Source organism: Collinsella sp. CLA-AA-H302 (assembly GCF_040093305.1).
GTDB lineage: Bacteria > Actinomycetota > Coriobacteriia > Coriobacteriales > Coriobacteriaceae > Collinsella.
The window spans coordinates 1-115,343 of the sequence record NZ_JBBNJW010000001.1; the positions used below are offsets into that span (position 1 = coordinate 1).

The 115,343-nt window shown below is 59.5% G+C and carries 95 protein-coding genes, 5 tRNA genes and 1 pseudogene (1 of these 101 running past the window's edge); 20 read left to right on the forward strand and 81 right to left on the reverse strand.

The window, feature by feature from the left end:
- Window positions 1-187: 187 nt before the first annotated feature.
- The 14 genes from AAAV21_RS00005 to loaP form a co-directional block, all read right to left on the reverse strand.
- The gene (locus AAAV21_RS00005) at window positions 188-898 is read right to left on the reverse strand and encodes an IspD/TarI family cytidylyltransferase (RefSeq protein WP_349106466.1); all 711 of its coding nucleotides are present in this window, start codon (window positions 896-898) and stop codon (window positions 188-190) included.
- Window positions 899-900: 2 nt separating this feature from the next.
- On the reverse strand, window positions 901-2,469 hold the full coding sequence (locus tag AAAV21_RS00010) for a phosphotransferase (protein WP_349106469.1): 1,569 nt from the start codon (window positions 2,467-2,469) through the stop codon (window positions 901-903).
- Window positions 2,462-3,682: a CDP-glycerol glycerophosphotransferase family protein gene (locus tag AAAV21_RS00015; RefSeq protein ID WP_349106899.1), complete on the reverse strand. Its 1,221-nt coding sequence runs from the start codon at window positions 3,680-3,682 to the stop codon at window positions 2,462-2,464. The genes AAAV21_RS00010 and AAAV21_RS00015 overlap by 8 nt, the downstream gene beginning before the upstream one ends.
- 5 nt (window positions 3,683-3,687) lie before the next feature.
- A complete protein-coding gene (locus AAAV21_RS00020; RefSeq protein ID WP_349106471.1) occupies window positions 3,688-5,103 on the reverse strand; it encodes a polysaccharide biosynthesis C-terminal domain-containing protein in 1,416 nt (471 codons plus the stop codon).
- Window positions 5,090-6,319, reverse strand: a complete 1,230-nt coding sequence (locus AAAV21_RS00025; RefSeq protein WP_349106474.1) for an O-antigen ligase family protein — start codon at window positions 6,317-6,319, stop codon at window positions 5,090-5,092. Before AAAV21_RS00025 ends, AAAV21_RS00020 begins: the two co-directional genes overlap by 14 nt.
- Window positions 6,320-6,353: 34 nt before the next feature.
- The gene (locus AAAV21_RS00030; protein WP_349106476.1) at window positions 6,354-7,049 is read right to left on the reverse strand and encodes an acyltransferase; all 696 of its coding nucleotides are present in this window, start codon (window positions 7,047-7,049) and stop codon (window positions 6,354-6,356) included.
- Window positions 7,050-7,064: 15 nt separating this feature from the next.
- Complete coding sequence (locus tag AAAV21_RS00035; RefSeq protein ID WP_349106478.1) at window positions 7,065-8,102, reverse strand: glycosyltransferase family 2 protein; 1,038 nt, start codon at window positions 8,100-8,102, stop codon at window positions 7,065-7,067.
- Window positions 8,103-8,117: 15 nt separating this feature from the next.
- Entirely contained in the window at window positions 8,118-8,675 is a 558-nt protein-coding gene (locus AAAV21_RS00040; protein ID WP_349106481.1) for an acyltransferase, read from the reverse strand.
- Window positions 8,668-9,534: a LicD family protein gene (locus AAAV21_RS00045; RefSeq protein ID WP_349106482.1), complete on the reverse strand. Its 867-nt coding sequence runs from the start codon at window positions 9,532-9,534 to the stop codon at window positions 8,668-8,670. Before AAAV21_RS00045 ends, AAAV21_RS00040 begins: the two co-directional genes overlap by 8 nt.
- Window position 9,535: 1 nt before the next feature.
- Complete coding sequence (locus AAAV21_RS00050; protein ID WP_349106484.1) at window positions 9,536-10,594, reverse strand: glycosyltransferase; 1,059 nt, start codon at window positions 10,592-10,594, stop codon at window positions 9,536-9,538.
- Window positions 10,595-10,641: 47 nt separating this feature from the next.
- Window positions 10,642-11,751, reverse strand: a complete 1,110-nt coding sequence (gene wecB, locus AAAV21_RS00055; protein ID WP_349106486.1) for a UDP-N-acetylglucosamine 2-epimerase (non-hydrolyzing) — start codon at window positions 11,749-11,751, stop codon at window positions 10,642-10,644.
- On the reverse strand, window positions 11,744-12,550 hold the full coding sequence (locus tag AAAV21_RS00060; protein WP_349106488.1) for a WecB/TagA/CpsF family glycosyltransferase: 807 nt from the start codon (window positions 12,548-12,550) through the stop codon (window positions 11,744-11,746). Before AAAV21_RS00060 ends, wecB begins: the two co-directional genes overlap by 8 nt.
- Window positions 12,537-13,286 carry a sugar transferase gene (locus AAAV21_RS00065; RefSeq protein ID WP_349106490.1) on the reverse strand — a complete coding sequence of 250 codons (750 nt, stop codon included), beginning with the start codon at window positions 13,284-13,286 and terminating at the stop codon, window positions 12,537-12,539. The genes AAAV21_RS00060 and AAAV21_RS00065 overlap by 14 nt, the downstream gene beginning before the upstream one ends.
- A 67-nt stretch (window positions 13,287-13,353) precedes the next feature.
- Window positions 13,354-13,899, reverse strand: a complete 546-nt coding sequence (gene loaP / locus AAAV21_RS00070) for an antiterminator LoaP (protein ID WP_349106492.1) — start codon at window positions 13,897-13,899, stop codon at window positions 13,354-13,356.
- Between the two features lie 935 nt (window positions 13,900-14,834).
- On the opposite strand from loaP, the gene tnpA reads away from it, so the two are divergent.
- On the forward strand, window positions 14,835-15,305 hold the full coding sequence (gene tnpA, locus AAAV21_RS00075; protein WP_349106494.1) for an IS200/IS605 family transposase: 471 nt from the start codon (window positions 14,835-14,837) through the stop codon (window positions 15,303-15,305).
- 144 nt (window positions 15,306-15,449) lie between these two features.
- On the opposite strand, the gene AAAV21_RS00080 is transcribed toward tnpA, so the two are convergent.
- The 3 genes from AAAV21_RS00080 to AAAV21_RS00090 all read right to left on the reverse strand — a co-directional run bounded on the left by AAAV21_RS00080 (window position 15,450) and on the right by AAAV21_RS00090 (window position 16,936).
- Window positions 15,450-15,525: transfer RNA gene (locus AAAV21_RS00080), tRNA-Ala, on the reverse strand.
- Between the two features lie 70 nt (window positions 15,526-15,595).
- Entirely contained in the window at window positions 15,596-16,237 is a 642-nt protein-coding gene (locus AAAV21_RS00085) for a thiamine diphosphokinase (protein WP_349106496.1), read from the reverse strand.
- A gap of 9 nt (window positions 16,238-16,246) precedes the next feature.
- Complete coding sequence (locus AAAV21_RS00090) at window positions 16,247-16,936, reverse strand: HAD family phosphatase (RefSeq protein WP_349106499.1); 690 nt, start codon at window positions 16,934-16,936, stop codon at window positions 16,247-16,249.
- 331 nt (window positions 16,937-17,267) lie between these two features.
- Here AAAV21_RS00090 and glgB point away from each other — a divergent pair, with 331 nt between their 5' ends.
- The 7 genes from glgB to AAAV21_RS00125 all read left to right on the forward strand — a co-directional run bounded on the left by glgB (window position 17,268) and on the right by AAAV21_RS00125 (window position 30,873).
- Window positions 17,268-19,529, forward strand: a complete 2,262-nt coding sequence (glgB, locus tag AAAV21_RS00095) for a 1,4-alpha-glucan branching protein GlgB (protein ID WP_349106900.1) — start codon at window positions 17,268-17,270, stop codon at window positions 19,527-19,529.
- A gap of 94 nt (window positions 19,530-19,623) precedes the next feature.
- Window positions 19,624-22,050, forward strand: coding sequence for a glycogen/starch/alpha-glucan phosphorylase (locus AAAV21_RS00100; RefSeq protein WP_349106501.1), 2,427 nt, complete (start codon window positions 19,624-19,626; stop codon window positions 22,048-22,050).
- Window positions 22,051-22,156: 106 nt separating this feature from the next.
- On the forward strand, window positions 22,157-23,305 hold the full coding sequence (locus tag AAAV21_RS00105) for a glucose-1-phosphate adenylyltransferase (RefSeq protein ID WP_349106504.1): 1,149 nt from the start codon (window positions 22,157-22,159) through the stop codon (window positions 23,303-23,305).
- 4 nt (window positions 23,306-23,309) lie between these two features.
- The gene (gene glgD, locus AAAV21_RS00110; RefSeq protein ID WP_349106505.1) at window positions 23,310-24,437 is read left to right on the forward strand and encodes a glucose-1-phosphate adenylyltransferase subunit GlgD; all 1,128 of its coding nucleotides are present in this window, start codon (window positions 23,310-23,312) and stop codon (window positions 24,435-24,437) included.
- A gap of 90 nt (window positions 24,438-24,527) precedes the next feature.
- Window positions 24,528-26,822, forward strand: coding sequence for a glycogen synthase GlgA (gene glgA / locus AAAV21_RS00115; RefSeq protein WP_349106508.1), 2,295 nt, complete (start codon window positions 24,528-24,530; stop codon window positions 26,820-26,822).
- A gap of 429 nt (window positions 26,823-27,251) precedes the next feature.
- The gene (locus AAAV21_RS00120; protein WP_349106511.1) at window positions 27,252-30,548 is read left to right on the forward strand and encodes a 4-alpha-glucanotransferase; all 3,297 of its coding nucleotides are present in this window, start codon (window positions 27,252-27,254) and stop codon (window positions 30,546-30,548) included.
- An 88-nt stretch (window positions 30,549-30,636) separates the two neighbouring features.
- A complete protein-coding gene (locus tag AAAV21_RS00125; RefSeq protein WP_089571835.1) occupies window positions 30,637-30,873 on the forward strand; it encodes an FmdB family zinc ribbon protein in 237 nt (78 codons plus the stop codon).
- A gap of 87 nt (window positions 30,874-30,960) precedes the next feature.
- On the opposite strand, the gene AAAV21_RS00130 is transcribed toward AAAV21_RS00125, so the two are convergent.
- The 6 genes from AAAV21_RS00130 to gltX form a co-directional block, all read right to left on the reverse strand.
- Complete coding sequence (locus AAAV21_RS00130) at window positions 30,961-31,902, reverse strand: hypothetical protein (protein ID WP_349106513.1); 942 nt, start codon at window positions 31,900-31,902, stop codon at window positions 30,961-30,963.
- 184 nt (window positions 31,903-32,086) lie between these two features.
- Window positions 32,087-33,487, reverse strand: a complete 1,401-nt coding sequence (locus AAAV21_RS00135; protein WP_349106516.1) for a transcription antitermination factor NusB — start codon at window positions 33,485-33,487, stop codon at window positions 32,087-32,089.
- Window positions 33,484-34,404 carry a methionyl-tRNA formyltransferase gene (fmt, locus tag AAAV21_RS00140; protein ID WP_349106518.1) on the reverse strand — a complete coding sequence of 307 codons (921 nt, stop codon included), beginning with the start codon at window positions 34,402-34,404 and terminating at the stop codon, window positions 33,484-33,486. Before fmt ends, AAAV21_RS00135 begins: the two co-directional genes overlap by 4 nt.
- A gap of 330 nt (window positions 34,405-34,734) precedes the next feature.
- A complete protein-coding gene (gene def / locus AAAV21_RS00145) occupies window positions 34,735-35,271 on the reverse strand; it encodes a peptide deformylase (protein ID WP_117635192.1) in 537 nt (178 codons plus the stop codon).
- A gap of 18 nt (window positions 35,272-35,289) precedes the next feature.
- Complete coding sequence (gene priA / locus AAAV21_RS00150; protein WP_349106520.1) at window positions 35,290-37,743, reverse strand: primosomal protein N'; 2,454 nt, start codon at window positions 37,741-37,743, stop codon at window positions 35,290-35,292.
- A gap of 211 nt (window positions 37,744-37,954) precedes the next feature.
- Entirely contained in the window at window positions 37,955-39,430 is a 1,476-nt protein-coding gene (gltX, locus tag AAAV21_RS00155) for a glutamate--tRNA ligase (RefSeq protein ID WP_349106521.1), read from the reverse strand.
- A gap of 402 nt (window positions 39,431-39,832) precedes the next feature.
- On the opposite strand from gltX, the gene metK reads away from it, so the two are divergent.
- The 7 genes from metK to AAAV21_RS00190 all read left to right on the forward strand — a co-directional run bounded on the left by metK (window position 39,833) and on the right by AAAV21_RS00190 (window position 50,086).
- Entirely contained in the window at window positions 39,833-41,113 is a 1,281-nt protein-coding gene (gene metK, locus AAAV21_RS00160) for a methionine adenosyltransferase (RefSeq protein WP_089571822.1), read from the forward strand.
- A gap of 312 nt (window positions 41,114-41,425) precedes the next feature.
- Window positions 41,426-43,033, forward strand: a complete 1,608-nt coding sequence (sdaAA, locus tag AAAV21_RS00165; RefSeq protein ID WP_349106524.1) for an L-serine ammonia-lyase, iron-sulfur-dependent, subunit alpha — start codon at window positions 41,426-41,428, stop codon at window positions 43,031-43,033.
- A gap of 149 nt (window positions 43,034-43,182) precedes the next feature.
- Entirely contained in the window at window positions 43,183-44,907 is a 1,725-nt protein-coding gene (locus AAAV21_RS00170; RefSeq protein ID WP_349106527.1) for a L,D-transpeptidase, read from the forward strand.
- Between the two features lie 132 nt (window positions 44,908-45,039).
- Window positions 45,040-46,452 (forward strand): efflux RND transporter periplasmic adaptor subunit, encoded by a 1,413-nt coding sequence (locus AAAV21_RS00175; RefSeq protein ID WP_349106529.1) that lies wholly within the window; start codon window positions 45,040-45,042, stop codon window positions 46,450-46,452.
- Window positions 46,452-47,225: an ABC transporter ATP-binding protein gene (locus tag AAAV21_RS00180; protein WP_349106531.1), complete on the forward strand. Its 774-nt coding sequence runs from the start codon at window positions 46,452-46,454 to the stop codon at window positions 47,223-47,225. The genes AAAV21_RS00175 and AAAV21_RS00180 overlap by 1 nt, the downstream gene beginning before the upstream one ends.
- Complete coding sequence (locus AAAV21_RS00185; RefSeq protein ID WP_349106534.1) at window positions 47,222-48,436, forward strand: ABC transporter permease; 1,215 nt, start codon at window positions 47,222-47,224, stop codon at window positions 48,434-48,436. Before AAAV21_RS00180 ends, AAAV21_RS00185 begins: the two co-directional genes overlap by 4 nt.
- 216 nt (window positions 48,437-48,652) lie before the next feature.
- The gene (locus tag AAAV21_RS00190; RefSeq protein WP_349106536.1) at window positions 48,653-50,086 is read left to right on the forward strand and encodes a radical SAM protein; all 1,434 of its coding nucleotides are present in this window, start codon (window positions 48,653-48,655) and stop codon (window positions 50,084-50,086) included.
- 56 nt (window positions 50,087-50,142) lie between these two features.
- On the opposite strand, the gene AAAV21_RS00195 is transcribed toward AAAV21_RS00190, so the two are convergent.
- From AAAV21_RS00195 to AAAV21_RS00240, 10 genes are all read right to left on the reverse strand, one after another.
- Window positions 50,143-50,754: a TetR/AcrR family transcriptional regulator gene (locus AAAV21_RS00195; protein WP_349106539.1), complete on the reverse strand. Its 612-nt coding sequence runs from the start codon at window positions 50,752-50,754 to the stop codon at window positions 50,143-50,145.
- Window positions 50,755-50,870: 116 nt separating this feature from the next.
- The gene (locus AAAV21_RS00200) at window positions 50,871-52,178 is read right to left on the reverse strand and encodes a lysylphosphatidylglycerol synthase transmembrane domain-containing protein (RefSeq protein WP_349106540.1); all 1,308 of its coding nucleotides are present in this window, start codon (window positions 52,176-52,178) and stop codon (window positions 50,871-50,873) included.
- A 150-nt stretch (window positions 52,179-52,328) separates the two neighbouring features.
- A tRNA-Glu gene (locus AAAV21_RS00205) sits at window positions 52,329-52,405 on the reverse strand.
- Window positions 52,406-52,428: 23 nt separating this feature from the next.
- A tRNA-Glu gene (locus AAAV21_RS00210) sits at window positions 52,429-52,505 on the reverse strand.
- 143 nt (window positions 52,506-52,648) lie between these two features.
- Window positions 52,649-54,052 carry an HD domain-containing protein gene (locus tag AAAV21_RS00215; protein ID WP_349106542.1) on the reverse strand — a complete coding sequence of 468 codons (1,404 nt, stop codon included), beginning with the start codon at window positions 54,050-54,052 and terminating at the stop codon, window positions 52,649-52,651.
- Window positions 54,053-54,216: 164 nt separating this feature from the next.
- Window positions 54,217-55,149, reverse strand: coding sequence for a hexose kinase (locus AAAV21_RS00220; RefSeq protein WP_349106544.1), 933 nt, complete (start codon window positions 55,147-55,149; stop codon window positions 54,217-54,219).
- 189 nt (window positions 55,150-55,338) lie between these two features.
- On the reverse strand, window positions 55,339-56,271 hold the full coding sequence (locus tag AAAV21_RS00225) for a 1-phosphofructokinase family hexose kinase (RefSeq protein ID WP_099431686.1): 933 nt from the start codon (window positions 56,269-56,271) through the stop codon (window positions 55,339-55,341).
- 74 nt (window positions 56,272-56,345) lie between these two features.
- Window positions 56,346-58,049 (reverse strand): phosphoenolpyruvate--protein phosphotransferase, encoded by a 1,704-nt coding sequence (gene ptsP / locus AAAV21_RS00230; protein WP_349106547.1) that lies wholly within the window; start codon window positions 58,047-58,049, stop codon window positions 56,346-56,348.
- Window positions 58,050-58,182: 133 nt separating this feature from the next.
- Entirely contained in the window at window positions 58,183-58,446 is a 264-nt protein-coding gene (locus AAAV21_RS00235) for an HPr family phosphocarrier protein (RefSeq protein WP_022094575.1), read from the reverse strand.
- 507 nt (window positions 58,447-58,953) lie between these two features.
- Complete coding sequence (locus AAAV21_RS00240) at window positions 58,954-60,957, reverse strand: fructose-specific PTS transporter subunit EIIC (protein WP_349106550.1); 2,004 nt, start codon at window positions 60,955-60,957, stop codon at window positions 58,954-58,956.
- 272 nt (window positions 60,958-61,229) lie between these two features.
- On the opposite strand from AAAV21_RS00240, the gene AAAV21_RS00245 reads away from it, so the two are divergent.
- Window positions 61,230-62,087 carry a MurR/RpiR family transcriptional regulator gene (locus AAAV21_RS00245; protein WP_349106552.1) on the forward strand — a complete coding sequence of 286 codons (858 nt, stop codon included), beginning with the start codon at window positions 61,230-61,232 and terminating at the stop codon, window positions 62,085-62,087.
- Between the two features lie 221 nt (window positions 62,088-62,308).
- Here AAAV21_RS00245 and AAAV21_RS00250 read toward each other — a convergent pair whose 3' ends face one another.
- The 25 genes from AAAV21_RS00250 to ileS all read right to left on the reverse strand — a co-directional run bounded on the left by AAAV21_RS00250 (window position 62,309) and on the right by ileS (window position 88,096).
- Window positions 62,309-63,937, reverse strand: coding sequence for a DNA repair protein RecN (locus AAAV21_RS00250; protein WP_349106555.1), 1,629 nt, complete (start codon window positions 63,935-63,937; stop codon window positions 62,309-62,311).
- Complete coding sequence (locus AAAV21_RS00255; RefSeq protein WP_055250448.1) at window positions 63,927-64,787, reverse strand: NAD(+)/NADH kinase; 861 nt, start codon at window positions 64,785-64,787, stop codon at window positions 63,927-63,929. Before AAAV21_RS00255 ends, AAAV21_RS00250 begins: the two co-directional genes overlap by 11 nt.
- Window positions 64,784-65,587 carry a TlyA family RNA methyltransferase gene (locus AAAV21_RS00260; RefSeq protein WP_349106902.1) on the reverse strand — a complete coding sequence of 268 codons (804 nt, stop codon included), beginning with the start codon at window positions 65,585-65,587 and terminating at the stop codon, window positions 64,784-64,786. Before AAAV21_RS00260 ends, AAAV21_RS00255 begins: the two co-directional genes overlap by 4 nt.
- 35 nt (window positions 65,588-65,622) lie before the next feature.
- The gene (locus tag AAAV21_RS00265; RefSeq protein WP_006233978.1) at window positions 65,623-65,862 is read right to left on the reverse strand and encodes an exodeoxyribonuclease VII small subunit; all 240 of its coding nucleotides are present in this window, start codon (window positions 65,860-65,862) and stop codon (window positions 65,623-65,625) included.
- A gap of 2 nt (window positions 65,863-65,864) precedes the next feature.
- Window positions 65,865-66,449 carry a transcription antitermination factor NusB gene (gene nusB, locus AAAV21_RS00270; protein ID WP_349106558.1) on the reverse strand — a complete coding sequence of 195 codons (585 nt, stop codon included), beginning with the start codon at window positions 66,447-66,449 and terminating at the stop codon, window positions 65,865-65,867.
- 3 nt (window positions 66,450-66,452) lie between these two features.
- Window positions 66,453-66,815 carry an Asp23/Gls24 family envelope stress response protein gene (locus AAAV21_RS00275; protein WP_006233982.1) on the reverse strand — a complete coding sequence of 121 codons (363 nt, stop codon included), beginning with the start codon at window positions 66,813-66,815 and terminating at the stop codon, window positions 66,453-66,455.
- Window positions 66,816-66,839: 24 nt separating this feature from the next.
- Entirely contained in the window at window positions 66,840-67,403 is a 564-nt protein-coding gene (gene efp / locus AAAV21_RS00280) for an elongation factor P (protein ID WP_006233983.1), read from the reverse strand.
- Window positions 67,404-67,561: 158 nt separating this feature from the next.
- The gene (locus tag AAAV21_RS00285) at window positions 67,562-68,692 is read right to left on the reverse strand and encodes a Xaa-Pro peptidase family protein (RefSeq protein ID WP_349106560.1); all 1,131 of its coding nucleotides are present in this window, start codon (window positions 68,690-68,692) and stop codon (window positions 67,562-67,564) included.
- 132 nt (window positions 68,693-68,824) lie between these two features.
- Window positions 68,825-69,934 (reverse strand): hypothetical protein, encoded by a 1,110-nt coding sequence (locus AAAV21_RS00290; RefSeq protein ID WP_349106562.1) that lies wholly within the window; start codon window positions 69,932-69,934, stop codon window positions 68,825-68,827.
- Entirely contained in the window at window positions 69,931-70,464 is a 534-nt protein-coding gene (locus AAAV21_RS00295; protein ID WP_099431675.1) for a shikimate kinase, read from the reverse strand. The genes AAAV21_RS00290 and AAAV21_RS00295 overlap by 4 nt, the downstream gene beginning before the upstream one ends.
- Before the next feature lie 8 nt (window positions 70,465-70,472).
- Complete coding sequence (locus tag AAAV21_RS00300; RefSeq protein WP_161194197.1) at window positions 70,473-70,970, reverse strand: YqeG family HAD IIIA-type phosphatase; 498 nt, start codon at window positions 70,968-70,970, stop codon at window positions 70,473-70,475.
- Between the two features lies 1 nt (window position 70,971).
- On the reverse strand, window positions 70,972-72,405 hold the full coding sequence (gene mltG, locus AAAV21_RS00305; protein WP_349106565.1) for an endolytic transglycosylase MltG: 1,434 nt from the start codon (window positions 72,403-72,405) through the stop codon (window positions 70,972-70,974).
- Window positions 72,398-72,826 carry a Holliday junction resolvase RuvX gene (gene ruvX, locus AAAV21_RS00310; protein WP_349106567.1) on the reverse strand — a complete coding sequence of 143 codons (429 nt, stop codon included), beginning with the start codon at window positions 72,824-72,826 and terminating at the stop codon, window positions 72,398-72,400. Before ruvX ends, mltG begins: the two co-directional genes overlap by 8 nt.
- 17 nt (window positions 72,827-72,843) lie before the next feature.
- On the reverse strand, window positions 72,844-75,501 hold the full coding sequence (gene alaS / locus AAAV21_RS00315; RefSeq protein ID WP_349106570.1) for an alanine--tRNA ligase: 2,658 nt from the start codon (window positions 75,499-75,501) through the stop codon (window positions 72,844-72,846).
- Between the two features lie 152 nt (window positions 75,502-75,653).
- Window positions 75,654-77,063 carry an AI-2E family transporter gene (locus AAAV21_RS00320; RefSeq protein WP_349106573.1) on the reverse strand — a complete coding sequence of 470 codons (1,410 nt, stop codon included), beginning with the start codon at window positions 77,061-77,063 and terminating at the stop codon, window positions 75,654-75,656.
- Complete coding sequence (locus AAAV21_RS00325) at window positions 77,060-77,851, reverse strand: RNA polymerase sigma factor SigF (protein ID WP_055251080.1); 792 nt, start codon at window positions 77,849-77,851, stop codon at window positions 77,060-77,062. Before AAAV21_RS00325 ends, AAAV21_RS00320 begins: the two co-directional genes overlap by 4 nt.
- 1 nt (window position 77,852) lies before the next feature.
- On the reverse strand, window positions 77,853-78,230 hold the full coding sequence (locus tag AAAV21_RS00330; RefSeq protein WP_055251082.1) for a hypothetical protein: 378 nt from the start codon (window positions 78,228-78,230) through the stop codon (window positions 77,853-77,855).
- A complete protein-coding gene (locus AAAV21_RS00335) occupies window positions 78,223-78,813 on the reverse strand; it encodes a hypothetical protein (RefSeq protein WP_055251085.1) in 591 nt (196 codons plus the stop codon). The genes AAAV21_RS00330 and AAAV21_RS00335 overlap by 8 nt, the downstream gene beginning before the upstream one ends.
- A gap of 100 nt (window positions 78,814-78,913) precedes the next feature.
- Window positions 78,914-80,263 (reverse strand): replication-associated recombination protein A, encoded by a 1,350-nt coding sequence (locus AAAV21_RS00340; RefSeq protein ID WP_082435510.1) that lies wholly within the window; start codon window positions 80,261-80,263, stop codon window positions 78,914-78,916.
- Between the two features lie 60 nt (window positions 80,264-80,323).
- Window positions 80,324-81,571: an HD domain-containing protein gene (locus AAAV21_RS00345; protein WP_349106578.1), complete on the reverse strand. Its 1,248-nt coding sequence runs from the start codon at window positions 81,569-81,571 to the stop codon at window positions 80,324-80,326.
- A gap of 31 nt (window positions 81,572-81,602) precedes the next feature.
- Entirely contained in the window at window positions 81,603-82,025 is a 423-nt protein-coding gene (locus tag AAAV21_RS00350) for a prepilin peptidase (protein WP_349106581.1), read from the reverse strand.
- 80 nt (window positions 82,026-82,105) lie between these two features.
- A complete protein-coding gene (locus AAAV21_RS00355; RefSeq protein WP_117736295.1) occupies window positions 82,106-83,401 on the reverse strand; it encodes a glycosyltransferase family 2 protein in 1,296 nt (431 codons plus the stop codon).
- Window positions 83,402-83,483: 82 nt separating this feature from the next.
- Window positions 83,484-84,497: an RluA family pseudouridine synthase gene (locus tag AAAV21_RS00360; protein WP_117757598.1), complete on the reverse strand. Its 1,014-nt coding sequence runs from the start codon at window positions 84,495-84,497 to the stop codon at window positions 83,484-83,486.
- Window positions 84,497-85,096, reverse strand: a complete 600-nt coding sequence (gene lspA / locus AAAV21_RS00365) for a signal peptidase II (RefSeq protein WP_349106583.1) — start codon at window positions 85,094-85,096, stop codon at window positions 84,497-84,499. Before lspA ends, AAAV21_RS00360 begins: the two co-directional genes overlap by 1 nt.
- Window positions 85,097-85,318: 222 nt before the next feature.
- Complete coding sequence (ileS, locus tag AAAV21_RS00370; RefSeq protein WP_349106904.1) at window positions 85,319-88,096, reverse strand: isoleucine--tRNA ligase; 2,778 nt, start codon at window positions 88,094-88,096, stop codon at window positions 85,319-85,321.
- Window positions 88,097-88,606: 510 nt separating this feature from the next.
- Here ileS and AAAV21_RS00375 point away from each other — a divergent pair.
- On the forward strand, window positions 88,607-89,689 hold the full coding sequence (locus AAAV21_RS00375; RefSeq protein ID WP_349106586.1) for an iron-containing alcohol dehydrogenase family protein: 1,083 nt from the start codon (window positions 88,607-88,609) through the stop codon (window positions 89,687-89,689).
- A 342-nt stretch (window positions 89,690-90,031) separates the two neighbouring features.
- On the forward strand, window positions 90,032-90,634 hold the full coding sequence (locus AAAV21_RS00380; RefSeq protein ID WP_349106589.1) for a Type 1 glutamine amidotransferase-like domain-containing protein: 603 nt from the start codon (window positions 90,032-90,034) through the stop codon (window positions 90,632-90,634).
- 226 nt (window positions 90,635-90,860) lie between these two features.
- Here the strand turns inward: AAAV21_RS00380 and AAAV21_RS00385 are convergent, their stop codons facing one another.
- Entirely contained in the window at window positions 90,861-91,352 is a 492-nt protein-coding gene (locus tag AAAV21_RS00385; RefSeq protein ID WP_349106591.1) for a DUF523 domain-containing protein, read from the reverse strand.
- A 76-nt stretch (window positions 91,353-91,428) separates the two neighbouring features.
- Window positions 91,429-93,321 (reverse strand): ATP-dependent zinc metalloprotease FtsH, encoded by a 1,893-nt coding sequence (gene ftsH, locus AAAV21_RS00390; protein ID WP_349106594.1) that lies wholly within the window; start codon window positions 93,319-93,321, stop codon window positions 91,429-91,431.
- Between the two features lie 92 nt (window positions 93,322-93,413).
- On the opposite strand from ftsH, the pseudogene AAAV21_RS00395 reads away from it, so the two are divergent.
- Window positions 93,414-93,899 (forward strand): annotated as a pseudogene (locus tag AAAV21_RS00395) (cob(I)yrinic acid a,c-diamide adenosyltransferase).
- A gap of 85 nt (window positions 93,900-93,984) precedes the next feature.
- Here the strand turns inward: AAAV21_RS00395 and AAAV21_RS00400 are convergent.
- The 4 genes from AAAV21_RS00400 to thyA all read right to left on the reverse strand — a co-directional run bounded on the left by AAAV21_RS00400 (window position 93,985) and on the right by thyA (window position 97,860).
- Window positions 93,985-95,334 carry an MATE family efflux transporter gene (locus AAAV21_RS00400; RefSeq protein WP_349106596.1) on the reverse strand — a complete coding sequence of 450 codons (1,350 nt, stop codon included), beginning with the start codon at window positions 95,332-95,334 and terminating at the stop codon, window positions 93,985-93,987.
- A gap of 125 nt (window positions 95,335-95,459) precedes the next feature.
- Window positions 95,460-96,374: an RNA methyltransferase gene (locus AAAV21_RS00405; RefSeq protein ID WP_349106598.1), complete on the reverse strand. Its 915-nt coding sequence runs from the start codon at window positions 96,372-96,374 to the stop codon at window positions 95,460-95,462.
- A gap of 109 nt (window positions 96,375-96,483) precedes the next feature.
- Complete coding sequence (locus AAAV21_RS00410) at window positions 96,484-97,002, reverse strand: dihydrofolate reductase (protein ID WP_349106600.1); 519 nt, start codon at window positions 97,000-97,002, stop codon at window positions 96,484-96,486.
- A 9-nt stretch (window positions 97,003-97,011) separates the two neighbouring features.
- The gene (gene thyA / locus AAAV21_RS00415) at window positions 97,012-97,860 is read right to left on the reverse strand and encodes a thymidylate synthase (protein ID WP_349106602.1); all 849 of its coding nucleotides are present in this window, start codon (window positions 97,858-97,860) and stop codon (window positions 97,012-97,014) included.
- 166 nt (window positions 97,861-98,026) lie between these two features.
- Here thyA and AAAV21_RS00420 point away from each other — a divergent pair, with 166 nt between their 5' ends.
- Window positions 98,027-98,791 (forward strand): DUF134 domain-containing protein, encoded by a 765-nt coding sequence (locus AAAV21_RS00420; protein WP_349106604.1) that lies wholly within the window; start codon window positions 98,027-98,029, stop codon window positions 98,789-98,791.
- A gap of 119 nt (window positions 98,792-98,910) precedes the next feature.
- Here the strand turns inward: AAAV21_RS00420 and ffh are convergent, their stop codons facing one another.
- The 17 genes from ffh to rpoD form a co-directional block, all read right to left on the reverse strand.
- The gene (gene ffh / locus AAAV21_RS00425; protein ID WP_117637757.1) at window positions 98,911-100,386 is read right to left on the reverse strand and encodes a signal recognition particle protein; all 1,476 of its coding nucleotides are present in this window, start codon (window positions 100,384-100,386) and stop codon (window positions 98,911-98,913) included.
- A 10-nt stretch (window positions 100,387-100,396) separates the two neighbouring features.
- Window positions 100,397-101,314 carry a signal recognition particle-docking protein FtsY gene (gene ftsY / locus AAAV21_RS00430; RefSeq protein WP_349106606.1) on the reverse strand — a complete coding sequence of 306 codons (918 nt, stop codon included), beginning with the start codon at window positions 101,312-101,314 and terminating at the stop codon, window positions 100,397-100,399.
- Window positions 101,314-104,850 carry a chromosome segregation protein SMC gene (gene smc / locus AAAV21_RS00435; protein ID WP_349106609.1) on the reverse strand — a complete coding sequence of 1,179 codons (3,537 nt, stop codon included), beginning with the start codon at window positions 104,848-104,850 and terminating at the stop codon, window positions 101,314-101,316. The genes ftsY and smc overlap by 1 nt, the downstream gene beginning before the upstream one ends.
- A 10-nt stretch (window positions 104,851-104,860) precedes the next feature.
- The gene (rnc, locus tag AAAV21_RS00440; RefSeq protein WP_195535315.1) at window positions 104,861-105,586 is read right to left on the reverse strand and encodes a ribonuclease III; all 726 of its coding nucleotides are present in this window, start codon (window positions 105,584-105,586) and stop codon (window positions 104,861-104,863) included.
- Window positions 105,587-105,589: 3 nt separating this feature from the next.
- Window positions 105,590-105,832 (reverse strand): acyl carrier protein, encoded by a 243-nt coding sequence (locus AAAV21_RS00445; protein WP_349106612.1) that lies wholly within the window; start codon window positions 105,830-105,832, stop codon window positions 105,590-105,592.
- A 124-nt stretch (window positions 105,833-105,956) separates the two neighbouring features.
- The gene (gene plsX / locus AAAV21_RS00450; protein ID WP_349106614.1) at window positions 105,957-106,976 is read right to left on the reverse strand and encodes a phosphate acyltransferase PlsX; all 1,020 of its coding nucleotides are present in this window, start codon (window positions 106,974-106,976) and stop codon (window positions 105,957-105,959) included.
- Window positions 106,977-107,063: 87 nt separating this feature from the next.
- Window positions 107,064-107,243: a 50S ribosomal protein L32 gene (gene rpmF, locus AAAV21_RS00455; protein ID WP_022094017.1), complete on the reverse strand. Its 180-nt coding sequence runs from the start codon at window positions 107,241-107,243 to the stop codon at window positions 107,064-107,066.
- Window positions 107,244-107,307: 64 nt separating this feature from the next.
- Window positions 107,308-107,862: a DUF177 domain-containing protein gene (locus AAAV21_RS00460; RefSeq protein ID WP_118267737.1), complete on the reverse strand. Its 555-nt coding sequence runs from the start codon at window positions 107,860-107,862 to the stop codon at window positions 107,308-107,310.
- The gene (locus AAAV21_RS00465) at window positions 107,862-108,359 is read right to left on the reverse strand and encodes an ATPase (RefSeq protein WP_040358176.1); all 498 of its coding nucleotides are present in this window, start codon (window positions 108,357-108,359) and stop codon (window positions 107,862-107,864) included. Before AAAV21_RS00465 ends, AAAV21_RS00460 begins: the two co-directional genes overlap by 1 nt.
- Before the next feature lie 68 nt (window positions 108,360-108,427).
- Window positions 108,428-108,925 (reverse strand): pantetheine-phosphate adenylyltransferase, encoded by a 498-nt coding sequence (coaD, locus tag AAAV21_RS00470; RefSeq protein ID WP_349106616.1) that lies wholly within the window; start codon window positions 108,923-108,925, stop codon window positions 108,428-108,430.
- Window positions 108,918-109,547 (reverse strand): 16S rRNA (guanine(966)-N(2))-methyltransferase RsmD, encoded by a 630-nt coding sequence (rsmD, locus tag AAAV21_RS00475; protein ID WP_117800799.1) that lies wholly within the window; start codon window positions 109,545-109,547, stop codon window positions 108,918-108,920. The genes coaD and rsmD overlap by 8 nt, the downstream gene beginning before the upstream one ends.
- Complete coding sequence (recG, locus tag AAAV21_RS00480; protein ID WP_349106618.1) at window positions 109,544-111,721, reverse strand: ATP-dependent DNA helicase RecG; 2,178 nt, start codon at window positions 111,719-111,721, stop codon at window positions 109,544-109,546. The genes rsmD and recG overlap by 4 nt, the downstream gene beginning before the upstream one ends.
- 10 nt (window positions 111,722-111,731) lie before the next feature.
- Window positions 111,732-113,393 carry a DAK2 domain-containing protein gene (locus tag AAAV21_RS00485; RefSeq protein WP_349106621.1) on the reverse strand — a complete coding sequence of 554 codons (1,662 nt, stop codon included), beginning with the start codon at window positions 113,391-113,393 and terminating at the stop codon, window positions 111,732-111,734.
- Window positions 113,394-113,420: 27 nt separating this feature from the next.
- Complete coding sequence (locus AAAV21_RS00490) at window positions 113,421-113,810, reverse strand: Asp23/Gls24 family envelope stress response protein (protein ID WP_187361832.1); 390 nt, start codon at window positions 113,808-113,810, stop codon at window positions 113,421-113,423.
- 161 nt (window positions 113,811-113,971) lie between these two features.
- Window positions 113,972-114,046, reverse strand: a tRNA-Asn gene (locus AAAV21_RS00495).
- A 34-nt stretch (window positions 114,047-114,080) separates the two neighbouring features.
- A tRNA-Asn gene (locus tag AAAV21_RS00500) sits at window positions 114,081-114,155 on the reverse strand.
- Window positions 114,156-114,524: 369 nt separating this feature from the next.
- Window positions 114,525-115,343 carry the 3' portion of an RNA polymerase sigma factor RpoD gene (rpoD, locus tag AAAV21_RS00505; RefSeq protein WP_349106623.1) on the reverse strand. Its footprint extends 528 nt past the window's final position, so only the last 819 of its 1,347 coding nucleotides appear in the window; its start codon lies off the right edge, out of view; it ends in the stop codon at window positions 114,525-114,527.

The window sequence follows — 115,343 nt, forward strand, 5'->3', positions numbered from 1 at the left end:
AACAGCGCCACCGAAACGATCGAGGACACGATGTCGTACGAAAGCAGCATCTGGGGCAGCGAGTACATGTCGTCGACTAACAGAGCCTTGTTTTAAGGTCATGAATTTTAAAGCTTCAAGAAAACCCATTGAAATCGTACGCTCAATAAAATCTGCACATACTGGCCAAGACGGGCAAGGAAGGGAATCACTCCAGATCATCCGCAGCCAGAATCCATCCTTTGAACAGCCTCAGATCCTCGGCCGTCGTGATCTTGATGTTCGCGGTCGAGCCCTTGGAGAACCATATGCGCTCCCCCATCGCGAACATCAGGCTCGTGGTGTGCGGCTCCACCTTGTCCAGAAGACCGCGGCGGGCGCCCTCCTCGTAGACCCACTTGGCGTATCCGTAGCGCAGCGCCTGCGGGGAGTTCAGGCACATGACCTCGTCGCGGTCCACGAACTCGCTCGTTCCCTCGCCGTCGCCCGGGGTCGCGGCCAGGTACACCTGGCTGTGCGCGGGGCTGGCGTTGCCGTGCATCCCGCAGACGCGTATCGCGTCGGAGATGACCTCGTCGGACACGAACGGGCTGGCGCCGTAGTGGACGAGCACCTGGTCGTCGTCGGAGATCTCGCCCTCGAGGTTCCTGAGGCCGCTGATGACGGAGTCCTGGAACTCCCTGCCGCCCTCGGCCACCCAGCGGACCTTGTCGAAGCCGCCGGCGTCGCAGATGGCGCGCAGCTCGTCCTCGTAGCCCTTACGGCAGACCACCTCTATCGCGTCCACCTCAGGGTGGTTCTGGAACCTCTCGATGGTGTAGGACAGCACGGGGCGCCCCAGGACCTCTATGAACTGCTTGGGCACGTCGGCGCCCACCCGGGTGCCTCGGCCGCCTGCTAGTATTATCGCTACGTTCATCTCTAATTATCTCCATACATCTCGAGCGCAAGCGGGAGGTAGAGGTTGAGTGCGCGCCAGCTCCGCAGCATGAAGAAGCCGTCCTCGCCCAGCGTGTCCTTGAACAGGCACCAGCACACCCAGTACCAGGAGCACAGCGCGAACACGCCATAGGCGTGGCGTCTCTCCCCGGGGCTCGGCTCGCGCCCGAAGTACAGCGCCAGGATCTCGTCGCCCTTCTCGCGCGAGAGCCCGTCGCGCACCACCATGGTCGCCAGGTCGTTCATCGGGTCGTTCATGCCCGCGTACTCCCAGTCGATCATGCAAAGGCCCTCGTCGCCGACGATCCAGTTGACCGCGTACGTGTCGTTGTGACAGAGCACCCTCGGCCACTCGTCGAGCTCCACGTGGTGCCATACCCGGCCCAGGCTGCGCCTCAGTCCGGCGAGGCGCCCCACGGCCTCGCCCTTCCTCGGGGAGGCGAGCTCGAGCAGGCGGTCGCCCTCGGAGAGGAGGTCGACCGCGAGCGCGCAGGAGGCCCCGCTCTCGTGGAACGCGCGGATTTGCCCCACGCCCGCAGCGAGGTCCGCGGGGTTCTCGTAGTCAAAGGAGCGCGAAGAGGGCACGAAGCGCGAGAGCTTCCAGCCCTCGGGGCTGATGTCGATGACGGAGGGGTCGATGCCCAGTTCCATCGCCGTGCGCTCGGCAACCACCTCGGCGTCGCGGTCGACCAGGGCGGAAGAGCTCACGCCCGGGTGCCTGTAGACGTACTTCTCGTGCCTGAGGTGGAACGAGAACGAGACGTTCGTCAGGCCCGCGTTCAGCGGCTTGATGTGGGTTATCTCCTCGGGCGCGCACGAGAGAAGGCGGCAGATGTTGGCGATTGCGGCGGGGCTCACGTTCGCGAGCACGCCGTCCTCGCCGAGCTCCTCCATGCTGTCGAACTCGTGCACGCCCTCGGGGGCGGCGACGGCGAAGAGCGGCAGCTCGTCGGCATGCCGGCCCCAGAACTGCTCCCACAGGAGGCCCTTGACGCCGATGTACCCGCGTTCGCGGTCGTAGAGCCCGAAGAACCGCTCCGCCCACTCGGGCGCGATATAGGCAGCGCCCACCATGCAAGTGCCCGAGGGGGCTCCGCAGCGGAGGTTCGCCAGCCGCCCGTCGGTGCGGACGTCCGCGACGAGCTCGCGCGTGGCGTCCCCCTGCTCGCGCACCATGCGCACGGAGCGGTCCCCGCCGCCGAAGCCGACGAACGGGTTCTCCGCGTACCAGTGGTCGGCGCAGCACAGGAAGGAGCCACCCAGGCGGTCGCGAACGAGGTCCAGGCTCGAGAGGTTCGACTCGTCTGCCCAGCGGGTGCTCACCACCAGGTCGACGCCAAACCTGTCCTCGAGGTAGAAGAAGTGCTCCTTCTCGTAGCCCACAACCACGGCGATGTCCTCGACGCCCGCCTCGCGAAGCTGACGGATTTGCCGCTCGATGAGCACCTCGCCCCTGTATTCGAAAAGCCCCTTGGGCTTGTCGTACAGCGGCGGGAAGAACTGAGAAGACTTGCCGGCGGCAAGGATAATGGACTTGTTGACCTTAACCACGACCAATCACCTCTTCGACGGTCACACCCGGGGTAGCCAAGGAATTAATGATTTTGGCAATTGCCTCGTCGCCGCGCCCGTCGTCCTCTAGACCGATCATCTCCGAAAATCGCTCAACATCACGCTTGTGATCGTCTTCGCTATACCCCAAGATTTCCGAAAGAAGCTCCTCCTCATTTTGAGCAACGGGGAAAGGGCGATCCTGCAGCGAGTAATAGAAGCCTCTGTCATCGCTATAAGAAGCAACATCAGGGGCATAAATGAATCCAGGCCTGCCCGTAAGCATAAAATCCTCCATGATAGATGAGTAGTCGGTTAGAAGCACATCTGTAGCTGAAAGAAGCTCCTGGGCGTCTTTATAGAAGCTGGCATCTGCATTCTTTTGCAAGAAATCGGGCCTGTGCAATTTTGCAATATTCGGATGCAAGCGATAAGCGAATGTAAACTTACGTCCGAACCTTTCGCCTAGCGCATGAATTAAAGCATCATAGTCAAAGCGGTAGGCATCCATCTCTTCGTTACGCCTGAAAGTGGGAGCATAGACGCAAAGTAATTCATCCTCAGGAATTCCCAGAATATCACGGACTTTTCTTCGAGCTACGTCATCGCCTAGAACCAAAGGCCTGTTCCTAGGATTACCGCACCTAACAATAGGCCCGCTGTACCAAAACGCCCTTCGATAGACATCCTCATAGAGGCGATTGTCTGCGAACATCAGGTCCGTATCATTTCCATCTCGCTTGGCATCGCGAACATATTCATAGGGAAGGTGCTCGGCAACGTCTCCCTCAACGCGTTTAGGCGAAAGATAAGCATGCCAGGTCTGAATGTAGATTTGATCTTTCCGCTTTGGAACGTTCTTCGATCGACGGCAATTGTCTATCCAGAATCTTGCAGTCGACAACTCGTAACGAGCTTGATGGCTCCCGTAGGCAACTTGGCGAACGTAAGAAGGGATATCGTCTTGAGGTTCGTTCAACAGAAGAACGAGGTCGAATTTACCAGGATAAAGTCTATTCAACGCCTCGGAAATATATTTCGGATTGCATAAGTAGCCACGGCCCATGTTGCATATAAGAACTACTTTTCGATAATCGATCTCAGCCTTGCGAGAAAGTAGAACTCCATCGAGCCGTTTCGGTGCCTCGGGAATATCTTTAATACTAAACCAAATTGGCTTAGCCGTATTTTTTATGACTTCAGTTAAAGGCATTACGATCACCTAACTCCTTTTATCGAAAACAACTTCTTCGTCACACCGACAAGGTCCTTCGCGTAGAGAACAACGACGACGATAAAAAGTGCGGACAAGAGCGCATACATACCTATCTCATCAGTAACTAAAAGAAGGGTGAGGGACTGAGCTATCAAAAGAGCGTAAGTGGCGACATCACGCACAAGATTGATGCGGATCCTCACGTAGCGCTTGGCACGAACGAGTCTGAGAATCCAAACTTCCACATAGCAAATCGTTGTGGAAATAGCGGCTGCCATAGGACCAAAGAAAGGAACGAAAATGAGGTTCAGCACAAGATTGGTGATCGCTCCGGCAGCAGAAGATGTTGCAAAGCTCTTGGTGTCTTTCACGGCGGTGAAAAAACCGCCGAGATAGTTTGAGAGAGCGCCGAAGATAATCGCAATCGTCAGCCAGGGGACGTACTGCCAAGCAATGAAAAAATCGTTCGCATAAAGAAAGCGGGCAAATACCTTATCTAAAACGATGATCGCAGAACAGACAATGGTGAGCATGCAGTTGTAAATTGAATAGGTCTGGGCAAAGAACCCATTGCTGTCATCAGGGTCGTAGTCTTTTACGACCGAGAGGGTCCAGGCTTGACTGAAGATATTTTGTAAGATGCTCAGAATCGAAGGGATCTTGGAGGCGACTGAGTAGATACCATTTGCCGCCAAGCCACAGAAGAATATGACAACGTAGCGGTCAGAGACGCTCGTCACCCACCAGGCAATGCTGTTGGCGGCAAGTGGGAGCGAATAGACAATAAGCTCTTTAGTCTCTAATTTATATGCAGAAAAGAGCCGTATATGTTTTAGGATTCCCGTCTTGATAACTAGGAAAATTAATTGACTAAGTGGGCCAAGGATATTGGCGAGAAAATAGCCATCAAGCCCCATGTTAAGGGGAACGAGCAAGACGACGTTAAGCACAATCGTAATGAACGATCCGAGGACACCAGAGATGGATAAATCGGCTATTTTATCAACTCCACGCGCATAAAAGAGCAATAGTCCCGAAAAGGCCTGCGACGCGAACATCAATAGAAAGTAAAAAAAATACAAAGGGGTGAGCTCAAATAGATCAGTCCGGCTCACGATTAAGAGCCCCACCATTACAAGAGAGGTTCCTAAGAGGGTGCACCTGAATCCAACCGTAGCAACGCCATCCCTGTCATAGTCCCTTTCCAAAGAGAATCTAAGCACGCCCTCTTGAATATTTAAAGTAACAATTGGCAGTAGAACCCCGACAGTCGTATAGAAGACGTCATAGGTACCGTACTCGCCAGTCGTGAGGACGCTTGTATATAACGGAACCAGGAAGAAACTCAGCAATTTGGTTGCAAAATTGCTGATTGTAAGAAGCCCAACGTTTTTTAACAGATATTTATACCGTCCCATTTTCGCCCCCCTCTTCTAAAGAGGAGTGTGATTTCACCCAAATAACCATGGGGATTGCGGCGAACAAGAGCTGCGATCCGTAATAAATATCGACGTTGTCCGTAAAAAATAGGACGAACATGAATAGGGTGATCAGAACATACGCGTTGAAGGTTTCCTCGTCGCACACCTTGTGAATCCAAGCCGGGAGATAGACAAGAAAATATCCGAGCCAGCAAAGAAATCCGAAAAAACCAATTTCATAGTAATACTTAAGGATGTCGCAATGGACTCCTCCGACATGCAGGTAAGAATAAGTTGTCGTAAATAAATGCGTAAGCGAGTTGACACCCGCACCGATATAGAGAGGGCTAAACACACTATTGTCAACGGTAACCTGCCAATAGTAGTTTCTACCCATTACATTTAGAGAGTGGCCCGACATCCAGCTAGAGATGAAGCCGTTATACAACAGCACGACAAAGACGAAGCAGCAGACTGCCAGTAAAAACAAACCAGCCGAGTAAATCTGCGCCCCGGCTTTCTTCCCTAAATGACTATGAATAACGTGGACCACAACAACCACGACGATCGCAAGAAGGACAATTCGCTTAAAACCCATGAAGCACATTGTAAGAGACGCAATTGATTTGATTCCCCTCCCCCGTTCGCAATCGATCAAGAGGTAATAAACCGACAAGAAGGCAGCAGTGAAGGTAAACTGATGCGTTTCGAATGGGTTGAACGCCAAAGAATTAAACATAGCTTCAATGGGTGCGATTAGACAACCAATACCCGCAATCATGCACGTATACGGAACAACAAAAAGAAACGAGACGAGGCATGAATAAAAGACAAGATCGATGGTCTTTTTGCCATATAGATAAACAGACGCGATTGGGAGTGCAACAGCAATGAACTGATTGAAACCCCCTGGGTGCCCCGAGGATGATAGGCCCGTAACAAATAGAAAGTAGGAATACAGCAGAATCAGCATTTTTGGCAGTGCGAACCTTATTCCAAGTGGCTTAAGCCCTCGGTTGAGAGGGCCGCTAGTAGAAACGGTCCTTGATAAAGCAACGACGATCCAAAAAACGGATATCCCGTATACGACAACATTCGGGATATCGTAACCCGCTACCTGAGTGTTAAGCGCGATGCCCATGCTGACGATGAATGCGAATTCATCGACGGTCAGACGGACACTCATTTTCCGCACCGATTTATCTATTGACATTTCATCCTTTCTGAAAGCGCGGGATGATCGTGCTTTATTTACAGTCATCGATGAAGTCGTTGTAATCCTCGTATTGTTTAGCGCTCTTCATCCACTTTAGGCTCTCATCCCACGTCCCCATCAAGCTCGCCTGCGACCTATGCACACCGCAGAGATGCTCGGGGTCTGCGAATAGCGGGAAGTACTCACGAATCTCCTCGGGCTTGGGATTGCGGCCCCACCCTGAACGGAATCTCCGCACGTATTCCTTGGCTTCTTCGACCTGCGCTGCGGCTCTCTTCTCCCGATAGTGCTCCAATGAGCAGATTCGCCGAGCGGGCACCCCCCCCCAAACAGAATTGCCCTCGACATGACCGCTCACCACAGCATGGGCGCCGATAATCACGTTGTCCTCGATAGTCGTGCCGCAAAGGATGGTGGCGCCCCACCCGACGAAGACGTTGTTGCCGATGGTGACCGGTTTCTCGTTGCCCAGAATTTCGCCCGTCTTGCCCTTGACTACTGACCAGCCGTAGTCATGGGTAAGGATAGTAATGGGCCCCGTGAGGTTAACGTGGTCGCCGATTGTCAGAAGGTGTGGGTCGGTGATGTCGACACGTGTGTCACCGGGGCAATGGAACGTGACGTCCTCGCCAATAGTGACACCGCATGAACGCAGGTACTTCAAGTACCCCTCGTTGTTCACGAGAAGCTTGTTGTAAACCTTCCTCACCACGTCTCTCAAAGCCATGTTCGCGTCTCCAATCTAGATGACCCCCTTAACCGCAGCCATGTAGAGAACGTTTGCGGCCTGGTGCCTCAGCAACTGCACGAAGGCCTTCTGCTTAAAGCCGAGTCTCTCGCATGGGTAGTCATTAATCACTTTCAGCAGGCGTTCGTCGCCCGCCATATTTCGTATGGCACGGCAGGCTTCGCGTCGGCTCTTGCCGCTTACGCGAGGCACTTCCTGCGAGATGCACATCTTCATATTGATAAATAAGGTCTTTTTTAATCTCAAAACGCATTCCGCCTCCGAAGGCGAGCCTGCCACAAGTCGAAGGGCGTAGTCGTAGAAGAACAGACAAGCGTCGAAGCGATCCGGTCTATAAGAAGTGGTGAGTGACGAGAGATTCGTGCGGTACGAATATCCCACGCAACTCGTCGTCACCACCTTGTTGCAAGTCAGGAGGTACCTGTATTTAAAGACGAAGTCTTCGCTGATTACCTCGCGTTCTGAGGGAAAGCGCAGAGCATGTTCGTCTATGTTCGACTTTGCGAATATAGACGAACATGCCGACATTGGAATCGAGTCGGACGCCTCGGGCGCGCTGCCGCACACGCGGGGGACGAGCCTCTTCGCCAGTCTTTCACCTTCCCACACGGCATCCTCGAGCTTAAACTCGAACTGAGGGTTTCCCTCTCCGTCGCGCTTGGTGAACCCACCCAGAACACAATCCGCTCCTGTGTCCTCGATGGCGCGGGCGAAAGTCTCGACCATGTTGGACTCGAGCCAGTCGTCGGAATCAACGAACATAACATGTGTGGTCTCTGGAAGCAGATTATCGAGTCCCGTGTTACGCGCGAAACCAAGCCCTGCGTTCTCCTTATGCACTGTCCGCACGCGATCGTTCTCAAAGGAGAGTCGATCACACAGCTCGCCCGACCCGTCGGTCGACCCGTCGTCGATGAGCAGTACCTCGAACACCGAGTACGACTGTTCCAGAATGGAGCAGACACACCGTTCAAGATAGCGTCTAACGTTGTACACGGGCACGATTAAGGTTAATTTCAGATTTTGATCCACGTTTAAATAGGCCTTCTAGTCGTATCTCTTAATCAACCGAGCGGGCACCCCGGCGTACAGAGCGCCCGCTTCGTTAAGGTCGCGCGTGACAACAGAGTTCGCTGAAACAAGAGAGCAGCACGCAATCGAGCAGCCGCGCGTAACGACCGTATTAGCGCAAAGCCAACAACGATGACCGATCGAAACCGGCGCGTGGAGTAACTTCGAGCTAACCCCCCCCCTGCGATCGAATTCGTGGTCGTGGTCGTAAATCTGGACATTAGGACCAAAGAGCGTGTCTGCGCCGATGCGGGCGGATTCGACTACCGTCACTCGGCAGCCCTCGTTCATGTAGACGCCGTCTTCCAGTACTAAAGTTGCGCCTTTATTGACCTGTACGATGCACTCGGGGCTCAAATAAACGCCCGCACCGATGCTGAGGGAGGCGCCCTCGCCCAAAATCAACCGTGTGCCCTTGCCCAGGTACAATGGTTTGCCTGAGGCGATCTTGAGCCGATTTCCGGCCACAATGCGCACCCTTAGCACCCGTAGGGCGGAGGCGCCCCATTTAAGAGCCTTAGCAATCCTATTCATCGGTGCTTCCGCTGCTCGTGGACCCGAAGTCGCTGGAAGCGTTGACGCGCCATGCCTTCAGCTCATGCGCAATTCGTTTGTCGACAGGCGGAAGTGACATATAGTCCCCGTACATTATCGAGAGATAGCGATCCGCATCCTTAAAGCCAAAGAACCGTTCGTTTTCGAATTCGTATTCAACCAAGTTGCTAAACAGGCTTGCGGGGAAAACCTCCAGCGACTGGCTGACCGCCCAAGCCAGATTGGCGGCAGTGCCGATAGTCGAAAAGCAACCGTTATCCGTCATCGTTCTTAGCTTACCGAGAGCCCACTGTTGCAGAGGGGTGTGCCTGGCAAACGCGCCGAAGACGGTTTTGAAGCAGCCAGCAACTCCTGGCTGTCCCGAGCTCCATCTTGATGCTTGGAACAGGTACTTATATCGAACTGCTGCATCCCAGGCCTTGCTGGCTTCGGCTTCACATTCGAAAGAAACAATCGGAAAGATATCGATCCACACATATTCGCGGATTCCCTCAGCAATGAATGCAGACTTTACCTCAATGCTGGTATCCACCAGTTTTTCAAAAGGAATTGCAGCTGAACCTTTAAGGTTCAGCTGACTGGCAAGCCCAACATGGGATTGCTCCGCTCCAGCACGGGAGGCGAAGCCAGCCAGAAACTTCCTGTAGTCCTCAACGGGCATGACGACATCGATATCATCATCCCAGGGAATGAACCCCTTGTGCCTAACCGCACCGAGAAGAGTGCCGGAACCCATTGAATATCGCAGATTGTTCTCTCGACAATAGCAGTCGAAAATGCGAAGGAGGCGCAGCTCGGCAGCTTTCACCTCTTGCATGGATAAATACTCAGTCGGCATATTACGCCCCTTTAGTCATATTTCTATAGCGATCAGAGAGCTGCTTGTAGAGCGACCGCGTGGTGTAACCCGCTTTATCGAGAAACGGAGCATAGTCCGCCTCGGCAGTGAGTTCCCTTTTGCCGGCGCAGGCTTTCAGCAGATCGGCCCACTCCTTGTCGGAAAGCGAAAGTGCTGCGCGCTTGAGAAGGCCCGTCAGATCGGCCTCTTGGGTAACCGCGTCAGAGCTGAGGATGGGCAGTCCATTTGCCTGGGCCTCAATGAAGGCAATCGGTAGCCCCTCGTGGAAAGAGGGGGCAAGCAGCGCATCCATGGCGCTGTAGTACCTCCAGATATCGTCAACGGTACCGATGAAAACCGCCGATTCGCTCAGCCCCAATTTGGCCGCCTTCTCCTTCGCAAGGGGAAGTTCCTCGGCTTGGCCGAAGAGCAGAAGGCGGTAATCGGCCTCACTGGAGCGCAGCTGATTGAAGATATCGAGGGCGCGCAGGGTGTTTTTCGCAGGAATGCCTGCCCCGACAAACCCTATGACGGTGGCATTGCCCGGGATCCCAAGCCGATGTCTAACGGCAGCTCGGTCAGAGGACGAGAATCGGAATTTATCGGAATCGACCCCGTTGTGCACCAAGGCATAGCCAGCGCCCTGAAAGAGATATTCACCTGCGACCTCGCTGCATGCCCAGCGCTCACTCGCCGACGGGAGAAACCTCTCAATCATGGCCACGTTGACCATATTCTTCAAACGCGAGGTGCTGCCAAGCGCGCTGTTATGGCAGTGCACGATGCGCGAGGGAACTCCGGCTTTTTTGGCCTCAGAGGCGAAGACGAAGCCGAGCGCATTGTTCGTGTGAATCTGAACGATGTCGAAACTGTGCTTCGATAGAAAAGCGCCAAGGCGCTTCGCCCCCAGAGTGCCAACCAGTAGCGGGCTGTAGCTATCGATTAGAGGACCGAAGAATCGCTCTCCGAACCTGTCCCCTTCGACTCTTCCCACCGACAGCACGCTCTGCTCGATATCGGGAGCCGGGCAATCGAGCATCGTGGAGACGAAGGTCCTCACCCCGCCCCTTCCGGGCCCTAGCTGTTGAATGATGTGCAGGACCCGAATCATCGCGACCTACCTTCCAACACATCGCCGATCCGCTCGCTCGCATGACCATCTCCGTAGGGGTTCGAAGCATGGCTCATCGCCTCATACTCGGCCTGATCGCTGAGCAGACGACTGAACTCGCGGTAGATCACGTCCTCCTCGGTGCCCACGAGCTTCAGCGTGCCGGCTGCTACGCCCTCGGGGCGCTCGGTGGTGTCGCGCATGACGAGCACAGGCTTGCCCAGGCTCGGCGCCTCCTCCTGGATGCCGCCGGAGTCGGTGAGGATGAGGTGGCTTGCCGCCATGAAGTTGTGGAAGTCGAGCACCTCGAGCGGGTCGATGATGTGCAGGCGGTCGAAGCCGTCGAGCTCCTCGTGCGCCGCCTTGCGGACGAGCGGGTTCATGTGGATGGGGTAGATCGCCTTGGTGTCGGGGTGCTCCTCCATCACGCGGCGGATGGCGCGGAACATGCGGTGCATGGGCTCGCCGAGGTTCTCGCGGCGGTGCGCCGTGATTAGGATGAGGCGGGAGCCCTCCGCCCACTCGAGCTCGGGGTGGGCGTAACCCTCGCGCACGGTGGTGCGCAGGGCGTCGATGCCGGTGTTCCCGGTGACCCAGATCTTGGATTCGGGCTTGCCCTCGTCGAGCAGGTTCTGCTTGCTCGCCTCCGTGGGGGCGAAGTAGTACTCGCTCACGATGTCGACGGCCTGGCGGTTGAACTCCTCCGGCCAGGGGCTGTAGATGTCGTGCGTGCGCAGGCCCGCCTCGACGTGACCCACGGGGATCTGCAGGTAGAAGCACGCGAGCGCCGCGGCGAAGCTGGTCGTGGTGTCTCCGTGGACCAGGACGACGTCGGGCCTCTCGTCCTCGAGGACGGCCCTGAGCTTGAGCAGCACGTCGCACGTCACGTCGAACAGCGTCTGGCCCGGCTTCATGATCGCAAGGTCGTAGTCGGGAGCCACACCGAAGACGCGCAGCACCTGGTCGAGCATCTCGCGGTGCTGGCCCGTCACGGTCACGACGGTCTCGAACTCATCCGTGCGCGCCTTCAGCTCGTTGACGAGCGGGCACATCTTGATCGCCTCCGGTCGGGTTCCGAAGACGAGCATTACTTTCTTCTTAGACATTGGCCTTGCTCCTCTTTGACTCCTTGCGGAGAAGCATGTAGAAACGGGTGTTACCGACTAGATAGCGCTTCACCAGGCGCTTGGGCTCCTGCATCATGCGGAAGAGCCACTCCAGGTTCGCGCGCTGCATCCACATCGGCGCTCGCGGGATGTTGCCGGAGACGACGTCGAACGAGCCGCCCACGCCCACGAAGGCGCCCTTGGCGCCCAACTCGCGGAAACGCTCGATAAGGCGCTCCTTCTTGGGCGAGGTGATGCCCACGAAAACGATGTCGGGTTTAGTCTGCTCAACCTCGGATATCACGGCGTCGAACTCGTCGTTGCCGAAGTAGCCGTCACGGTAGCCCGCGAGGACCATATTGGGATACCTCTCGGACAGTACCTCGGCAGTCTCGGCGACCACCTCGGCCTTGGCGCCCAGCAGGTAGACCCTGTGCCCCTCGCGCTCGGCCAGCCCGCACAGCTCCCACATGAGGTCGATGCCGGCCACTCGTCCGGGCAGGTCCACGCCCAGCTTCTTGGCGGCCATGACCATGGACGCACCATCGGCATTCACGATTTCGCATCGGCGCACGCATGCGTCCATCTCTGGATCGTCGCGCATCTGCAGCAGCTTGTCGGCGTTCACGCCGATAAGGTGGGCGAAGCGCCCCTCCTTGATGAGCGCGTCGGTCGCCTCGACGGTCTGCTCCATCGTCCAGGGGTCAACGGGGGCGCCCAGGACTTCGACTCGCCCAGGAAGATCAACCCTTGAACTGGCGTCTTCGTATTTCCATCTAGTCTCTTTAGCAAGCGCCATTTCCGCTGACAACCTCAATCACAGTGAGTAGGATTATTTTCAAATCGAAGAAAACGCCCCGATTGGCGATATATTCCAGGTCGCGACGGACCATGCCGTCGAATCCCGTCGAGTTGCGCTCAGTGACCTGCCACCAGCCGGTGATCCCCGGCTTCACAGCCAAACGCTGCAGGTCGTACTCCGTATACTCTGCGACCTCATTCGGCAGCGGCGGGCGCGGGCCCACCACGGACATCTGCCCCATGAACACGTTGAGGAACTGCGGGGACTCATCGATGGAGTGCTTGCGGATGAACCTGCCGATCTTGGTGACGCGGGGGTCCTCCCTCATCTTGAACATGGCGCCGGCGATCTCGTTCTGCTCCCTGAGCTCGGCGAGGCGCTCGTCGGCGTCCCTGTACATGGATCGGAACTTCCACATGCGGAAGGTTGACAGGCTGCCGTCACGGTGGGTCTGGCCCACGCGGATCTGGCTGTAGAACGGGTTGCCCTCGCTCTCAAGGCGGATGGCCGCGGCGAGCACAAGGCTGGGTACGGCGATGACAGCCAGCACGCAGCCGCTGAACACGATGTCGAACGCGCGCTTAGCGGTGCGGTAGGCAAGGCGCGAGCGATCCCAGTCCATAATGGATTGCATGGCCCTGTAGCGGCCGGCGCCCTCACGCCGGTCCATGGCCTGAGCAATCAGTGCCGCCCCCGCGGGCGCATCCGTTGTATATTGAGTTTTATCCGACACGTTCTCTTCCAACACTACGTCCCCGCCTCCGAGGATCCTCCCTGTTCCGTTAAACAGTCGCCTGCAGCTAGGCAATCGCCTTTTTAAGGTTTCGCATGACGCGCTGCTCGGCCGAAAGCACGGCAAGGCCAACGCGGGTGGTTACGCGTCGGCCGCACAGGTCGAGCTCCAAATAAGCAGTGCTCTTGCGTCTGTTAATGGTTTTGATAAGGCCTTCGTGGCCCAGCAACGGACCTGCCGTCACTACGACCTTGTCACCGTCTTTTAGGGCCTCGCTCATGGGCACCACGCGGTCTCCCCTATGCGTAAAGCCGCCAATAAGTTGGACCTCTTCTATTGCCAGCGGCACAAACTGACCGTCCTGTGATAACACCCGGGCAAAGTCGTCCATGCGTAGCAGATACTGTTGCACGGAGCGGGGATCTGCCGTATCGCAGATAAGATAACCGGGAAAGAGCGGCTTGGTCGTACTGACCCATTCGCCGTGTACTTTGATCTCGGTTTGAAATTGGGGATAAAAGAGCTCCTGCATGGTACCAGCCGGCACGATACGCTCAATGCGCTCGCGCATTACGTCTTCGCGACCGTTAATGACCTGGATTACATACCACACGAGCACCACCCCCTTGCTGTCTTACGTGTGGCTCACGGGGTTTGGGTATGGCTTCGCCAGGGCGCTTGTGCGCGAAGGCGCTCCATATTCAAACCCTGAGCCCAGTTAGACAAGCACGTGGCTCTGCCTCACCGTGAACGGTATGTATAAGTGCAGTTGCTAGAGACGCGGATGTGTATCGCAAAATGACCGCGTCCCCAGCTGGCTGCGTGCGAGCCAGTCAAGCGGGTGCAAAACTGGACCGCACGCAGCCAGCTATAGGACTGCTGTGGTATGCCATAACAACTTAATGCACTACCTAAAGCAAACTAATAAATAGCCACAAAAGCAAGTACAAAACGTGCATGGCAATCGATATTGGAGCTCGTGGTGTTTCTGGCACCGCCGTTACGGCCGGATGCTGATCGACCCTGCGCTTTGTGGCTTGCTGAGGCCGTGAGCACAGTTGAACTCATGTAACGTTAGGTATCCTAGCACAAGCTGTTAGTGAAACTGATTTGGGCTGCGTTGGACAACATATCGTTCATTTGACGTGCTTAAGGGGGTTGTTTTGGGATGTTGTTCACGTTGGCGCAGGTTATTGGGGTGCTGGCAATTATTGGAAGCGTTCCTGAAGCCCAACTGGAGCAGCGAGCTACACTGGTAATTGCGTTTGGATAACAAACTATGTACAGATATGGGAATAAATTGTGCAACTTTTTGTTTGTGTGGATGTGGGGTAATAGCGCGAGGAATTTTGGCATGAAAAAAGGCCTTCGGAATTCCGAAGGCCTTTGCATTAAAGGCTTTAGCCTGTGCGGGGCGCGTAGCGCGCCGCATCAGAAACCACCCGCTATGCGGGTGGGGCCAAACGGCTTCACAAAGCCGCCCCCTCGCCGGACACTTGCGATTGTTCAGGCCGCAAGGAATCCGAGTCGAGAGGGCGGTGGTGGCGTATGGCCCAGAAGGCCTACAGCCTGTCGCACACGAAGTGGATGTGCAAGTACCACGTCGTGTTCACGCCGAAGTATAGGCGCAAAGTCATCTACAACCAAATAAGGTCCGACCTTGGGGAGATCTTCAGGAAGCTCTGCCAGTACAAGGGGATAGAGATCATCGAGGGGCACCTGATGCCCGACCACGTCCACATGCTGCTGGCGATACCGCCGAAGTACAGCGTGTCGAGCGTGATGGGCTACCTGAAGGGGAAGAGCTCGCTGATGATATTCGACAAGCACGCGAACATGAAGTACAAGTTCGGCAACAGGAAGTTCTGGGCCGAGGGCTACTACGTGTCCACCGTCGGTCTGAACGAGGCCACGATCGCGAAGTACATCCGGGAGCAGGAGAAGGCCGACATCGCGCTCGACCGGCTGAGCGTCAAGGAGTACGAGGACCCCTTCGATAGGGGGCCGGGGCGCAAATAGCGCCGGTTTGACCGGCCCGCCACGGGTCAATCTGCAGCGCGGCCCGAACCCCGTGAGGGCCGGCGCCTTTAGACGCGTGCCGGAAATCCAAGGGTTATACCCTAAGAGCAAACCACCCCTTTTAGGGGTGGTTTTGATTCACGATGGTGGAGACGAGGGGGATCGAACCCCTGACCTCTTGACTGCCAGTCAAGCGCTCTCCCAGCTGAGCTACGCCCCCGTGACGAGGACATACTATAGGGGAAGTTGACGCGGCGTGCAAGGACTTTTTTGAGTCAGACTTTAAATGCCTATTGATATAGGAAAGCGATGGCGGTGCCGGTGTGGACTTGGATCGTGGCTGTTGACCTGACGACGTTGCTGATGCCTGTGTCCGCCAACAGGTCCAGGGGGCTGTGGTCTAGCTCCCACTCTAGGCCGTGTTCGCTTACCTCGGTGTTGGGGGCAATGGCGATGATGGAGAACGTCTTGCCCTCGGCGCCCTCAATGGTCCAGGATTCGCCTTCGTGCAGAATGCGAGCTGTGGTCGCGTCCTCGGCAATCCAGACGGGGGCCTCTTTGTAGCTGGATAGTAGACCTAGGACGCTTAGGGCCATGTCGGGACGGCCGCCCGTGGCGCAGGTCGCAACCACTTCGGCACCCGGCCAGCGGCGTCGGACGGAATCGAGCGCCAGTGCCAGGTCGGTATAGTCCTTGTACGGGTCGTGGCGCTCAACTTCAAAGTCGGTGGCGGCATCGACCAGCGCGCGGCCTGCGTCGCTCACCGTGTCGGCATCCCCCACATATACGTCGCAGCTCAAACCGGCACCCAGCAGAGCATCCAGGCCGCGGTCCACAGCGATGACGTGGTCGCACTCCCCTGCTAGCCTACGCAACAGATCCGCGCTCGCCACCACGGGCGAGCCGCAGACCACTAATGCCTTACAAACCACAGCCCTCGCCTATCCCTCAAAAGTAAGCACACGGGCAAGGTCAAGCTCCTCGTAGCTGTCGATAAAGATATCGCAGTTGCCACGCACTTCGTCGCGCTTCATGCGGCCGTGCGGGTCATAGATGCCCACGCGCTTAAAGCCAGCGACCCCAGAGCTCTTTAGGCCAAAAACGGCGTCCTCAAACACCCAGGCGCGCTCAAACCTGTGCCCATGACGCTCCTCCAGGCGGCGCAGCGCCAACTCGTACACATCGGGGAACTGCTTGGAGCGCCCTGCCTCGCCCGTCGTGGTAACAAACTCCATGTATGCGTCGAGCCCTGCGCCCGCGAGGGTGGACTGCACCAGCTCGGCTGGCGTAGACGTGGCAACGCACATGGAAATGCCCGCCGCCTTCGCCTGCTCCAAAAATGCCAGGAGCCCCTCGCGCGGCGGCACCTTGGAATAGCCATCGATGAGGATGTCGCTCAGCTCGCGATACAGCTCTTCGCCATTTGCGCCAATGCCCCAGGTGTCGTGGTAGGCCTGGCACTCGTCCTCGAGCGACAAATGCTCAAACTGGGCAAAATCGTCGACCGTCACGTCAACTCCGTGGCGGTGCAATAACTCGGGCTGGGCATAGGCCCAAACGGGGGTGCTATTAACCAGTGTGCCGTCGCAATCGAAAATAAAAGCAACGTTGGGGGCGGCGGTCTGGGACATAAACGAACCTTTCGATGTCAAATGGTAAACATCCTGCTAAAAACGTTTTACCAAACGTCAAGCTAACAATCTAAAAACCCTATTTGGTAAAACTGTCAAGAGTTTTACCACGGTAATTCTGTCAGTGGTCTAAACATGGCGCTTACCGATTAAACGCCGCCCTAAAACCACTTTCCTTCATAAAAGTAACGTACAGGTGTTATCGTAGTTTCTGCCGAAAGTTCCACCGAGCACGCGAGGTGGAACGAATCATAGAACTATCGCCGTCCCTTCGATTCGTGCAGCCTTGGACCTTTCGCATCTAGTCACCAAGGCAACACGCTGCCGCGTCATGATGGGATCAAACGTGAGCGATACAAAGCTAAAGCCAACGGCTAAAAAGCCCGCAACCCGTAAAGCCGCCCCGCACGCACCGGAGCTCACCAAGGACGATGTCTATCTATTTGGCATCGGCACGTGGGAGCGCAGCTGGGAAAAGATGGGCGCGCACCCCGACACGCAGAACCGTACGCGCGGCTGGCGCTTTTGCGTTTGGGCGCCCGATGTAAAGAGCGTCCACGTCATTGGCGAATTTAACGACTGGGATGAAGAAGCCAACCCGCTGGTGCCCGTGCATACGAGCGCTATTTGGGAAGGCTTTATTCCTGGCGCCGAGCAGGGCCAGCTCTATAAGTACCTTATCGAGACCAACGAGGGTGAAAAGCTCTACAAGGCCGATCCTTACGCCTTTAAGGCCGAGTGCCCTCCGGGAACGGCGAGCGTGCTGTGGACCATCGACGGCTACCAGTGGAACGACGCCGCGTGGCTCAAGCGCCGCGCCGGCCATAACCACATGTCGCAGCCCCTCAACATCTACGAGGTGCACATTGGCTCGTGGAAGCGCCACGGCGATGCGCCGCAGGGCGAGCCGGACGAGTACGGCAACTATCCCGGTCCCATGGACCCCTTCCCCGCGCAGCGCGGCAAGTTCTACACCTACGACGACCTGTCGGTGGAGCTCGTGGACTACGTGCGCGACATGGGCTACACGCATATCGAGGTCATGCCGCTTATGGAGCATCCCTTCGATGGCTCCTGGGGATACCAGACGACCGGCTACTATGCCGCCACGTCGCGCTATGGCGACCCGCAGCAGCTCATGCACTTTATCGATGCGTGCCACGAGGCAGGCATCGGCGTGATCATGGACTGGGTGCCCGGCGGTTTTTGCGCCGACTCCCACGGCCTTGCCACCTTTAACGGCCATATGCTTTTTGAGCACGAGATTCACCCCAACTGGGGCACGCATAAGTTCGACTTCGCCCGTGGCGAGGTGCGCTCCTTCCTGGTCTCCAACGTGCTGTACTGGCTCGAGAACTTCCATGTTGACGGCATTCGCATGGACGGCGTGTCCAGCATGCTGTACCTCAACTTTGGCATCGACGATCCGGGTCAAAAGAAGTTCAACAAGTACGGTACCGAGGAGGACCTGGACGCCAGCGCGTTTATCCGTCAGGTCAACTGCGCCGTGGAGGCACACTACCCCGACGTGATGATGATGGCCGAGGAATCCACTGCGTGGCCGCTCGTGACCTACCCGCCGCAAGACGGCGGCCTGGGATTCCACTACAAGTGGGACATGGGCTGGATGAACGACACCCTGCACTACATGCAGACCGATTTTCCGTGGCGCCCCGGCAACCACGGGCTGCTCACGTTCTCCATCATGTACGCCTTTACCGAGAACTTTATCTGCCCGCTTAGCCACGACGAGGTCGTGCATGGCAAGTGCTCGCTGATCGGCCGCATGCCGGGCGACTGGTGGCGCCAGTTTGCCGGCCTGCGCACGCTGGCTTTCTACCAGATGACGCACCCCGGTGCCAAGCTCAACTTTATGGGCAACGAGATCGGCCAGTTTATTGAGTGGCGCTACTACGAGTCCATCCAGTGGTTCCTGACCGAGGAGTACGAGACCCACCGTCATCATCAGGCGTTTATCAAGGCGCTCAACCACCTGTACACCGCCGAGCCCGCCCTGTACGAGCGCGGCTACACCGACGACGGCTTTACCTGGATCGATGCGGACAACTCCAAGCAGTCCATCGTGAGCTTTGTGCGTCAGGGCGAGGACGTCGACGACGATCTGGTGATCCTGATCAACTTTGACCCGGCGAGCTACGAGAGTTTCCGCGTGGGCGTGCCGCGCGAGGGCGACTGGGAGGTCATCTTCGATTCCGACCGTCCTGAGTTTGGCGGCAGCGGTTATGCCGGCGAAGAGCCCTACACCTGCTCGAGCGAGCCCTATCCCTGGAACGGGCAGATGGACTCCATTGAGATTAAGGTGCCCGGTCTGGCAGGCGTGGTGCTTAAGCGCCGCGGTCCCAGCAGCTATAAGCCGCCCGTGGTCGAGGAGCCCAAGAAGGCGACGCACAAGCGTGCGTCCTCGGTGAAGCCCAAGGCCGCTGCTGCTAAGAAGGCTCCGGCTAATGCGAAGGCTACCAAGCCCACTGCCAAGGCTTCGGCCAAGTCCACCACGGCCAAAAAGGCAGCCACCAAAAAGGCCGCTCCCAAGGCTAAGGCAGCTGCCGTTAAGGCTCCTGCTAAGAAAGCGTAACAAAGGCGTTACCACTGTAATTACCCGCCCCGCCGGGGCGTAGGATATAAGTCATAACCGTTCCGGGAGAAACATCCCCGGGGGAAAGGAACGTATGAATAAGATCTTCGACAACAAGCAGGAGTTTACCGAGCTCTATCGCGATGCCGTCATGAGCATCAGCGGCAAGAGCGTCGAGGCCGCCAGCGACCTCGACCGCTTTAACGCCCTGGCCAAGCTCGTGGCCGAGAAGGCGCGCACCGTTGCCACCAAGAGTGACGCCCGTGTGACCGCCGAGGGCAAGAAGCGCGTGTACTACTTCTCGATCGAGTTTTTGATCGGCCGACTGCTCGACAACTACCTGCTCAACTTTGGCGTGCGCGACATGGTCGCCGAGGCGCTCGACGACATGGGCTTCGACCTGTCCGTCATCGAGAACCAGGAGCCCGATCCGGCGCTGGGCAACGGTGGCCTGGGCCGTCTGGCCGCATGCTTCCTTGATTCTATGGCAGCCGAGGGCATTGCCGGCTACGGCAACGGCATGCGCTACCGTTACGGCCTGTTTAAGCAGGAGATCGTCAACGGCAGCCAGGTCGAGGCCACCGATGAGTGGCTCACCCACGGCTATCCCTGGGAGGTCCGTCGTCAGGACAAGGCCGTGACCATCAAGTTTGGTGGCCATGTTGAGGGCTTTGAGGAGAACGGCCGCACGTTCTACCGCACCGTGGACACGCAGGACATCCTCGCCGTCCCTTATGACATCCCCGTTGTGGGCTATGCCGGCGAGACCGTCAACAAGCTGCGCGTCTGGGCCGCCGAGCCGGTCGAGGAGCACTTCGATCTGGAGGCCTTCAACCGCGGAGACTACGCCCTGGCCGATGCCGAGCGCGCCGAGGCCGAGGCTATCAGCGCCATCCTCTACCCCAACGACGCCGGCGAGCACGGCCGTCTGCTGCGCCTGAAGCAGGAGTACCTGTTTGTCTCGGCCGGCATCTACAGCCTGCTCGACACCTTTGAGAAGGAGCACGGCGAGAACTGGGAGCTGCTGCCGCAGTTTGTGGCCATCCACACCAACGACACGCACCCCGCCATGTGCGGCCCCGAGCTCATGCGCATCCTCATCGACGAGAAGAAACTCGAGTGGGACGACGCCTGGAACATCGTGACGCAGGTCGTGAGCTACACCAACCATACCATCCTGCCCGAGGCTCTGGAGAAGTGGCCCATCGGTACGTTCTCCAAGCTCCTCCCCCGCGTGTACCAGATCATCGACGAGATCAGCCGTCGTTGGCACGAGTCATTCGACACCACGCAGGAGGGCTGGCAGGAGCGTCTGCGCCAGACCGCCATCTTGTGGGACGGCGAGATTCGCATGGCCAACCTGTCCGTGATCTGCAGCCACAGCGTCAACGGCGTGGCCAAGATCCACTCCGACATCATCAAGAACATCGTGCTCAAGGACTTCTATGCCTTAACGCCCGAGAAGTTCAACAACAAGACCAACGGCATCTCGCACCGTCGCTTCTTTGCCGAGGCCAACCCCACCTATGCCAAGCTCGTGACCGAGGCCATTGGCGATGGCTGGCTTAAGGACGCCTTTGAGCTGGAGAAGCTCAAGGAGTTTAAGGACGACACCGAGTTCCTGAAGGCAGTGGGTGCCTCCAAGCGCGCCAACAAGGAGCGCTTGGCCGCCTACGTTAAGGCCGAGACCGGTCTGGTCATTGACCCCAACACAGTCTTTGATGTTCAGGTGAAGCGCTTCCACGCCTATAAGCGCCAGCTCATGAACATCATGAAGGTGATGGACATCTACAACCGTCGCATCGCCGACCCCAACTTCCACGTGACGCCGACGACCTTCATCTTTAGCGGCAAGGCTGCCTCGAGCTACACCTTTGCCAAGGAGACCATCCGCCTCATTAACTCCGTGGCCGACGTCATCAACAACGACGCCCGCGTGAACGAGGTCATGAAGGTCTGCTTTATCCCCAACTTCCGTGTGAGCAACGCCCAGCTCATCTACCCCGCTGCCGAGATCTCGGAGCAGATCTCCACGGCCGGCAAGGAGGCCTCGGGCACGTCCAACATGAAGCTCATGATGAACGGCGCCATTACGCTGGGCACCCTCGACGGCGCCAACATCGAGATCGCCGACCTGGCCGGTCACGAGAACGAGGCCATCTTTGGTCTGACCGCTCCCGAGGTCGAGCAGCTCTGGGCATCCAACAGCTACTTTGCGTGGGATACCCTCAACGGCGACCGCGAGCGTCTGGGCCGCGTGATGGACGAGCTCAAGGACAACACGTTTGCGGGTCTTTCGGGCAACTTCGAGAGCATCTACAACGAGCTTATGAACAACAACGACCCCGACCTGGTCATGGCCGACTTCCGCAGCTACGTAGATGCGTGGGAAAAGCTCACCGGCAGCTACGGCGACCAGGAGACCTGGAACCGCAAGGCCCTGCTCAACACCGCCTCCTCCGGCTGGTTCTCGAGCGACCGTACCATTCGCGAGTACCGCGACGAGATCTGGCACGCGTAAAGGCGCGCGAGCTCCCTTTGCCGCACGGCATTATTCGACGGGCGTGACCGAGCGCCGCGCCCGTCGCTAATGGGTTTAGGAACATCGATGACAGAAGGAGAAATCGATGAGTAAGAAAGAATGCATCGCGATGCTCCTCGCAGGAGGACAGGGCAGCCGATTGGGGGCACTCACCCAAAAGATCGCAAAGCCGGCGGTTAGCTTTGGTGGCAAGTTCCGCATTATCGACTTTTCGCTCTCCAACTGCTCCAACTCGGGCATCGACACGGTGGGCGTTCTGACGCAGTACCGTCCCTACCTGCTGCATGCCTACGTGGGCTCCGGCGAGGCGTGGGATCTGGACAGCCGCGACGGCGGCGTGTCGATCCTGCCGCCGTACGAGACGCAGACCGGCGGCGCCTGGTATGCGGGCACGGCAGACGCCATTACGCAGAACCTCGACTACATCAAGGCGAACGACCCCAAGTACGTTCTGATTCTTTCGGGCGATCACCTGTATCGCATGGACTACCGCAAGATGCTCAAGACGCACATTGAGAACAACGCCGACCTCACGGTGAGCGTTATGCCCGTGCCGTGGGAGGAGGCCAGCCGCTTTGGCATCCTGACCACCGACCCCGAAGACGGCCGCATCACCAAGTTCACCGAGAAGCCCGAGAAGCCCGATTCGAACCTCGCGTCCATGGGCATCTACATCTTCTCGGCCGACGTGCTGATCGAGGCGCTCGAGGAGGACGCTCTGGACCAGCGCTCGAGCCACGACTTTGGCAAGGACATCATCCCCAAGCTGCTCGGCGAGAACAAGCGCCTGTACAGCCACGAGTTCCACGGCTTTTGGAAGGACGTCGGCACCATCGCCAGCTTCCACGAGACCTCGATGGACCTGCTGGGCAACAACCCCGAGTTCGATCTGTTCGACAAGAACTTCCCCATCATGTCCAACATCACCACGCGTCCGCCGCACTACATTGGCCCGGACGGCCGCCTGGACGACTGCCTGGTCTCCAACGGCTGCAAGATCTACGGCACCGCTCGCCACTCGATTCTTTCGACCGATGTCATCATCGAGGAGCGCGCCGTGGTCGAGGACTCCGTACTGCTGCCGGGTGCGCACGTTAAGAGCGGCGCGCACATCTGCCGCGCTATTTTGGGCGAGAACTCCACGGTCGAAGAGGGCGTGAAGCTCGGCTCTGTCGATACCACCAAGGATACGGCCGTCGTTGGAAATGACGTCGTTATCGGGAAGGGGGAATGATCCGATGATCAATCGCAAGGCCATCGGTTATATCACCGCTAACTACTCTTCGACCTACGGCAGCGTGCTGCTCAAGGACCGCCCCATCGCGTCCGTTCCGTTTTTGGGCCGCTACCGTCTGATCGACTTCCCACTGTCCAACATGATGAATGCCGGCATTAAGACCGTCGGCGTTGTCATGCCGGGGAACTACCGCTCGCTGATCGACCACGTGGGCTCGGGCAAGGACTGGGGCCTGGATCGCAAGAAGGGCGGCCTGTTCATGGTGCCCGGCAACGCGTATGGCACCACCAAGGGCGGCATGCGCTTCCTGCTGCGCGACATCATCTCCAACAAGACGCTGTTCCAGCGCTCGGAGAAGCCCTATGTCGTGATGATGGGCACCAACATCATCTTTAACATGGACCTCAACACCATCATCGAGGCGCATGAGAACTCCGGTGCCCAAATGACCGTGGTGTACTGCAAGGCCACGCGCAACGTCGATGACGAGACCAAGCTCGAGATTAACGAGAACGGCCGCCTGACGGGCGTGAGCGCCGGCGTCGCGTATGGCGACAACGCCTCCATGGACTGCTGCATCGTCAACCGCGAGACGCTGCTCGAGATTATCGACCACTACCAGGCCGCCGACTATCTGGACCTGCTCGAGGCACTCCAGGGCGACTTTGGCAACATCGACGTGTGCAGCTACGAGTACAAGGGCGAGGTCGTGGGCGTGTTTAGCGAGAAGTCGCTGTATCGCCGCAGCATGGACCTGCTCGACCAGACCGTGGCCGACCAGCTCTTCGATCCCGAGCGCCCGATCCTGACCAAGGCTCACGACGTGCCGCCTTCGCGCTATGCGACCGGCAGCCACGCGTGCAACTCGATCATTTCGGCCGGCTGCATCATCAAGGGCACCGTGCGCAATTCGATCCTGTCGCGCGGCGTCGTGGTCGAGGAGGGCGCATCGGTGACCAACTCGATCATCAACCAGAGCTGCATCATCAAGAGCGGCGCACGCGTCGAGAATGCCATTCTGGACAAGAACAACGTGGTCCCCACCAACACCGAGCTTCGCGGCACGCCCGAGAACATCTTGGTGCTGGGCAAGGCTCCGTTAACTTCCGACACCACCATCGTACGTTAACGTTGGCACCGCAACATCGCTCGTAACATGTAGAATAGCCGCCCGGTTTGCGCCAGGCGGCTATTCTCGAATTGCAACATGGGAGACAATATGGCAGATTCCAGCAAAAAGATGCAGATCGTGTTTGCCTCGGCCGAGTGCGCACCGTTTGTGAAGACCGGTGGCCTGGGCGACGTGGCGGGCTCGCTGCCTGCGGCGCTTGTGCGCGCCGGCGCCGAAGTCATCGTGATGGTGCCCAAGTACGCCACCATCAAGGACGAATACAAGGCGCAGATGGAGCACTTCTCCGACTTTTACGTGAGCCTGGGCTGGCGCAACGAGTACTGCGGTCTCGAGAAGCTCGAGCACGACGGCGTCACCTATATGTTCATCGACAACGAGCGCTACTTTGCGCGCGACTATCCGTACGGCTTCTTTGATGACGGCGAGCGCTTTGCGTTTTTCTCCAAGGCCATCACCGAGAGTCTGCAGCACCTGCCGGCCGGCTTTGAGTGCGACATCCTGCACTGCAACGACTGGCAAACGGCACTGGCGCCCGTGTTCTTGCGCGAGTTCTACCAGGGCCTGCCGCTGTACGACCGCGTCAAGACCGTGTTCTCGATCCACAATGTGGCGTTCCAGGGCCAGTTTAGCGACACCGTGATGGAGGACATCCTGGGTGTGGCGCACATTCCGGCGGCCGCCTCGCAGCTGCGTTGCGACGCCTGCAGCATCAACTACATGCTGGGCGCCCTGCGCTATGCCGACGCCATCACTACGGTGAGCCCCACCTATGCCAACGAGATCCAGACGCCCGAGTTTGGCGAGGGCCTGGACGGCGTGCTGCGCGAGCGCTCCTATGCGCTGCAGGGCATCCTGAACGGCATTGATGTGGCAGGCTTTGACCCGGCGACCGACAAGCGCATTGCCGCCAACTACACCGTGGAGGACCGTTCCGGCAAGGCCGTGTGCAAGGCCAAGCTGCAGGAAGAGCTGGGGCTCGAGGTTCGCGACGACCGCCCGCTCATGGTGATGGTCACGCGCCTGACGCGCCAGAAGGGCATGGACCTAGTCATGTACGCGCTCGACCGCATTTTGGCCGGCGGCGTGCAGGTGGCGGTGCTGGGCACCGGCGACCGCGACTACGAGGACGGCCTGCGCTACTTCCAGGACAAGTACCCCGGCACCATGGCCGCGCGCATCGAGTTCGATCCGGCTCTGTCACAGCGCATGTATGCTGCCGCCGACATGTTCCTGATGCCTTCGAAGTTTGAGCCCTGCGGCCTGTCGCAGATCATCGCCATGCGCTACGGCACCCTGCCCATTGTGCGCGAGACCGGCGGCCTGAAGGACACAGTGCAGCCGTACAACGAGTTTACCGGCGAGGGCACGGGCTTCTCGTTTACCAACTTTAACGGCGACGAGATGGGCGACGCCGTGTTCCGCGCGGCACGCCTGTTCTGGGACAACCGCGATGCCTGGAACCAGCTGGTCACGCAGGCTATGAGTCAGGACTTTAGCTGGACGCGCTCGGCCGACAAGTATCTGGACCTGTACTTCTTTATGCATCCGGAGATTGAGAGGCCGGCGGCTGTTGTCGACGAGCCTGAGGCTGTTGCTGAACCGGTGGCCGCTGAGGCCGAGCCTGCGGCGCCCCTTAATGAGCCCGCTGCCGCTGATGAGCCCAAGGCCGAGGAGAAGCCGGTTGAGCCTGAGCCCGCAAAGGCCGAGCCTGAGGTGAAGGCTGAGGTTGCTCCTGAGCCCGAGTCCGTGGAGAAGCCTGCTGCGAAGCCTGCGGCAAAGAAGACCGCGACTCGTAAGACGACGGCTAAGAAGACAAAGACCACGAAGGCCGCTGCGAGCAAGACTGCGACTGCGAGCAAGGCCACCGCTGCCAAGACAACGACCGCGCGCAAGCGCACCACCGCCGCTGCCAAGAAAGCCGCCGAGGCCGAGGCTGCTCCCGAGGTAAAGGCCGAGGTCGCAGAGGCCAAGCCGGCCGCCAATGCTCCGGCAAAGACCGCTGCCAAGAAGACGACCACGACCGCCAAGAAGGCAACGACCGCCAAGAAGGCCACGGCGGCGAAGTCGACGACCAAGGCCGAGGCAACTGTCGAGGCCAAGCCGTCCGCCAAGACCACCACGCGCAAGCGCACTACGACGACGGCCAAAAAGACCACGGCCAAGGCTGCTGCTCCCAAGGCAGAGGCTAAGGCCGAGGACAAGCCCGCAGTAAAGCCCAAGCCGGCACCGAAGGCCGCTGAGGTCAAGACCGCTCCGAAGGCTACGGCAAAGGTCGAACCCGCCAAGGAGGCTCCGGTCTCCCCCGCCGCTTCGACCGAGGAAAAGGCTCCGACCAAGAAGACCTCCGTCCGCAAGGCAACGGCCGCCCGCAAGCGCCGCTAATCCTGACGATTAAAACTTAATCCTCAACGCAAAAGAGGGCGCCCCAAGCAGGCGCCCTCTTCTTGGTTGAACCTCGCATTAAAAAGAGGGCCGGTTTACTACGACAAAATGGCTCCGGCCGACCACGGCGAGTAATCTACAAAAGTGGTAACGCTTCTACCTGCGGTTTTAATATCACCAAAATGACTATGGTTGAGATTATTCAATTTATCGTAGTAAACCGGGGTACTCCTGGTTGGCTACAAATAGTATCGGTAAGTACGTTTTCGAATGCCGCGATAATTTGGATGGTAAAACGATTTTCTAGGACAACCGTTCGCCGATAGTGAGCGGCTGTAGTTTATACAACTAAAGTGCAACGATATACTTAGGTACTGTGCGTTAAGCCCATGGCCCGCTGGCCATGATTGTATAGAACTGGACCGTACTATGAGATTGATTCACAACAGCCGTCTGTCGCAGTTTCGCACTCCGTTTGGCGCTGTGACCACTGGAACTACCCTTTCGCTCTCCGTGATTCTGGAGGATGCCGATCCCAATCAGGCAACGCTTACGCTGCGTACCTGGGTCGATGAGGTCGGTGAGTCTCGGTATCCCATGACGCACGAGGGCGACGGCATATTTACCGTAGAGCTTGAGTGCACCGAGCCCTGTCTTATCTGGTACAGCTTTATCTGCAAAATCGAGGGCCAGCCCGAGGTTCGTCTGGGCGCACCGCAGGGCCGCACCGGCGGCGAGGGCGTAACCTACGACTACGCCGAGGTGCCGTCGTTCCAGATCACCGTCTACAAGCACCGCGAAGTTCGACCCGAGTGGTACGAGCGCGGCATGGTCTACCAGATCTTCCCCGATCGCTACGCCCGAGATGAAAACTGGCGCGAGCGCACGCTGGCCGAGGTCGAAAAACCGCGCAACGGAATCCAGCGCCGCATGATCGAGGACTGGAACGAGCCGCCCGTATACGAGCGCGCCGAGGACGGCTCCATCAAGACCTGGGACTTCTACGGCGGCTCGCTCAAGGGCATCCAAGAAGACCTGCCCCGCATCGCCGAGCTGGGCTTCACGGCCATCTACCTCAACCCCATCTTTGAGGCCGCGAGCAACCACCGCTACGACACGGCCGACTACACCAAGATCGACCCGATCCTGGGCACCGAGCAGGACTTTACCGAGCTGTGCCAGGCAGCCGAGAAGCTGGGCATCTCCATCATCCTGGACGGCGTTTTTAACCATACGGGTGACGACTCCATCTATTTCAACCGCTACGGCAACTACCCCGGCGTGGGCGCGTGGCAGAGCGAGGACTCGCCGTGGCGCGATGCGTTTTATTTCCACGAGAACGGCTCGTACGACTGCTGGTGGGGCGTGGGCAACATGCCCGCCATCAATGAGAGCTCCGAGCTGGTACGCGAGCGGCTTCTGGGCAAGGACGGCGTGATCCGTAAATGGCTACGTGCCGGCGCTCATGGCTGGCGACTGGACGTCGCTGACGAGCTTTCCGACGACTTCCTGGCCGAGATCAAGAAGGCCGTACTTGCCGAAAAGCCTGACGCACTGTTGCTCGGCGAAGTCTGGGAAGACGCCTCCAACAAGATTAGCTACGGCCATCTGCGTCGCTACCTACAGGGCTCCGAGTTGGACTCTGCTATGGATTACCCCTTCCGCGACATGGTCATCGGCTTTTTGATGGGCTACAAGAACGCCTACGAGGCCGCTGAGGATATCGAGACCCTGCGCGAGAACTACCCGAGCGAGGCATTGTCCTGCGCGCTCAACCTGCTGTCGAGCCACGACCGCCCGCGTATCATCTCGGTGCTCGGCGGCGGCCCCGACGAGTCGCAGCTGCCCGAGTGCGAGCGCAGCAAATGGCGCCTGGACGAGAACTCGATGGGCCTGGCCAAGAGCCGTTTTTGGCTCGCCACGCTCATGCAGATGACCTTCCCCGGCGTGCCTTCGATCTACTACGGCGACGAATACGGCCTTGAGGGTCTAACCGATCCGGGCAACCGCCGCACCCTGCCGACCAAGGACCAACTGCACGACTTCGACACGCTGGCTATTGTCAAAAACGCCTCCGCCGTACGCCGCGCACTGCCGTTTATGATCGACGGCGAGATCAAGGCCTTCGCGCTCAACGACGAGGTGCTGGCATACAACCGCACGGGCAAGGATGGCGAGTCCGCGACGGTTATCATCAACCGTAGTCTGCGCAATTCGCACCGCGTGACGATTCCGGCGCTCGACGAATGCGCGAGTGACGTGATCAGCGGTCACGAGTGCGAGATCCACAACGGCACGGTCACGCTCGATTTGTATCCGCTGGGCTCGTCGATCATCTATCACCATGCCGAGCAGCGCCTGCAGGAGCCGCTCGATCACGGCGCGGGCGTTGTGTGCCATATCACCTCGGTACCGACCGATGACGGCAAGCCCGGCACGATCGGCGCACCCACGCGTCGCTTTATCGACCATCTGTCCGCTATGGGCATGCGCTACTGGCAGGTCCTGCCTGTCAACCCCACGGACTTCTTCCGCTCCCCTTACGCCGGGCCTTCGGCCTTTGCAGGCAATATCGACCTGCTTCCCGAAAGCCACAAGGAGCTGGCGGCCGACTTTGAGACTTGGAAGGCCCGTGGCGGCGAAGATGCCGATCCGCTCTACACCGCGTTTAAACATCGCAACGCCGATTGGCTCGAGAAATACTGCGTCTACACGGCCGTTAAGAAGTACTTTGAGGGCGAGTCGCGCCACGATTGGCCGGCGGATGTCGCGCGTTACAACGAGCACCTGATTGACGACAAGCGTTTCCACGATGAGGCAGAGCTGCAGGCGTACATGCAGTACCGCTTTGACCTAGCCTGGTGCGAGCTCATGAACTACGCGCACAAGAGGGGCATCGAGGTCATCGGCGATATTCCTATGTACGTGTCCGACGATTCGGCAGATGCGTGGAGCGAACCCGAGAACTTCTGGCTATCCGATACCGGCAAGGCAATCGAGATCTCCGGTGCGCCGCCCGACAACTTTGCGCCCGAGGGTCAGGTGTGGGGCAACCCGACGTTCCGCTGGGACCACATGAAGCAGAACGGCTATAGCTGGTGGATGGATCGCCTACGTCGTGCGTTCTCGCTCTACGACCGCGTGCGTCTGGATCACTTCCTGGGCTTCCACAGCTACTTCAGTATCCCCGCTGGCAAGGCTTGCGCCGAAGGGCGTTGGCTGGCAGGCCCGGGCAAGGACCTGTTTCAGACCGCCTATGACGAGCTGGGGCCGCTCAACTTTATCGCCGAGGACCTGGGCTACCTGACGCCCGGCGTTCGCGCCATGGCTTCGACTTGCGGCTTCCCTGGTATGGACGTACTGGAGTTTAGCGATTACGACGTCCGCAACGGCGTGCAACCCACGCCGGGCAAGATTCTGTACACCTCAACGCACGACACGTCGACGCTCGCCGGTTGGTGCACGCGCTCCTTTGCGGGCGGCGACGAGCCGAGCGGTGTTGAGGTGGCAGCCAAGCTGATGAGCGACGCGCTGACAAGCGACGCTCCCCTGGTGATGATGCCGCTGCAGGACGTGCTGGGGCTTGGCGACGACACGCGCATGAACGTACCGGGCGTGGCCACGGGCAACTGGACCTGGCAGGCTGACGAGGCCGACGTTGCGGCCGCTGAGGGCAAAACCGCACAGCTCCTGCGCAACACGCATAGATTCTGGGGCGAAGCGTGATAAAACCCCCGATATAGGGTACAGTTACAGACGTTTGAATTTTTGCGGGCAGAGTAATCTGCCCGCTTTGTGCTGAAAAGGAAGTATTATGGCGCGCTACGATTACAAGTGCTCGAGCTGCGGCAACGTGTTTGAGGTTGAGCATCCCATGTCTGAGACCCCCGAGGTCGTGTGCCCCAACTGCGGCGCTCCGGCCGCCAAGACGTTCTCGGCCAGTGGTATTAAATTTGAGGGCAGCGGCTTCTACAACACCGACCAGCGAAGCGGCGGCTCCAGCACCAGCGCCACAAACGGCTGCTGCGCCAACTGCCCGCATAACCACTAGAAACAACGCGGCCCCGCGATCAACACCGATCGCGGGGCTATTTCTTTGCGCTATGGGTCGACAATTATTTTTAAAAATTAGTATATTTTAAAATCCGCCCATACCGGCAGCATAAGGATCATCACAAGTACCATCGCTATACCAATGAGTAGATCCGATATAGTTACCAGCTGCATCATATTGATCTAATTGACGAATGACATACTTACCACCACTATTATTGGAAGAAGAAATACTGCTAGAAGATCCACCAGAATTATTATCAGAGTAGTTACTACCGCTAGAATAATTGTTCTGCTGAGAAATCTGCTGTTGAGCTCGTGCTGTTACTTCCTCTAGAGCCTTCGCTTCAGCTTCAGCTTTTGCCTTGTTCACATCATCAATACGAGTTTGATAACGACTGATCTGTTCATTGATTTGATCAATGAACTTTTTAGAATCCTTTTTGGCATCTTCAAAAATAAGCTTCTGATTATCTTTGTTAGAAATATCATTAAGAAGGCCATTGAGGCTATTAATATGCTGTTGGAGAGAGTCAGTATCTTCAGTAGAATTTACATCAAAGTCAACATGGTCAGCTAGAGAAGTATTCCACTCATTATTTTGAGCATTACGGCAGTCTTTAATTATGGAATCGTATTCATTAAGCAACTTCGTCCAATCAGGGGAAGTGCCATCAGCATACTTAAATTTGTCATCAGAGATTTCTTTATTCAACATCTCTTTATTGTTTTGAGCATTTCTAATGGTATCAAGACGTTGCTCAAATGTTAGCAGCCTAGGATCAGCTTTAAAGGCAACAACACTATCGCTAGCCTTTGAATACAAAACTTCAACCTGCTGATTATGTTCACTACATGCTTGTTTGTAATTGTAACCAGCATAACCAACGACACAACCAGCAATAAGCAGAGCAACAATACCGGCACCAATAATTACCCGCTTTTTAATCGAAGAATTTTTAACTTCTTCATTTCCCTGAGTTTTATCTTCAGGATTGTCAATCTTGTCATAGTTAAGATCGGTCATTTTAACCTCTAAATATTAAATCCGCGAGCGATTCATGCAACTAGAAACCTACCGAACCCAACCGCTTACTTTCATACCCGATTTATTAATCCCCGTCCCAGAAAAATCCTGAGTTGCGGTGAAAGAAGGACTTTATGGCGGGTAGATGCAGCTATTCAATCCCTATTTCACCGCAACGTAGTAATTACTTGTGGACCAGCCTGGCGCAAAAGTGGCCGTCGTAGGAATCGGCGCTTACCGGCACGCTTTGGAAGAGGCCACGATCGTTCTGGCGTACGGATACGAGCTTCTTGGCCTGATCGAACTCGGGGAGTTGCAGAATCTGCGCCTCGGAGAGCGGCGCCACGGTAAAGCCGGCGCCCTCGGGAGAAGCCAGGAAGGCATCCACGACCTGCGCGTTCTCCTCTTCAAAGACCGAGCAGGTGGCATAGATGAGCTCGCCGCCGGCAGCCACGCGCGTAGCGGCTTCCTTGAGCATCGTAAGCTGCAGCTTGGGCAGCTCAACCGTCACATCCTTTTCGGTCAGGCGCCACGGGATCTCGGGATGACGACGCATGGTTCCGGTGCCAGAGCACGGCGCATCGATAAAGACCGTATCGAACTTAACCGGCTCGCCAAGCATGGCATCAAACGACGTCAGTACTTCATCAAGCTCGCAAGCATCACCCGAAACCGTACGAACGCCCTGAATACCTGCCTTATGCAGGCGAGCGAGATTCTGGTCGCACTTGCGATCATGCAAATCGAGCGCCGTATGCTGACGCTCATAGCCCGCACGCTTGGCCTGGCACATCATCACATAGGTCTTGGTGCCACGGCCGGCACCAATCTCAAGGCAGCAACCAGGGCGCGTGGCAGCTGTGGCGATAAGTTGCGCGTTGAGATCAGAGGCCACCGCGGCAGCACGCTCAAACACACCCGAAGCAACGGTAACCTGGGCATCAACCGGGGCATGGCAGCCCGGGAAGACAGGCGCGACGAGCTGCGAGATATACGGATCGGGCTTGGAAGCAAAAGCGTTCTCATGCAGGGCCAGCGGCGCGGGGGCCAGATTGCCGGCAAAGTTAAGCGCACCCTCTGGCGTGTCAAACGATGCCATAATGCGAGCGCACAGCCATCGCGGCAAGCCCATCAGGCGAGACAGGCGAACCAAGCGTCGCTCAGACTCATCGGCATCCACCGCGGCGGCAAAATCATCGACGTTGTCCGCAACCTTATGCAGAACGGCGTTCGCCAGACCGGCGGCGGACTTAGCACCACTGCGAACGAGCTCAACTCCCTGACTTACGGCAACGCGGCCCGGCGTATGCAGATAGAGCATCTCGAAGGCCGAGATACGAAGCGCCATGCGAACACGCGGCGCAACCTTTTTGGGCTTATCGAGAAACTGATCGAGCAACTCGTCCAAAATACCCTGCGTGGCGGCAACACCGAGCGCCAGGCGAGCGGCAAACGCAGAATCGCGCTGGTCAATGGCCTTGGCCGATGCGCGAGAGGACAGCACGTCGCGCGCATACATGCCGCGGCGATCGGCCTCCATCAGCACATCGAGCGCAAGCTTGCGCGCGGGAGACAGCTTGCTCATGACAAAACACCCCACGAAAGATCGGCACCCTGCAGGCCAGCAGCCCAAGCAGAAGCAGTCATAGCACGCTTGCCATCAGGCTTAACCTCAAGCAACTCAACCGAGCCATCGGAAAGGCCAAGGTAAACACGCTTGGCCTTAACGAGAACCTGACCCTCGCCAAGCAACACATCAGCCGCCGCAGCATCGAGCACACGCACGGTCTTGCCGGCAATCACGCAACGAGCAGGCGCGGTATCGGACGAAGCGAGCACATGACGCACGCAATCGAGCGCCGCCATTTGCGGATCCAAGCGCATCTCCTGCTTAGAAATCTTGGCAGCATGGGTAACGAGCGCCTCATCCTGTTCGATCCACACGGCGGTGCCATCGGCAAGAGAAGGAAGCGTATCGGCAAGCAGTTTGCCGCCGAGCTCAGCGAGCTCCATAGTCAGCGCCTCGGCATGCTTACCGGCAACCGAGGTCGAGGCCTGCGCACAATAGGCGCCGGTATCCACGCCATGCCCAATGCGCATGATAGAAACGCCAGCAATCTCATCACCAGCAAGAATGGCACGCTGAATAGGAGCAGCCCCACGCCAACGAGGCAGCAAGGACGCATGAACATTCACAATACCAAGCGGCGCCATATGCAGCACCTCATCGGGCAAAATGCAACCATAGGCAGCCACACAGAAAATATCAGCCTGGGCAGCCTGGAGCACCTCAACAACCTCAGGCGTCATACGATTAGCCTCAACAACAGGCAGACCAAGCTCGAGCGCCTTAGCCTTAACAGGAGACGGCTCCAGCTTCTTACCACGCCCACGAACAGCATCGGGACGAGTAATTACGAGCGCAATCTCATTCCCAGCCTCAACAAGCGAAGTCAGCGAAGGCACAGCAAAATCAGGCGTACCCATAAACACAATACGCATAAAAGTTAGTCTCCTCTCAATAACGAGCCGAGACGGCTACAAAAAAGCGTTCTTGGTCGCAAGCGCGCCCAGCCGCAAGAATAGTTCAACAGAAACAAATATACCCAAAAACAAAGAAAGAGCCGCATAAAAGCAGCCCTCCCAACAAAGCACCTATCAGCGAAGACGCCCCTCCCTGGCCCGACGGCACTCGGGCGAAACGAAGAGCGACAACGTAGTCCCTGGGATGGGGCCCACACATATCGTCCCGCGCGCAGTTTCGCAGCAAAGCGAGAATGTTTGAGCACGGGATGATATGTGTGGGCCCCATCCCAGGGACGGACAATTAACCTACTCCGTCTCGCCCGGTCGAGCGCCGCGGGCCAGGGCGTCCTGGTACTCCTTGACTGCCTTGATCCTCTGCATGGGCTTAAGGCGCTCGAACATGGTGTTGCCGTGCAGGTGATCAATCTCGTGCTGCAGGCACACGCAGAACAGATCGCCCGAAGCCTCATAGCGAATCAGGTTTGCGTCCAAGTCGTACGCCTCGACGACGACATGGTCGGGACGCTCGATCTCGCAGCTAATGCCGGGGATAGACAGGCAGCCCTCGCTAAACGGCACGAGATGGTCGCTCTGCTCCACAATCACGGGATTGATGAGCACGTACGGATCGTAGTCGTTCTTGTCGCTGTAGTCGCAGTCGATGGTAACGAGCTGAATGAGCTCGCCGATCTGCGGAGCAGCCAGGCCGCAACCGCCGTTATCGAACATCATTTTCTTCATCTTCTCGGCAAGCGCCTCGATCGCCGGGGTGATCTCCTCGATGACGGCGCACTCCTGGCGCAGGCGAGGGTCGGGCGACAGTACGATTCCGTTGGCTTCCATGGCCATCCTTTCGGTTTGTTACATCAAATCATAGGCATCGACGTCAACGCTCACGCTCACGCCGCGCACAGAGCCCACCTCTTTGAGGCAGGCGTCGATATCATCAGAGACATGGTACCCCACGGGCGACTTCACAAGCAGATGGAAGCGGTAACGGTCCTTGGCTCTCTCGATTACACACGAAGCCGGGCCCAGCACCTGCGGCACGGCACTCCCCGCCCGCAAAAAGTCGGGCGCGACGGCATGCCAGCGGCGCTTGAGCAGCTTTGCGATGCGCCCAATGTAGTCCTGCGCATCATCCGCGTTCGCCGACCAAACCAAAATGTTGACCAGGCGCACAAACGGCGGATACAGCGCGTCGCGACGCTGGTCCAGGTCGTAGTCGGTAAAGATTGAACGATCGTGCTCGGCAACGGCACGAATGACCGGGTCCTCGGGCAGATAGGTCTGGATGATGACCTCGCCGGGACGATCGCCGCGTCCGGCACGGCCCGCGACCTGCTCCAGCAAATCGTAGGCGCGCTCCCCCGCTCTAAAATCGGGCAGTTTTAACGCAAACTCGGCATTGACCACGCCCACGAGCGTGACCTCGGGAAAATCGAGACCTTTAGCGATCATCTGGGTACCCAGCAACACGGCGCAATCCGCCGCATCGAACTGCTCGAGCAGCTTTTTGTGCGCATCCTTGCCACGCGTGGAATCGGCATCCATGCGAATGATGGCAACGTCCTCGGGAAGCAACTGGTGCAGAGCGTCCTCGATCTGCTGCGTGCCCAGGCCCATTTTTGCCAGGTAGCGACTGCCACATTTGGGGCAACGGCTCGTGGGCGCGGGATACGGCTGCACGCGCCAAGACGAACCGCATGTGTGACACTTCAGCGTGTGTGTGCGCTCGTGATACGTAAGCGCTGTGGAGCAGTGGTTGCAGGTGGGGACGCAGCCGCACTCGCGGCACATAAGGAATGGCGCAAAGCCACGGCGGTTATGCAGCAGCACGGCCTTCTCGCGGCGCTCGACCACACGCTCCAAGCCCTCCATCAAGGGTTTTGAGAACATGGAGCGGCTGCCGTGAGAAAACTCACGGCGCAGGTCGGCAATGCGGACCGTGGGAAGCACGGCGTGTCCCGGGCGCTCGGGCATCTCGACACGCGTCCAAGTGGCACCGTTATACGTGCCACGGCGGCAGCGGTCGAGGGCCTCGGCAGATGGCGTGGCCGACCCCAGCACGAGCGGGCAGCGATAGCGGCGCGCCATCTCGGCTGCCACCTCGCGCGCATGGTAGCGCGGACTGGACCCCTGCTTGTAGCTGGTCTCGTGCTCCTCGTCAATGATGATGAGGCCCAGATCGCTGAGAGGGCAAAAGAGCGCCGAACGTGCGCCGACGACCACGCGGGCCGCACCGCTGGCAACCATATCCCACTGGTCCAGACGCTCCCCAGCAGAAAGACGCGAGTGGAAAACCGCGACCGTCTCGCCAAAGCGGGAGCGGAAGCGGCCGACGGTCTGGGCTGTCAGCGAAATCTCGGGTACCAGCACGCAGGCCGAGCGACCGGCTGCGAGCACGCGCTCGATGGCGGATAGATAGACCTCGGTTTTGCCGGAGCCCGTAACACCGTCCACGAGCACCACGTCGCCGTGCGCATCCAGGCGAGCACGCTCAATCTGCGCGAGCGCTTGCTGCTGACCGTTCGTAAGCGCGACCGGCGGTTTGCCGCTTGCAGAGGACAGCGTGGTCTGCTCGCTGCAACCGCGCCAGGCACGGCGCTCCTCCACCACCACGACGCCGCGTTTTTCGAGCGCCTTGATGGTCGCCGACATACTGTTATAGAGAAGGTTGAGGTCGCGCGTCGTGACAGGACCACACTGGAGCGCCTCGATGAGTTGGCGCTGGCGGACCGCGGTCTTGGGTGGCGTGTACTCAAAGCCTTCAGGCGTAAGCATCACCCAGCGGTTTTGGATGGGTTTGACGGCTGGACGTTCAACCGTCCACACGCCGTCATCGCCCTTAACGACGCGCGGACTGCCACCCGGAGGCAAAAATAAGCGCAGGCACTCGGAAAGCGTCGCGACGTACTCGCGGCTCATCCAGCGCGCAATGCGGGCAGCCTCGGCGGTAAAGAGCGGTTTGCTGAGGATGGCCTCGATGGGCTTGATGCGCACGGGGTCGAGGGCGTTGTTGCCCGGCAGATCGCCCAGATCAGGCGCAATGTCGACGACATAGCCCGCGGCGGCACGGTTACCAAAGTGGACCAGGACCGTGGACCCGATCTGGACCTCGTTGGCAAGGGACTCGGGGATGCCGTAAGCAAACGGTTCCGACAGCGCACGAGTGGGGATGTCGAGGACCACGCTCGCGTAGGCGGCAGGGGGCTCGGGCGCAGGCTTAGACTGAGCCGAGGCAGCGGCAGGCTTGGGCTTCACCGGAGCTTCCTCCGGTTCCGGCAAACCAAACAGCGACAGTTGTTGAGCCATACACCACCTCTAACGAACGGACCTGAAAGGGATGGGACAAAATAATCAGTAGAGATTGTCCCATGGCCGATACGAGTGTCGAGCTTGTTGCGTCGCTCGAATATGGGACAAACACTATTGATTATTTTGTCCCAGCAACCCACTCATCGGTACAGAAACAAGAGCCCCGCTCGGGTGGAACGGGGCTCGGATACAAACGTTTGCGCAGCGATTACAGCGCCATCGTGCGGGCGCGGTCGATGCGCGCCAGGCAGTCGTCGCGGCCGACGAGCGCCATGGTCTCGCCCAGCGGAGGGCTCACCATGTTGCCGCAGACAGCGACGCGCACGGCCTGGAACACCACGCGCTTCTTAAGGTCCATCTGCTCGGGCAGCGGCTCAAGCGCGGCGTCGATGGCCTCGGCAGTCCAATCGTCCACGCCCTCGAGCGCGGCCTTGGCGGCGTCCAGAATTGAACCCATACCCTCCTTGGCCAGGCCCTTGTTAACGGATTTCTCGTCATACTCGAGCGTCTCGGCCGTAGCAAAGATGGGAGCGGCGACGGTCACGGCGTCGGCCGGCATCTTGGTGCGCGGCTTGACGATGGCGGCAAGCGCATCAATCCAGTCCTCGCCGTACTCGACGTTGCCCTCGATGAGACCCGCCTCGTGCAGCTCGGGGACCATGATCTCATCGGCAAACTGGGCATCGGACATGCCGTTGATGTACTCGGCGTTGACCCAGTCGAGTTTCTTTGGGTCGAAGGTCGCCGGGTTCTTGGAGATGCGGTCGAGCGAGAACTTGCTGGCCAGGACATCGCGCGGGATGATTGTGGTCTCGCCGTCGAGCGACCAGCCGAGCAGCGCCAGGTAGTTGACGAAGGCGTCGGAAAGGTAGCCGGCGTCGCGGTACTCCTCCACCGAGGTGGCGCCATGGCGCTTGGAGAGCTTCTTGCCGTCGGCGCCCAGGATCATGGAGATATGGGCGAACGTGGGAACGGGCGCGCCGAGGGCCTCGTAGACCATGACCTGACGCGGGGTGTTGGACAGGTGGTCATCGCCGCGGATGACATGGGTGATCTTCATCATGGCGTCGTCGACGACGGTCGCAAAGTTGTACGTGGGCGTGCCATCGGAGCGGAAGATCACAAAGTCGTCGAGCTCCTTGGCGTCGAAGGTCACCTCGCCGTGGACGGCATCGTGGATGACGACGTCGCCGCGGTCCTCGGGCACCTTGATGCGTAGGACGTAGGACTCGCCGGCCTCGATGCGACGGCGGGCCTCCTCGGGATCAAGATCGCGGCAACGGCGCTGATAGCCCTGGAAGGGGTCCTTGCGCTCCTGCGCGGCCTTGCGATCGGCGTCGAGCTGCTCCTTGGTGCAGAAGCAGGGATAGGCCTTGCCCTCGTCCCAAAGTTTCTGGGCGGCCTGCTTGTACAGGTCCAGGCGCTCGGTCTGGGCATAGGGGCCATAGTCGCCGCCCACCTCGGGACCCTCGTCCCAGTCCAGGCCAAGCCAACGCATGGCACGCAGGATGATCTGCGTATTCTCGTCGGTGGAACGGGTGGGATCGGTGTCGTCGATGCGCAGGATGAACGTGCCGCCGTTTGCGCGGGCGAAAGCCCAGTTATAGATAGCGGTGCGGGCGCCGCCGATGTGCAGTTTGCCCGTCGGTGAGGGTGCAAAGCGGACGCGAACGTCTGATGCCATGGAAATCTCCTCGATTGCAGGATGGATGTCTAACCGCATCAGTATAAAGCATCAAAGCAACCTCCGCACAAAGGGCACCGACCCAGTCATTGGGGACAGACTTAAATGACCATTCGTTGGGGACGTTCTTCGAAGCTAACTGAACAGGAGTGTCCCAAACTGCCGTCACTTGGGGACGTTCCTAAACTGCCGGCAGAAAAGGACCGTCCCCAAGTGCCGACACATAAGGAACGTCCCCAGGTGCCGTAAGAGTGTTCCTATTGGCTGGTCATTTAAGTCTGTCCCCAATGAATAGGTGCGGAAAGGGTGTGAATGTTTGATTTACGCGCTATGATGTGCCCTTGCATAGAGAGCCCGGCGGAATGGTAACGGTCGCTGGGACACGTTTTTGAAAGGACAATCATGTCAGAAGAACTTCGTTCCATCCCACCCCAACACGGGTCCTTTGTTTTTACGTCGGAGTCGGTGACCGAAGGTCATCCCGATAAGATCGCTGACCAGATCAGTGACGCCGTCCTCGACGCAATCCTCGCCAAAGAAATAGAGCTGCAGGAGCAGGGCTATATTGCGCCCAACGGTGTGCCCGCCAACGTGGAGAACGTCCGCTGCGCCTGCGAGACCCTCGTGACCACCGGCACGGTCATCGTCGCCGGCGAGATTCGCACCCAGGCCTACGTCGACGTACAGGAAATCGCCCGCGGCGTCATCCGCCGCATTGGCTACAACCGCGCCAAGTTCGGTTTTGACTGCGACACCTGCGGCGTTATGAGCCTCATCCACGAGCAGTCGCCCGATATCGCCCAGGGCGTTGACGAGTCCTTCGAGACCCAGACCGGCGCTACCACCGACCCGATCGACCTGATCGGCGCCGGCGACCAGGGCATGATGTTCGGTTATGCCTCCAACGAGACCAAGACCCTCATGCCCATGCCGCACTACCTGGCAAGCCGCCTGGCCGAGCGTCTGGCCGCCGTGCGTCACGACGGTACCCTCGCCTATCTGCGTCCCGACGGCAAGACCCAGGTCACCGTGCGCTACGAGGAAGGCAAGCCCGTCGAGGTCACGACCATCGTCATCTCCACGCAGCACGCCGCCGAGATTGAGGACATGGGCAAGATCAAGGCCGACCTCATCGAACACGTCATCACCCCGGTCATGGCCGCCGAGAACATGCCGTGGGACAACGCGGACATCTACGTGAACCCCACCGGTCGCTTTGTCGTGGGCGGCCCCATGGGCGACACGGGCCTCACCGGCCGCAAGATCATCGTCGACACCTACGGCGGCTACGGCCGTCACGGCGGCGGCGCCTTTAGCGGCAAGGACTGCACCAAGGTTGACCGCTCCGCCGCGTATGCCGCGCGCTGGGTCGCCAAGAACGTGGTCGCCGCCGGCCTGGCCGACCGCTGCGAAGTCGAGCTTGCCTACGCCATCGGCGTTTCCAAGCCCCTCTCAATCATGGTCGACACCTTCGGTACCGCGCATGTTGCCGAGGACAAGATCGTCGAGGCCGTCGAGAAGACCTTCGACCTGCGCCCGGGGGCTATCATCCGCGACCTAGACCTGCGTCGCCCCATCTACGAAAAGACGGCAGCCTACGGTCACTTCGGCCGCGAAGACGCCGACTTCACCTGGGAGAATACCGACCGAGTCGAAGAACTCAAAGCAGCCTGCGGCCTATAAATAGGTTCACAGAGCCCTGACAGCAAAGCATTAGAACCAAAGGAAGTACCGGCCCCAACCGGTACTTCTTTTTATTTACACGGTGGTGTGAATATTTCGATGCGCAATGAACAGCACATCCCCAGCTGATGAATTTTGACATCCAGCCACTCCAACCATGTATCCTAAGTTCCGAGGGCTTTGGTATTTGGTCGATCGCGAGTTCCGCACGAGCCGGAGGCCACTTAATGTGGCCTCCGTGCGAGCCAGGACTGTAGAGCAGGCGACCAAATACCAAAGCCCTCGGAACGACGGGATAGAACAGGAGCGCATATGGCAGGCAAGCCGCAAACACTAGCTACGACCTCGGCATTCGAGATCCTGGGGCCCGTCATGGTCGGCCCCAGCTCATCGCACACCGCCGGCGCCCTGCGCTGCGCCCAAGTTGCCGCCAGCCTGCTGGAAGGCCGCATCACCAAGGTCACCTTTGGCCTTTGGAACTCCTTCGCCCACACCTACCGCGGCCACGGCACCGACCGCGCTCTCGTCGCGGGCATTCTGGGCCTCGACACCGATGACGAAAACATCAAGCAGGCCTTTGACCTCGCACGTGAGCAGGGCCTCGAATATCACTTTGACATCAAGGGCGACGACGCCTCCATCCACCCCAACACCGTCGACATCGATATGGTCGACGCCACGGGCGCCACGGCGCAGGTCCGCGGCGAGAGCTTGGGCGGCGGCAAGATGCGCATCAGCCGCATTAACGGCGTCGGCGTCGACATCTCGGGCATGTATTCCACGCTCTTCGTGGCGCACCAGGACGTCCCCGGCGTGCTCGCAGCGCTCACCAACCTGCTCGCCTACGCCCATGTGAACATCGCCTTCTGCCGCACCTACCGCACCGAAGTGGGCGGCCAGGCCTACTCCGTCTTTGAGACCGACGGCGCCCCCGACGACACCGTCGTCCCCATGCTCCGCAAGCTCGACAATGTCGATTACGCGACCTTTATCGAGCTCCCCGGTTCTGCCTCGTCGCTCTCCCCCGGCGTCTCGGCAAAGGAAATCTTCGACGACGGCGAGCAGCTGCTCGATGCGTGCGAGGAACTGGGGCTCAACATCGGCGCCGTCATGGCCGTGCGCGAGGCACGTCTGACCGGCGAGGCACACGCTATCGCCGCCATGCGCCGCGTACTCGACGTCATGCGCGAAGAGACCACAGCCCCCATTTCCAATCCACAGCGCTCGCTCGGCGGCCTCATCGGCGGCGAGGCAAAGCTTGTCGATGCCACCAGCCGAAACGATCTGAGCATAAGCCTGATGGGCGCCGTCCAGACCGACGCCGTGGCCCGCGCCATGGCCGTGCTCGAGCGCTCCGCCACCATGGGCGTGATCGTCGCAGCTCCGACGGCAGGATCCGCGGGTGTTGTGCCCGGCTGCGTGCTGGCGCTCGCAGACCATCTGCAGCTGGACGACGAGCAGGTCATGGATGCCCTTTATTGCGCCGCCGCCATCGGCCTCAACCTCACCACGAGCGCCTGCGTTGCCGGCGCCGAGGGCGGCTGTCAGGCCGAGGTCGGAAGTGCGGCCGCCATGGCCGCCGCCGCGCTGGTGCAGATGCTCGGCGGCACACCCGAGCAGGCGCTCGATGCCAGTTCCATCGCGCTGAGTAATCTGCTGGGCCTGGTCTGCGACCCGGTGGGCGGCCTCGTGGAGGTGCCGTGCCAAAACCGCAACGCCATCGGCGTGGCAGCCGCCTTTAGCTCCGCACAACTCGCCCTCGCCGGCATTAAGAGCCTGGTGCCGTTTGATCAGATGGCACACGTCATGCTCTCCGTGGGCCACGCGTTGCCGGCCACGCTGCGCGAGACGGCAAAGGGTGGCATCGCGCAGGCTCCGGCCGCACTTTCGGCCTGTGCAAAATGCGGTGTGTGCGGATAGCGACAAAGAAAGACTCGAAGGTGGGACAAATGTCCCACCTCTTTTGAATGCCACCGTTTCCATACCACAATCAACTAGGTAATCGCTATAATGCAAGCCCAGTAAAAACACGATGAGCCGCAAGGCGAAATCCGAAGGATATGCATACGATGTCGCAAAACGATCGAACTCAACTGATTCCCGATCCGCAGCAGCCGAGCAGGCACACCGGCGGCGTTCAGTCGCCGCGTCCTATCGCGCCGAGCCACGGTCAGCAGCGTGGTGCGGCAAACGCTTCGCAACGCCCGAACCAGCAGCGCCAGCAACGTCAGCAGCGCCAGGCAAACGGCAATACGCCCAAGCAGCCCCCCACGCACGGTCGAGGCGATCGCGGCCCCGCGCGCAAACCCACCGGGAACAATAAGTCGGGCAAAAAGACGACGCTCTTTGTCCTCCTGGGTCTTATCGTCATTGTCTATATCGTAGGCGTCGTAGCATTTTCGCAGGTAGCCTACCCCAACACCACCATCGCCGGCGTCGACGTCTCGTTCTCAAACGCATCGTCCGCCGCCACCAAGGTCAACTCGGCGTGGAAGCACTATAAGCTCACCGTGACAGGCGATGACTTTAGCTGGACCTATCAGCCCGAGTCCGATGAGCCCATTGTCGACGGCGAAGCTGCCGCAAAAGAGATTATCAGCCGCAACGAAGCCATTGTATGGCCGGTTCGCCTTGTAGAATCCTTAAGCGGCAAGACCAAAACAACCGCTAGCTCCAACGAAGTCGATCTTGATCAAGACGTCGACCTGTCCATGCTCTCCGACACCTTTGACCAAAAGCAGTTTGAGAAGGATCTGGGCGCCGCCATCGACGAGTTTAACGAGGGGCGTTCGGGCGCGTTCGAGGCCAATAGCTCCTATGACGAGCAGGCCGGCAAGTTTACCGTCGAGAAGGCGCGCTCCAACGAAAAACTCAACCGCGAGCATGTCATTAAGTATGCCGAGCTCGAGCTTGCCTCGCTGGCCGAGACTGTAGATCTTTCCAAGCTCGGCAACGATGCCTATGAGCCGCTCAATGGAACGCTGACCGATGATCAGATTCAGGCCGCATGCGATGCCGCCAACAACTTCTTGGGCGTCAACGTGACCCTCAAGCTCAACGGCGAGGATGCCGGCAAGGTTGATGGCAGCTCCGTGTTGCAGTGGATCAGCTTTGCCGATCCGGCCAACCCCACGCTCGATACGTCGCAGATCAGCAGCTGGGCAGCCGAGCTCGCCAACGGCTTTAATACCGTGGGCTCCACTCGCTGGTGGACGCGCGCCGATGGCAAGCAGTGCGCCGTCGAAGGCGGCGACTTTGGTTGGTCCATCGACAGTACCTCGCTCGCCAAGCAGGTCGAAGACGCCATTAACAACAAGCAGACCGGCGAAATCGATATCAAGTACTCCCAGAAGGCCGACACCTTTACCGCAAAGGGAGAGCCTGACTGGAAGGCATACGTCGATGTCGATCTGTCCGAGCAGCACGCGCGCTACTACGACGAGAGCGGCAATATTGTGTGGGAGGCCAACTTTATTTCCGGCAAACCGGGCGAAGACGCCACCCCCGAGGGCGTATGGCAGATCAACAGCAACGATGGCGCCAGCAATCTCATCGGTGCCAAGGACCCCGAGACCGGCAAGCCCAAATACGAAAGCCCAGTTAGCTACTGGATGCCGTTTGAGGGCAACATGATCGGCTTCCACGATGCCACCTGGCAAAACGACAAGAGCTTCGATAACGCCGAGTCGTACAAGTGGTGCGGCAGCCACGGTTGCATCAACCTGCGCCTGGCCGACGCCAAGGCACTTCACGACTGCATCAAAGTCGGCCTGTGCGTGGTTGTCCACTCGTAGTGCAACGCGCGCATTCCTACAACGTGGAGCCGCTGCGACCAATCTAACAGTTCCGAAAGAATCCGCCATATGCGCCCGCCTTACGCGACGGGCGCATATACTTATTGAGGAACTTTCTATAAAGGAGACGCTATGCCGAATGTCCCCACCATCACCCCAGGCCCGGATGATGCCGAGTACACGCCCGAAGGTGCCACCGAAACGATTCCTCTGATTAAAAACGTACATGCCGACAAGCAGAGCGAACGCACGAACGATACGGCCGAGATTTCCGATGAAGAGGCATATGCCAAGCTCAAGGCAAAACGTGCCGAACGTCGACGCAAAAAGCTGATTCGACGCGGTATTGCCGCCGGCGTCGTTGTTGCCATCGCGCTCATTGTCATCATCGCAACGCTGGTCATCAACGCGCAACCCGCAGGCACCAACGGACCGGTGACCGACATGGTCACCGAAGGCACGTTTACCACCACAGTCGAAGCCAAGGGGCAGCTTAAGCCCATCTCGGCATCGGTCGTCTCCCCTTCTGTCGACGGTACGGTTGAAAAGATCAACGTGCAGGCCGGACAGAGCGTCAACGAGGGCGACGTGCTCATGACCATTAAGAACGACGCGCTCGATAGCGCTGTTTCCGAGGCGCAGCGCGCGGTCGCGGCCGCCCAGGAAGACCTGAACAATGCAAAGGTGGCACTCGCGGCCGCACAGGCCGCACCGACAACGGACAGTGACGGATCGACCGGCCCATCGGACGCAAACGCCAACGCAAATGCCGTCTCGACCGCCCAGCGCAACCTCGCCTCGGCCCAGGCAACGCTGGAGCAGGCAACTGCAAAGGCGGCCGAGCGCACCGTAAAGGCCCCCAGTTCGGGCAACATCGTCGAGCTCAACGCCAAAGTCGGTGCCACGGTGACCGGAGGCACGATCATGGGCGAAGGCGACACGAGCGGCGGCAAGCAGTGCATGCAAATCGCCGACCTGTCCAAGATGAAGGTGACGGTTCAGGTGGGCGAAAAGGATATCGCCAAAATTGCCGTGGGCCAAAGCGCCAACGTGACCTATCCCGCGTTTCCCGATATCGTGAGCCAGGGCACCGTCACGGCTATCGCCTCGGTGGCAAACTCTGACTCCGGCTCCGGTAGCGGCGGCAGCGTGACCTTTAACGTCGACATCCTCATCGAAGCACCCGACAGTCGCCTTAAGCCGGGTATGACTGCCGAGGTCTCGGTAGTGACCGAGAAGCTCGACGACGTGGTTATGGTGCCGACCATGGCGCTGATGACCGAAGATGGCGAGCACTATTACGTCAATCTGGCCACCGATTCGGAAGGCAAGAAGACGCGCCGCGTGAAGGTGACCGTCGTGACGCAAAACGACAACGACGCGGTGGTCGGCAAGACGCAGGTCAAGCGCGACGACCAGGGTAACGAGATCAACCCGAACGTGCCGGTTACCAAGCTGCGCGACGGCGACACCCTCGTGATGGATACCGGCGGCAGCATGACGGCAGACGGTGGCGACAACACGTCTGCCGACGAGGGCATGTAATGCGTCCCGTCATCGACATCCGCAACGTGCACCGCATCTTTGAGAGCGAGGCCGGTTGCGCTCACATCCTGCACAACGTGAGCCTGGCGGTTGACCCCGGCGAGTTCGTCGCCATCACCGGCCCCTCTGGCTCGGGCAAATCCACGCTCATGAACATCCTGGGCTGCCTGGACAAACCGACGGCGGGCGACTATTACCTGCAAGGGCTCAACGTCGCCGAACTCGACGATGATGAGCTCACCGAGGTGCGCGCATTGAGCATCGGCTTTGTCTTTCAGAGCTTCAACCTGCTGCCGCGCCTGTCGGTCATCGAAAACGTCATGCTGCCGCTGTCCTACACCAATGTCCCGCGCAGCCAGCGCGAGATGCGCGCCGTGCACGCGCTGCAAGCCGTCACGCTGCCGGTCGACCATTGGGATCACCGCATATCAGAGCTCTCGGGCGGACAGATGCAGCGTGTCGCCATCGCGCGCGCCCTCGTCAACGATCCGCCCATCATTTTGGCCGACGAGCCGACGGGAAACCTGGACTCGACAACCGGGGCACTCGTCATGGAAACCTTCCACAGGCTTCAGGAGCGCGGCAAAACTATCGTGCTCATCACACACGACCCGGGCATTGCCGCCGAGGCCGACCGCGCCGTGACCATTCGCGACGGGCGAATCCATAATGGCGCGTATATCGCGCATGCACCGAAGACGCTGCGCGGTGCCGTCGACAACCTACCCGCGATTTCCGCATCTTCCACGCGCTCGAAAGGAGCGAAGGCATGAGCACCCGCGATCTTGTCCAAGAAGCCCTTCACTCGCTCGAGGCCAACAAGGGACGCAGCCTGCTTACTATCCTGGGCATCGTCATCGGTATCGCGTCGGTCATAGCCATGACCTCGCTTATCGGTGGCATCCAAAACAGCCTGGTCAACAGCCTGGGTCTTAACGCCGCCCGCATGGTACAGATCTATTCGTCCCAAGAACTCACCGAATCGGACGTCGAGAAGCTTCAAAAACTAGTGCCGCAGATAGAGCAGATCGGCATTGTCGACAGCGCGTATACCGAGTACAAGTCTGGCGATAAAAGCTATACCGTCATGGCACAGGGTGTCGACAGCGACATGCTCGACGCCGTGGGTGCCAGCAAGCTCGTTGCAGGACGTGTCTATTCACAGGCCGAGTCTCAATCAGGCTCGCGCGTGGCGCTCATCAGCCGCGGCGGCGCCGATCAGCTTTACGGCAACGAACAGGACGCACTGGGGAAAACCATCAAGGTGTCCAACGGCGAGGTGCAAATTGTAGGCGTGATTGATGGCGGCAGCGACTCCATGGGCTCGCTCACGCTGTATATGCCACGCGAAACCATCTCCGGCCTGTTTGGCGACGAGAATCCTTCATTCCCCAGCGTGACGGCACTTGCTGCCGAGGGCACGGACATGGACGAGCTCTGCAAGACCATCGAGTCTAAGGTGCGCGCGATGAAGGGCATCTCGGAGGATGATGAGTACGACAGCGTATCGGCGACCTCCATGAAAAGCGCCATCGATGCACTCAACTCGTTTATGGGCGCCTTCTCGCTCATCATGGGCGCTGTCGCCAGTATCTCACTGCTTGTCGGCGGAATCGGCATTATGAATATGATGCTTACCAACGTGACTGAGCGCATCCGCGAGATCGGTATTCGCCGTGCCTTGGGCGCCAGTCGCCGCGATATCACCGCGCAGTTTTTGGCCGAGTCCTCGGCGCTGTGCGTCACCGGTGGCCTACTGGGTGTCCTGATTGGCTATCTGCTGGCCTGGGGCCTCGCGATGTTTGCCGCAGGATCAGGGGCTCTCAACGAACTCGGTGCCAGTGGGCAGATCACACCGAGCTTTTCAATCGCCACGGTGCTGCTGGCCTTCGGCGTCTCCGTCGGCATCGGCGTAATCTTTGGCTTCTACCCCGCTCGCCGCGCCGCAAAGCTCGATCCAGTCGAGTGCCTCCGCTATCAGTAAGCAACCACCCTTACGCTGCGGTGAAATAGTGACTGTTTATGCGTCTAAAAGCGCATATTAGACACTATTTCACCGTAACTTAGAAGGTGTCGGGGCATGACACTTCGCCCCAAATCAAATTGATTCGTTGAATAGACACATTACGGATTCTTTAGACGCATTTAATTCCACATATGGGTATTATCTCACACGAAGTACACGTGAAAGGATATACCCATGTCGCTTACACAGTCAGCGGAGCGCGCAGCACTCAACAAACTCATCGATTATCTCGACGACAACCCGCAGGAAAACATCGACAAAATCATGGACCTCGTGAACAAGCTGGTCCCCGACCGCGTGTTTCCCGCGCAGCGCGAGGCGTTCACCAACGTCATCAAGAGCCGCGGCAATTGGTATGACCTGATCATGCGCGTTTTCACCCTCAATCCCAAGATGCGCGCCAAGTTGCTCAAGACGCTTATTGTCGACGGCAACCTGCTCGCTTGGCCGCAACAGGAGAAGAGCCGCGAAAAGTACCAGTGCAATATTCCGTGGGCCATCTTGCTCGATCCCACGAGCGCCTGCAACCTGCACTGCACGGGCTGCTGGGCAGCCGAGTACGGCTATAAGCAGAACCTCTCGTTTGAAGACATCGACTCCATCATCACGCAGGGCAAAGCTCTCGGCACGCATATCTACATCTACACCGGCGGCGAGCCGCTCGTTCGCAAGCGCGACCTCATCAGGATCTGCGAAAAGCACCAAGATTGCGTGTTCCTTTGCTTCACCAACTCCACCCTGATCGACGAGGCGTTTTGCGATGACATGATCCGCGTGGCAAACTTTGTCCCTGCCATCAGCGCCGAGGGCGACGAGCACACCACCGATGCCCGTCGCGGCGAGGGCACCTACGTCAAGATCGAGCATGCCATGAAGCTCCTGCGCGAGCGCAATCTGCCCTTTGGAATATCGACCTGCTGGACGAGCGCCAACGCCGATACCGTCGCCACTAAGGAAAACATGGATTGGATGATCCGCGAGGGAGCGCTCTTCTGCTGGTACTTCCACTTTATGCCGGTCGGGCGCAACGCCACCTCAGAGCTCATGCCCACGCCCGAACAGCGTGAGCACATGTATCGTTTTATACGCGAGATGCGCGAGAAAAAGCCGCTCTTTACGCTCGACTTCCAAAATGACGGTGAGTTCGTGGGCGGCTGCATCGCCGGTGGTCGCCGCTACCTGCACATCAATGCAGCGGGCGACGTGGAGCCCTGCGTGTTCATCCACTATTCCAACGCCAACATCCACGATGTGAGCCTGCTCGATGCGCTGCGCTCTCCCCTCTTTATGAAATACTACGAGGGCCAGCCGTTCAACGACAACTATCTCAAGCCCTGCCCCATGCTCGAGAACCCCGACGTGCTGCCCAAGATGGTGGCCGAGACCGGTGCCAAGAGCACCGACCTGGTCGAGAAGGAATCGCCCGAGCAACTGCGCGAAAAGACCCGCGCCGCAGCCGAGGCCTGGGCGCCCGTGGCAGAACGCATTTGGAACGATCCCGACGATCCGCTCTACATCAAACGCCATGAGGACGAGACGCAGGGCATGGCCGACAGCGACATGCATAAGTTTGAACAGCAGGGCCGCAAGCTCAAGAGCAACTGCTAGCGCTTGATAACGGAGCAGGCAGCAAAGACGCGGGCGCCTCGGGAGGGGCGCCCGTGCTAGGACAAACGGGTCTCCAAGCTCGAAAGACCGTTCAGAGTCAGGTCGTTGGCGACTGCCGAGACGCGCTCAATGGCAACCGAGCCATCGGACAATGCCCACGTGCGATAGATGCCGATAATACCGGACAGCAAGAACGCCAGGTAGTATTCGAACATTTCGTCCTTAATGCCCTCGGGCAGCAGGCCGCGCTCGGCAATCTCGTGCTCGAGCGGCACGCGCAGGCGAGCCATAAAGTCGTCAAGCGGAATGTTTTCGATGAGCTGGCGATTGAGCAGCAGGTTGTTGCACAGTGCCTCGTTAACGGTTTTAAAGAAGGTCGCCGCCGCGCCCAGGGCGCGCTCGTTGGTGTCGCCGTCCATGGAGGCAAGCGTTTTCTCGACCGAGTCGACAATCATCTCCACCACATCGACGGCAATGGCATCGAGCAAGCCATCAACCGTACCAAAGTGCACGTAGAAGGTTTTACGGTCGACATTGGCCTCGCGCGCGATGGCACTCACCGTAATGTCAGCCAGCGGCTTTTCCATGAGCAGGCGCTCGAAAGCGGAAAGGATGGCATTGCGGCTGCGAACGATGCGGCGATCAATACGCGGTTTGCTGGTGGCCATGGGCGTGTCCCTTCGATATGCGGGCATTCATCAACAGATGAGAGATAATCTACGTAAGAGGATTATCCCCCATACAGCACAAATATGCCCCGCATCATGAAGAACGCACGACTGCCCTACTGCGACTTAGGGTGCTTCTTCTTATTGAGTGCCGACGGAGATACACGGATACCCTCGCCCGTCTGTCGCACATAGACTTTATGAGCCGGCTTAGCGGCCCCAGAAGCCTTCTGAGCGTGCTTCTTGGGATCAACGGTAACAGAAATCATGGGGTGCGACTTAGTGGGCGCAGAGGGCGTCTGAGGCGTGCGGCCGAGCTTGCGCATCACGCGATCCCAGCGCGCATGGATGCTCTCGTTGTGCGCGCTCTTAAGGCCCAGCAAGGGCGCAGCCAAAATGGTCGGCGCGATAAACGTAATGAGTCGCCACAGCAGATAGCCGGCGGTCGAAGCCGACCCAAAGAAATGACCCAGGAACAGCGCGAAGCCGCCCTCGGCACCGCCGGTGCCACCGGGCAGGGGAACAGCAGAGCTCAGGAGCTGAACAAAGGCGCTCGCGGCCATGACCGAGAAAAAGTCGACCTCGTGGTGGCCAAAGGCAAGCATCAGGAAATACGGCACAAGATAGAAAAACGCGAGCTGCAGCATGGTGATAAACACGGTGAGCAGCATGGAAGAAAAATGTCCGGCAGAAAGCTTGAACTTCTCGGAGAAGGAGTAGATCTCGCCATCGACAAACGTGCGCCATCCCTCGATCCTAGTGGCCGAGACACCTATGCGCTCGAGCCAATTGATGATGCAATGGGCGACGCGCGTGACGGTCTTAGGCATAAGCGCGATGGCGAAGATGCCGAGCAGGATGCAGAAGTGTCCGCCAAAGCTAAAGACGCACAGCAGCGTCATGTCGCCATAGCGCTCGGCAAAAAACGGCATGCGAGCAAGCAGGAGGATAGCGCCCCAGGCAACAAGGCCAAACTGATACACAATAAATCGGGTGAACTGCGTGGCACCCGCTTCGCCCACGTTTTGGCCCGCTTTGGTCAGGCGGTAGATCTGGGCAGGCGTAGACCCCATCATCATGGGCGTCAGATTGCCAAAAAAGATGCCGCTCGCCTCGACCGAAATGAGGTCGCGGATGCCGACGGGTGAATTGGGGTCGAGCCAGACGGCGATCGCATAGGCCACAATGCCAAAGAACAGATACATGAACATGCAAAGACACGCGACAACGAGCCAGGGCGCCTGGACGCTAGACATAGCGGCCCAGAACTGCCCCATCTGCCCGGTTACCACCAGATAGACGATATAGCCCACCAGCACAACGCCGATAAAGATGGCGCCGCGGCGTGCGCTCATATTGTCATCGCCGCCCGAGGCCTCAACCTCGACCTGGGGCTTGGACGTATGCTGAGAGGACTCCGTCATGAGACTCCTTCTAACAGTCAAAATATCTTGGTTATTGTACCCGTAAGGGCCATAAGCAGAACGCAAAGCTCTTGTTCAAACGGGAATGACAGACAGTTGTTTGATAATAAAAAACCCGGCTTTCCGTGGAAAGACCGGGTATTAGATGCGTGGTAGCCCGTACCAGATTCGAACTGGTGATCTCCGCCTTGAGAGGGCGGCGTCCTAAACCGCTAGACGAACGGGCCAAAGCCTTAGCAGATAGAAGAAGTGGTAGCCCGTACCAGATTCGAACTGGTGATCTCCGCCTTGAGAGGGCGGCGTCCTAAACCGCTAGACGAACGGGCCACATGACATCTGCACTGCCGTGCTGCGAGGACATATATTACGGGACAAAAAACATCAGCGCAAGAAGAAATTCCAAATTGAAGAAATTTTGTCGGGAGGTTATGGAACGCGCAGGTCAACAAGGTAGCAAATATGGGACGGGGCTATTTTAGCTCTCCTAGGTGGAGATGAGTCAGGAGAGCTTCGCGGTCGTTGGGGATGTTGTCCTCGATAACGGCGTCGAGGGCGGCGTTGAGTAGCTGGCCTAGCTCGGGCCCCGGCTTCACACCGGCACGAATCAGGTCGCCGCCGTTGATAGCAAGCAACTTGAGCGAATAGGGCTCCCCCGCCTCCAACAAATCATGGGCGAGTGAGCGCATCTCTTCGATCGTCTCGACGTAATAGAAACACGACGGGGCCTTGCCGAGCGTATCGGCACGCTTAAGATCCATGAGCTCGTCAATCAGACGCGGCGTATCGACGCCCTCACCCGAAAGCAAGCGCATCATGTTGACCAAACAGGAACGATCGGGGCGCAGCGGCTTGTCGTGATACTTGATGAGCAGGCAGACGTCACGGATCAGATCGTGCGAGAGCGCCAGGCGATCCATAATAGCGCGCGCCTTCTTGGAGCCGAGTTCGGGATGACCGTAGAAGTGTCCGCTACCGGCATGGTCGACCGTGAAACAGTCGGGCTTGGAGACATCATGCAAAAACGCAGCCCACATCAAACTCGGCGAAGGCGTCACGCCATCACACAGCGCCAACTCCCCCGCCACCGTCAACACACGGGCGATATGTTCGTAGACATTAAAGGCATGATAGACGCTTCGCTGGTCAAAGCCGCGTGCCGGCGCAAGCTCGGGCACGGCGGCGCAGATGAGCTCGGGGTAGCGCAGCATGGCGTCTCCCCCGTGGCCGGTCGAAAGGATGCCCTCAAGCTCAATGCCCACACGCTCGCGCGCCACGACATCGAGCAACGGCGCACATTCGGCCAAAGCCTGTTTGGTCGCGGGTTCAATCATAAAGTCTAGACGGCAGGCAAAGCGCACCGCGCGCAGCATGCGAAGTGCATCCTCGTTAAAGCGACGCTTGGGATCTCCAACAGCGCGGATGAGCTTACGCTCCAGGTCGCCCTGACCGTCGTAACGGTCGACAAGGCCGCGCTGGGGATGCCAAGCCATGGCGTTAACGGTAAAGTCGCGACGCGCCAGGTCGTCCTCGAGCGACGCCGCGCGCTCCACACTCTGGGGATGACGACCGTCGGTATAGAAGCCGTCCAGGCGGTAGGTGGTGACCTCAATGCGCTCGCCGTCGCAAATAGCCGTAATGCCACCGAATTTAATGCCTGATTCAACCACGGCGATATCCGCTGCCTCGAGCGCCGCTTTGGACTCCTGCCATAGGCCGCTGCAACACATGTCCACATCGTGGCTGGGACGCCCCATCAGGGCATCACGTACCCAACCGCCTACGTACCAAGCCTCAAGGCCGGCCGCCTCGAGCGCACGCAGGACACGGATGGAGGCATCGGTCGGCTGCGTACCGTTGAGCGAAACATTGCACATGCCTATGGCCTCCTGCGACTATCAAATTGGCTATCGATTGCGTCTGCAAGAAGTCTAGCAAGAAACAGCCTCCACTGCACACGCAAGTCCGATAAACAAAAACGCATCCGTCTTTGTCTAAGACGGATGCGAAATTATCGAACTATTCAGGCAATGTGCCGGAACTAGCAAACCTGACGGATTGCGATACCCTTCTGGTACTCATCGACCTTGGCAAAATCGCCCAGGCCCGGGCACTCGACCACGTTGGCGCCGGTGGCCATCGAAAGGCGGAGGGCATCCTCGACGCGCTCGGGGGCGTCGTGCCACACGGACAGGAAGGCGGCAAGCGAGGAGTCGCCCGCGCAGACGGTCGACAGCAGCTTGACGTCAAAGGTGCGGTTGGCAAACCAGATGTGCTCGCCGTTGGAGAAGTATGCACCGGCACCGCCGAGCGTCAGCAGCACATTCTTGGCGCCCTTGGCGTGCAGTTCGGCCATAGCAACCTTAACGGACTCATCGTCGCCACCACTCACCTTAATGCCAAAGATGTCGAGCAGCTCGTCGTCATTGGGCTTAATCAGCAGCGGCTCCATGGCAATGAGGTCTGCCAGCTGATGGCTCGAGATGTCGAGCACGAACTCGGCGCCCTTCGCCTTCACGCGACGCAGGACCTCTGCCAGGAAGCCCTCGGAGGTGTTGGGGGGCAGCGAGCCGCTGATAACCAGGCAGGTCATGTCATCGAGCGAATCGATGAGCTCAAACATCTCCTGCTCGTTAGCCGCATTGATGGCGGCGCCTGCGTTGACCATGTTGTACTCGGTGTCGGGGCCGGCATTGAGGAACACGTTAACGCGCGTGATGCCGTCGGTCCACACGGGCTTGACGGGCACGCCCAGGGCCTCGGCGCCCTTGACGATAAACTCGCCCGAGAAGCCGGCGAAGAAGCCCAGGATCGTGGTGTCGACACCGTAGTGGTCAAGCGTAAACGAGACGTTGAGGCCCTTACCGTTGGGTGTGTAGACGGCGTTGCGCGTGCGGGTGACGGTGTTGGCCGAAAGGCCGTCGCAGGCGATGTTGTAGTCAATGGCGGGATTTGCAGTGAGCGTATAAATCATGAATGTTCCTTTCACGAAGCAACGTGCTAATGAAAGTATATTCCACACATCGAAAAAAGGCTACAACAACTCGGTGAACGGTGTGGAAGCGATGAAGTAAGGCAGGACACCTCTCAACCATGGCGGAACAAAAAAGGCGCCCCGGTCGAAACCGGGGCGCCGCATGCGAACGAATATGTCGCGTTTCGATTACTGACGATCGAGCTTGCGGACAGCAACGCGCTTGCTGTACTCATCGACGTGACCGAAGTCGCCGATGCCGACGGACTCGGCAACGTTGGCGCCGGTGGCCATAGCGAGCTTCATGGCCTCCTCGACGTTGTCGCGATCCCTGTACCACTTGTGCAGGAACGCAGCGAGGGTGCAGTCGCCAGCGCAGACGGAAGAGACCAGCTTGATGTTGAACTCACGCTTGGCATACCAGATGTCCTCGCCGTTGGAGAAGTAGGCGTCGCCACGGCTACCACGGGTGAGCAGCACGTTCTGGACACCGGCCTCGTGAGCCAGCTTCATGGCAACGCGGACCTCGTCGTCGGTATCGACCGGCACGCCGAAGATAGCCTTCATCTCGTGATGGTTCGGCTTGATGAGCAGCGGCTTCTTGTGAGCGAGCTCCTTGAGCTTGTCGGAGGACAGATCCAGGACGACGTCGGCGCCACGGGCCTGAGCGTGCTCCATGACCTGAGCCAGGAAGTCGGGCGTAGCTTTGGGAGGCACGGAGCCGGAGACGATCAGGCACTCAAGGTCGCCCGCGGTGTCCAGGATGTTGTAGAGCTCCTCCTGGTGCTGCGGCGTGATCGGAGCACCCGGGTTCAGGATGCCGTACTCGTGTTGGCCATCGTTGACGTAGGTGTTGATGCGCGTGATACCGTCGGTCCAGACCGGGCGGCACAGGCAACCCAGGTTCATGACCTCCTCGACGATAAACTTGCCCGTGAAGCCAGCGAAGAAGCCGAGAGCGACGGTGTCGACGCCCATCTTCTTAAAGGCGAAGGACACGTCGAGGCCCTTGCCGTTAGCCGTGTAGCTGGCCGAGCCGGTGCGGACGTTCTCGTCGGGCTCGAGCGGAGAGCTCGAAACCGTCATATCGACAGCCGGGTTAGCGGTTAGCGTGTAGAACATTTACAGTACCCCCTGTATATGTGAGGGCCGCGTGGCCGGCCCATTCCAGCCACGCGGTTACCTCTGATACCAAATTAGCGAGCTGCGGACTCGAGCAGCGCCTTGACCTCGGCGGCGGTGTTGCAGGCGAGCGCCTTCTCGGCGAGCTCGTCGCACTCGGCCTTGGTCCACTGGCTGATGGTCTTGCGGGCGCGCAGGATCGACGGAGCGCTCATCGAGAACTCCTCCAGGCCCCAGCTGATCAGCAGCGGCTCAAGCAGCGGATCGGCAGCGGCCTCGCCGCACATGCCGACCATGATGCCGGCCTTTACGCCGCTCTCGATGATGTTCTTGAGCGAGCGAAGGACAGCGGGATAGTACACCTGGTACAGGTTGGAGATGGTGTCGTTGCCACGGTCGGCGCACATGGTGTAGCCGATCAGGTCGTTGGTGCCGATGGAGAAGAAGTCGGCGACCTCGGCCAGGCGGTCAGCGAGCAGCGAGGCGGCAGGCGTCTCGACCATAATGCCGACCTCGATGTTCTCGTTGAACTTGCGGCCCTCTTCGGTCAGCTCGGCCTTGCACTGCTCGACGAGCTCCTTGACAGCCAAGACCTCCTCGACGCAAGTGACGAGCGGGATCATGATCTTGACGTCACCAAAGGCGCTGGCGCGCAGCAGAGCGCGGAGCTGGACCTTGTACTGGTCGGGATTGGCCAGGCAGTAACGCACGGCGCGGAAGCCCATGAAGGGGTTATCTTCCTTGACCATATGCAGGTACGGGATCTCCTTGTCGCCGCCCACATCGAGCGTGCGGATGATGACCGGAGCGCCCTTGAGCGCGCTGGCGACCTTGCGGTAGGCGTTAAACTGCTCTTCCTCGGAAGGAAGCTCAGCAGAGTCCATGAACAGGAACTCGGAACGGAACAGGCCGATAGCCTCGGCGTCATGATCGAGAGCGTTGGGCACGTCATCGGGGTTGCCGATGTTGCAGGCGATGATCTTCTTGATGCCGTCGGCAGTCACAGAAGGCTTGCCGCGGAAGGCCTCGAGGGCTGCCTTCTCGGCAGCGAAGGCCTCGGCCTTGGCGGTGTAGGCAGCGAGCGTATCCTCGTCGGGATCGGCCTCGACGATACCCTTGCCACCGTCGACGACAACGGTCATGCCGTTGCGCAGTGCGGTGCAGCTGTTGGAAACCGAAAGGACAGCCGGGATCTCGAGGGCGCGCGCAATGATCGCGGAGTGCGACGTGCGGCCACCGGTCTCGGTGACGATACCGGCAACGTGGGCCTTATCGATCGTGGCGGTCATGGACGGCGTGAGGTCGTGCACGACAACGACGGTGTTCTCGGGCAGGACGGAGAGGTCGACAACCTCCTTGCCCAGCAGCTCGGCCAGAATACCGGTGCGGATGTCGGCGATGTCGGCCGCGCGCAGACGGAACATCTCGTCGTCCATGGACAGGAACATGTTCTCGAACATGGTCGAGGTGTCCATGAGTGCCTGCTCGGCGCAGGTGCCGCCGTCAATGGCGGCGTTGATGGCGTCGGTCATGCCCGGATCCTGAGCCAGGACAATGTGTCCGCTCATGATCTCGGCCTCGGCCTCGCCCACCGTCTCCTTCATGTGGTCGGCCTGAGCCTGGGTCTTCTCGCAGAAGACCGAAAGTGCGGTCTGATAGCGCTCCTTCTCTGCTGCCGAATCAGCAACCTCGTGCGGCTCAAACGTCAAGTCGGGATCGACGGCAACCATGACGGTGCCGATACCGATGCCCTCGGAAGCGTTGACTCCCTGATACATTCCCATTCCTCTCTCCGTGTCATGTGATAAAGCGTTTTGCCATATCCATGACAAAAGAGCGCAGCTACCTAAAAACAGGTCACTGCGCCCCCAAATATGAACTTAGTTGTTCAACATGCGACCCGTTTGAGTTCTACTCGCCAAGACCGCTCTTGATGAGCTCGATGGCAGCAGCCAGAGCCTCGGCCTCGTCGGCACCGTCGCACTTGACCTCGACCTCGGTGCCGCAGGGGATACCAGCAGCCATGAGGGCCATCGGGGACTTACCGTTGACCTCCTTCTCGGGGGTGACGACCGTCACGTCACAGGCGTACTTGCCCATGGTGGAGGCGAACAGACCAGCCGGACGCATGTGCAGACCCTGAGGATTAACGAGGGTAGCCTTCTCAGAAACCATAATTGACTCCTTTTTTGTGTTTAACCCCTGTCATGCATGTGGCAGGAGTCAGATTCACGACGTTGTTTATATTAACTCACATCAAACGGTTTTTCATTGTGTTTCGCACGAATTGTTGGACAGATGTCGTTCGCAGTCCGCTCGCCTGCCGGGCGGGGCGGTTAAGTTTGCTGCTCTACAGTCCTGCGCAAGACGGAAAGCACATTAAGTGCTTTCCTTTGAGCGCGGAACTCGCGACAAACTTAACCGCCCCGCCCGGCAGGCGAGCTGCGGGAACATGCTTCCGACCAAGAAATATCGTGCAAAAGGAATTCTGGCCGAATTATTGTTCGCGTGGGTGACTCAGTCGATGAGGGCTATCTATGCCCTGTGGGGGACTAAGGAGTGTCCCGGGGTGACGGCAGGAAGGGAACGTCCCTAGGTGCCGGTTGGCATGAAAAAAGGCGAGGACCCGAAGGGAGTCCTCGCCTTTGTTACAGGGGGCGATGTTATTCGCGTACTGTGGAATTAGACCAGGCGGGCGTTGATCGTCTTGGCAATCTCGGCGGCGTCGGTGGAACCCTTGACGGTGGCACGGAAGTCCTGGTCCATGAGCGCCTCGGCGACCTTGGACAGGATCTTGAGGTGCGTGGTGCCAGCCTGTGCACCCGGGATGAGCAGAGCGATGGCCACGTTGACGGGAGCGCCGTCCATGGTATCCCAACCGGTCACGCCGGACTCGTCCTTAACGACGATGACGGCAGCCTCGGCAATGGCGTCGGACTTGGCATGCGGGATGGCGAAGCCCTCCATCATACCCGTGGTGCCCTCGGACTCGCGAGCCAGGAAGGCGTTCATCACGGCGTCGGCGTCGCTGGCGATACCGGCCTTGACAGCCTGGTTGGAGACGAAGCTCAGAGCCTCGTCACGAGAAGCGAAGTCCTCGGCGACAAAAACATTCTCGACCTTCACAAAGTCGACAGCCTCGGCCTTGGGGGCTTCGACGGCAGCGGCCTTGGGGGCCTCAACCGGCTTGGCTGCAGGAGCGGCCTTCTGATTCTTCTCGAAGTCGTACTTCTTGAAGGCCACGAACAGGATGCCACCGACCACGGCGCCGATGAGGATCGCGAGGACCCACAGCGGACCGTTCTCGACAACGGGCAGGACCAGGAAGCCACCGTGAGGCGCCGGATCGTGAACGTTGAACATAATGGTCAGGATCGAAGCGATAGAGGAACCGAGCATCATGATGGGCATGACGGGCCAGATGTTCTTGGTCATGAACGGGATGGCGCCCTCGGTGATGTGGGTGCAACCAAGGATGAGATTGACGACACCGGCGTCGTGATCCTCCTGGCTGAAGTACTTCTTGCCGACAACGACGGCGAAGGTGGTGATTAGCGGCGGAACGATGCAGGCGGCAGAAACGGCAGCCATGAAGTTGGTGCCGAAGTTGTAGGTATCGGTGCCAACGCCAGCAGCCAGTGCCTCGGTGAGCATAGCAGTACCGGTGACGTAGGCAGCCTTGTTGACCGGGCCACCCATGTCAAAGGCGCACATGCAGCCGATGGCAAGACCCAGGACAACGGCGCCAGAGGCGGACAGGCCCTTGAGGAAGTCCATCATGGCGGTGTTGATGGCAGCCATGGGGCCGGAAATGCCGAGCATGACCAGGCCGACGATAGCCGTCGAGAACAGCGGATACAAGAAGATAGCCTTGAGGCCGTCCAGGTTCTTGGGCAGACCGGCAAAGACCTTCTCGAGCAGCAGGATGACATAACCGGCGAGGAAGCCGCCGACGATGCCGCCCAGGAAGCCGAAGCCCACGCCGGCGCCACCGGCGTCGATCATGCCGGTCTCGGCGTTAACAGGCAGGCCCTGGATGGCGATCATACCGGCAACAAAACCGGGGACGAGCGCCGGGCGCTTACCGATGGACTCGGCGATGTAGGCGGAAAGCACCGGAACCATGAGGTTCATGGCAATGCCGCCGATGATCTTGAGCATCGCAGCAAAGCTGTTGTAGTCGGCAGCCGTCGAATCGAAGGACGTGATGCCCCACAGGAACGAAACAGCGGTCAGGACACCACCGGCAACGACAAAGACCAGCATATGGCTGACGCCGTTCATAAGGTGCTTGTAGATGACGTGGCCGATGGACTCCTTCTCCTCGACCTCGTCCTCGACATCGGCAGCGGCTGCAACCGTGCTGTCGCCCTTGGCGGCAAGCGCGCGGTCAATCAGCTTACCGGCGGCCTCAACGGACAGGGCCTTGGAAACACCAACGGAAACCATGGGCTTGCCGGCGAAACGCTCAGCCTGGACATCCTTATCGGCTGCGACGACGACGGCCTTGGCACCAGCGATCTCGCTCTTGGTGAGCTCGTTCTCGACACCGACCTGGCCATGGGTCTCAACCTTAATGGTCAGACCTCGCTCGGCAGCTGCCTTCTCCAGCGCCTCCTTCGCCATGAAGGTGTGCGCGATGCCGGTCGGGCAACCGGTAGCGGCGATGATGTCAAACTTAGCCATGTGTCCCTCCTTCTTGAGTACTGCGCCCGCAGGCGCTCCCCTACACGCGCGTCCTTGCGCGCTTTTCCACACCTGAAAGATACCAAGCCACCACTTAAATGAGAAGCAATACAGCCCATTTCTCCGGTGAAAGGTTCTTTCATTACCGTAAACGGTAGATGAAAGTTTACCATCACCTATTGAAACGGCAAGGTGTATCTTCTAATTGAAAATGCCCGTATACTATATCGATGCACAACAAGCCAGTTGTTCATGCCAAACAGGAGTCATCCATGTCCGATAGCAGCAAGAGCGCACTCTCCCTTATAAGCACGCACAAGGGATACAGCGAGTCCGAGCAGCGCATTGTCGACTATATTCTAGAGCACCAGTCCGAGGCACCGCGCCTGACGGCCGCCCAGCTTTCACGCGCTGCCGCAACCTCCGAGGCTACCGTCTCGCGCTTCTGCCGCAAGCTGGGGTTTGGCAGCTTCCGCAGTTTTCAGTTTTCGCTGGCACGCGATCTGGAGAGCCAGCGCAATGAGGGACTGACCGACGAGGTCTCGCTCGACCATATGGAACAGAGCCTCAAGAATATCCTCGCCGCCAAGGTCAGTGAGCTCAATGCGACCATCGATGGCATTGATCACGACACGTTGACAGCTGTTGTGCACGCGTTTAAGAACGCAGGGGTCATTGAATTTGCTGCCGTCGGCAACACCAACGCCGTCGCGCTCGATGCGACGTTTAAGTTTTCGCAGCTGGGCCTTCGCTGCATGGCAAGCACCATCAGCGAGACCTCGATTGGTTTTGCACTCACGTTGCGCCCTGGGGACGTCATCGTGCTGATCTCGAACTCCGGCAAATCGCGTCGACTGAATCGCATGGCAAAAGCGGCTCGCGGCTGCGGCGCCACCGTTGTCGTCATCAGCAGCGACAGCAAGTCTCCGCTTGCCCGCCTTGCCGACTACACCTTTAATACCGTGAACCACGAGGCACTGCTCACCACGGGCGACTTTGCGTTCTCCAAGATCAGCGCCACGATGATCATCGAGGTCATCTACAACTTCCTGCTGCCCGAAATCGAGGACGCCCGAGAGCACATTAGCTACTACGAGGAGCTCATCCAGCCGGATAAGGTCGTTGAGTAGGTAAATTGGGGAGCCGATAGACGCCTCTCGTCACGAAACACGCCCATCTACTACGTTTTAACCGCAACCGCCACCCATACACCCAAAATAGAGAAAACCGCAGGCGTTCTACCTGCGGTTTTCTTTTTGCAATTCTTGGCGTGGTTGCCGATGCCCTACCAAACGTAGTAGATGGACCCGTTTCGTGGCGGCCGGGTTGGACATGCATGTGGCGGCTCGGCCTAGGCACGCGCCTCCGCAAGCATCTGCCTGGCGTGCGCCAGGCTTGCCTCGGACTGATCGCCGCTCAGCATGCGGGCGATCTCGGCGGTACGCGCTTCGCCGGTTACCTCGTCCAAATGCGTCTGGGGAACATCGCCCGGCTCCTTGCTGACAACATAATGCTTGTCGGCCATGACGGCGACCTGCGCCAAGTGGGTTACGACAATCACCTGATACGTAGCGGAGAGATCGGCCAGCACACCAGCAAGAGCACGAGCCGTAGAACCACCGACACCGGCATCGACCTCGTCAAATACCAGTGTGTCGACGCCGTCAGCATTACCCAAGACCACCTTGCTCGCCAGCATAACGCGACTGAGCTCGCCGCCCGAGGCGATGCGGCGCAGAGGGCGCGGTGTGAGGCCGGCGCCGCTGCGATACAGAAGCTCGTAGCTCGAAGGGCCCGCCGACGTCCACTCGGCACGCGGAAGATCACGCGACTCCCAGACGAGTTCGGCGCTGCCCATTTCCAGGCGTGCCATCTGACGACCCACCTCGTGACAAAAACGCGGAGCAGCGGTATTGCGCGCACGCTTAAGCGCCTTGGCGGCGGCGAACAGTTCGCGCTCCGCCGCGCAAAGCGCTTCGCGCGCCTTCTTGATCTGCTCATCGCCATCGTCAACCAACGACAACAGCTCCTGCGAGCGATCGCGCATGGCAAACACGTCGTCCATGGTGGGACCCCACTGACGCAGCAGGCCCTTGAGGTCGGAATACCGCTCGCGCATGCGAGCGAGCTCGCGAGGATCGAACGCAACGCCATCGCGATAAGCACGCAGCTCGTGGGCGCAATCCTCAAGCGAAATACAGGCATCCGAAAGGGCATCGGCGATGTTGCCCAGCTTGCGATCGACAGTCGCCATGCGCGACAGCTCTGCCACAGCGCCGTTCACGGCATCGAGTGCTCCCCCTTCGGCAGCAAGGGAGGCATGGGCATCGTTGGCCGTCGCTACCAGCACTTCGGCATGCTCCGAGCGCGGCAGCAGCTCCTCGAGCTCCTCGTACTCGCCCGGCTTGGGGTCGACCTCGGCGATACGCTCGAGCGCGAAGCGCGCCTCCTCGACGCGACTCCCCTGCGCACGCGACGCCTCCTCTACGCGACGGACCTCCTTGGCAGCCGCACGCGACACCTTGAAGCAAGCACGGTACTTTTCCAGCGCTTCGAGCGCAGGGCGACCAGCCCAGGCATCAACCATGGCGACATGATGCGCCGAATCGAGCAGGCGCTGATGTTCATGCTGGCCGCACAGATCCATCATCACGCCGACGCGCTCGGAAAGCTCGCGCACGCTGGCAATGCGACCATCAATCTTGACGCGGCTGCGGCCCTCGGCAGAAAGGCTGCGCTGCACGGTGAAGCCCTCCGTGTCGTGCGGGCCATCGAACAAGCGCGCCTCGACGCTCGCAAGCGCCTCGCCCTCGCGCACGGTCGAAGAATCCGCGCGCTCGCCCAAAATGAGCTTAAGCGCCGAGAGCAGCGCAGTCTTGCCGGCGCCGGTCTCGCCGGTCAGGACAGTTAGGCCCGCGCTGGGTACCAGCGTCGCCTCGCGAATGAGCGCAATGTTTGAAACCTGCAGCTCATCGATCATGGCGAACTCCGTAGAACACGCGGCTCACCGAGTTATAGAAGCTCTCGGGGCCGTAATCCAGCAGCAGCACATCGCCGGGACCACGGCGCACGGCCACGCTCTCGACCGTGCCATCGCAGGTAATAAACTGTCCGTCAATGGCAATCGCCGGCACGCTCGGGCGATCATCGGACATAAAGATCTCGACGACATCACTCGGCGAGGTCAAAAATGCGCGAGCCTGAATGGTATGCGGAGCGATGGGCACACAGACCATACCCGTGTAATCGGGGCTGACGATAGGGCCACCGGCACTCAGCGCGTACCCCGTAGAACCAGTCGCCGTGGACACGACCACGCCATCGCCACGCAAGCGATCGATATGGTGGCCGGAAACCGTGATGTCAAACTCAACCATATCGGACAGGGGTCCGCGCGTAAGTGCCATATCGTTGAGGGCAAACGTGCGCACGACATCCTTCGTGCCGTCTTCGCGCACGGACACGATATCCGCGGCGATGGTGGCGCGGCGGCTCACGTGGAGCTCGCCGGACAGGGCATCGCTCACGACCTGCAGAATGTCGCGCTCTTCGGGGCTCGCAGCAGTTAAAAAGCCCAGGTGACCATAGGAAAGACCAAGGATAGGAATCTCGCGATGGTTGAGGATGCGGGCAGCGCGCAGCAACGTACCGTCGCCGCCGAGCGTAATGACCAGATCTGAGCCATCAATATCAGGCGTGCTTTGAATCTTCGATCGCTGGTCGGCAGCCCATGCGACCTCGTAGCCCTGGCGCGAAAGCCAAAGCTCGAGCATCAAGCCGCTCTCGACCGCCTCTTGCTTGTAGTAATTGGGAACCAGAAAGACCTTCATAGCGTTGCAGCTTTCTCGCTCAAAGCCGATACCTGGGATTGCAGCTCATCGTCGGCGCGCTCCCCGGGGACAAACCTTGTGCCGTACAAGAAAAACTCAACGTTGCCCTTAGCGCCATGGATGGGCGACACGCACACGTCAAGCGGGAACAGGCCCTTGGCGGCAAAAAGCTCAATCGCCGCCACGAGCGTATCGCGGCGGACGGCGGGGTCGGTCACGATACCGCCCTCGCCCACCAGCGCAGCCGGCGCCTCAAACTGGGGCTTTACGAGCGTGCAGAACGAACCCGAAGGCTTCAGGCACGCCAGCACGGCGTCGATGATATTCGCGATGCTGGTAAACGAGACATCGCACACAGCCAGGTCGATGGCGGCGGCATAACCAAGCTCAGGCAGCTGCGTCACGTTTGTGCGCTCATGCAGCGACACGCGATCGTCCTGACGCAGCGACCAATCGAACTGGGCACGGCCCACGTCCACCGAGACAACGGTCGCAGCTCCGCGCTTGAGCAGGCAATCAGTAAAGCCGCCGGTAGAGCAGCCCACATCCAGACAGGCAAGGCCCGTCGGATTGATGCCAAACGCATCGAGCGCGCCTTCGAGCTTAAGACCGCCGCGGCCAACATAGGGAATACGCCCCTTCACGTGCAGCGGCAGGCCCGGGATCACCTTAAGGCCCGGCGAAGTCAAACGCTCACCGCCACTCGAGACCAAGCCGGCCATAAGAGTGCGAAGGGCATCCGCGCGATCGGCGCAGATGCCCTGTGAAATCAGTTCGTCATCAAGACGCACGCGTTTCATGAATGCCATCAACCATTCGTATCCGGAGATGCGGCCTAGCTATCCTGGGATTCGTTTGCCGCATCCTCATCGTATTCCTGCTCGAGCTTGTCGGCCTCACGCGGCGTCAGCTCAAACTTATCGACCATGTCGACCGCGCGGGAGCCCAGCTCAATCGCCTCGTCAAACAGATCGAGCGAACGCTCCAAGGAGGTATCCTTGGAGCGAACGGTAGCGATGATCTGATCCAAACGGTCTGAGATCTCGTCAAAGTTGCGGACAGAACCCTCTGGCATGACTACTCCTCGACGGAGTCGATGTCAGCCTCGGCGGCGTCCGCATCAGCGGCAAGTACACCGGCGGCAGCCTGAGCGGCAGCGACCTTGGCGGCAGCCTCGGCAGCCTGGGCCTCCTCGCGAGCGCGATCCTCGGCCAGCAGCTCCTGGTACAGGTCCTCACCCGGCAGCTCCTCGCTGCGAGCGATCTTGCCCAGCACGCCGTTGACGAACGACGCGGACTGGTCGGTGCCATAGGCCTTGGCAAGCTCAACGGCCTCGTTGATCACGATGGCGTCCGAGACCTCTTCGTCGGTAAAGAAGCGCATCTCGTAGACGGCGATACGCAGCAGATTGCGGTCGGCGCCGGGCATGCGCATAAGATCCCAGTTCTTGGCGACAGCGCGCAGGGCACAGTCGATGCGATCGATATGCTCGTAGGCACCGCGGCACAGCTCCAGCGCATAGGGGTCGAGGGGGCCCTTCGAGATCAGGAATTCGCCCTCGAGGACGCGCTCGAGCGGGCTGTCCGTGGCCTCGGCCTGAAACAGCAGCTGCAGCGCCTGACTGCGGGCAAGCGTACGCCCGCGATAAACCTTAAGGCTCAAAGGTTACTCCTTGGGGAAAACGAGGCCGTCGATGCAAACGTCAACGCGCTCGACCTCAACGCCCACCTGGGCATCGATGGCAGCGACCACGGCAGCGCGAACGGCCTCGGCGAGTTTCTTGAACGGATAGCCAAAGAACACCACGACACGCACGGTGAGTGCGAGCTTGTCGCCGACGACCTCGGCCTCGACCGCCGGCTCGGAAGCCGGGGCCTTGGACGAGAGCATCATGGAGACAAGGTTGGTGGCAAGGTCCTTGACGCCAACGGAGGCGATGCCCTCGACATCCGACACGGCGCGCGAGACGATGGCGGTCAGAACATCGGGTGAAATGCCGATGCCGTCAATCTTGATTTCCTGGGGCATGAGTCCTCCTAGAAGAGTTGGTTGCTAGACGCGGGAGACGAACTTGCCGTCGCGGGTGTCAACCTTGATGACCTCGCCCTCGTTGAGGTACATGGGGACCTGGATGACAGCGCCAGTGTCGATGGTGGCCGGCTTGGTGGAACCCTGGACGGTGTCGCCCTTAAAGCCCGGGTCGGTCTGGACGATGGTGGTCTCGATGAACATCGGCGGGGTCACACCCATGAGCTCATCGTCGGCGAAGAGCAGCTGGCAGATGTCGTTCTCGCGCAGCCACTTGGAGTTCTCGCCCACCATGTCCTCGGGAACGGGAACCTGCTCATAGGACTCGTTGTCCATGAAGATGTAGTCGGTGCCATCGTTGTAGAGGTACTGGAACTCACGGGTGGTGAGCATGACGCTCTCGAACTTGGTGCCGGCGTTGCAGGTGTTCTCGACGACGCGGCCGCTCTTGATATCGCGGGTCTTGTAGCGCACAAACGCGCCGCCCTTGCCCGGCTTGACGTGCTGGAACTCGACGATGGTGTAGACCTTGTCCTTGATGCGGAGACCGAGGCCGTTCTTGAAGTCGGCGGTAGAAATGGTAGGCATAGCGACCTTTCTTCTTATGGGCAGAACGCACAAGCGTCCAAATTACATACGACCGAAATTATACACTTGCAGACGGCGCCTGCAGCGAGCGCATAAAAAGAGAACGCGGGGCGCCCGAATTGCTCCGGACGCCCCGCCCAAAAATCTATCGAAGAGGACTAGCAGTCGATAACGTGAAGGTCATGCGGTGTCTTGGTGAAGGGCTCGTAGCCGTTCTCGGTGACCACGCCGTAGTCCTCCAGGCGCACGCCGCCCACACCGGGCAGGTACACGCCGGGCTCCATGGTGATAACCGAGCCGACCTCGATGATATTCTTGCTGCGGTTAAAGTTGGGCAGCTCGTGGATGTCAATGCCCACGCCGTGGCCCAGACCATGGTTGTAGTAATCACCATAGCCGGCATCGCCAATGATCTTCTTGGAAAGCTTGAAAATGTCGTTGCCCTCGACGCCCGGATGGATTGCGGCGACGCACTCCTCGTGCGCACGGCGCACGAGCGCGTACAGGTCGAGCTGTTCGGGCGTGGGCTCGCCCATCACGACGGTACGCGTCATATCGGAGCGATAGTCGCAGTAGCCCGCGCCATAATCCATGAGAACGAAGTCGCCCTTCTCGATCACGCGGTCGCTCGGGACGGCATGCGGGTTGGCGGTGTTGGGGCCGCTCGCGACGATGGAGCCGAAGGCCAGGCTGTCGGCACCGTTAGCGAACATAAAGTTCTCGAGCTCGTTGCGGACCTGCTTCTCGGTCATACCGGGCTTAATATAGCCGAGCATGTGCTGGAAGGCGGCGTCGGTGATCGACTGCGCGTGGCGCATGAGCTCGATCTCCTCGGCGTCCTTGATGGCGCGCATCTTACGGATGTCGTCATGCATCAGCGGCAGCATGCAGGCAACGGAGCGGTCCTCCAGGCCACGCTGAATACCCTGGTAGAAATTGATCTGCATGTCGTCCTCGACAGCGCAGACGCGGCACTTGTTGGCCGCGATCTTGCCGGCGACCCAACCGGGGATGGTGCCCTCGTCCATGTCGTAAACCCAGGGGCTGCCGGCGGGCGTGTTCTCCTCAAAGCTGTTGAGATAGCGCGAGTCGGTATGGAACAGGCACTGGTCGGTCGTAATAAACGCAGCATGCGGGAACTCGAAGGTGTAATCGAAGACGCCCTTGACGCCCGTAAGCCAACGAAGGTTGGCCTCGTCGCGCACCACGATAGCGTCGTAGCCACGCTCAACCATCAGGGCACGGACACGCTCGATACGACCGGCAGGACCGGCAGCAAACTCTGACATGCAGATTCCTTTCTTGTTGTCTCTATAAAGACGGAACGGGTCTCAACCGAACGACGGAATCGCGCGCGATTCGCAACCGATTGGAAACCCGCCCCTCAACATGATACGAAAGACGATGTATGTCAATAAATCCTAGAGAAGTTCTTTGCGAGAAGCCAAGTAGGCGTGAGCATGGCGGTCGAGGACCTCGTCCTCAACGCTCGTTAGACGAATGGCGCCGAGCGCCGCGGGCAGCGGCAACATGCTGCGGTTCGAGCGGACAAACTGCTGCCTGCGGAACTCCTCGATATATGAGGCAGGCTCCAGATCGAAGGCAAGCTCCTCGATACCAAAGTCCTCCAGGCAGTCATCGACCTCAAAGACGTAATCGATATCGAAGTCACAGGCATCATGTGCTAGGCGCGCCTCAAAGCGCATGCCCTCGGACAGCAGCTGGTAGACAGGGACCTGCGACGCGGCATCGACCAAGCAGGCGCGCAGGGTACGCTCCCCCGTCTTGCCAAAATCGAGCGCATGGCGGGCGCTCGGGTTCGTGGCCATCAGTACGTCCTTACGTGCAGTCTGAGACCACTGAACGGCATTGACGAGCGCGACCTCCTCGCCCGCGAGAATCTCGGGGACGGTCTCAGTAAACTGATTCCAGCGGGACTTGCTGCTCGAAAGCATGGTGCCAACAAGTACCGCATAACCGAGCTTAAGGTCCTCGGGGTCCGCCGCGCGAACAAGGTCGAGGTCACACACGACCAAGCCCGGCTCGGGACGGAACGCGATAGCGGGAAGCGCATTCTCCGACGAGGCGACGAGCGGCTTCATGGTCGTCGCGACCGTGAGCATGGCGTCGAACGTCGTCGGCAGCAAGGCGCACTCGGTGCGACCGCACCACTGATTGGCACACCAGCAAACGACTGAGCAGGTCGCCGTGTCGCCGACAGCGACAACGAGATCGTCACAGGTAATGCCATTAGCCGACAGGGCGCCAAAGACGGTATCGGCATCGACCAGCGTAGCACCGGCAGGCGAAACCTCGAGGACGAGCAACGACACAGCAAAACCGGCGTCAACCAGTGCATGCTCGACAGCCTCGCCAAAACGCTCGGATGTGGCGTCGTTCCAAACCACCATCGCGCGCTTAGGCTTGCCCACAACCGAGGCAAACATGCGCGGCAGCTCCTCGAACGCCCCCAATCCGACGCGGACATCGACACTGCGGTTTTGGAAATTGATAAGTTGACGGCGAATCATAGCAGTCCACGCTCCAAAAGCATCTCGGCACAAAGGTAGGAAACGTCCTCGAAGGACTTGTTGCGAATATCAAGGGTAATATCGGCGGCCTGGCGATACAGCGGACGGCGATGCTCAAACAGGCGCGCAGCATGCTCGGGCGAGCGGAAATCGGGCCGGGTATCAGAACGGCGAATCTGGCGCAACGAGTCCTCAAAGTCGCCTTCGAGGTACACGCATGTACCCATCTCGTGCATCAGTTCAATGTTCACCGGCGTCTCGACGATGCCACCCCCGCACGACACCAGCAGGCTGCGCTCGCTTTGAAGCGAACGGAGTGCCGAGGTCTCGAGCTCGCGAAAACGATCCTCGCCCTCGGTCTCAAATATCTCGGTCACCGACTTGCCACATCGACGCACAACCAAACGATCGGTATCGATAAAACGCCGCTTGAACATAGTGCCGACGTTGCGCGCGAGCGTCGATTTGCCCGCGCCCAAAAAGCCGATAAAGAAAATATGGTCGCAGCCGTGTTTGATGTGCTGAGACATGGCGAAACCTATTCCTCGCAGGGAAGGTCGCGCAGGGCCCGGCGCTCAAAGATACGGAAGATCTGCGTGTACCACAGGTCCTGGGTTGCCTGCGGCTTGACCAGAATAGTGTCAACGCCGGCAAAATTACCGCTCCACACGTCCGTGTACAGCTGATCGCCGATCAGCACCGCCTCGTCTGCCGTGGCGCCGAGGCGCTTAAGACCCGCCTTCAAGGCAAACGGGGCGGGCTTCATGGCGTGGCTAATGGCCTCGAGTCCCAGCTCGCGTGCAGAGCTCATGACCTGGTCGCGATGCCAGTTGTTGGACACCATGCACAGCTTAAAGCCTTTGGCGCGGGCGGCGTCGAGCCAAGCGGAAACCGCAGTGGGAACCTGCTCGGTGTCGCGCGGCACCAGAGTGTTATCGCGATCGAGCAGAATGGCGCGTTTGCCGTCGGCCCACAGGGTATCAAGGTCGATGCGATCGACCGAGGCAACGTATCGTTTGGGGCTAAAAATCCTCATGCTAATTCCAAGACTGTTGATGCTCTTCGTAGGTTTGCGAGAAGTACTCCTCGTCCTGCGTAATGTAGAAATACAGGTCATCGGAGTCGGTCGGCTCAAGCGTGGCCTTGAGTGCCTCGAGCGAAGGAGAGCAGATGGGCGTGGGTGGCAGGCCCTCGTGCTTATAGGTGTTATATGGGCTATCGCTCTGCAGGTCGTCGGCGGTAACCTCGCCACCGGTGACATACATCATGGTCGCATCGCTGTTGAGATAGCGCAGACCGTCGAGCTTGCCGGCAAGGCGGTTGTAGAAGACCGAGGCCACGTGCGCACGTTGATCGGCGTTGAGGCCCTCGCGCTCAACGATAGAGGCCAAGTTAACGATGTCGTAGTCGGACATCTCCACACCGTAGCGCTCCTTGATCTTGGCTTCGCAGCTCGCAAAGTCAAGCGACTTGTACTCAGTCTTAAACTGATCGAGCATGGCGCGAATCACGTCATCGGCCGTCGGCGAATCACCCAACGAATAGGTCTTGGGGAACAAGAAACCCTCGAGCGAGTCGTTGGCGGCGCCCTTAAGGAAGCTATAGTCATCCACGTAATTGGAGGCCTTAGCCTGGTTGAGGAAGTCTTCCTTAGAGATGCTGTCGTAGGCCTGGGCCACACGGTCGGCGACTTGATCGACCGTCAGGCCCTCAGGGATAGTCAGCGCATTGGAGCCCGCGTTAGGACCTTCCATGAGCTGCTGAACAACCTTGGTCGCATCCATGAGCGTGGTGAACGAGTAGGTGCCAGGCTTAAGCGACATATCGGCGTTGAGCTTTTTCACCGCCGCGTAGTAATCCTTGGGATTTTCGACGATATGGTTCTCGGAGAGAATCGAGGCGATCGCATCACCCGAAGCACCGTCGGGAATGGTCACCGTAACCTGCTGACCAGCCGTGACCTTCGTATCCTCACCGGCAAAGAAGCCCTTGACGGCAGGCACGACAAAGAAAGCGATAGTAGCAAGCGCGATAACGGCCACCACAACGCCGATGATCATAGGAACCGGAGAACTCTTCTTTTGAGCACCGCGACGAGCATGCGTGTTGTAGCTCGAGCGAGTCGCCGGAGCAACGCCATGCGAACCGCGAGCGTGATGCGAATGCGATTGGGGGACCTGCGTTCGCTGGGTAGGTGCCTGTTGCTTAAAGCGAGCACCGCCTGCAGGCTGAGCCGAACGAGCAGTGGGCTGCTGAGCCGCGTGAGAAGCCGGATACTGAACCGAACGAGCAGAAGGCTGCTGACCCGTCCGTTGAACAGGTTGGGCCGAACGAGAGGAGGACTGCACCGGGCGCGCGGCAGACTGAGCTGCGCGCTGGGTCGGCTGTGCCGGACGCTGGCCAGGCTGGGCAGGGCGCGACGCCGGCTGACGTGTACGATTCGGCTGGCGCGGATCGGGAGCGCTAGGCATGCGAAACCTCCTCGTTTTGACGATCAAGCCACGTCTGCAAAAACAGGCTGGCGGCAATCATGTCAATCTTGCCCCTCATCTGTTTTTCGTTGAGGCCCTGCTCGCGCAGGATACGCTTGGCCTCTTGCGAGGACAGGCGCTCGTCCTCAAACTCCAACGGAAGATCGAGCTCGTCGGCAATCTTTTGCGCAACAGCGGCAACACGCTCGGCCTGGGGACCGGGCTCACCGGCCATGGTCAGGGGACGCCCACTTACCAGGATATCGGGCTCATAGTCCTCGACCAGGTAGCGGAACGTCTTGGCCATACCGGTGACCTCTGCAGCCGGGAGCACCTTGACAGGCATCGCCATCTTGCCATCACGGCTCGAGACGGCGATGCCGATCCTGGTCTCCCCTATGTCCAGCGCAAGCGCGACCACAGCGATTACCTAGATTCTTAGGCGCCGAGCGCGGTCTTAGCGGCCGCGAGGGCATCGGCGATGCCGGCGGCGTTCTTGCCACCGGCCTGGGCCATGTTGGGACGGCCGCCACCACGACCGTCGACCAGGCCCGCGATCTGCTTGATCACGTTGCCGGCGTGGAAACCGGCCTTGACAGCGTCATCAGAGCCGGCGGCGAGCAGGGCCGGGGTGCCCTTCTCGGTCACGCTGGCGACGACGCAGGCGACAGGACCGGCAACCTTCTGGTGCACGGTATCCCAGACGTTTCGCAGGTCAGCGGCCTCAAGGCCCTGGAGCTCAGCGACGACGAGCTTGTAGCCGTCGAGCTCGACGGCGCCCTCGATGGCGCTGGAGATAGCATCGGAGGAGCCACCGGTCAGCGCCTTCTTAAGCTTATTGGACGTCTCGCGCAGCTCAGCCTGCAGGTTTTCCACGCGGGCGGGAACCTCATCCACACGGCACTTGAGCGCAGCAGCGGCGGCGTCGACGAGCGCCAAACGGTCGGCCATGTAGTCGAGAGCACCCTTAGAGGCCACGGCCTCAATGCGGCGGACGTTGGAGCCCGTAGAGGACTCGGAAATGATCTTGAACAGGCCGATCTCGGCGGTGTTGGCGGCATGGGTGCCACCGCAGAGCTCACGGGAGAACGGCTGGTCCTCGGCGCCCACGGAGACAACGCGGACGACGTCGCCATACTTCTCGCCAAACAGGGCGACAGCACCGGCGGCCTTGGCCTCGTCGATGCCCATGACGCGGGTCACGACCGGCTTGGAGGCGAAGATCTGCTGGTTGACCAGGTCCTCGACAGCCTTGAGCTGCTCGGAGGACAGGGCCTCGAAGTGCGTGAAGTCAAAGCGCAGGTGCTCGGGCGTCACCAGCGAGCCAGCCTGGGAGACATGCTCGCCCAGGACCTGCTTAAGCGCAGCGTCGAGCAGGTGGGTGGCGGTGTGGTTGCGGCGCAGGAAACCACGGCGCTCGACGTCGAGCGCGGCGGTCACGGTAGCACCGACGGTCAATGTGCCCTCGGCAACGTGCGCGACGTGAGCATACAGGCCATTGTGGTTATTGGTATCGGAAACGGTCAGCGCAACGCCCTCGGCGGAAAGCTCGCCGGCATCGCCCTGCTGGCCACCCATCTCGGCGTAGAACGGGGTGCGGTCGAGCACGGCCTCGACGTCCTCGCCCACGGCAGCGGACTCGACGGACTCGCCGTTGCGAACGATGGCGACAACCTTGGCACCCTCGATCACATCGTTGTCATAGCCGTCGAACTCGGTCGCGGCAACCTTGTCGGAAAGCTCGACCCACACGTCGTTGAAGCTGCCCCAAGCATCGCCCTTGGCGTTGGCGCGAGCGCGGGCCTTCTGGTCCTCCATGCAGGCGGTAAAGCCGTCCATGTCGACGTCGTGGCCAGCGACGCCGGCAATCTCGACGGTCAGGTCAATGGGGAAACCAAAGGTGTCATGCAGCTTAAAGGCGACGTCGCCCGGAAGGACAGCACCCTCGGCAAGCGCGGCCAGAGCCTCATCCAGGTAGAAGCGGCCGTTGTCGAGCGTCGTGGAGAAACGCTCCTCCTCGGAGGCGACGATGCCCTTAACGAGCGCGACGTTCTTGAGCAGCTCGGGATAGGCCTCGCCCATCTGAGCGTTGACCTCGTCGATGAACTTGGTCAGGAAGGCGCCCTCGATGCCCAGCAGACGACCGTGGAACACGGCACGGCGGAGCAGGCGGCGAAGGACGTACTCGCGACCCTCGTTACCGGGCAGGATGCCGTCAGAGATCATAAAGTCGACGGCACGGGAGTGGTCGGCGATGATGCGCAGGGAGCGGCTGGCGCCGGAGTAATCGTCGGCGTCATAGGTCTTGCCGCTGATCTTCTCACCGAGCTTGATGAGGTGCTGCATCAGATCGCCGTCGTAGTTAGCGGTCTTGTGCTGCATGATAGCGGCCATGCGCTCCAGACCCATACCCGTATCGAGGTTGCGGTGCGGCAGCTCCGGCATGGAGCCGTCCTCCTGGCGGTCGTACTGGGTAAACACGAGGTTCCAGAACTCAAGGAAGCGATCGCAGTCGCAGCCAGGCTTGCAGTCGGGGCTGCCGCAACCGACCTCCTCGCCCATGTCAAAGTAGATCTCAGAGCACGGACCGCAGGGACCGGTGGGGCCAGCGGCCCAGAAGTTGTCGTCCTCGCCCAAGCGGGAGATGTGATCCTCGGCAACGCCCAGGGAGCGCCATACGTCATGGGTCTCGTCGTCCTCGGTAAAGACGGTGAAGTACAGGCGATCGAGCGGCAGCTTGAACTCCTTGGTGATGAGCTCAAAGGCCCAAGCGCAGGCCTGCTGCTTGGAGACGCCGCCAAAGGAGAAGTCGCCGAGCATCTCAAAGAAGGACAGGTGACGGCCGTCCTCGCCGATGCAATCGATGTCGTTGGTGCGGACGCACTTCTGGCAGGAGATCGCGCCGATCTCCTTCATGGTCTTCTTGCCCTGGTAGTACTCCTTAAACTGATTCATGCCGGCGTTAGCAAGCAACAGCGAAGGATCGTCGGGGACGAGGGACGAAGAAGGATAGAGCTTAAGACCGCGCTCCTCAAAGAAGTTGAGGAACTTAGAGCGAATCTCGGCCGTAGTCATTGACGGGTAGTCAGCACTCATAGAGGGAATCTCCTCGGTTTCACATCGAAACAGTTCAAACGTAACGATATTACCATCCCACCGCGCCTGTGCAAAAAAGAGGGCCGGCACAATGCCGGCCCTTCAGCGAAATTGCATGTTAGCGCGTATGAATGTTAGCCCAAATTACCCCGCTACTTGTCGTCATCGTCCATGGAGCCGTCGATGCCGGTTTTTGTATCGTCGTCCGTGTTGGAGTCATCGTCCTTGGCAAAGGGGTTCTTGAAGAAGCCCGTGGCATCGGGCTGCAGACCAGAGATCTTAATCCAGGGATTATCGAGCTCGGGCTTGGGCATGGCCTTGGCCTCGGGCGCAGTCTCGTTGCCGATGAGTTCGGACTCGTAGATGAAGGTGTCGTCGCCGAGCGCGTCGTAGGCGGCGACCGGGTTGCCATCGGCATCGCGGTACGGCGTGCCCTTAAACACGGCGCCGTCATAGGCCACAAGCTGTCGGCCGGTCTCATTCTCGAAGTAGTACACGAAGATACCCTTGAGGGCCGCACACAGCGGGATGGCAATAATCATGCCGATGGGGCCCATGAGTGCCGAGCCAATAACGAGCGCCGTGAGGCTCATGATGGGATGCACCTGCACCGAGCTCTGCATGACCTTAGGCGAAATCACGTTATCAGTGACGTTTTGCGCGACCATCGTCACGATGAGCGTCCACAACGCCAACATGGGGCTGAACATGAAACCGAGCACTGTGGCGATTGCCGCGCTCACCCAGGGGCCGACGACCGGAACCAAATGCATGATGCCGGTAAAGATAGCCATGAGCGCCGCATACGGATGGCCGATAATCATAAAACCAATAAAGGCGAGGAAACCACCGCAGATGGACGTCACGACCATACCGCGCATGTAGCCGCCGACAGAGCGAGAAAGGATGGCGACCATAAAGCGGTACGAAGTCTCCTTCTCCTGACCGATGATGGTGCAAATCTCGTGGTGCATGCGAGGATAATCGCAGGCCATCCAGTAGGCAAGCACCAGACCAAGGAAGATCACGAACAACTGCGAGGCCGTATTGGTGATGAGCGGGAACACACCGCGGCCAAGCTCGGCAGCGATCTGAGACACATACTTCGATGCCACGGTAACCAGCGACGAAAGATTATCGTCCAAATACTCCATGAGCGGCGTGTTGTTGAGCGTCTTGACATGCGAGACCATCTCGTTGAGGTCGCCACCCGCAACACGAAGCTGCTCGGGCAGGCGGCTCAGGACTTCCATGATCTGACCAAAAAGAATCGGCGACAAGATGCAAACAACACCGACGAGCACGGCAACAACAACAATAAGCGCTATAAGCGAACCGATGCCGCGATTCACGCCATGATGCTCGAGCCAGTTGGTGATCGGGGACATCACAAAAGCAATGATGGAACCAACAGCGAGAAACTCGATAACCGGTGCCAGGATGCCCATAAGGTTAAAGATGACGGCAGCGATGACAATGCAGCCGACAACAGCCCAAATGCGAAGCGTCAGAATGCGGGTATCGCGCAGCGTGCGGTCTGTTTGTTGGGGGTGCTCACTCATGAACGAATCATCACTCCGTCGGGGTCAATCTTATCCTGAATCTTCTTGAGGGTGCGGCGCAACAAGCGCGAGACCTGCACCTGCGAGATGCCCAGCTTCTTGGCGATCTCGATCTGGGTCATGCCCTTTACAAAGCGCAGCTCGATGACTTCGCGCTCGCGCGGCGAGAAATCGCGGATGGCCTCTTCAATGACCAGACGGTCATCGGTAAAGTCGAGCTCGTTGTCGTCGTCGGCGTAGCGGTCGAGAATCGAGGGCGCATCGTCGGAATCGGACGCACCAGGAGCCTCAATGGGCACCGAGGTATAGGCCGAAGACGATTCCATAGCCTCCAGGACCTCGTCGACGGTCACGTCCAGGTACTCAGCGATTTCTTCGACCTTGGGCGAGCGCTGCAACTCGTTGGTAAGCTTGTCGGTAGCCTGGTTAACCTTGGCAGAAAGCTCCTGCAGGCGACGAGGCACGCGCACGCTCCAGCCCTTGTCACGGAAGTGACGCTTGATCTCGCCCAAGATGGTGGGCGTGGCAAACGTGGTGAACTCGAGCCCGCGCTCAGGGTCAAAGCGGTCGATCGCCTTGAGCAGGCCCAAATAGCCAACCTGCATCAGGTCGTCGAGCGGCTCGCCACGATTCTTAAATTTGTTGGCAAGAAACCTTACCAGGTTCATATGGGACATGACGAGCTGCTCGCGGGCTTCCGGATCACCGGTCTCCTTATAACGACGAAATAGCTCGCGGGTTTTCTCCTTGTCCCAAGCGGCCTTGCCGCTCCGGGAACGTTCGGTCATATTAGATATCCGCCTTGAGGTCGAGGGAAAGCGTTAAGGGCGCCGCAGTCTTTTCGTAGGAATCGCACACGCTCGCGAGGATGAGCTCGGCATACACCGCAGCCTGGTCGTTTTCATCAACCGTAGCCTGGTCTCCAAAGGTAATAGTCATGCCAACGTGAGTCTCATCGACATCGAATTTGATGGTGATGTCGTCGCAGTCGACCGCGGTGCACCCAAAGATGAAAGCCTCCTCGGCAGCCATGCGGATGTCCTCGATGCGATCGACAGACATGGAGCACAGGGCACCAACGTTGGCCGCCGTCATGCGCACAAGTCGAGCGAGACGCGGGTCGCCGGCAACGGTCAGCGTGATGGGGCAGGTTGCTTCGCTACTCATCGCAGGACTCCTCAGAGGACTCGGCGGGCGTATAGGTGTAATACTGAGCCGGCTTGCCAACATGCTTATGGCAATCATCGTCGCCCGCGGCGGCCTCGTCCCCGGCTTCGCCAATCAAGACGCGCTCGGTCGGCTGCTCGGCTTCGGCGGCAGAGGAAAGCTTGCGCTCGGCGTCGGCCGCGGGAGCCTTCACCTTGTTAATGAGTTTCTGCACGGCACCTGCCGCGGAATCAGTTACACTCGACACAGCATTGCTGGCCTCGGCCATGCTGCCCGTAACCTCGGAAATGTCGCGAACCACGGCCTCAACTTCTACGAGATTGGAGGTAAGGGCGTCGACGGCGGTCTTGCTCGACTTAAGCAGCGGCTCCATCTGGGCAAGTGCCGGCGTAAGCTCGTCGACAGCACCGTCGAGTTTTGCCACCACCGGCTGCGCCTCGGCGATGGTGTTGTTGAGGTCGTTCACGGTCTTATCGAGCGAATCGACAACGTTGCGGGTCTTGCGCAGGGTAAGCGCGAGCTCAACGATAGCCCACACGCCGGCAACGGCGAGCAGCAGCAAGGCGATTTGAATGGGACTCATACAAGCCTCCCAAAGGAATCGAAATACAGACGCTTTCCATGGTACCCCAAAGGGGACCGAACATGCCAAGAGCAGCAACGTGGGACAAAATTATCAGCAGCTACTTCGGTGCATTCCCGCTACGGTCACGTTCGCTTTGTTCTACGCGCCATTCTTCCCAACCACGGCCGGCAGGCCGCCAAAATGCACCGCGTTCTAAGCCTTCGGGCAAATAGCGCTGGTCGACCCAGCCTTCGGGATAATCGTGCGGATACTTATACACACCGTATTCATCGCTGCCCGGGCGATGGCGATCGCGCAGATAACTCGGCACCTCGCGAAGCCCACTAGAGTGGATATCGGCAAGCGCCGCATCGATCGAAGCCTCACACGCGTTGGATTTAGGCGCCAAGCACACATAGAGTGCAGCCTGAGCCAGGTTAATACGGCACTCGGGATAGCCAATGACCTCGGCAGACTTAAACGCGGCATGCGCCACCAAAAGCGCCTGCGGATCGGCGTTGCCAACGTCCTCAGAAGCCTGAATCATAATACGGCGAGCGATAAACTTGGGATCCTCCCCCGCATCAATCATGCGCGCGAGCCAATAGATCGTAGCATCGGGGTCGCTACCGCGCATAGACTTAATAAACGCACTGATAATGTCGTAGTGCATGTCGCCGTTTTTGTCGTACGAAAAGCCACGACGCGGGTTGGCAATCTTTACGTCATCCACGGTGATGGGATAGCGCTCCCCCGCCGCCGGCGCTGGCGTTCCCTCCGTATCGGGACGCGTGACGGCAATCTCGCTCGCCAGCTCAAGTGTCGTCAGGGCCGAGCGTGCATCACCCGCAGCCAGCGTACAAATGGTCTTGACCGTATCCTCATCGGCCGAGAACTTACCGTTCAGGCCCTGAGGTGCCTCGAGCGCACGCTCGATAAGCATGGCGATATCCTCGTCCTTTAAATGTTCAAGCTCCACGACTCGACCACGTGAGAGCAGCGCCGAGTTGACCTCGAAGTACGGATTCTCCGTCGTAGCGCCAATCATAATGACGGTACGGTTCTCAACTGCATGCAGCAGGGCATCCTGCTGCGACTTAGAGAAGCGGTGAATCTCATCGATGAATAGAATGGTGCGGCGGTCGTACGTATTCAGGCGCGTCTTGGCCTCGTCAATCACGCGGCGCAAGTCCTTTACGGTGCCCGTCACGGCGCTGACCTCGACAAACTCGCTCTTGGTATGGTTGGCGATAATGTGGGCCAGCGTCGTCTTGCCCGTGCCAGCCGGGCCGTACAGAATCACGCTCGACAGCACGTCATGCTCAATCGCGGCGCGCAGCCACGAGCCCTTACCGACGGCCTTTTGCTGGCCCACATACTCGTCGAGCGAATTGGGGCGCATACGCACCGCAAGCGGGGCATTCTGAAAAGAGCGCTCGCGCGTCGAAGCAGAAAAAAGGTCGTCCATAGCCATCCCGTGCATCAATCAAAATCGTTGTTGACCAACAGTATACCGAAAGGATACGAACTACCGTTCGTTAATATAGGTGCGGTGCGGAAACTTTAGACCTGGGAACAATTTGCTCGTCAGCTCGCAGAAATAACCATCCGTCATGCTTGCGATGTAATCGACGACAGTCTGATCCTTGTCGTCCTGCCAAGCATAGATGCGGCCATAATAGGAAAGCTGCTGCTCAATACGCGAAATGTGGTGCTTAAAGATGTAGGAGGACTCGTCACCCTCGTTTATATCCTGCAGGCAACGGTCGTAGAGCTTTTCGAACGCCTCACGCAGCTCCTCCTCGGAATCGCCTTCGATACCGCCCTTGCTATAGATCTTCTCGTAGTTCTCGCGCTTGGCTCGGCGGATCTCCTCAAACAGGTCCTCGCTCATCTCGATACGCGGTTTGCCGTAGCTATGCTCAACGATATCGATGGAAGCGTGCGTGAGAATCCAGCTGTTATAGGCGCCGCCCCGACCATCGTCAAAAGCGTCGGGCGACAGCAGGCCCGCGGCAATGGCGTCCTGACGATCACGACCGACGTAGGCGAGGATATCCGAGATACGCACCACACAGCCCTCGAGCGTCATGGGACGCAGGTGCTCAATCGCGCTATAGCCTGTGGCAATGCATTCCTCGACGGTTCGGTCGAACTGGTCAAAGGAACCCATGTCCGAAAGCTCAAAAACACGCTGTTCGTACTCGCCGTTGTGGCATAGCAAGCCGTCGAGCGTCTGGAGCGACACGTTGCGGCCATACAGGGCGTCGAGCACGCGGACCGACTGAACGTTATGGAAAAAGTAGCGACCCGTGCGCTCATGATAGATATCGTTGAGAAAACGCTCACCGGCATGGCCGAAAGGCGTGTGGCCCAAGTCGTGGCCCAGGCCAATCGCCTCGATCAGATCGCAATTGAGCCCCAGGGCGCGACCGATATCGCGCGCAATGCGGGAGACAAGCTGCACGTGCAAACCGCGGCGTGACAGATCGTCATTGCTACGGAAGCTAAAGACCTGCGTTTTGCCTGCATAACGGGTGTACGCCGGAAGATGAAGTATCTTTTCGGTATCGCGCATAAACGCCGGACGCATAAGCGTGCCTTTGTCGGAGGCGCGATCAATACGACGAATGACCTGATCGTCGTTGCAACGATACGGGTTAACATAGCCCGAAGCACGATCGGTGGCAATGCGCTCGAAAAGTTCGGGCGACAACGCCGAGGGAATACGGTCCATGCGCGCCTTAATGACGGCCGTTTCTTGATTAGTTGCCATGGCATGCTCCTTAAGAAGGATGCGCAATCGGTTACAAAGTGCAGCCCACAACCTCGATTATGGCAAAAATCGGCACCAAAAACGGGAGCAATGGCAGGGAGCGCGATTTTGTGATGAGGCAGGAGAGGGCAAGGACCAGGAGCGCGGCGGCAAATGCCACGATGCCACCCATAGGGTCGAGCGTGCAAAGCGCGAAGAGTGCCTTGGCATCTCCCATGCCGATGCCCGGGATTTGGCGAAGACGACGCCAGAGGGACTCAGTCAGAACGAGGGCAAGATACACGATGACGGCAAGACCTGCGTGGTCAAGCGTTGTGTTCAAACCGAGGTCGAGCCAAACGCCCGCAAACGCCGCCACGGCGCACGCGCCAGCAAGCTCATTGGGAAACCGCCGCTCACGGGCATCAACCACCGCACCGGCAAAGACGCAGATCCAAAATGGGATGTAGAACATCGTGCACCTCCATGAGCAGCTGCTCAAAAGCAAAAACCACCACAAAGGCGTCTGTCCCTTTGTGGTGGTTTTGGTTGTGTTTATTTGGCGCCTTGCATGACCTCGTCGAGGGTAACGTTTACGGCATGTTGGGTAGGAACCCAGTCGACCTTCAGGAACAGCGCGGCAACCGTGATGGGGATATAGCTGAACATAAAGATCGGGAAGGTAAACAGGTTGGTCACCAGGCGCCACTTTTGAGCGCAATGAATGTGCTTGTACTCAAAGATGGTCGTGAGCAGCGCCAGGATAAAGAAGGTCTGGTACATCATCACGAACGTCATGATAAGCGAGGCGGCACAAGCCTGCATCTCGACCTCGGTAGCCAAGAAACCATGCGAAAGGCCACCCACGATCAGGAACGTCGCATTGGCGAGCATAGAGATCAGGGACAGCAGCATGCCCGGAGCGATGGTCATAAACATGTCATATGCGGCAAAGCGATGATAGCGGAACGTCGACTTGACCAGATGCTTGCCGTAGGTAAAAAAGACCTGGTAGAAGCCCTTGGTCCAGCGCATGCGCTGTTTCCAGGACGCCTTAAACGTCACCGGCTGCTCGTCAAAGAACTCCGCCGGCGCATAACCGATGCGGATGCCGTGAATGGCGCAGAACGTGGTGAACTGGATGTCCTCGGTCAGTGTATGGAACTGCCAGCCGTGCATGCCCTCGATAACACTGGCGGAGATAAGGTAGCCCGAGCCCGAGACGGCGCAGGACGTCTTGCAGATATTACGCGCGTTGTTGAGGAAGCGGGCCTCACGCAAATACCAGGTGGCGTTGGCAGAGGAAATCCACGAACTGCCGAAGTTCTTGGAGTTACGATAGCTCGTGACCACATGGAAGCCCTGGTCAAAGGCATCGTTCATCTTGGACACGTAATCGCGGGCGATGACGTTATCTGCATCGAAGATAAAGTAGCCTTCGAAGGTGTCGGGATACTCGTTAAGGATGCGGTCGAAGCCAAAATCCATGACCCAGCTCTTGCCCTTGCGGGCCAGGTCATTGCGCTCGTAAACAATGGCACCGGCCTCGCGCGCGAGCTGCGCCGTGTTGTCGGTGCAAGCATCGGCGACCACGAAGACCTCGATGAGCTCGGACGGATAGTCCTGATCCTTGATAGAGCGTACGAGATTGGCGATCACGGCCTCCTCGTTATGCGCCGCAATGAAGAAGGCATAGCGGTGGAGTTTTTTGGCCTTGGGAGGCGCGACCTCGCCACGAAGAGCGCCAATGACAAAGAAGACCACCTGGTACAGAAAGCAGACCGTGAGCAGCGTAACCACAATCTGGTTGAAGATCACGATGGGTGTGTTGGTTTGTAAAAAGGCGAGCATGCAGGCTCCCGAGAACGCGTTACGTAAACAACCGTATATCTTACCGTAGGCTAACCGAGTTCAAGAAACCACCTAATACTGGTTAGGCTTCGAGCAGACCGAGCTGCGGAACGATTTCGTCGCCGGCGGCAGTGCGGCCGAGCGAGCGCGGGGCTAGGTCATCCAGAACGGCGGCGAGATCCCACGGCAGCTCATCGCGGCACTCAATGTGCTCCCCCGTCACGGGATGATCGAACGCCACACGCCAGGAATGGAGGAATTGCCTGGTCAAACCCTGGTCGGCACGCGCATCGCACTTACCGTAGAGCGGATCGCCCACGCAGGCGTGGTTGATATGGCGCATATGCACGCGAATCTGATGCGTGCGACCCGTAAACAGGTGGCACTCGACGAGCGTATAGCCATCGTCAAAACGCGTGGAATCGAAGCGCTCGAGGACCCTAAAGGTCGTAATGGCCTGGCGCGCGAAAGGATCGTCCGAAACCGCCATCTTGACACGGTCGCGCGTAGAACGGGCAATGCCGGTGTTAATGGTGCCCTCGTCCATGGCAATATGGCCGTGGACGAGCGTAATGTAGCGGCGGTCGAGCGTGCGCGTGCGGATGAGATTCTGGAGCGCGCGCTGGGTGTCGTCGTCTTTTGCCGCGAGCATAAGGCCCGAGGTGTCACGATCCAGGCGATGCACGATGCCGGGGCGGTCCTCGCCCTGCACGGTGCCCAGATGGTCAATGCCACAGTGATAGACCAAGGCGTTCGCAAGGGTGCCGCTCTCGTGGCCATGGGCGGGATGGCACACCAGACCGCGCTGCTTGGAGAGCACGATGAGGTAGTCGTCCTCGTAGCGGATATCGAGGGGAATGGCCTCGGGAATCACATCGGTGGGATCGTGCGGCTCGGGCAAATCGACCGAAATACGGTCGCCGGAGCGCACGGCATACTTTTTTGACAGGCATGTCTCGCCGTTGACGGCAACGGCACCGCCCTCGATCAGATGCGCGCAGGCAGAGCGCGTAGGGCAGCCGTCATTAGCGCCCAGATAGGCGTCAAGACGCTGACCAGCGGCATCGTCGGCAACAAGGATATGGATGTCGGCCATTAGCGCTCGCTCCTTTCGCGAATCTTGCGGGCACGCTCCCCACGCTGCTGGGCCTTGCGCTTAGCGCGGACCTCGTCACGGGCGTTGAGCTCGGCGGTCGCATCGACCTCACGGGCCGCAGGACTCAAGAACATGTAGCCGATGAGGGCAAGCACCACACCGACCGTAATGCCGACATCGGCCACATTGAAGACGGGGAAGTCGATGAAGGTGGTGGCAATAAAATCGGTCACAAAGCCAAAAGCCAGACGGTCGATTGCATTGCCAATGGCGCCGCCCACGACCATAGCCATGCCCACAACCTCAAAGCGAGCAAGCTGGGGCGCGCGAAGCAAGTACACCGCGATCGCAACGATAACGACAAACGCCAGCACGGCAAACGCGAGGCCATGTCCCTCGCCCATGCTAAAGGCAGCACCGATGTTACGCACAAAAAGGAAGTCGATCACACCGGGGATAACAGTCACATGCAGAGCATCGCCAACGGCACGAACCGCAAGCTTGGTCAGCTGGTCAACAAGCAGCACGGCCAACGCCACGCTACCAGCAACACCCAACCGCCAACGCAAAGGCGGCGTCATATCCGCAGAACGACCCAAATCAATCCCCTACCCTCAAAAACATCGAATTACGTTTAACGCAATTATCCATCTTATATTGACACACGCAGAACGCACGACATATCCACCAACGCAAGCTAAATAACCAGCATAAAAAGAAAGCGGCATTCCGAAAAACAGAATGCCGCTTTTATTCAGCGGAGCAAAAGGGGCGAGGGCGCCCAAATACTCCCTATAACTAAAATGCCGAGTTACCGTGCCTTAAAGGGCTTCCGCACACCTCTTGCAAATATGTGCGTGACCGTTGTACTCGCCGACGGTGGTGCGGTAGTTCCAGCAACGATCGCAGCACTCGCCCTCGGCAGCCTCGATGGCAACGGAGAGCTCCTCGCCCTGGGTCAGTTCAACAGCGGAGACGATGTAGAACTCGGCCAGGTCGACAGCCTTGTCGCCGGTCAGCAGCGCGTACATCTCGGCGGGAACGACCGCCTTAACGCGAACCTGCTGGCTCTTGGTGAAGGTGCCGGCAGAACGGGCATCCTCAAGGGCCTTGGTCACGGCGCTACGGAGCTCGAGCGAAGCCTCGAGCACGCCCTCGAACTCATTGGCCTCGTCGACCGTGATGGGCGACTTGTACCAATCGAGCAGCGCGGCGTACTTCTGGTGATCGACGCAACCGGCAGGCGCATAGGTCATGGCCTCGTCGACGGTGTAGGACAGAATCGGCTGCAGATCGCGCATGAGCATCGAGAAAAGCTCGGCCAGCACGGTCTGGGCGCTGCGGCGCTCGAGCGAGCCGGGTTTGTCGCAGTACAGACGATCCTTCAGGGCGTCGAGGTACACGTTGGAAAGCTCGGTAACCACGAAGTCGTAAAGCGCACGGTAAGCGCGCGGGAACTCGTAGCAAGAGTAAGCGTCGTCGACCTCGGCCTGGACCTGGGTCAGGCGGGCAACCATGAGCTTGTCGAGCGGCAGCAGGTCGGCAAAGGCAACGCCGTCGGTCTCGGGCTCAAACTGGCCCTCGAGCTCGGAAAGCAGGAAGCGCAGCGTGTTGCGGAAGCGACGGTAGGCATCGGACGTACGAGCGAGAATCTCATGGTCGATGGAGACGTCGGAGCTAGTATCGACGGAGGCGACCCACAGGCGGATGATGTCGGCGCCCATCTCGTCACAGACCTTGTTGGGGTCGATGACGTTACCGAGCGACTTTGACATCTTGCGGCCCTGGCCGTCGAGCGTGAAGCCCTGCGAGACGACCGCCTTGTACGGAGCGTGACCGTTGGCACCCACCGAGGTGAGCAGCGAGCTCTGGAACCAACCGCGGTGCTGGTCAGAGCCCTCGAGGTAGACGTCCGCCGGGTACTCCAGCTCGGGACGGTACTCGCAGACGGCCTTCCAAGACACGCCGGAGTCCCACCACACGTCAAGGATGTCCTTATCAGCCTTGAGGTGATGGCCACCGCACTTGGGGCAGACGCAGGCCTCGCCCAGGTAGCTCTCAGGAGCGTCGGTGAACCAGGCGTCGGAGCCCTTCTCGTGGAAGAGCTTGATGACGGCGTCGAGCGTGGCGTCGTTCATGACCTTCTCGCCGCAGTCGGCGCACGTGTAGCTGGGGATAGGCACGCCCCAGTTGCGCTGGCGGCTGATGCACCAGTCGGGACGCTGCTCGACCATGGCGCCAATGCGGTTGGCGGCGTGAGCCGGATACCACTTGACGTTCTCACGGACCTCCTTGCCAGCCTGCTCGCGCAGACCCGTCTTGTCCATCGAGACAAACCACTGGTCGGTAGCACGGAAAAGCACCGGGTGCTTGCAGCGCCAGCAGTGCGGATAGCTGTGCGTGATCTTCTTCTCGAGGACCAGGGTGCCGCGCTCACGCAGGAACTCGATGATGTGCGGGTTGGCCTCATCGGTGTCCATACCGCTGAAGGGGCCGCCGGTGCCAAACTCCTCGCCGGTGTAGAACTTACCGTCGTCATCGACCGGCATGCAGATGTCGGTGATGCCCTCCTTGAGGCAGGCAAAGTAGTCGTCGACGCCGTGGCCGGGCGAGTTGTGAACGATACCGGTACCGTCATCGACACCGACGTAATCGGCCAGCAGCGCCACGCCCTCAACGCCGTCAAAGATCGGCTGCTTGTAGTGGATGTGGTGGAAGGTCTCGGCGGGAACCACATAGGGCTTGCCGTCGACCATGACCGGGGTGTACTCCCAGCCAAACTCCTCGCAGCACTTGGGAGCCAGGTCCTCGAGCATGACCTCGGCACGACCATCGCGCTCAACGGCGACGTAGGCGGCGCCGGGCTTGAGGGAAACGGCCTGGTCGGAGGGGATGGTCCACGGCGTGGTCGTCCAGATGATAAAGTCGACCGGGCCATCGAAGTTCTCGAGGCCGGCGGGCTTGGAAGTCATCTCAAAACGAACGAAGATGGACGGGCTCGTCTCGTCGGAGTACTCGATCTCTGCCTCGGCGAGTGCGGTGTGGCAGTGCTTGCACCAGTGGACGGGCTTGTGACCGCGATAGATCATGCCCTTGTCGAACATGGCCTTAAAGACCTCGATGTCGGCAGCGTCATGCTGGTGATAAAGCGTCAGGTAGGGGTTGTCCCAGTCGCCGAGCACGCCCAGACGACGGAAACCGGCCTTCTGCAGCTCGATGTTCTCGACAGCGAACTCGTTGCAGAGCTCGCGGATCTTGGCCGTGGAGGTCTGGTTGAACTTCTCGGTGCCGAGCTTCTCTTCGACCTTGTGCTCGATCGGCTGGCCATGGCAGTCCCAACCGGGGACATAGGGGACCTCGTAGCCCTGCATCATCCAGTAGCGGTTGATCATGTCCTTGGAGATCTTGTTCATGGCGTGGCCGATGTGGATCGGACCGTTGGCGTACGGAGGGCCGTCGTGCAGCACGAACTTCTTGTGACCCTCGTTCTTCTTTAGAACCTGCTCGTAGACCTTGTTGTCCTGCCAGTCCTTGAGTCGCTTGGGCTCGGACTTGGAAAGACCGGCACGCATGGGAAAACCGGTTTTGGGCAGATTCATCGTCTGCTTGTACTCGTTTGCCACGGTACCCCTTTCATGTCGTGGGCGCGCACGCCCGTTGGGCACCAAAAAAGCGCCCGTCCCTGCAAGCTGGGACGAAGCGCCACAAATCGGGCTGCGCGCCCGCAAAAGCTCTTCGCTTAACCACCCAGCTTAGATGCCCTCGCCCGCATTACAGCGCGCTCGCATCCGTTACTCGGCTGGCCTGTATCGACGACCATCTCGGCGATGTCTACTAAGACGTGCCTGTGCGACGCGTCCGTTGGGACCGCAGCTCCGGGGTGATTTTCATCGGTCGCATACACGGGTTCTCAGCGCTCCCCGCTCTCTGTGGCATGCGGACGGCCGACTACTCGTCCCCATCAACGCTTATGCGCTGTATGGTAGCACGGTCAACGCCGGCGAAAAACCCTCAACATCGGTTTCATACTTTAGAAATTTCTCGCGGTCGCAAGCACTCACTTGGAGCAAAATACCTGAAAGCACTTTATCTAACGAAAGAAGACTGCTATGCGCACGATTGGAATGAGCGACTATACCGTCGGCGAGGATTGCTTTAAAGAGCTGCCCGGCGCGCTGGCCGAGTACGGAGCGACCAAGGTCGCGATTATCGGTGGCAAACGGGCACTGGCAGCGGCGCTTCCCGGTATCGAAGCGGCGCTGGAGGGCACCGACGTCGAGATTCTGGAGACGCGCGTCTACGGCACCAACAGTACGCGCGCCAATATCGCCAAGGTTGTGAACTCCCCTGCCTGCCAAGAAGCCGACGTTCTTATCGCATGCGGCGGCGGCAAGGCGCTCGACACCGTCAAGACAGCGGCCATCGAGCTCAAGAAGATCGTCTTTACGGTACCGACGATCTGCTCCAACTGCTCGGCCGCGACAGCCATTGCCGTTGTCTACAACGACGACGGCTCGCTCGAGGGCTATTCGTACCCCAACCGCCCCGCACACATCTTCATCAACCCCAAGATCATTGCAGAGGCTCCGGCGGAGTACTTCTGGGCCGGCGTGGGCGACGCCCTGTCCAAGCAGCCCGAGGTCGAGTACGCCACGAGCGCCGGCAACCTGGAGCATACCGCAGGTCTTGGCCTGGCGCTCGCGCACACCTGCTCCGAGCCGCTGTTTACCTATGGCGTGCAGGGTCTTGAGGACGTTCGCCAGAACCTGTCGACCGAAGCCGTCAAGCAGATCGCGCTCGATATCGTAGTCAACACGGGCTACGTCTCCAACCTGACCAACCAAAACGATTACTACTACAACTCGAGCGTGGCGCATGCGTTCTACAACGCCACCTGCAGCATTCCGCGCGAGGGCACCTACCTGCATGGCGAGGTCGTGAGCCTGGGCGTGCTAGTGCTGTTTGCCTACACGGGCGATACCGAGAATCTTGAGCGCTACACAGCCTTTAACAAGCAGATGGGACTGCCCGTGACGCTTGAGCAGGTCGGACTTTCCGAGGCCGATATCCCTGCCCTGTGCGAGTATGCGCACGCCACCAACGAGTGGAAGCAGGGAAACCCCGAGCCCTTCACCGACGAAAAGTTCGACGCCGCCATCAAGGCTGCCAACACCTACGGCCACACACTCTAGAACTGGCCCAAAACCACCACAAAGGGGATATCCTGCCTTTTGTTTTGCGGGATCAAGGTCGCTTTATGCGAACTTGATCGCCACTTATATGGCGCATTGATGGCAATTGCTTCGTACGTGCATACCGGGAGCCCGTACACCTCTGGCAAGGCGTAACACACTAGACTTTGTTCCAAAGTCCGCGTGCTAAGGGGCAGGCCCCTTAGAATTCCTGTGGAGTGTGTACGCACGTACGCAGGAAAACGGCAAAATTTCACTATATAAGGGCGTTCTTTCATTGGAGAGTATGGTATACACGGCTTAGTTCAACAAATAAGAATTTATATATAAAGGAGAATATTGATGAAACTGTTTTTATGTTCTCACTTTTCAAGTGTAGGAAGTCTAATAAAGGAAGAAATTGAAAATAAAAAAGTCGCATTTATTCCAACTGCTTCGCTGCGTGAAGGCTACACCGGTTATGTCGGCTCGGCTCGAAAAGTATTCAAAAAGTTGGGAGCAATCGTAACTGAAATTGATATTTCAACGGAGGCTTATTCAACGATACAGTCTCTTTTTGAAGATGCGGATGTGATCTATTTTACCGGCGGAAATTCTTTTTTCCTTATAGACCAGCTCCGTAAAACGGGAACGGATGAGCTGTTGAAGAAAGAATTGGCAAAGGGAAAACTGATGATTGGTGAATCGGCAGGTGCGATTGTATGCGCTCCAAGCATCCAATATATCGAGCAAATGGATGAAAAGCCGGAGGACTACTCACAAGAAGATGATACAGGGCTTAATTTGATTGATTTCTATGTTCTTCCGCATTTTCTTACAGCACCATTTAAGAAAGTTACCGAGAAAATAATGACTGAGTTTTCGGATTTGAATCTATGCCCAATTAACAACCGTCAGGGAATTGTAATTGATGGTGAAGGTTCAAAGGTAATTTGCAAAGACTAATTTGAAAATTCCAGTTTGCTGCACTCGTTCCTAGCAGGGTTTGGGGCAGGCGCGCCCCAACAAAAAGCTGTCCCGGGAGGGGCGCAGGAGACGGGAAGGCCGTGTGCGCGTTCCTGCGCGAGAGCCGCGGGGAGGGGCTGCCTGGGTACGGCGCCTGTCAACTCGGTCTACGTCTTTGATGACCGGTTCGTACTCAATATCAACTTCACGGATGATGCCAAAACGGTCACCCGTGAGGAAGTGTTGGGTTCGAGTACTGTGGACAATGTTCCAGCATGCTGGGATCGAACTCGCTAGCCGGAATCACACGGTACCCGTGACGCAGCAGCAGATCGACAAAAACGCCGTTGCCCGCGGTGAGCGTACCGCTGAAGGTTCCGTCGTAGATACGGCCTACACCACACGAAGGGCTGCGGTCCTGCAAGACACACGCAGCGATCTGGGACGGCCCGCCCGCCTGCTCGCACATATCGAGCGCGCGCTGAGCACCCTGGCGAAACTCGCGATCGACTGAGGTGCCCTCGCAGGTACGGACTTCGCCGTTCACAATCTCGGACGGCTTGCGCGGTGTGGGCAAGCCACCAAAAACCTCGGGGCACACCAAGAGAACCTCGGTCCCCGTTCGCTCGCAGGCCTCGACCAACGCGCGATGGTAATTGTCGAGCCCGTTATACTTGCAGCTCTCGCCCATCAAGCAGGCACTTACCACGATCTTCATATTCAACTCTCCCCACGCAAAACGCCCCATTTGAGCTGGACACTCAAATGGGGCGATAGACACTGCGCAACCAGTATTACTGCTGCTTTGGCATCAGCGGATTTTCACGCGTGAGGAGGTTCATGAACTCCTCGCCCGTGATCGTCTCCTTCTTGTACAGATAACGAGCCAGCTCATGGAGCTTGAACTTGTTCTCCTTAAGGATCTGCAGGGCGCGGTCGTGCGCATCCTCGATCAGCTTGGCAACAATCGCGTCCACGCGCTCGGCCGTACCGGGGGCGCAGGTGAGCGACGTGTCTTGGTTGAGGTACGCGTTCTGAACGGTACCGAGCGCCATCATGCCAAACTCATCGGACATACCAAAGCGCGTCACCATGTTGCGGGCAAGCTTGGTGGCCTGCTCGATGTCGTTGGCCGCACCGGTCGTCATCTCACCAAAGATGAGCTCCTCGGCAGCACGTCCGCCGCAGTAGACGGCGAGCTTGTCGAGCACCTCCTGGCGCGTGGTCAGGAAGCGCTCGTCCTCCTCGACCTGCATGGTGTAGCCCAGAGCGCCACTCGTGCGCGGCACGATGGTGATCTTGGTGACCGGTGCGGAGCCCTTCTGGCGGGCGGCAACGATGGCATGGCCGATCTCGTGATAGGACACGACCTGTTTCTCGTGGTCGGACAGAACCGTGGACTTACGCTGCTGGCCGGCGATGACGACCTCCACCGACTCCTCAAAATCGTCCTGCGTGGCGCGCTTGCGACCCTCGCGGACGGCACGCAGGGCGCCCTCGTTGATGATGTTTGCCAGGTCGGCGCCCGAGGCACCGGGCGTGGCGCGGGCAATCGCGGTCAGATCGATCGGCGGCTGGGTCTTCACGCTCTTGGCGTGGAGCTCGAGGATGTTCTTACGACCGGTCAGATCGGGCAACTCGACAGGGATGCGGCGGTCAAAACGACCAGGGCGCAACAGGGCCGGGTCAAGGCTGTCGGGACGGTTGGTCGCAGCGAGAACGACGATACCCTTGTGGTTATCGAATCCGTCCATCTCGGTCAGCAGCTGGTTGAGCGTCTGCTCGCGCTCGTCGTTGCCGCTAAAGCCGCCGCCGTCACGCTTTTTGCCGATGGTATCGATCTCGTCGATAAAGACGATGCACGGGGCCTTTTCTTTGGCCTGCTTAAACAGGTCGCGAACCTTGGCGGCACCGCGGCCGACGAACATCTCAACAAACTCAGAACCAGAAATACTAAAGAACGGCACGCCCGCTTCGCCGGCAACAGCCTTGGCAAGCAGGGTCTTACCGGTGCCCGGAGGGCCCACGAGAAGAGCACCGCGCGGCAGCTTGGCGCCAATCTCCTCGTAGCGCTGCGGCTTCTCCAGAAAGTCGACGACCTCCTTCAGGGATTCCTTAGCCTCTTCCTGACCGGCGACATCCTTAAAGGTCACGCCGACATCCTTGGAGGCGATAACGCGCGCACCGGACTTACCCAGACCGCCGCCACCAAAGCCGCCACCGCCAAAGTTCATCGACGGACCGTCATCGCCCATGGCCTTCTTCATGCGGCGGTTGAGCCACCAACCGATGAGGAAGAAGATCGCCATGGGGAGAACGAGCGTGATCAGGTAGTAGGTCATTAGACCCGAGTTTTTATCGGGAACGACCGACTCAAGCGAGGCACCAGATTCAAGCACGCGATCGGTAAAGCCCGCATCATTCGGCACGCCGGTCGTCTTGTAGGCGACGTTCTCGTCCTCGCCCTTCTTGGTGTAATAAATCGTGTAATCGTCGGTGTTGTATTCGACCTTGTCGACGCTCTTTTTGTCGAGTGCTTTGACAAACGTCGAGTAATCGGTCTTCGTAATCTGCTGCGTGTGACCGATGTTAGGGAACAGAACGGTCGAGAGCACGAGGTAGACGACGAAGGCGATGAGCACGTAGAGGATCATATTCCGTCTACGTTTGTTGTCATCCATCTCCATCTGCTTGAACTCCATCTATTGGGGTTGATAATGCTATCTAGAATACCCAACCCGGACGGCGATAAACCGACGCCGAGCACGAAAGGACAGAGATGGCATCACTTGAAATCGGCAAGGTTCAGATCTATACGGGAGACGGCAAGGGCAAGACGACGGCTGCGCTGGGGCTCGCGCTGCGCGCCACGGGCTATGGACTTAACGTGCTCATGCTTCAGTTTGCCAAGAAGCTGCACTGCGCCGAACATGACGCGGCACCTCGATTGGGGCTACGCATCGTACAAGCCGACCGCGACACGCCCGAAGCCTGTGCCGCACAGATCATGGAGCTGGCGCGAGAGCAGATTAGCTAGGTCGATGTGCTGATCTTGGATGAGCTGGGGGAAGCCATGCGACGGGGCTTTGTGACGCGCGAAGATGTCGAAACGTTAATCGCGATGAAACCAACCACCACAGAGCTCGTGCTCACCGGCCGCGGCTTGCTGTCCCTCGCCGACCTTGCCGACCTAGTAACCGAAATGCGCCCCGTCAAACACTACTTCGACGAAGGCCTCCTAGCCCGCCAAGGCATCGAATACTAATTGATCCGAAGGGGACGGAGGAAAACGGATCACTTTGCCTTATCGCCAGGTCAATGATCCGTTTTCCTCCGTCCCCTACGGATCATTAGGCGGTGGCGCGGCCGAGCCAGTTGCCGCTGTGGTGGTAGATGGTGAACATTGTGGCCGTGATGAGCCAAGTTACGGGGTAGACCAGCAGCAGATGCTCGAGCGAGGGGTCGAGCGGCATAATCGCGAACACCCACGCCACGCGGAGCACGACCGTGCCGAAGATCGTGAGCATCATAGGTTGGAAGCTCACGCCAGCGCCGCGGATGGAGCCAGACGCATTTTCGATAATCGAGAAGATCGCGTAGAACGGCGCGATGAAATGAAGAATCGTCGTGGTGTAGGCCGAAATTGCGGCATCGTCGATAAACAGACGCGAAAGCGGGCCCGAAAACACCAGCAGCACGGCAGACAGGCCACCGATAAGCACAAATGAAAGCACGAGCGACGTGTGATATCCCTTTCGCATGCGATCGTAATTGCGCGCACCGAAGTTCTGCGCCGAGAACGTGGTAATCGACACGCCAAGCGCCTCGGTCACCATCCAGATAATGCCGTCCAGGCGACCGGAAAGGCCCCAAGCGGTCGTGACATCGGCTCCAAACGAGTTGACCGACACCTGAATCAAAACGTTGGAGATCGAATACGCCGCAGACTGAACGCCCAGCGGCAGACCGCACGAAAGCATGCTCTTGCAGATACCGGGGTCAATACCGAGCTTGGAGAGCGAAAGACGCCACGCCCCCGGAGCGCGCATCATGCGAATCAAAATCATCGTGGCATTGATGCAGATAGTCAGCGCCACCGCGATGCCACAGCCCAGCGCTTCCATGTGCAGCACGGCGACAAAAAGAATGTCGAATGCCACATTGACGAAGCAGCCGGAGGCAATAATGACCGCCGGACCACGCGTGTCGCCCACGGCGCGCAACAGCGCAGTCCCCATATTGAGCAGCAGCGCTGCAAACATGGCGGCAAAGTAGCAACGGGCATACGCCACACCCTCGGCCAGCAGCTCATGCGGCGTATTCATCAACACAAGCATCGGCTCGACAAACACCATGCCCAGAATGGAAATGACAATGCCGCCCACCAGCGCGAGCGTCATGGCCGTATGGACCGATCGGCTCAAGCGCTCGTCGTCGTGCTGACCAAAAAACTGGCCCGTAATGACCGCGCAGCCGGCACCGACGCCGACACAAAAGCCGATGCAGAGCTCCGTAAGCACCATCGTGGCCTGAATGCCACCCAGCGCGAGCTTGCCGCCAAACTGACCGACGATATAGGTACCGATAAGCGTGTATGCCTGCTGAAAGAACGAACTAAAAAAGATAGGGACGCACAGCGACAGTAGCTGCTGCCAAATAACGCCCTGCGTTACATCGATAGCCGTAGATTTCTTAGCCACACGCCCTCCCCACCAGCGTACGTCAAACAACAAAACGGCAATTTAAGACCAAAGCCAATACCAGCTTAGCACCGACCGACGTCGGCCGAAACGCCCCGAACCAGAGCCCGGTGCTAACTATCTGCCTAGTGATACAGCCCCGGCTGGTAGTGGTACTCGTTGCTCACATGCGGGCACAGCTGCCAAAAGGCAACAGCACTTGCCGCGGCCACGTTGAGCGAATCGACCCCATGCGCCATCGGAATACGCACAGCGCGGTCGCAGCCTGCAATGGTCTTGGCGCCCAAGCCAGCACCCTCGGTGCCCATAAAGATTGCCAGGCGGTCAATCTCCTGGAGCGCGGGATCGTCCAGCGACACCGAATCATCCGTCAGCGCCATGGCGACACACGAAAAGCCGGCATTGTGCAGCGCCGCCAGCCCATCATGCGGCCATACGCGCGCCTCGCTGCCAATGCGCGTCCAGGGCACCTGAAACACCGTGCCCATGCTCACGCGGGCCGAGCGACGGTACAGCGGATCGCAGCACGTAGGGCTCACCAAAATGCCATCGACGTTCAGCGCAGCCGCCGAGCGGAAAATCGCGCCGACGTTGGTGTGGTCGACAATGCCCTCGAGCACGCACACGCGCACCGGGCGCTCCCCCGCCGCATCGACGACGCCACCCAAGAACTCGGCTACCGGAATCTGACGTGGACGACGAAATGCCGCGAGCGCACCGCGCGTCACATTAAAGCCCGTCAGCTGCTCCATAAGCTCCATGGAGGCAACGAACACAGGAACCGGACCCGCGCCCTCGCGCACAATCAGGCGCTCAAACAGCGGCATCATCTGGTCGAGCCAGCGCTCGCCCAAAAGAAAGCTCACCGGCTCGTATCCGGCGCGAACCGCACGCTCGATGACCTTGGCACTCTCGGCGATAAAAATGCCCTTCTGCGGCTCCAGCACGCAGCGAAGCTCACGCTCGGTCAGTCGCACGTAGGCATCGAGCCGCTCGTCCTCGAGAGAATCGATTCGCAGCACCTCAACGGCATCAGTCATAGCAGCCAGCCCGCACCCTTCTTTACAGCACATCTATACCAAACGAGGCGACGCTAAGCGCCGCCCCATGCATTCAAACAACCCGATGATACCGTTCACGCCAGACGATTTACGCCTCAACGCGACGATACGTCACGAACTCATAATCGACACCCTCGTCGCCCTCGCCCGAGGCAATCGTGGCAACACCGCCACGCCGCGCAATCTCCCACGCGGGATCGGCGTCCAAGTCGGGAAAGTACGTATCCACGGCATGCACGCAATGGTTGTGCGTGACCTCCGCCTCCACGCAATGCGGCAAAAACTGCCGATACACCTCGCCACCGCCGATCACCCACGCAACGGGCTCATCGGCAACCGCAGCGAGCGCTTCGTCGACGCCATGCACCACGTCGATGCCCTCGGCAGCAAAGTCCTCATCGCGCGTGAGCACGATATTGCGGCGATTCTTGAGCGGACGCCCGCCGGGGAAACTCAGCAGCGTCTTGCGTCCCATAATGACCGGGCAACCTTTGGTGCACGCCACAAAATGGCGCATGTCAGCACGGTTGGACACCACCATGTCGCCCTCGCACCCAATACCCCAGTCATCGCACACGGCGACAATGGCAGAAAGCTTACACGTCATGCGCGTCACCTACACCGCAATGGGGATGTTCTTGACCTGCGGGCCGTGCTCATAGCCCTCGACAATCAGATCATCGGTCGTAAACGCATAGAAGTCATGCACATCGGGGTTGAGCGTTACCTTGGGCGCGGCAAACTGCGGACGCTCGATAAGCTCGCGAACAATATCGACATGACGGTCGTAAATGTGAGCATCGGCAATCACATGCAGCAGCTCGCCAGCGATCATATCGACCGACTGCGCGACCATCATCAGCAAAATGGCGTACTGGCACACATTCCAGTTGTTCGCGGCCAAAATGTCCTGGCTGCGCTGGTTGAGAATCATGTTGAGCGTCGGTTTGTCATCCTGCGGACGCTGCGTCACGTTATACGTCACGCTGTACGCGCACGGATACAGGTGCATCTCGGACAGGTCGCTAAACACATAAGTGTTCGTCATAATGCGGCGGCTGTACGGCGTGTTCTTAAGGTCGTACAGCACGCGATCCATCTGATCGAAGTCGCCCTCGGCATAATGGTTCTTCTGCCCAATCTGATACCCGTAGGCCTTGCCGATGGAGCCGGTCTCGTCGGCCCACTCATCCCAAATATGGCTGTTGAGGTCATGCACGTTATTGGACTTCTTTTGATAGATCCATAGGATCTCATCCATGGCAGATTTGAGCGCCGTTCGACGCAGCGTAAGCGCGGGGAACTCCTCGCGCAGGTCGTAGCGCGCCGTGACGCCAAAGTTTTTAATGGTATAGGCAGGGGTGCCGTCTTCCCACACCGGACGAACCTTTTGGCCTTCGGTGGTGGTGCCATGGTCCAGAATATCGCGGCACATGGTTACAAACTGTTGATCAGCCTTGCTCATTGACCCTCCTGTCAGTCGCCTATAAGCGAGATTCATTGTAGCCCAGGCACATGCGGCCCCACAGCCCAAACATAAGCCCTCATTTTCTGGCATATGCCAGAAATTCCTTGCGCTAATCAGCGCGTTCGCTATTCTATTGTTGACATATGTCAGATAAGGAGGACACATGGCGGGAAGACGCGAGAAACTGCGCCGCGTCGGGATCATCCCCGAATACCGCGGCTTCACCCCCGACGGCCTTGCCAGCGGAGACGCCATCGATATGACGGTCGACGAGCTCGAAGTCCTGCGGCTATGCGACCTGGAAGGCCTCAATCAGGAGGCCGTCGCCCAGCACATGGGCATTGCCCGTGCCACGGTGGCAGCTATTTGCAGCCGAGCGCATCGCAAGGTGGCAAACGCGTTGGTCAATGGACGGGCGATCGTCATCGAAGGCGGCAATATCGTGTACTCCCCCATTACCACGGCAACGGCCGTATGGCCAGCAAAGGAGATCGACACCATGAGGGTGGCAACCACGTACGACAACGGCAACATCTTTATGCACTTTGGCCGCAGCGAGCAGTTCAAGATCTACGACATTCAGGACGGCAAGGTACTCAACGAGCAGGTCGTGGGCACCGGCGGTACCGGCCACGGCGCACTTGCGGGCTTGCTCGCCAACGGCGGCGTGGACACGCTCATCTGCGGCGGCATCGGCGGTGGCGCTATCAACGCGCTTGCCCAAGCCGGCATCACGGTATACGCAGGTGCCCAGGGCAGCTGCGACGCTTGCGTCGAGGCCCTTATCGCCGGCACGCTCGCACAGAACGGCGAGGCCACGTGCGGTTGCCACGGCCACGACCACGAGCACACCCACGAGCATGGCGATTCCTGCGGCTGCCACGGCCATCACGAGCACGAGGGTCACGAGGGTTGCAGCTGCCACTAACGGCACGACACGCGACCTCGGGGCGCGACGCTGAACGCAACCCAACAATCAAAGCCAACAACAAAGGCCACCCGGTAGCTTCCGAGTGGCCTTTGCCATATCAAGCTGGAAATTTAGCTCTATTTCTTATTACGCATCTGCGCTTCCATCTGGCGCAGCAGCTCCATATCGGACTTGGGACCGCCCGTACCCAGGCCGCCCATGCCGCCCAGACCCATAGCGTCCAGGCCAGGGATATTGGGCATGCGCATCTTCTTGCCCTTCTTGCCCTTTTTGCCCTTTTTGCCGCCGGCCTGTGCCTGATTGGCCATCGTGCGCATGCGGCCCATCATCTTATTCATCTCGCCCCACTGCTTCATAAGGCTGTTGACCTCGGTGGGGGTCACGCCGGCGCCCTTGGCAATGCGAGCGCGACGCTGGCCGTTGATGATGGAGGGGCGCAGGCGTTCCTCCTTGGTCATCGACATGATGATGGCCTCGTTCTTGTCGAAGATGCCCTCGTCCAGATTGCCGCCCATCTGGTTGAGCGCACGCTGGCCGCCGGGGAGCATGCCGAGAATGCCCTTCATGCCGCCCATCTTCTTGACGGCCTTCATCTGGTCGAGCATGTCATTCATGGTAAAGCCCTCGCGCAGCATGCGCTCGGCGGCCTCGAGCTGCTCGGCGTCAGCCGCCTCCTGGGCCTTCTCGATGATGCCGACAACGTCGCCCATGCCCAAGATTCGCTTGGCCATGCGATCGGGATAGAACGGCTCAAGCGAATCGGGTTTCTCGCCCATGCTCACAAACTTGATGGGCTTGCCGGTCACCTGACGCACCGAAAGCGCGCCACCGCCACGGGCGTCACCGTCGAGCTTGGAGATAATCACACCATCAAAGTCGGTGCGCTCAGCAAACGTCGAGACCACGTTGACGATATCCTGGCCGGTCATGGCGTCGACGACCATCAGCACCTGGTCGGGCTTGACGGCCTTCTTGATGTCGACGGCCTCCTGCATCATCTGCTCGTCGATCTGCAGGCGGCCGGCGGTATCGACGATGACCACGTCACGCAGGTGGTCGACAGCCTCCTGAATGGCGCCCTTGGCGATGTCGACCGGGTGCGCACCGTCGCCGCGGAAGACCGGGACACCGATCTCTCCACCGAGCGTGGCAAGCTGGTCGGCAGCGGCGGGACGGTAGACGTCGCACGCGGCGAGCAGCGGCGAGCGGCCCTGCTTCTTGAGCAGGTAGGCCAGCTTTACGGCCGCCGTGGTCTTACCGGAGCCCTGCAGACCCACCAGCATGATGACGTTGGGGATACGGTTGCTAAAGACGAGCTTGCTCTCGGTGGAGCCGAGCATCTCGGTAAGCTCGTCGAGCACGATCTTGACGACGTTTTGCGCCGGCGACAGCGACTCCATAACCTCGGCGGTCATGCAGCGCTCCTTGGTCTTGGCGACAAACTCCTTGACGACCTTGAAGTTGACGTCTGCCTCGAGCAGCGCCATGCGGATGTCGCGCATGGCCGAGGTGATATCGGCCTCGGTCAGCTTGCCTTTGCCGCGCAGACGGTCAAATGTGTCGTTGAGGCGATCGCTCAGGGAATCAAACACTAGTCACTCCTTAATTGGACTCGCCCACCAGGGCGCGGCAGAAATCTTTGGCATTGAACTCCTGCAGGTCATCGACCTGCTCGCCCACGCCCACGCGCAGGATCGGGAGCTTGAGCTTCTCAGCCACGGCCATGGCGATACCGCCTTTTGCCGTGCCGTCGAGCTTGGTCATGATAATACCGTCCAGGCCCAGCGCCTCGTTAAACTCGAGCGCCTGGTTCAGACCGTTCTGGCCGGTGGCGGCATCGATGACGAGCACGACCGAGACGGGCATGGGGCCGGCGGCCATATTGGCGGCGCGCTTACGCGTCACGTTAACCACCTTGGCAAGCTCGCGCATGAGCTCGGGGCTTGTGTGCAGACGACCGGCGGTGTCGATCAGCACCAGGTCGCTGCCGCGCTTATCGGCCTCATCGAGCACGTCGTAGCACACGCTCGCCGGGTCGGAACCGCGATCGCGCTTGATGACGGGGACGCCGGCGCGCTGACCCCACACATCGAGCTGCTCGATGGCGGCGGCACGGAAGGTATCGGCAGAACCGATCACGACATTCTTGCCGCAGGCAGCCATGGCGCTCGCGATCTTGCCGACCGTCGTGGTCTTGCCGGCACCGTTAATGCCCACAAACAGCACGCAGCTCGGCGTGTCGGTGAACGGATCGTGCTCGGCGGGCACAAAATGTTGCTCGAGCTGCTCGGCCAGGGCGCGACGGAGCTGCGGAGCGGTCTTGAGGTTCTTCTTGGCGGCCGCCTCGCGCAGGTCGTCGGAGACCTGGATAGCGACCTCGGCACCCATGTCACCCATGACGAGGGTGTCCTCTAGGTCCTCCCAAAAATCCTCGTCGACCTCGCCGCCAAAGTAAAAGACCTCGTTGAGGGCCTCGCGACTGCGCTCAAGTCCGCGCGAGAGAGCTTCAAAGAATCCCATTATGCATTCACGACCTTTCCGGTTTCGCGATCGAGTTTTTGCGAGACGACGCGGCTGACGCCGTCGGCTTGCATCGAGACGCCATAGAGAACGTCAGCGTCCTCCATAGTACGGCGCTGATGCGAAATGACCAAGAGCTGCGTATCGGAACGTAACACGTCGAGTGCGCCGATGAGCTTGGACAGGTTGGCGTCGTCGAGCGCCGCCTCGACCTCGTCCAGCACATAGAACGGCACCGTGCGCGTGCGATACACGGCAAAAAGCAGGGCGAGCGCCGTCAGGCTCTTCTCACCACCCGACATGAGCATCATCTTGGTAATGCGCTTGCCGCGCGGCTGCGCCACAACCTCAATGCCCGTCTCAGCCGGATGCTCGGGGTCGGTCATTTCCAGATGAGCCTGGCCGCCCGGAAACAGCATGGCGAAGATCTCGCGGAAGTTCGCATCGACCTTCTCGAAGGTCACCAGGAAGGCCTTACGCATCTTGCGGTCGATAGCCACCGTGATCTTCGTGAGCGCCTTGCGTGCGCTCTCCAGATCGGCCAGCTGCTCCTCGATGTAGTCAGCGCGGCGCTTGAGCTGCTCGTACTCCTCCATGGCAACTTGGTTCACGGGACCAAGGTTGTTGATCTGGCGCACAAGCTGGTTGAGCTCGCGCTCGGCGGCATCGCGGTCCGTGGGCGCAGGAAGCATGAGCGCTTCCTCGAGTACCGTGGTGCCATCGGCGGTAATGGCCTTGATGGCGGCCTCTACCTGCACCTCGAGCTTGCCGCGTGCGACCTTGAACTCGTTTTGCGTCGCCGCGGCGGCATCAACCCGCTCCTTGGCACGGGCAACCTCTGCCTTGGCATCCTCGATGGTCTTCTTAAGCGAAGCGGAGTCCGCCTCCTCGAGCGAAGCCTGGTCACGCAGGCGCGAGGCCCAATCCGACGCGCGCTCCAGCAAGGCCGAATAGCGCTCGTGCATGGGGTCGACGCGCAGGCGCAGCAGCTCGAGTGAGCGCGAGGCCTGGCGTGTTCCGCGGATACGGCGGTCGATGCCCTCCAGGCGATGCTCCAGATCGGGTACTCGGCCCTTCAGAGAACGAAGGCGCTCGCTCGTCTGGGCCAGGCGGACCTTGGCATCGGCGAGCTTGCCGGCGGCCTCGGAATCGTCACGGCGAACGCGGTCGAGTTCGTCGTTGGCTTCGGCAATCTGAAGGCCAAGATCGCTTGCCTGCGCTCGGGCCTCGTCACGCGAGCGGGTGAGCTCGTCCACGCGCGGGCGCGCAGCGCGAACGGCCTCGGCGGCCTGCTCGCGGCGCTTGGAGATGCGCACGCGCTCGACCTCGGCGTTGTTGGCGCTTTGCTCCAGGCGGCCAATCTCGGAGAGCAGCGAGCGGCGCTCGCCCTCAAGACGGGCGATCTCGCCGGCGGCATCGCCCTCAGCGGCACGCGCCTCTTCGACGGCCGCATTGGCCTCGACGACCTGATCCGACACATGCTCAAACACAGCAGCCAGATCGGGTTCCAGGCCCTCGAGCTCACGGATGCGACGCTTGCGCTCCAAAGCACCCGAAGCCTCTCCGGCGTCGAGCCCCACACGCACCAGGCCGCCGCAGGCGACGCGGGCGCCATCGGGGGTCACGTAAGTCACGCCGTCAACGACAGGCGCGGCCAGCGCAGCCGCCAAGTCGTCGACAACGTAATAGCCGCCGAGAAGGGCCTCGACAACCGGGCCATAACCGGAGCGCACGGACAGACGATCGACCAGACGCGTACCGGCAGCGCCATTGGCAGCAGCACCACCGCTCACGCCGCGCGCCACCAACAGCGCCTCGCCCGAAGCCTTCTTTTGGTCCAAAGCCGCACGACCGGCGCGCTCAAGCGTAGCGGCATCATCAAACAAAAGAGCATCGATATCGCCGGCAAGTAGTTGCTCAACCAGGCCCTCAAGCTCACGAGGGGCGTCGAGCACGTCGCCCAAACGGCCTGAGACATCATCGCCCAGTGCGCCCATCAGACGGCTCACCAGCGGCGAGCTGTCTGCCATGCGGGCATCAAGCTTCTTTTGGCTGGCAAGCTCCGAGCGCACCTCGGACAGCTTGTTGCGCGCCTCACTCTCACGATTACGCAAGTCCTTCAGGGCTGCACGGGCGACCTCGGTGGCCTCACGCGCATCGGCCTGGGCCTGGCGCGCTTCCTCAAGAGCACCCTCAAGCTCCTCGGCGCGGTCGCGACGGCTCTCGAGCGAGGCCGTGACTTCCTCGAGCTGATCATCGATCTGCTCCAGGCGCGAGGCGTACATGTTGTCCTCGACCTCAGCGTTGCTCAGCGAGTCCTTCACCTTGGCGAGTTCGAGCGCCGCGTTATCGGCCACACGCTGCACATCGCGTTGCTCACGCGTAAGCTGCGAAATCTGACTGTCGAGCGCCACGCGCCGCTCGTGGAGCTGAGCGGCGGCAGGACCAGCGGCGTCAACGTCCTCCTGGGCCTGCATGTGCGCGCCGGTCACTTCCTCAAGCTGCGCACGCGCGTCCTCGAGCTCCTCTACCACGCGACGACGCTGATGCTCGGAGCTCGAGATCTGGCCGCGCATGTCGGACAGGCGCGACACCATATTGTGGCCCTTTTCCTCGAGCAGGCGCATATCGGAGTTAATGCGACCGACCACGTCTTGCATATGGCGGCGCTGCTCGCCCAGGTCGCCCACAAACAGGCCCTTTTCCTCGAGCATAACCTGGAGCTTCTCGAGCTCGCGCTCCTTTTCGCCCATGCGGTACTGCGCAAGCTCCAGCTCGGCGGCGCCTTCCTTGGAGCGGCTCTCCAGGTCGTTCCACTGCGACTGCAGCGAACGCAGCTCGTCGACGGCTAGCATCTGCGTAAGCTCGTTCGCGCGCGAGGACAGCTCTTTGTACTTGCGCGCACGATCGACCTGACGCTCCAGCGGTCGCAGCTGACGGGCAATTTCCTTATTGATGTCGCGGGCACGCGTCAGGTGCTCGTCCATCGATTTTATCTTTTTGAGCGCACGCTCCTTGCGGCGCTTGTGCTTGGAGATGCCGGCGGCCTCCTCGATGAGGGCACGGCGCTCCTCGGGGCGGCTCTGCAAAATGGCATCGAGCTTGCCCTGGCTGATGATGGAATGCGTATCCTTGCCCAGGCCCGAATCGTGCAGGATGTCCTGAATGTCCATCAGGCGGCACGGACTCGAGTTGATGAGGTACTCGCTTTCGCCCGAGCGATACATGCGACGGGTGATGGCGACCTCGTCAAAATCGACGGGCAGCATATGGTCCGAGTTATCGAGCACCAGCGTGACCTCGGCGACACCCACCGGCTTGCGTGCCGATGAGCCTGAGAAGATGACGTCCTCCATGGCCTGGCCGCGCAGCTGCTTGGCGCTCTGCTCGCCCAGGACCCACAGGATGGAGTCGGAGATGTTCGATTTTCCCGAGCCGTTGGGACCGACGATGACGGTCAGGCCAGGCTCAAATGACATATGGGCGCGGTCGGCAAACGACTTGAACCCTTTGAGCGTGAGGGACTTGAGATACACGGTTCCTCGCTTAAACAGGCTTCTTGTTGAGAATCACGCCGTTGGTGGTGTAGCCCATGCGATCGAGCGCCTCGAGTGCAGCGGCTCCCTCGGCCTCCTTCTTGGAGGAACCGGTGCCGCGGCCTTGACGAATACCGTCGATGAGCACCACAGCGGTAAAGGTGGGCGCATGCGCGGGGCCCTCGGAGCCGACCAGCTTATACGCGGGAGGCTCGTGGCCGTCCGCCTGCACGCACTCCTGCAAGAACGACTTGGGGTTCGCGGGGTGCTCGGCACGCTCGGAAGCCAGGTGCGGCTTAAGCGTACGGTGGATAAAGTCCGCCGCAACATCCCAGCCGGCATCCAGGTACAGCGCACCCACGAGCGACTCGTAGACGTTCTCGAGCGCCGAGTGCAGGCCACGCGCGCCGGTACCGGTCTCGGAGGCACCAAAGATGATGATGTCGTCGATACCCAGCTCGTGCGACACCTCGGACAGCGTGGCGCCCGACACTAAGGATACCTTCAGGCGCGTGAGCTTCCCCTCGTCAAACTCGGGATAGGACTCAAAGAGCGAACGGGCCACCACGGCGCCCAAAATGGAATCGCCCAAAAACTCAAGGCGCTCATAGCTGGCAGAAACCGGCTGGCCCTCGACTGCCGAGGGATGCGTAAGCGCCGCGCGCAGCAGCACCTTATTATTGAACTCGTGGCCCAGGATTTCCTGGGCACGCGTAAGTCGTTCAGACAAAGCCAAGACCTAGGCCTCCCTGGCGTTTTCGATCGCGCCGACGGCGTCGGCGACAGAGTTGAGCGAGAGCAGAGTCTCGTCATCGATCTCGAGGTTGAACTCGTCCTCGATAGCCGTAACCAGCTGCAGGCGCTCGAGCGAGTTGGCATCGAGATCGTCAAAGGTGGTCTCATCGCTAATTTCGGCAACATCGACGCCCAGAACGTCAGCAGCGACCTCGGCGATCTTGTCGAAGATTTCGGAGCGGTCCATAGCGCTTCCTCTCATAGTGCATGAATACCAAAAGAATGGTACCGCCCGGGCGGTACCAAGACACGGTTCTGATTCTACCCCACGAAGCAGGCCGCGAGGCACATAACAGCGCTCTAACTCGCTCTTACAAAACGATGCCGTCCATGGAGTTGGCGACGTTCTCGACCAGCCCCGCGCGCACGGCTTCGGCCGCCGCGAGCGTACCGTTTTTAACAGCCTCGACCGAGGTGGCGCCATGGCCGATTAGGACCACGCCACGCAGGCCCAAAAGAATCGCGCCGCCCTTGGCATCACCAGAGAGCTTGGCCTTAATCTCGCGCATCTGCTTTTTGATGAGCAGCGCGGCGATCTTGGTGCCGAGCGAGGCCATAAAGGCGCCCTTGAGCTCCTGCAGCAAAAACTTGGCAGCGCCCTCGGTAGCCTTGAGCGCAATATTGCCCGACATGCCGTCGGCGACCACGACGTCAAAATTGCCCGACGTAAGATCGGTGCCTTCGCAGTTACCCACAAAATCGGGAACGGCGGCTTTCATGGCCGGGAAGCAGGCCTTGGTAAAGTTGGAACCCTTCTCGTCCTCGGTGCCATTAGCAAGCAGGCCCACGCGAGGATGCTCGATGCCCAGGACAACGCGGGCATAGGCGCTACCCATCTGGGCAAAACGCACCATGTCGTCGACCTCGACATCGGGGTTGGCGCCCATATCGCACAGCACCGTCAGACCGCCGGCGCGATTGGGCAGCGCATTGGTCAGACAGGGGCGCACCGGCTGCTTCTTGCCTTCGGCTTGATACCTAAACGGTGTGACGTAGGCGGTCGCGGCAGCGGTCATGGCACCGGTCGAGCCGGCGGAGAAGAACGCGTCCGCATTTCCCTTCTTGATGGCGCGGCAGGCAAGCACGATCGACGATTTACGCTTGGTCATCACGGCGCGAATGGGATCGTCATTCATGGCGATAACGTCGGGTGCCTCAAGGGCCTCAACACGTGCATGGGAAGCAGCAAAGGGATTGACGATTTCGGCGGGGCCAGCTGCCAAGACCTCGATATCGGGATCGGCGGCAAGCGCAGCCTCGATACCATCGAGAACAACCTGAGGTTTCTCGTCTCCGCCCACAACGTCTACACAAACGCGAACGTTACTCATATACATGCTCCTTATACAAAAATGGCCGACTCATTGAGCCGGCCATTGTGGTTCCATTTGGAACGGCATCGCATCCAGAGTATAGCGTTACTCGGTAACGATAACCTCGCGGTCCTTATAGAAACCGCAGCTGGGGCACACGTGGTGCGGAAGCTTGACAGCGCCGCAACGGGGGCACGTGGACTGAGCCGCAGCCGAGATCTTCATGTTGGCGGAACGACGAGTGTGAGTGCGGATACGACCCTGCTTTTGTTTAGGTACGGGCATAGTGACCTTCCTTATGAACTATCCAGTGTGGCGATTACGCGCAAGTAGCGATACTACCACAGTTTTACTCATCGAGCTTGAGATTCTTCAATGCTGCAAATGGATTTTCCGTGGCAGCGGCCCATTCTGCCTCTGCCTGGGCGGCGCAATCGCATTGCTCGACATTGAGATTGCAACCGCAAGTGGGGCACAGACCGCGGCAATCGGGCTTGCACAGAACGACAAACGGCGTGTCCATAACGACCGCGTCATTGATGGGCTCACCTAGATCGACTATGCGGTCCTCACCCAGGAGCTCGTAGCCGTCCTCGTAGGCCTCGGGATCCTCGGGCTCCTCGAAGAGGTAGAACTCCTCGATCTCGCCGGCGATATCAAACGAGGCAGGCTCCAGGCAACGGTCGCACTCGCCGATGGCGTGCGCGCGGACCATGCCCGTGAGCAAGACACCGGTACCGGCATTGGTAAAGACAACGTCGTAGTCGATGCCGTCCTGTAGCTGGTACTCCTTCTCGCCCACCGTGTAGGTGGCAACATCGACCTTGCCGGTCAGCGGATACGAATCACCAGGAAACTCGAGCTGCTCGGAAAGATCGACGGTAACGCTCGGGAACTCAGCCATTACCACTGACCATTCTGTTGGGCGGCACCCTCGTTGAGCTGCTGACGGCAACGGGTAACGGTGCCGGTCAGGCTCTTGAGATTCTCCTCCAGGTGCGTAAAGACCTGCTCTGCGTAGTCCTCGGCAGCATAACGCGTCTCGCGCTCGTACTGCTGGGCACGATCGCGGATGTCGTCGGCCTGCTGCTGTGCCAAGCGGACGATCTCCTGCTCACCGGCAATGGTGAGGGCCTGCTGCTGAGCGTCGGCGATGATGGAATCGGCCTGAGCGGCGGCGGAAGCCATAAGCTCCTCGCGCTCCTTAAGGATACGGCGGGACTTCTGCCACTCCTCGGGATAGCTCATGCGGATCTCGTCGAGGATGTTGAAGAACACGTCGGCGTCGATGACCTTGAACTGAGCGTTCTTGCCGAAAGGCGGCTTGGCTTCCTCGATCAGCCCTTCGAGCTCATCGACCAAGCTGACGATCCTATCGCCAGGAAAATTCTCGCCCGGCATCCGGTCTCCTTTCATAGGTAACATATCATCGTGCTAGTTTACCACATGCCACCAGGCAATAAAAAACGTCACGAAAAGCGATATCTGAGCGCTTCGACCACGTTGGGCGGAACAAACGTCGATACATCGCTGCCGAGCGAGGCGATCTGGCGAACGACCGAGCTCGAGATATAGCCGTACTGCGGCGCACTCATGACAAAGATGGACTCCAGCTCGTTATCCAAGCGGTAGTTGAGGTCTGCCTGCTGCAGCTCGTACTCAAAGTCGGTCATGGCGCGCAGGCCCTTGACAACGGCCCCCGCCCCCTGCTCGCGAGCGAAGTCGACCAAGAGGCCGGTAAAGGGCAGGACCTCGACGCCGTCGATATCACCGAGCGCCTCGCGAGCCAGCGCCACGCGCTCATCGAGCATAAACGTGGTGCCCACGCCGTTTTTACCCTGCGACTCGGCAACAGCGACGATCACGCTGGGAAAGATGCGACGGGCGCGGCGGATCACATCGATATGGCCAAACGTGATGGGGTCGAAGGTGCCCGGGACAATCACGCGGTTGATAGTGTCATTCATGGGCGTCCTCCGTGGGTGCGTCGCTATCGATACCATCATCCTCGCCGTTGCCGACCCAACGAAGCAGGTCGACCGAGGTAATGCCGTAGCGCTTCTCGCGCACGATCTCAAAGCCTGCCGGATGCGCGCCCGCATCGGCGGCGGCATGCTCAAACAGGGCATAAGCGCCAGGTGCAAGCAGACCCTGCTGAGCCAGGTTCTGCAGCAGTTCCTCGACCGGCTCGGCACCAAAAGCATAGGGCGGGTCGAGCAGGACCAGATCAAAGGGGCCGCCCGGCACACGACCGCGCGAGGCGCTCGCCAGCATGTCGCCCGTTACCACGCGCCAACGCGCACGGTCACGGCAGAGCGACTCGATATTCTTGGTAATGAGCCGCGCGGCATTCCGATCGATCTCGAACGTCGTGAGTGAGCGGGCACCACGTGAGAGCATCTCTAACCCTAAGGCACCGGAGCCGCCAAAGGCGTCCAGCACGCGGACCTCGTCCAGATCGAAGTCAAATGCCGACATGACCATAGATGCGCATGCCTCGCGCACGCGATCGGTCGTGGGGCGGGTGACATCGCGACCACGGGGCTCCTCGATCTTACGACCGCGCCATTCGCCGCCGATGATTCTCATCCTCCGCTGACCTCCTTAAAAATGTGTCGATATCGCATGGCGACCGCATCGCGCAGGGGGCGCGTCGCCACGGAGTCAAGGGTGCAAGCATACCGCAAGAGCTCGACCGCGTCCAAATGGGCCCACTCGATCAGCTCCTCGTCGGCATCCAGGTCGACAAAGCGCAGAGTCACACCGCCATGCTGGCGGTACCCCAGGATTTCGCCCTCGTGGCGCAGACGAAGGTCCATCTGGGCGAGCGTAAAGCCGTCCGAGGTCTTCTCGAGCGACTGGAGACGGTCTTGCGCCGCCGAAGCGCCGCCGTTGCCCTTGGAGTGCGTCATGACCAGGCAGGTGCCCGACACGCTGCCGCGGCCCACGCGGCCGCGCAGCTGGTGCAGGGCCGCCAAGCCAAAGCGCTCACCGTTCTCGATGACCATGACGGTGGCGTTGGGCACGTCGACGCCCACCTCAACCACCGTAGTCGAGACGAGCACGTCGATCTCGCCGCGCTTGAAGGCATCGATAACCTGGTCCTTCTCCCCCGCTGGCATGCGGCCGTGAAGGCGCTCGATGGCAAGACCCGGCAATGCCAGACGCAGGCGATCGAGCTCGGTCGCCGTATCGTGCAGCGGCACGGGGACCGTCACGCGGCCCTCGTCGTCGCGGGCGATACCGGGCACGTCCTCCAGATCATCGACCGAGTCACTCGGCTCCACGAGCGGGCAAATCACGTAGGCCTGCTGACCCTTTTCATGCGCCTCGCGGATGGCGCCATAGGCAAGGTCGCGGCTCGACTCGGAAAGCACGCGTGTCGTCACGCCAGCGCCAGGGACGGGCCGATGGCGGATGATGCTCGTGTCCAGATCGCCGTAGATCGAAAGCGCCAGCGTACGTGGGATGGGCGTTGCCGTCATAACGAGCAGATCGGCACCAGGGCCCTTCGCACGCAGGGCGTTACGTTGGCCGACGCCAAACCGGTGCTGCTCATCGATGACCACGAGCGATAGATGCTTGAACGCAACGTTATCCGAAAGCACAGCGTGGGTGCCAAAGAGGACGTCGAGTTCGCCCGATTCCAGCTGGGCATGGATCCGCTCCCGCTCGGCCGCCGGCGTGGCGCCCGTCAGGAGCGCCCAGGTCATGCCAGCCTGCGAGAGCAAGGGGCCGGTCTTATCGGCATATTGACGCGCCAGCACGCCCGTGGGCGCCATAACGCAGGCCTGCGTGCCGCTATCGGCAGCCACAGCCAGCGCGCAGGCGGCAACAGCGGTCTTGCCGGTACCGACGTCGCCCAGCAGCAGGCGGTTCATCACGCGCCCGCCATCGCACATATCGCGCAGGATGTCTTGGAACGCGGCCTCCTGCTCGTCGCTCAGCGAAAACGGCAGGGCCTGCTTAAGCGCGGCCAGGTGCTCGCCCGCGGCGTGGGCATAGGGCACCACATCGACCAGGCCGCCGTCGTTGCGCAGGCGCAGCGCCAGCTGCAGGTAGAGGCACTCCTCGTAGGCGAGCCGTGCGCGCGCGATATCGCGCTCAGCCATGCTCGAGGGAAAATGGATCGATCGAAGCGCACGGGCATTGCTCATCAGGCGGCGCTTGACGCGTAAGCGTGCGGGAATCGGGTCGAAGGGATTGCCGACGACCTCGAGCGCGCCACTTACGATACGGCGCATCCATGCCTGACTCACGCCGTCACTCACGTAATGGACCGGCAGGATAGTGCCCGCGGCGCGCCCTTCCTCAAGCTTTTCAAAGTGCGGCGAGGCCATCTGCTTAAAGCCGTAGGCAAACTCGACCTTACCCATTACGGCCAGGCGGTCGCCCTGCTTAAGCTGCTGGGCAATCCAGGGCTGGCGGAAAAAGGCGACCTGCAGCACGCCCGTCTCGTCAACGAGTGAGACCTCGGTCACCTGCATGCGCGGACGCGGCTGCTTTTGGACGATACGATCGACCGTGGCGATGATGGTACACACGGTACCGATGGGCGCCATCTCGATGGACCAGGAGCGCGTAAAGTCCAGGTATCGATGAGGGATATGGAGAAGGAGGTCCCCCACCGTCCGAATTCCCAGACGGCGAAGGGCCTCCTCACGTTTACCCGAAACATATTTGAGTCGCGCGATATCCTCGTCGAGCGCATTGCTCTGGGCAAAGCGCTCCGAGACGCGCGGCACGGAGCACAGTTCGGACATGGGCAGTTGCCTACTCGATCGAGAAGATCACGGGATAGAGCGGCTGCTCGCCACGATGGGCGTCGATCTCCAGATCGGGCTGAGCCTCCTCGATAGCGTCGACGATCTCCTGGAAGGCCTCATCGGACAGTTCCTCGCCGGCCAGAATCGTCAGCGCGTCGCCCTCCTCTTCCTCCTGCATACGGTTGATGCAATCGAGCGTGACCTGCTTCACGTCGGAGCCGACGACATCGATGGAGCCGGCAATGATGCCCATGACGTCACCGGAGTGAATTGGCGAACCGTCGGAGGCACTGGAGTCGCGCACGGCGCGGGTGACCTCGCCATCGCGGACCTCGCTGATGGCGTCGACCATAGCGGCGACGGCATCCTCGAGCTCGGAATCGGGCAGGACCGCGAACAGCGCGGAGAAGGCCTGCGGAACGGTCTTGGTGGGAACGACGGCGACCTTCTTGTCGGTGCAGGCAGAGGAAGCGGCCTCGGCGGCCATGCGGATGTTGCCGTTGTTGGGCAGAATGATGACCGAGGTCGCGTTGACCTGGTCGACGGCGCCCAGCAGGTCTGCAGTCGAGGGATTCATGGTCTGGCCACCGGACACGATCACGTCAACGCCGAGGGACTTGAGGATGTCTGCCTCGCCGGAACCGGCGGCAACGGCGACAAAGCCCAGGGCCTTCGCGGGCTCGGCGGCCTTCTCCTGGTCCTCGTGGATCTTGGCGGTACGGTCGTGGGCCTCCATCTCCATGTTGTGGATAAAGACCTCGTAGATCTGGCCAAGCTGCAGCATGTGCTCGAGCACCAGGTTCGGGGTGTTGGAGTGCACGTGGATCTTGTAGTCGGGATATGCGCCCACGAGCAGCTCACAGTCGCCCATGGAACCCAGAAACTTAAGGCACTCGTCCTCGTCAAACGGGGCGTCGGCCTTAAACAGGAACTCATTGCAGTAACGGAATTCCGAGCCCTCCCAGTCGTCGTTAGCCTCGATCTCAACGCGGCCAAGAGCGGCATCACGGGCAGAGCCGGCGGAGTCAAACGTAGCGGAGAAATCCTCGACAACGGTGCTGCGGCCAAGAGCGGCAGCTACGAAGTTCTCGAGGAAGATGGCAAAGCCAAAGGCGCCGGAGTCGACCACGCCGTTCTCCTTCAGAACGGGCAGCAGGTCGGGCGTGCGAGCGACGGACTGGTAGGCCTCGACGACGATGGCATCGAGCGCGTCCTCGGCCGAGAACTTCTTCTTTTCGCACTCGTCGGCCTTGGTCGAGACATCGCGCAGCACCGTGAGAATCGTGCCCTCGATGGGCTTACGGACGGCCTGGAAGGCGACCTTGACGGCGCGGCGGAACGCATAGGCGATGTTGGCGGACGTGATGGGCTCATCAGCAGAGACGAGACCCTCGGCCACGCCGCGCAGGATCTGAGAGGTGATGACGCCGGAGTTACCGCGGGCGCCCATCAGGGAGCCGTGGGTGATGGCGCCGGCAATGGCCTCCATGTCGGCATCGGCGGGAAGGGCGGAGAGCTCCTTGGTCACCGAGGCGAGCGTGAGCGACATGTTGGTGCCGGTGTCGCCGTCGGGCACGGGGAAGACGTTGAGCTTGTTGATCTCCTCGGCCTTGTCGGAAACGGCAGCCGCAGCGATCGGAAAACAGGTGCGAATGGTCTTTGCAATCATGGGTATTTGAATCTCCGTTTTCGGATGCTAGTTCAGACGGCTCTTGAGCGCGTCGATATGGATGCCGATCTTAAGGCTGGCGGGGTCGATCTGAGCGATCTCCTGCAGGGTGAAGGCAACGGAGCTCGAAAGATTGTGGCAGACGGACTTCATGTTGACGCCGTTCTCGAGCACGACGTGAAGATCGACCGTAAGGCCGTTCTCGTCGGCGGAGACAAGCACGCCCTTGCGGAGGCGCTGACCGGCAAGCAGGCGCACGCTCTCGGCGCCTTGGAGCTGCTCAGCCATACCGACGACGCCATAGCACGTCATCGCAGCATAACCGGCAATATCGGCAATAACGTCGTTCGAGACGCTCAGGCTGCCGTTAATGGTCTCAGACACAAGAATCTCCTTATCTGGTGCTCGCGGCACCATGTCGTGGGAGCAATCATTGCAATATTCTACAACGACCGCGCCATGTTGAGGTGGTGGGTCGCGGGATTACATCCTCGACACGAAATGTTGATATGGCAACGTTCGAGTCAAGTGGTCGCGGCATGAAAAAACCCGCCGCATAAGCGACGGGTTCTACAACCTGGCTCCCCGGGTAGGACTCGAACCTACAACAGCGCGGTTAACAGCCGCGTGCTCTACCATTGAGCTACCGAGGAATTTAAAAGCCCAGCTGAATGGGCTGAGAAATTCTGGCTCCCCGGGTAGGACTCGAACCTACAACAGCGCGGTTAACAGCCGCGTGCTCTACCATTGAGCTACCGAGGAATACGTGCGTGCTCTCAAGCAACGAAGTTTATTATACGGACGATTGAGCGAAGGGCAAGAACTTTTTTGAGAATTTTTCTGACCTAGTCATTGGGGACGTTCTTAAACGACTAGTCATTCAAGAACGTCCCCAACGACTACTCATTTAAGTCTGTCCCCAATAACCACCCCCAAACTGTCGCACAACTGACAGCCATAGCAACGCCGCAGATAGAGGACGGACAGCGAAAACCCGCCAGAGCGAGCAAGGTGCCTTGAAACAAGGCGGCATTGACCTTTTGGTCATGCCGCCGAAGTTGAAAGGCAGATTGCCGCTCTGGCGGGTTTGCAGCGTCGGCCAGTTACGGCGTTCGGTAGAACGCCGTAACCCTAAGACTCGATGTAGTCTTTAAGCTTGCTGGAACGGCTGGGGTGGCGGAGTTTGGCCAGGGTCTTGGACTCGATCTGGCGGATACGCTCGCGCGTGACGCCAAACTCGCGGCCGACCTCCTCGAGTGTGCGGGGATGCCCGTCGACAAGGCCAAAGCGCAGCTCGATAACCTTGCGCTCACGATCGGCAAGCGAGTCGAGCACCTGAGTGAGCTGCTCCTGCAGCATGGAGAAGCTGGCGGCATCGGGCGGAACGATGGCCTGGGAGTCCTCGATGAAGTCGCCCAGCTGGGAATCCTCTTCCTCGCCGATGGGGGTCTCGAGCGACACGGGCTCCTGCGAGATCTTCTGGATCTCGCGGACGCGGTCGGCGCTCATGTCCATCTCGGCACCGATCTCCTCGGGGGTCGGGTCGCGACCCAGGTCCTGAAGGAGCTGGCGCTGCACGCGGACGAGCTTGTTGATAGTCTCGACCATGTGCACGGGAATACGAATGGTACGGGCCTGGTCGGCGATTGCACGCGTGATGGCCTGACGGATCCACCACGTGGCGTACGTGGAGAACTTAAAGCCCTTCTGGTAGTCGAACTTCTCGACGGCGCGGATCAGACCGAGGTTGCCCTCCTGGATCAGGTCCAGGAACAGCATGCCGCGACCGACATAGCGCTTGGCGATGGAGACGACCAGGCGCAGGTTGGCGCTGATGAGCGCCTGCTTGGCCTCGAGGCCGACGTTCTCGATACGAGTCAGGCGACGCATCTCGGCGCGGGTAAGCTCAATCTCGCCCGCCTCGGCGGCCTCGAGCTTCTCGGTGGCGTC

Bases quoted from the DNA above. Each gene is read 5' to 3' on its own strand.
- AAAV21_RS00005 (WP_349106466.1), bottom strand. From the start codon at position 898: ATGAACGTAGCGATAATACTAGCAGGCGGCCGAGGCACCCGGGTGGGC.
- AAAV21_RS00015 (WP_349106899.1), bottom strand. From the start codon at position 3,682: ATGCCTTTAACTGAAGTCATAAAAAATACGGCTAAGCCAATTTGGTTT.
- AAAV21_RS00020 (WP_349106471.1), bottom strand. From the start codon at position 5,103: ATGGGACGGTATAAATATCTGTTAAAAAACGTTGGGCTTCTTACAATC.
- AAAV21_RS00025 (WP_349106474.1), bottom strand. From the start codon at position 6,319: ATGTCAATAGATAAATCGGTGCGGAAAATGAGTGTCCGTCTGACCGTC.
- AAAV21_RS00030 (WP_349106476.1), bottom strand. From the start codon at position 7,049: ATGGCTTTGAGAGACGTGGTGAGGAAGGTTTACAACAAGCTTCTCGTG.
- AAAV21_RS00040 (WP_349106481.1), bottom strand. From the start codon at position 8,675: ATGAATAGGATTGCTAAGGCTCTTAAATGGGGCGCCTCCGCCCTACGG.
- AAAV21_RS00045 (WP_349106482.1), bottom strand. From the start codon at position 9,534: ATGCCGACTGAGTATTTATCCATGCAAGAGGTGAAAGCTGCCGAGCTG.
- wecB (WP_349106486.1), bottom strand. From the start codon at position 11,751: ATGTCTAAGAAGAAAGTAATGCTCGTCTTCGGAACCCGACCGGAGGCG.
- AAAV21_RS00060 (WP_349106488.1), bottom strand. From the start codon at position 12,550: ATGGCGCTTGCTAAAGAGACTAGATGGAAATACGAAGACGCCAGTTCA.
- tnpA (WP_349106494.1), top strand. From the start codon at position 14,835: ATGGCCCAGAAGGCCTACAGCCTGTCGCACACGAAGTGGATGTGCAAG.
- AAAV21_RS00090 (WP_349106499.1), bottom strand. From the start codon at position 16,936: ATGTCCCAGACCGCCGCCCCCAACGTTGCTTTTATTTTCGATTGCGAC.
- glgB (WP_349106900.1), top strand. From the start codon at position 17,268: ATGATGGGATCAAACGTGAGCGATACAAAGCTAAAGCCAACGGCTAAA.
- AAAV21_RS00100 (WP_349106501.1), top strand. From the start codon at position 19,624: ATGAATAAGATCTTCGACAACAAGCAGGAGTTTACCGAGCTCTATCGC.
- AAAV21_RS00105 (WP_349106504.1), top strand. From the start codon at position 22,157: ATGAGTAAGAAAGAATGCATCGCGATGCTCCTCGCAGGAGGACAGGGC.
- glgD (WP_349106505.1), top strand. From the start codon at position 23,310: ATGATCAATCGCAAGGCCATCGGTTATATCACCGCTAACTACTCTTCG.
- glgA (WP_349106508.1), top strand. From the start codon at position 24,528: ATGGCAGATTCCAGCAAAAAGATGCAGATCGTGTTTGCCTCGGCCGAG.
- AAAV21_RS00120 (WP_349106511.1), top strand. From the start codon at position 27,252: ATGAGATTGATTCACAACAGCCGTCTGTCGCAGTTTCGCACTCCGTTT.
- AAAV21_RS00125 (WP_089571835.1), top strand. From the start codon at position 30,637: ATGGCGCGCTACGATTACAAGTGCTCGAGCTGCGGCAACGTGTTTGAG.
- AAAV21_RS00130 (WP_349106513.1), bottom strand. From the start codon at position 31,902: ATGACCGATCTTAACTATGACAAGATTGACAATCCTGAAGATAAAACT.
- AAAV21_RS00135 (WP_349106516.1), bottom strand. From the start codon at position 33,487: ATGAGCAAGCTGTCTCCCGCGCGCAAGCTTGCGCTCGATGTGCTGATG.
- fmt (WP_349106518.1), bottom strand. From the start codon at position 34,404: ATGCGTATTGTGTTTATGGGTACGCCTGATTTTGCTGTGCCTTCGCTG.
- def (WP_117635192.1), bottom strand. From the start codon at position 35,271: ATGGAAGCCAACGGAATCGTACTGTCGCCCGACCCTCGCCTGCGCCAG.
- priA (WP_349106520.1), bottom strand. From the start codon at position 37,743: ATGGCTCAACAACTGTCGCTGTTTGGTTTGCCGGAACCGGAGGAAGCT.
- gltX (WP_349106521.1), bottom strand. From the start codon at position 39,430: ATGGCATCAGACGTTCGCGTCCGCTTTGCACCCTCACCGACGGGCAAA.
- metK (WP_089571822.1), top strand. From the start codon at position 39,833: ATGTCAGAAGAACTTCGTTCCATCCCACCCCAACACGGGTCCTTTGTT.
- sdaAA (WP_349106524.1), top strand. From the start codon at position 41,426: ATGGCAGGCAAGCCGCAAACACTAGCTACGACCTCGGCATTCGAGATC.
- AAAV21_RS00170 (WP_349106527.1), top strand. From the start codon at position 43,183: ATGTCGCAAAACGATCGAACTCAACTGATTCCCGATCCGCAGCAGCCG.
- AAAV21_RS00175 (WP_349106529.1), top strand. From the start codon at position 45,040: ATGCCGAATGTCCCCACCATCACCCCAGGCCCGGATGATGCCGAGTAC.
- AAAV21_RS00180 (WP_349106531.1), top strand. From the start codon at position 46,452: ATGCGTCCCGTCATCGACATCCGCAACGTGCACCGCATCTTTGAGAGC.
- AAAV21_RS00185 (WP_349106534.1), top strand. From the start codon at position 47,222: ATGAGCACCCGCGATCTTGTCCAAGAAGCCCTTCACTCGCTCGAGGCC.
- AAAV21_RS00190 (WP_349106536.1), top strand. From the start codon at position 48,653: ATGTCGCTTACACAGTCAGCGGAGCGCGCAGCACTCAACAAACTCATC.
- AAAV21_RS00195 (WP_349106539.1), bottom strand. From the start codon at position 50,754: ATGGCCACCAGCAAACCGCGTATTGATCGCCGCATCGTTCGCAGCCGC.
- AAAV21_RS00200 (WP_349106540.1), bottom strand. From the start codon at position 52,178: ATGACGGAGTCCTCTCAGCATACGTCCAAGCCCCAGGTCGAGGTTGAG.
- AAAV21_RS00215 (WP_349106542.1), bottom strand. From the start codon at position 54,052: ATGTGCAATGTTTCGCTCAACGGTACGCAGCCGACCGATGCCTCCATC.
- AAAV21_RS00220 (WP_349106544.1), bottom strand. From the start codon at position 55,149: ATGATTTATACGCTCACTGCAAATCCCGCCATTGACTACAACATCGCC.
- AAAV21_RS00225 (WP_099431686.1), bottom strand. From the start codon at position 56,271: ATGTTCTACACGCTAACCGCTAACCCGGCTGTCGATATGACGGTTTCG.
- ptsP (WP_349106547.1), bottom strand. From the start codon at position 58,049: ATGTATCAGGGAGTCAACGCTTCCGAGGGCATCGGTATCGGCACCGTC.
- AAAV21_RS00235 (WP_022094575.1), bottom strand. From the start codon at position 58,446: ATGGTTTCTGAGAAGGCTACCCTCGTTAATCCTCAGGGTCTGCACATG.
- AAAV21_RS00240 (WP_349106550.1), bottom strand. From the start codon at position 60,957: ATGGCTAAGTTTGACATCATCGCCGCTACCGGTTGCCCGACCGGCATC.
- AAAV21_RS00245 (WP_349106552.1), top strand. From the start codon at position 61,230: ATGTCCGATAGCAGCAAGAGCGCACTCTCCCTTATAAGCACGCACAAG.
- AAAV21_RS00250 (WP_349106555.1), bottom strand. From the start codon at position 63,937: ATGATCGATGAGCTGCAGGTTTCAAACATTGCGCTCATTCGCGAGGCG.
- AAAV21_RS00255 (WP_055250448.1), bottom strand. From the start codon at position 64,787: ATGAAGGTCTTTCTGGTTCCCAATTACTACAAGCAAGAGGCGGTCGAG.
- AAAV21_RS00260 (WP_349106902.1), bottom strand. From the start codon at position 65,587: ATGAAACGCGTGCGTCTTGATGACGAACTGATTTCACAGGGCATCTGC.
- AAAV21_RS00265 (WP_006233978.1), bottom strand. From the start codon at position 65,862: ATGCCAGAGGGTTCTGTCCGCAACTTTGACGAGATCTCAGACCGTTTG.
- AAAV21_RS00275 (WP_006233982.1), bottom strand. From the start codon at position 66,815: ATGCCCCAGGAAATCAAGATTGACGGCATCGGCATTTCACCCGATGTT.
- efp (WP_006233983.1), bottom strand. From the start codon at position 67,403: ATGCCTACCATTTCTACCGCCGACTTCAAGAACGGCCTCGGTCTCCGC.
- AAAV21_RS00285 (WP_349106560.1), bottom strand. From the start codon at position 68,692: ATGTCAGAGTTTGCTGCCGGTCCTGCCGGTCGTATCGAGCGTGTCCGT.
- AAAV21_RS00290 (WP_349106562.1), bottom strand. From the start codon at position 69,934: ATGATTCGCCGTCAACTTATCAATTTCCAAAACCGCAGTGTCGATGTC.
- AAAV21_RS00295 (WP_099431675.1), bottom strand. From the start codon at position 70,464: ATGTCTCAGCACATCAAACACGGCTGCGACCATATTTTCTTTATCGGC.
- AAAV21_RS00300 (WP_161194197.1), bottom strand. From the start codon at position 70,970: ATGAGGATTTTTAGCCCCAAACGATACGTTGCCTCGGTCGATCGCATC.
- mltG (WP_349106565.1), bottom strand. From the start codon at position 72,405: ATGCCTAGCGCTCCCGATCCGCGCCAGCCGAATCGTACACGTCAGCCG.
- alaS (WP_349106570.1), bottom strand. From the start codon at position 75,501: ATGAGTGCTGACTACCCGTCAATGACTACGGCCGAGATTCGCTCTAAG.
- AAAV21_RS00320 (WP_349106573.1), bottom strand. From the start codon at position 77,063: ATGAGTGAGCACCCCCAACAAACAGACCGCACGCTGCGCGATACCCGC.
- AAAV21_RS00325 (WP_055251080.1), bottom strand. From the start codon at position 77,851: ATGACCGAACGTTCCCGGAGCGGCAAGGCCGCTTGGGACAAGGAGAAA.
- AAAV21_RS00330 (WP_055251082.1), bottom strand. From the start codon at position 78,230: ATGAGTAGCGAAGCAACCTGCCCCATCACGCTGACCGTTGCCGGCGAC.
- AAAV21_RS00335 (WP_055251085.1), bottom strand. From the start codon at position 78,813: ATGAGTCCCATTCAAATCGCCTTGCTGCTGCTCGCCGTTGCCGGCGTG.
- AAAV21_RS00340 (WP_082435510.1), bottom strand. From the start codon at position 80,263: ATGGACGACCTTTTTTCTGCTTCGACGCGCGAGCGCTCTTTTCAGAAT.
- AAAV21_RS00345 (WP_349106578.1), bottom strand. From the start codon at position 81,571: ATGGCAACTAATCAAGAAACGGCCGTCATTAAGGCGCGCATGGACCGT.
- AAAV21_RS00350 (WP_349106581.1), bottom strand. From the start codon at position 82,025: ATGTTCTACATCCCATTTTGGATCTGCGTCTTTGCCGGTGCGGTGGTT.
- AAAV21_RS00355 (WP_117736295.1), bottom strand. From the start codon at position 83,401: ATGCTCGCCTTTTTACAAACCAACACACCCATCGTGATCTTCAACCAG.
- AAAV21_RS00360 (WP_117757598.1), bottom strand. From the start codon at position 84,497: ATGGCCGACATCCATATCCTTGTTGCCGACGATGCCGCTGGTCAGCGT.
- ileS (WP_349106904.1), bottom strand. From the start codon at position 88,096: ATGAATCTGCCCAAAACCGGTTTTCCCATGCGTGCCGGTCTTTCCAAG.
- AAAV21_RS00375 (WP_349106586.1), top strand. From the start codon at position 88,607: ATGCGCACGATTGGAATGAGCGACTATACCGTCGGCGAGGATTGCTTT.
- AAAV21_RS00380 (WP_349106589.1), top strand. From the start codon at position 90,032: ATGAAACTGTTTTTATGTTCTCACTTTTCAAGTGTAGGAAGTCTAATA.
- AAAV21_RS00385 (WP_349106591.1), bottom strand. From the start codon at position 91,352: ATGAAGATCGTGGTAAGTGCCTGCTTGATGGGCGAGAGCTGCAAGTAT.
- ftsH (WP_349106594.1), bottom strand. From the start codon at position 93,321: ATGGAGATGGATGACAACAAACGTAGACGGAATATGATCCTCTACGTG.
- AAAV21_RS00405 (WP_349106598.1), bottom strand. From the start codon at position 96,374: ATGACTGATGCCGTTGAGGTGCTGCGAATCGATTCTCTCGAGGACGAG.
- AAAV21_RS00410 (WP_349106600.1), bottom strand. From the start codon at position 97,002: ATGACGTGTAAGCTTTCTGCCATTGTCGCCGTGTGCGATGACTGGGGT.
- thyA (WP_349106602.1), bottom strand. From the start codon at position 97,860: ATGAGCAAGGCTGATCAACAGTTTGTAACCATGTGCCGCGATATTCTG.
- AAAV21_RS00420 (WP_349106604.1), top strand. From the start codon at position 98,027: ATGGCGGGAAGACGCGAGAAACTGCGCCGCGTCGGGATCATCCCCGAA.
- ftsY (WP_349106606.1), bottom strand. From the start codon at position 101,314: ATGGGATTCTTTGAAGCTCTCTCGCGCGGACTTGAGCGCAGTCGCGAG.
- AAAV21_RS00445 (WP_349106612.1), bottom strand. From the start codon at position 105,832: ATGGACCGCTCCGAAATCTTCGACAAGATCGCCGAGGTCGCTGCTGAC.
- plsX (WP_349106614.1), bottom strand. From the start codon at position 106,976: ATGAGTAACGTTCGCGTTTGTGTAGACGTTGTGGGCGGAGACGAGAAA.
- rpmF (WP_022094017.1), bottom strand. From the start codon at position 107,243: ATGCCCGTACCTAAACAAAAGCAGGGTCGTATCCGCACTCACACTCGT.
- AAAV21_RS00460 (WP_118267737.1), bottom strand. From the start codon at position 107,862: ATGGCTGAGTTCCCGAGCGTTACCGTCGATCTTTCCGAGCAGCTCGAG.
- AAAV21_RS00465 (WP_040358176.1), bottom strand. From the start codon at position 108,359: ATGCCGGGCGAGAATTTTCCTGGCGATAGGATCGTCAGCTTGGTCGAT.
- coaD (WP_349106616.1), bottom strand. From the start codon at position 108,925: ATGAATGACACTATCAACCGCGTGATTGTCCCGGGCACCTTCGACCCC.
- rsmD (WP_117800799.1), bottom strand. From the start codon at position 109,547: ATGAGAATCATCGGCGGCGAATGGCGCGGTCGTAAGATCGAGGAGCCC.
- recG (WP_349106618.1), bottom strand. From the start codon at position 111,721: ATGTCCGAACTGTGCTCCGTGCCGCGCGTCTCGGAGCGCTTTGCCCAG.
- AAAV21_RS00485 (WP_349106621.1), bottom strand. From the start codon at position 113,393: ATGATTGCAAAGACCATTCGCACCTGTTTTCCGATCGCTGCGGCTGCC.
- AAAV21_RS00490 (WP_187361832.1), bottom strand. From the start codon at position 113,810: ATGGTGCCGCGAGCACCAGATAAGGAGATTCTTGTGTCTGAGACCATT.